Genomic DNA, 115,343 nt, shown 5'->3' with positions numbered 1-115,343 from the left:
CCTCATTACTCGCAATTTTTGGAAACGTTCTTAACTGAAGTGCTTCATACTTCAGTGGTTTCTTATCAGCATTTGAGAAATAGTTATTGACCTGAACATCTCTATTCCCTTGGATCACAGCTTCTTCAAACGTACTACTGTCAAATTGGCTTAGTTGCTGCGGAACATCATCATCATATGCATTGGTTTCGATGCCAATGCTTGAACCAACCTCTGCTTCCTTTGGATCAGCACTCATATAAAATCACTTTTAAAATTTTAAAAACGGGAGCAATTAAGCCTTAAGAGCTTCAAATAGCGAGTACTTCGCTATGAAAGATACAAGCTTCTTAACTAGCTTAAATTTACAGGGTCAAACCACCCCTTATCGGAATTTAAGGTTACCTTTAGTCTTTAGCACCAAAGTTAAGCGTAATGTCCCTATTACCAGTGATGACATTTGGTGCATTCGCCCCGCCGTTAAAGGTACACCCTTGAAACTGAGCATTGCTTTGCTGGCCATTTTGATTTGTAGGGTCTGAGTGGTGGTTGTTTTGTTGATTTTCTATTCGCTTTTGGTGGTATTCCAGCGCTTCTTCAGGCTCAATATTAAGCGCAGTCAATAGATTCTTTAGCTTACTTACCGTCGATGACGAGAGTGGCGCTAAACTGGCTAAGTAGCCTTCCGTCTTATAATTGCGAAGACTTCTATCACTCATGTAAGCACTGTCTGTAACTTGCTGTTCGGACAGTCCTTTTTGATTAATCTTCTCAACAATCAGCTGCCTTAAAGACTCTAATTGCACCTCATCCGCAAAGTTATAAACTTGTTCCATTTCGCGCTCCTTACCCTTAGGCATACCAAAAAATCTCATTTACCGGTCTAAAAAACCACATTTAGATTACATTTCTATACAATTAGAGCACAATTTTCAAATATAATTTCACTTTGTTACTTAAATATAAACAATGAAAGTAACCATCATTAGGTTACCTGCATCATTGTGAATTTTACGTAACCTTGCTCAACAAAATAAAAAAACGATTTAAAATCATTACAATAGAAATTAAGACCATGTTAAGCAACATCAAACACTCTCATCTAACAAGCAAGAGTTAGCACTGTTTACTAGTTCAAACAGGTGCGTCAAGGTAGAAATAACCACCCTTAACGGAGTTTTTAAAAGACAATAAAGTTAAGAAAAATTAACAAAAGGAGTTAAATATGAAATTTCTACCAATACTGAGTGTTATCGCTTTATCTAGTTACTCACTCAAATCAGAAGCTAACTTCACGCTACCTACTCATGACGCTATGACTAGCGCCCCTGTTAATGCCATCAATTATCAAACCTTTAGTAATACTGATGGCATTATTGGGTCAGGTGTTGATGTGTATAAAATCAGTTATAGCGGCGGGGCCGACGATTACGTGATAATTGTTAACTTAGATAGAGGCGGACACCCACTAATAATTAGCTCTGAAAAGCATTCTGTGACCAACTCCTGGATGATGGGAGGAAATTCAAACCAAGATAGTACCCCATATTATTACTTCAAAGCAGCCAGCGGATACGGATTTCATGATGCTTTAAAAGCGTTAGACACTGATCTGGCTCAATCATATGTCGGTTTCACTAACTTAAGTTACTTTGGCCCAGTTAGTTCAAACATAGGTGAAAAGAGAGGGATATTATTTCCTAGCCGCTCGCATTCAATTTGGATGGACGGAGGAGAATTAAAACATTCCTTTTATCATGAAGATTCTGGGTATTACGAGGATAGTATTGACAAAACTTGGGGCTACGCTCTTGATAATTTAGCTAAGCTTGAAATCGGTGGCGGTAAAGCATTTGTAGGGCGTGTTGATGAATTTGATGATGTCACTTCCTTCCAACCCAATGATTCAAGAGATTATTTTGCAGCATTGACTGACTTAGATAATGCAACATATCGGCGCAGTAATTTAGTATCTTACGCATATGCCTTTACTACCAATCATTTAAGTTCCATAAAAGGATACAACTGCAGCTTTGGAGGTGGTTATCCAAGAGGATTTGTCGGCACAGTTGATGCTGATAACAACCCAAGAAACAAGCATGAAAAGCTAGTCATTCTAGTAAGCCAGTGTCAAAATTATGGATACGCGAAGGATGTGCTAGAGATGTATGGACTCAATATGTCTAACGTGATGACTCTAGACAGTGGAGGTTCTTTAAAGTTGTATCTAAATGATTCGAATAGTAAGAAAATAGATTATGGCCGTACAATTCCTAATATACTTGCATTTTTTGAGGATTAACAAAGTAGCCACTCAATTGCTACTGTAAATAGAAAAATCGCTCACTACTCAAGTAGTTTTCGTGGATTTATTCAGATTCTACCGATGACTACTTGTTCCTGCTCACTTATACTCATAGCCTTCCCCCAAAGCGCAAGAGAAAATATACATCCTCGATGTGCTAGCCCAAAAGGCTTTCCATTTGTACTGCCCACAGCTCTTTAAACCAGAGAGAAAGCATGGATTGTATTAATTCGAGTTACCCAGCTCAATTAATCTCCACTAAGCTAAAACTGAATGAAGCATACGGTATAGCAACCATTCGTTCAAACAGGCCTTTCACATTAAAACTCACCATAAATTCAGTTTTCATTCCGTTTAGATTCCTATCATTTCCTTCAAAATCAATAAATTAAATGCAAATCTATAAACACCAAAACAAACCAGATGAGGTGAATATGAAAAAGCTTATTGAAATTTTTATGAAAACAAATCAAGAAAGACAGATAGGAGAATCAAAAATGACTAAAACTACATTGTTAAGAAATGGTTTCTGCCAATATTCTTTGCCAAATTTCAACGTTGGTTCACTACAAGATATTGAGTTGTTACTGAAACAGGTGGAACCTGAATTAGGCTTAGACACTTATATTCCATCCGGCCAAAATGCAAGAGGTATCGTGCGTTATACCGTCAAGGACGCTAACACATACCTTATCAATCCCGAGGATAGACAAGGAGGTCAATATTATGTTTACGGCTTATCTCAACAACTAAACCCGGACGCAGGGGGTAAACAAAGGTGGTTCAAAGCAATAACACATTGCACTGACGGTACATTGATTTGCAACCACCCAGTGATCACAGCGCTGACTGAATTTTTGATCCAACATTCAATTTCGGCACCGTCGTACCATGTTGAGCATCAGTTTATTGGCTATTATCCGACACCTTACGCGGATTGCTTGGTAACCCCAAATACGCTTCATTTCGACGGGTTAAGTCATCAAACAATTACCTCAATCCTTACGCTGGCCAGAGAGAATGTATCAGGCGGGGAGTTTGTGATAGCTGACGGTGTCGCGGTAAACACCCCTATAGATAATGTTAGTACCCAAGATCTTCGGCTCTTTACTGAATTACCTGTGGGGTCAGGAGTGATTATGGACGAGTGTCAACGTGGTACTTCCCGCCCACTTTGCCATAGTGCAATGGCGACAAGAATGGAGAATGCGCAACAAAATACCGTCTCTAAACGAATAATCTTAGTCTCAGAAGTCACGCCTATTTGGCACTAGAAATTCAAAGGGCTCTTTTATAGAGCCCTTTTCAATATAGCTGATTGTAGAGGATAGCTTTTCTATAGCTCAAGTATTACGCCGCAACCCGTCCTTTATGGATCAATCGCTCACATAGCGCCTGCCACTCATCGGTTTGTTTTTTGCCTTCAATTCGGCGACCAAACAGCGTTAATACAGTCTCGCGATTGGCATCAAAAAACTCAATAGAGGTAACCACAGTATTGCCGTTATCCGTGGGTTTTCTGACCACGAACGCACGGGTTAGGTCGTCTGCTTTTATATGCAGGTTAAACTCAGGATCTAATACGTTAAACCAAGGGCCAACTTGTTTGAGGTTTTCAACCTTTCCAGAGAAGATCTGTACCGCACCTGGATTGCCAACGAATACCATAATCTCTTGCTTAAACATGTTTGCTTGCTGAAATATATCTGCAAGGTCAAAGCTTTGTAGCTCAAAGCTCCATGGTGAGCCAACGATTTCAAGGGCCTGCAAGCGTTCAAGGTTGTATGTCTCTAAAAGCTTTGGAAAATGATGGACATCATTTAACTCGCCCCACTGCGACCTAAAATCATCTAGCTGCGCAGTACTCAAGTCCTTAATATTAGTATCTAGGACTTCAAAAGGCGTTACATCCAACTCGTGACTATGTGTTAGCTGGTAGCGTGCTTTAAGGTTCACAAACTCGTTAAAGTCGGCATCTGCTGTCATATATACCTTATGTACAGCCCGACCGTTTTCATCGAAAAATTGAAAACTAGTATGCTTATCCGTTTCAACAAGAAATACACTTTTCCATTTGTGCAAGAAAAGCCGCAGATCAATCCCTCCTGGATTGATGGCCACGGCACTAAGTTTGTTACTGTGCCCTGTAACATAGAGCTTTTCATACAAACCAGTTATCTCGCTCACCACAGAGCCATTTCTAGTCAAAGCCATCACTTTTCCAAGCTTTTTAAATCCTTTTAATAAATCCGCGATTTTATGCTCATCTAATCTGGTAACTCGAGACGTAACAGGCTCATCCAGCTGTGCGTTTAGCAACTCAGCTTCACTCACACCTAGCTGCATAGCCGCAACAATGGGCCTAATGTTAGGCTCTCCGATTAGTAGCATTTTATAATCTTGAATAAGTTGTTCCATATTTCCTCCACAAGGAACCTAGCTTAACCACCCATTTGGCAAAGAAAGAAGACAAGTTGTTGATTTACAGTGCTCACATATATAGACGCAACATCATCCGCTCAAACCACGTACCAACTTTGCAAATACCATGAAGCCCAAACCAAATGAAAATGAGAATTAATATCAAATAATATTAGCAATTTATTTTGTCTAATGAAAGTCCACACAGATTAAAACATTTCTACTCAATCAAAAGCACTCGTGTTCGATCGAATATGCAGGCTGGCATACCAACTCGCTTAACTCAGCTTCCAATTTTGAGGCAAGAGAATCTTGTCGATAACACTGCTATCGCCAAGGTACCTACATCCATGTAGGCAAGGCGAAAATTTTGCTATTTAGTTTTTCTAAATGAGAAATTTTTAACGCCGTAAGCGTCAGACTTGCTCCTTAAAATTGAGCAAGTATTAAGGCTAATTGGTACTAGTTACCTCCTAAATTGATGCGCCTTTTACCGGGCGCAAACACAAAATAGCAAGACTAAACAAGGTAATAGCAAGCAGCGTCATCGCAGTCACACCAAGGCTATAAGCAAAACCTGCGACGGCAGACCAGCTCGCTACACCAATGTGCATCATGCTCATGGCCAGTGAGATGAGCACACCGCGATGTGCAGGCGAAAGCTCTGAAATATATGCCTGTAATGCCGGAGCCCCGATACCGCCAGCCAATGCCCAAAGTGTCATCAAAAAGTATAACGGTATGAGAGAGGTACCTTGATACCAATAAAGACCGCTACTGGCGATGAGGCAAACGACCAATGATGCACGCATTACCTGCCGTCCACTTTCAAAATGGGTTGCGAGTTTTGGCATCATCAGGTTTCCAGCAACGCTCACTAAGCCTAATAAGGCATACAGTACACCAATAAACCACACTGACAGTGCTTGTGTATCTCGTAAATGCTGCCCCACCAAATTGAACAAACCAATACCACCACCTAAACCAATACACATGGTAAGTAACGCGCCAACAACACCGGGGATTTGCCATAGCTTGACCGATATCTTGGTGCCTTCTCCAGCTTTGTCATTTGGGATCGCACGGTGGTTTACGGTAAGTAATAATGCCACAACCCAACTGGCGATCCCGAGCGCAACAAAAGCCGCTCGCCACGACATTAGATGCGTTAAAAACGCGCCAAACGCAGGGCTTGAGATCATGCCAAGAGTTAAACCAGCTTGCACCCAACCGATCCGCTTTAGCGCATCTCCACCAGAGCTTGCCGCGATGGCAAATGCAATCGGTAGCATGCCAGCACTGGCAATACCTGTGACCACACGAGCAACTAAGCCCCATTCAAATGAAGTGACAAGCCCTGTCGCGATGGAAGCACCACCAAAAACCACGATTGCAGGTAAGATGATAGCGCGGCGCCCTACTTTATCCGACAGCGCCCCAAATAGCGGAGCCACAATCGCTAGGGCAACGCTGTAAGTGGTAATAAACAGTGTAACTCGCTCAGGCTTTACACCTAATTCGAGTCCAATAGGTTCAAGAATAGGCCCAAGCATCAACTCATCGGCCCCGACTAAAAACGCAATAAAGGCGAGTAATAAAGTCAATAACATCTCATTACCCCTTTTTTGCGCAGCAAACGTTTACCTTGCAGGTGTTCAGCAAAGCAAAAGAAATAAAGCCAATATTAAGTTGGTCTTTGTTTAGGTTACTGCCTGACATTATCAGGCCTTTTAAAATCAAGTTCATTAAATTACATCCATAAAAAACGGGAGATCGACAAGTATGCCGACCTCCCGTTTCAAAAAATTTCGAAAACGTGTGCCACTGAATTTCGGGCACAAAAAAGCCGGCGATGAAGTATCATCGCCGGCTTCGTCTTTCCAATCATCAGATACACTGACGCCGTCGACCTTTATTCAGGTAGTCGCCAATGCCTCTGATGAAGATTTAGAAAGTAAGCTCCGAGCAACACTTCATCGTGTTAATGCGCGGAGCAAAGCCTTCTAACAAAATTCTTAAATAGGATGTAAAACATCGCGGAAAGATCCAAATTAAAATCGCGCGCTAATCTATACGATGTTGATTAAGTAGTCAATAATCCAAACTAAGATACATCAACACCACGGTGTACTACCCCTTATCCCTAAGCGCAAAGCGGTAAACACCTGCGATCAGCAAACAAATGGTTATAGGCAACCACAGCGCCTGAAAGTAAAACTTGTTATAAAGCCAAGCGCCTAACACGCCGCCTGCCACAAACCCTGAGATTATCAACACAAACAGTTTTGCTTTTCTGGTATCCAGTGGCTCGCCTCTACATAGCGCCCCAATCATTAGTCCTAGGTCGGTGAATATTCCTGTTACATGGGTTGTCCTCACCACAGCTCCACTGTACGTGGTGGCTAATGCGTTTTGTAGTCCACAAGCTGCAGAGGCAAAAAAGTGACCATAAAATGAGCCTTGCATCAGTAATACGAGAGACACGGTAAGCAAAATAGCTTCAAGTATCAGCGCGGTATCGTAATGTTTGCCAAGCCTTAACGTGGTGCCATGCAGCAAAAACCCCGCAAGTGCAGAGCCAAGCAAGAACGCGAGTAACACTCCAAATAAGTGCAGGGTTTCTTTAAGATTGTCACCTAAAAAACTGGTTCCGAGCATAGTCGCAGTGCCGGATAAGTGAGAAACGGATTGATGCTCGAAGCTAAGTAGGCCGATTGCATTCACAAATCCTGCGACGAGCGCCAATATAAAAGCGCCGATCTCAACCCATTTTGGTAACTTTGAGATCATCTCTTCGCCATAGGATGATCAGGGTTTAGCTGCAATAAGTCCCAGCGGTTGCCATAGAGATCTTCAAATACAGCAACCGTGCCATAATCTTGCTCTTGTGGCTCGCGAATAAACCGAATACCAATAGACTTCATACGCTCATAATCACGCCAGAAATCATCGGTATTTAAAAATAAAAATACCCGTCCACCAGCTTGATCACCAATAAACTTCTGCTGCTCTGGCGTAGAAGCTCTGGCAAGTAGTAACGCCGTACCATGAGAATTAGGCGGTGCCACCACCACCCAGCGTTTATTTTGCTCGGGTTGATAGGTGTCTTCTATTAATTCAAAACTTAGTTTATTGACGTAGAAGTCGATGGCTTCATCGTAGTCTTTAACGACGAGCGCAATATTGACAATATTTTGTTTCATGATGAGGGCAACCCATAGCCTCTTGCCATAAGTGCAGCAAGTAGCGGTAAAACTAAAAGTAACAGCATTTCTAGCCTTTTAATGACGATGATGCGCTGGGGCACAGACAAATTAGCTGCTGTTGTCTTACGGTGCTTCAATAAAAACACAGTCGGAATGATAGATAGTAAAGCGATTAACAAAAATAGTCCGACTTTGGCATGGAAAATCGGATTTTTAGTGTAGAACTCACTGGGCTTGCCAACTGCAAACCATAGCGTTAACCCTGCGCCAAGGGTTACAAGCGCACTGACACCATACAAACCATCAACTACCGCTAACCGCTTAATGCTCTGACTACTCATTGATTTGGAGAGTAGCACGTTTTCAATCGCGAGCGTTGATGCCAAAAATAAAATACCGATAAAATGAATATATCTAACGACTACCTCTTCCATGCTATGCCCCAATTGCTATTTTAGTATCGATAAAGTGTGTTGTTTTCTTCTAAAAAGTTCACCAAAGGCAAAAACAGAGGTTGCGGCAATTCATCAAGCGAAAACCACTGCCATTGTTTGCATTTATTTGGCTCTTTAACTTCTGCATCATGAGTATCGCACCTTGCCATGACAAACAAAGTGACATAATGTTTCTGCTCATCGGCAAAATAATCATTTGTAAAACCAAGCTTTTCAACGTTTACAACATCTAGCCCCGTTTCTTCATACACCTCTCTTATTGCGCATGCCTCAATGTCCTCTCCATACTCTAAATGGCCACCCGGCGTTGCCCAAGTATGTGCGCCATGAGCACCGATGCGCTCACCGAGCAAAATTTTATTATCATGCATTATGACCACGCCAACCCCGACGCGTACAACTTGATCCATCATTTTTCCTTTAGGGCCTGTTTACCTTTCAAGTTTGTTTTTGCAGCAGTTTGATTGGTATTTATACAAGGCAGAGCCTGCGTAGCATAGTTGTTCTATGTGAGTCAGGCGAGAACACAGTAGAAATGCCAATCAAGCGCTGCCCTTTGGGTTCACCTGAGTGCGCTTTGTTCATTGTTGCTCAACTTTTACCTAGATTACTAGGCGGCAAGTCGAGCGTCGCGACCAAAACCCACTCAGGAGAACAAAAATCAAACAGCAAAGATCAACAGGCCCTAGTTGTTACTGCAAATATTGACTCGCTGAACTTATTATTCAGGATGATTTAAACACCTCGAGCTCAGCAAGTTTAGCTTCTAGTACCTTAGTGTTTTCATTTTCATGACGGAGCGTCATTTTTTCCGTACCTGACATCAACTCACTCCCCGGTAATGGGGCGTCATCAGCTCAGTGCTATTTCTTTCGCCCCGACATAAAAGGCAGAATAAGTAGAGAAAGGATACACAACCACATCGTTTCCAACTTTCGTTCCTTGTAAATTTTTAACTCGCAGTGTACCGCAAACCTTCACCTAAGTACTATCTTCACACTCCGACTTTTACGTTAAGCCCGCCAAGATTTCAAGCGCATGTTTTCTATCACTTAGCTCGTATAAATCGTTGGTAAAAATAAACTCATCGACCGCTAGCTCACGTTTAATCATACTGAGTTTATGATGGACCGTCGCGGGGCTTCCAACCACAGATAGGCCTAAAAAGCTGTCGACTTGCATTTGCTCTTGGGCATTCCACAGCCCCTCCATCGAATCAACGGGGGGTTTCAGCCATAACGCCTGACCTCGCATCAACGCTAGGATACGCTGTTTTGACGTGGTAGCTAAATACTGCGCTTGCTCGTCGGTATCGGCTGCAACTACCGGTAAGCCAAGCATTACATAAGGTTTATCTAACACCTTTGATGGTTGGAAATCGCGGCGATAAAGTGCGATAGCATCATGCACGAATCGTGGCGCAAAGTGACCCGCAAATGCATAAGGTAAACCTCGCTTTGCGGCGAGCTGGGCACTATAAAGACTCGAACCAAGCAACCAGATTGGTACCTTGGTGTTTTCACCCGGAATAGCACGCACCGAGGATTTACCATCATAAGGACCGAGTAAGGCTTGTAACTCAGCGACTTCATCGTCAAATTGTTCTGCACGTCTGTCATCGCGACGCAGTGCTCGGCTGGTAATCGGATCGCTGCCAGGCGCGCGCCCTAATCCCAAATCAATACGCCCCGGATAGAGGCTTTCTAAGGTGCCAAACTGCTCAGCGACGACTAACGGTGGATGGTTTGGCAACATCACGCCACCCGCCCCTACCCGAATATTGTGAGTGTGTCCGGCAATATGCCCTATCAATACGGAGGTTGCTGCGCAGACAATGCCACGCATATTATGATGCTCAGCCATCCAAAAGCGTTTAAAGCCAAGTTCATCCGCTTTTTGCGCATAAGCCACGCTGTTAGCGAGGGTTTGTGAAACGGTATCTCGCTCTTTCATCGGGCTTAATTCGAGCAAAGAAAATGGCATGTTAGCAAGTGAAGTCATAACAATCCTTAACGGTTTGAGTTACACCATAGAGTAAGGGTTGCTACTTCTATTTCAATCCGAAATCCCGCACTACATTGTTGCTGATTCTCGACTGGTTATGAACAGTCAAGCCATTAGCCCAACGTTAAAAGGCCTGATTTCCATGGATCCACGTTTGCGTAACTTTGGTCGCTTTTATTTCTTCGAATGATATATTGAATAGATTTTGGTCTAACACAATAAAGTCAGCAAGCTTTCCAACCTCAAGACTTCCAACAATGTCTTCTTGTCGCATCGCGTACGCAGCATTTATTGTGTAGGCTGCGATTGCTTGTTCTAATGAGATTGCTTCAGGCTGTCGAGTAATTGCATTCGCGATACCGATAAAAGGATTAAGCGTACTCACATTCCAATCGCTGCTCAGCGTGAGCATCGCACCATTTTCACTTAGGCTTTTAATTGGAACCAAATGATCAGCCCGCTCGCGGCCTAACAGTGGTTGCATTTCTTGCCAATGATGCGGTTGAGTAAATTCTCCTGCGACTTGTGCATCAGCTATCACACTCAGCGCAGAAAACCTCTTGTAATCTTCAGGATCAACAACTTCTACATGTGTAAGGCGATGCCGAGCAGCTCCTTTAGAGGCTGCTTCAATAGCATTTAACGCTTCATGTATTCCTCTGTCGCCAATTGCATGAATGTTAAAGTCAAAGCCACTAGGCTCCAATGCTTTTATATATTTCTCTAATCGAGCTTGGGTAAAATAATTCACTCCACGGTTACCATCGAGCTCAAGCCAATCTACTTTATAAGGCTCTTTCATTGCCGCAGTGGTATTCACCAAAATACCATCCATGTAAAACTTTATTTGGTCGACTTTTAATAAGCTATTTGGCGTCGTATTATAAAACGATTTAAGCGCTCTAATTTGGCTTTCATCACTTGCTTCTGGATAAGCCCATAAGCCCAAGCTGACTCGCATCTTCAAAACACCATCCGCTTGTAGCTTTTGCCAAGTATCTAATTGGCCGCGTTGCCAATATACGCGAGCATCACTAATAGATGTTATTCCGTGGCTTAAAAGCATAGGCTGAGTATATTCAACAAAGCCATTATAGTTTTGGCTCTGCTCATCTCCTAAAGATTGCATTGCAAGATCCATAGCAATATTGCCCGCGTTGTCATACAAGATGCCATTCAGCTCTCCGGCATTATTTCGGCCAATAACCCCTCCTATCGGATCACGGCTGCTCGCATGTATGTTAGCCAACGAGAGGGCTTTGGAGTTTACCCACATTGAATGTGAAGTTTGCTCCATGATAATGACTGGTCGGTCTGGGATTACCTCATCAATTAAAGCTTTAGGCGATATATCGAGATCAAGTAAGGTATCTATATTATGACCATAGCCGATTAACCAAGCTGCATCAGGGTTTTCGCTTGCAACTTGGTAAAGTGCATCCTGATAACCATCTATTGTGTCGTACTGCGCAGCTGTAAAATGCGTTGCATCTGACGCTGATTCCAATGGGTGGATATGGACATCATGAAGGCCTGGAAGTACCATCTTACCTCCTAAATCATACACATTTGTTTTTTTACCAATATAGGACTGAGCTCCTTTGTCATCACCTAAATAAACGATTTCGCCATCCTTGACCGCCATGGCTTGGGCCCAAGGTTTGGACTTTGCAACAGTGTAAATAGCAGCGTTACTAAACACTTGATCTGCAAACTGGGGATCTGAAGGTTCTATTTGAGTTGTTAGCGTATTATTCTCTCCACACCCAGCTAATACACAGCTCAAAGCTATCGCGGTAAATGTGATCATAGTATCTCGCTTGTTCATATCGTTCTCCTAAAAGTCCCCCTAGTATAGCTATACTCAGGTAACCAGAAGGTAACCACCATTCTCATATTTTAGTCGCTAAAACATCTCAGGTTCGCTAGCATAGAGGGAGCAATAGACAAAACCGCGTTTTTATGATTATTTTATTGGTTGAAGATGATCGCCAGCTCGCTACCATCACCGCAAATTACCTCAATGATGAAGGCATTGAAGTTGATTATGCAGACAGTATTTCTAGCGCCAAAGTCATAGCCTCAGAACAACAATATGATGCAATTGTACTCGACTTAGAACTACCAGACGGTTTCGGCTTTGAACTTGCCCGTGAGTTTTCAATAAGCCACAAACGGACCCCTATTCTCTTCCTAACCGCGCAGCACTGTATAGAGGCAAAGTTGCGTGCGTTTGAGCTTGGTGCACTTGACTATCTCACTAAGCCCTTCGAACTTGCCGAGCTTAGCGTAAGATTAAAACTACTTGGGCGAAAGCATCACCCCCAACCGAGTGAAATATTTCACCTTGATACCCTCATGGTGGATTTAAGTGCCCACATTGCAACTCGCGCGTTGAGGCCAATCACATTGTCACCACAACAATGGTGCTTATTAAAGCTTTTGATCCGGCACTCCCCTAACCCAGTATCAAAACACACTGTAATAGAACATGTCTGGCAACATGATGACGTTTCGCCTGATATGTATAAGTCACTTTTAAGTCGATTACGAAAAAACCTCAGCCAAGGTCATGAATTGGAGCTATTTCATACCATAAAAGGGGTTGGAGTCCTGCTGGATGCAAAATAGCGTACTGTCCTTAACAACATATCTCACTAATCGATTAGTGGGGATATTTGTAATTATTAGTCTCATTTTTTTCAGTACCACAATGGTGATTTATTGGTTTGGACTAGATGACACCGCAGAGTTTTACCTTTATGAGGATGCGCACGAGTTTCAAATACAACAGCAAGAAATTGATACTAGATTTCGAACAGTGACTCAAACGCTTGGTAGCCTGAATGAGCGCGAACAGAATAACTTCAATCATGGCGTTCCATGGGAACAACCAACCCTGATCAGTGAAAATGGCTTAGATACCTATTATCTTAAACTCCCCCCTCTACATAACGCCCCTGCACTCTATGTGTTGCATCGTTTCGAACAGCATCAATCCCTAGATATAAAACCTCTATTATTCACTGTAACTTCAATGATGCTCTGCGTTTTAGCCATAGTCATCTTTTTTGTTTTACGAAAAGTGAGGCAACAAACGCATTACTTTAGAACAAATATCGAGCAACTAGCGAGTCACCACACTATCATTTTTAGTGAATTAGCCCTTGCTCAACAAGCGATACTTGATGCGGTGACAGAACAAAAAAATGCAGTGAAGCGTGAATATGAATTTGCTAGTTTTTTAAGTCATGAGATCAGACAACCGCTCACGTTAATCGGACATCAATTAGCAAGGTTTGACCAACTTGATATGTTACCTCCACCCAGCCTATCGCTAATAGATGCGCTAAAACATGCTCAGCGCGATACGACTCAATTATGCGATACAATTCTGAATTTATGGCAACCGCAAGACTGCAATGTGTCCTCTAAAACGAAAATTAACCAAACGCTACTAGAGTGGGCAAACACCAGTGATGCAGATATTCAAGTTGAGCTTCTTGCTCCAGAACACTATTTACAACTAACTAAACCCGAATTAGCCTTGTTACTCAAACAAATAGAAACTAACTTTAATAAGTACGGTATTGCACCACTTAAAGTCACAGTTCATTCGCAGTATTTACAGTTTGAAAACGCCATCAATGAGGAGCTATTCCACCAGTCCAGTCACGGTATAGGGATGTTTATCATCAAAGCCATAGCTAAAAAAGCAAATTGGCAACTAACCTCTAGTCAGACTGAGTTTACGTTCAGTTTGAAGCTCACTAAACTATAAAAGTGACGCACTTAGCTGCTGAATCATGATAGCTCATCCAGCATTTGGCCAAGACAACTGTTACTACAGCGAATTTTTCGTACTTACAGGTGTTTCTAAGCTCGCTAGTTGCTTCTTTGCAGATTCGAGGTTAGGGTCAAGTACAATTGCCTGTTTTAAAATCGCCTTTGCACGTTTTAGTTGATTATCGGCAATCAGTGCCTCTGCGAAACTATCTAACCCATTGGCTGAACTAGGGAATGCTTCAACGTTTAGCTCAAATGCAGCAATAGCAGCGGCATTTTTCTCTTCTCCCAAAAGCGCATATCCCAAGTCATTCAACTGCGCTTCTGAAAAATCATAATTGTTATACCTATCGGCCTTGAGGCGATTATATTGACTTCTCGCCTCAGCAGGTTCCCCTTGGGTAAACATCTTATAAAGAACTGCTGAAATAGGTTGTTTCACTTGAGGGTATGGTTTCATCGCTAAAATGGCTTCTACCGCTTTTTCATTCTCATCAACAACGTCATCTTGACCATTATTTGTTAATAGAATAATAGTTCTATTATCATCCAATTGATGGCTGTAAATCGACTTAAAACCTCGCCAGTGGCCACTGTGGCCAAACTTGGGATGATCATAGGCATCAGCCTTTAACATGAATCCATAACCGTACTGTTTAGTGTTGTTGTCTAATGTTTTGGTCGGCTGCAGCGCTTGCAGCCAAGTTTCCTTCGAAATAAGTTTATTATTGCTTAACGCTAAGTGCCACTTATACAAGTCCTGAGTCGTTGAATAGATCCCGCCCATCCCCTCAACATCAAAGAAAGGAATTTGATCAAAGGCGCGCTTCTTATCATTTAAGTGACGACGAAACCCATATGCACGAGTTGTTATTTTCTTTTCCGTCAACTTGGTTCGACTAACTGTATAATGCATACCAAGGGGTGAAAATACTTGCTGTTGAAGAAACTGGCTATACGGCATTCTAGATACTGACTCAATGACTTTTGCAAGTACAACATAGCCAGTATTACTGTATTTAAATTGCTCACCCGGTTTAAACATTAATGCAGGTTGCTCACTCAGCAGCACACTCAATAAAAAACTTTGATCAAGGCTGGAGTCCACTTTTCCTTGACGATACAAGTCCGAGATATAAGGCATCATATCTGGCACACCAGAAGTGTGGTTTAATAGCTGATTGATTTTAATATCTTTATATGGAAAGTTAGGAATATATAAATAAACGGGATCTTCAAATTTCAGTTTGCCTTGCTCTTTAAGCATCATGATTGCGATAGCGGTAAACTGCTTTGAAATAGAACCAATATCAAACTGATGTTGAGTCCCTAGCAGCTCTTCACTAGCGTGACTAACCTCTCCCATCGTTCTTTGGAAAAGTATGGCGTCATTTTCTGCAACTAAGACACTGCCATTGCATAACTTTATTTGTTCGCAGTGTGTAAAGTAAGCTTCTAACAATTGTACTCGGTCATCTTCAAAGCTTTGCACATTCATACTATTCAACATTAATACGGTTGAAGTAATGGCAGACAAGACAAACTTTTTCATAATTAATCCTTGTTGTTTTTATACATGTTGAGTCAATCAACTTACATGCCAAAATATATAGCCATAAAAAACAATAGGTTAAATATAAATACCTTCAACTATTACGTTGATGGTGTATCGAAAGTGGGACATTCTTTTAAGACTTGTAGCACTTCCGGAACACCGCAAAATACACTTTACAAGCCTTCCAGACGGTGCGTAAGCGCAACATAGCAAGCACATAATAATCCACATAAAACCAGCGTTTGCCTGCTAGACTCATAAAAAACTGAATTGGAGCAACATCTTATGAGAGCCGCTATCCTATTTATTTTATTTACTTTTAGTAGCCAGCTATTGGCAGAAACGGACACAACTAAAATCAATAAGCTGTTCGACAGCTATATGAGTAAATACAACCATTATCTGCAAACTGGTGATTTACCAACCAGTCCTCAACTGTACACAGATACGCTTATGTTAATGTCATCAAGTTCAAAGCCGAGCGTGATCACACAAACGCAAATGAATAAACAGGTGCAAGTATTCTTAACACGCCTGAAGGAAGAAGGTGTCAGTCACGTAAAGTGGAGCAAGGTCAGTATTCATTTTCTTGATAAAAATATTGCGTTAGTAAGCAACATTGCTGAGCGATACACCCAATCAGGCGCACTTTTTAATAAAGTAGGCGCAAGCTATTACGTCTATTTAGTTGATGGTGAATGGAAAATATCTGCGTTCGCTGTACATGATGCGAAAAACACTTTACTTTAATTGCATCTAAACTTTGGTGTTGTAGGCATGGAAAACTGGGATGACTTTCAATTACTGCTTGCATTAAAGCGTGCCAATACACTCAGAGGTGCGGCCAAAGTTCTAGGCGTAAACCACACGACGGTATCTCGTAGGCTACATGCTTTAAATCAACGCTTTAGTCTTGATATATGCATGCTTTCGCAAGGCAAAGTCTCGTTTTCTGAATTGGGACTGCAGCTGCTCAGTGCCGCTGAAAACATGGAAGCCTGCCTTGCCCCTCACTTAAGCCAAATTAACACTTCGGTTAAGCAGTTAAAACAACAAATAAACTTATCTATCCCCCCAGCGATTTTGCAGTTTGTCTTGTTAGACGAATTACATGAATTTCAGCAAAACAATCCTTACCTCACGCTGTCGATTAATACTACCTATGCACTTTCCGATCTAGAGAAATCAGAAGCCGATGTCGTGATCCGAGCTTCTCACGTTCCGGATGAGCACTTAGTTGGTCACCGGCTATTTCCGATTTCACTTGGTTACTTCATGCATAAAGACTATCTCGATAAACGCACGAGTGAAAGCGTTTCTTGGATAACCGCCAGCGTAACAGAAAGACCGACTTGGCTACTTGATACACCCTATCCAACCGCCCCAATTTCTCTATCAATTGAAGATTTAGTGCTGCGTCATCAGGCTGCATCCGAAGGGCTTGGTATGATCAGAGGGGCGCACTATATTGCAAGGCATTTCCCTAATTTAATTGAATTTGCACCAGCGAGTGAGCACTATGCAGATTTATGGATCTTGACCCATCCAACAAAAAAATCCTTACCCAACGTCAAGCGGCTCATCAGCTTTTTACTTAAGACTATGCGCAGTAAACACATACTGATCGACTGCGCAAAATAAGATTCGCCACGTTAGTTTAGAGCCTGTCCATTTTAATCAGCCAACCATTTATACATAATATAGCTATCAACCAAGCCCAATTTCCTGTGTTTATATGCCTTGGGAATGGTGCCCACAATGGTAAAACCAAGTTTTTGCCAAAGTTTAATCGCCAGTTCATTGGTCGATACCACACTATTAAATTGCATGGCTTCGAATCCCAGCGCTAATGCTTGCTGCTGGGAATGTTCGCACATCAACCGTGCAATTCCTCTACCACGAGCCAAACTCGACACCATGTAACCACAGTTACATATGTGGCTACTCGGACCCATCGCATTTTGTCGCAAATAATAACTGCCAAGTACTTGCCCATTTTCAACATATGCAAAAGCTTTGAGCGGCGTTTCACACCAAAGTAAAAATGCCTGCTCCATACTCATATTTGAGTCAAATGCATACGTTTCTTGCGCTTGGATCACTTCTGAAAATGTTGGCCAAAATGACTCAAAATCATTCCGAGTTATCTCTCTTATCATCCCATTTCCTCTAAACGTCATACCTGATAGCAATTAACCCAATTCTTGAAAATATACTCATTCTACTAACCTCACACCACTTTTGTTTTAGGGAGCCTGAGACGAATACTTGTCGAATCGTTAGTTTTTCACGCTAATAGCTACTGACTTACCACTCCTGTAATGCACTGTAACTTTCTGTAATGTATTTAGCCTTTTTCAAAGCCTAGTATGAAACAGTATATTGATGAGAAACCACTCATCAAAAGGATATTTATCTTTCTTGTGAGGTTGTTATGTGTACTAGAGTTTTTAATAACTGGAACAGAGCATATTTGGCTACTGCCAGAAATATGGACTGGATGTTTATATTACCTACCAGCTTATTTGTACTTGAAAAAGGACTAAAAAAATCGGGGCTTGAGCCAGTTTCTGAGCTAGAGGCAATAGCAAGCGAGAAAACTCGCAACCCACTTACGTGGACATCTTCTTATAGTAGTGTGGTCGCTATGGTTGGAGATGATTGCAGTGGCTGGGCAGCCTCCGATGGTATGAACTCTATGGGGCTTGTCACAAATGTATTGTACGACTCAGGCGCGACGTACGGTAAATCAGCATGCAAAAGTAAAAAGCAGCTGAGCGTCCTGAGATGGTTGCAATATGTGTTAGATAAATTTGTACTCGTCAAGGAAGTCGTTGACGTATTCAGCAAACAAGAAATTCAGATCGTTGGTGCAGAAGTACCTAACAGCGAAGGTAAAACCGCAGCATTGCATTTAATAGTGTCGGATATCAGTGGCGATTCAGCCATTATCGAAGTTGAGAATGGGGTTTTTAAGATCCATCACAGCGCTGACTATCGCGTTGTTACCAATGAACCAAGTTATAAAGATCAGCTAAGGATTAATGATTATTGGCTGTGGCAATGGAGTGATAAAAACAGTCAGCCGAGTCATACGATCCCTGGCGGTCCATACTCAACCGATAGATTCGAGCGCGCTGCGTTTTATCTTAATCACTTAGATTTACCAAACGATGAGCATGATGCCCTTGCACAGGCTCGCTCGGTTGCTGCAAGTGCATCAGTACCCCTTGGCTATAATTTTACAAGCAGTGCCAGCCCAAATATATCTAATACCTTGTGGACAACCGTTGCAGCGCATAGGAGCCAAACCTATTACTTTTGCAATGCCCACACGCCTCATGTTGCTTGGGTGGAATTGGCAAACTTTAACTTTGAATCGCCAGTCAGTGCCTTCACACTGATAAGCGAAGATCCATCTGGGGAGTACATCAATAGCACCAGAAATGGTAAGTTAAACAAGCATTTTGAACCAACCGAAGATCCGTTCAAAAAGTAAGATTAGCAGAGCTTCTGAGCCAAACACGCCATAGTTCGTTTTGGCTCAAAAGTACTTAATTCACCGCCATATTCACAGCCATCACTAACAGCAGCACAGCAAATACCTTTTTAATCGTGGCAACAGGCAAGTGATGCGTGGCTTTAGCCCCCATTGGAGCGGTAAACCAAGACGTGCACACAATTCCTAACAGGGCTGGCAAATAAACAAATCCGGCGAAACCATCCGAAAGTGCAAAGTGCGCACTGCCCGAGCTAATGTAGCCAACGGAACCAAAGAGCGCGATAACAATGCCACATGCAGAAGCACATCCTATGGCCTTTTTCATATCAACAGAGAAAAACGTCAACAGCGGTACCAAAAGCGCTCCACCGCCAATGCCTATCATGGCAGATAAACCACCGGTGATCGTCGTTAATACCGTAAGTATGCCTTTATTTGGCAGCTGCCTTCGGGTTGTGCTCTCATTTTTGCTGCTATAAAACATTTTTATTGCTATCAATACCACACTTACTGCAAATACAATGCGCACTGCGTTTTCGGGTAATAGCGCTGCCAAAAAACCACTGATAAGCGCGCCTAGTGCAACGCCCGTCATTATCCACGGCGCTACATCCCACGGTACATTGCCATTTTTATGATGCGCGATTGCCGATGAGGTAGAAGTAAATAAAATGGATGCCAGCGATGTCGCTACAGCGGCTATCACCACTTGCTCCGGTGGTAACACGTTAAAATACAGTAAAATACTGCTAAGCACCGGAACAATAACCAGCCCACCGCCAATACCTAACAACCCGGCTAAAAAGCCGACAACACTACCGAGTAGTGCACAATACACAAACAACAATATCAACTCACTCATTCCACTTATCTCTTCTTTTAATTGAGGCGCAATCACCTAAGTGAGCAATATGGCCGTTGCTTTTAGCCTTTGTGCCACCTAAGCGCTGGCGAGTATAACAACATAACGCTTTGCCATTGGTGCTTTTAACTTAGATAAGCCTTGAATATTCCTCACGTTTTACTTGAAACAAATGCAACTTAGACATTTAGCAGTCTAGACTTTCGGATTTCCAAAGGGTTTTGCTCTACAATTGCTCATATTTTCTGCACATGTGACTCAATAAGCGACATCTATTTTTGTAACTCATGAATCAGACTCATGTTTTATGTGAAATAAAACCGTTTTTCTTCATCTTGTGATCCACGTATAAATCTCACATCACTTAATGTTCGGCACTCTCACTGCGTCCCCGTGGATATCTGTTTATCGCAGTGAAACGTAATTGCCGAGCGCGTTAGCATTAGAATTGGATACCTGAAGAACATGAATAACGAGTTTACTTTCACTATTAAGAGCATTCGTCTTGACGAGAATTACCATCCGTCAAACAGCACGCGGATCACCACTAACTTTGCTAACTTGGCAAGAGGCGAAAGCCGCCAGCAAAACTTACGCAATGCCTTAAAGATGATTGATAATCGCTTTAACGCATTGGCTAACTGGGATAACCCAACAGGCGACCGTTATTCTGTTGAACTTGAGATAGTCTCGGTTGATATGGATATTGCAGGCAGTGGGCAAACTTTCCCGTCAATTGAGGTGTTAAAAACCAATATTGTTGACCACAAAACCAATGAACGCATTGAGGGAATTGTTGGTAACAACTTCTCATCTTACGTACGTGACTATGATTTTAGCGTGCTATTGCTTGATCATAATAAAGATCAACCTAAATTCAGCATCCCAGCTAACTTTGGCGACTTACACGGTAAGCTATTTAAATACTTTGTCGATTCAGAAGCTTACAAGAGTCACTTTAGTAAGCCACCGGTGATTTGCCTAAGTGTATCGGATAACAAAACCTATCACCGCACTGAAAATCAGCACCCGGTGCTTGGCTTTGAATATCAGCCAAATGAGTCATCATTAACTGAGCAATATTTTAAAAAGATGGGCTTACAGGTGCGCTACTTTATGCCACCAAATAGCGTTGCACCTTTGGCTTTTTACTTCTTTGGTGACTTACTGAATGACTACACCAATCTGGAGTTGATCAGCACCATCAGCACTATGGAAACATTCCAAAAGATCTACCGCCCTGAGATTTACAACGCCAATGCGGTTGCAGGCAAGTGCTATCAGCCAAACTTAAAAAACCTAGATCACTCATTAACACAGATTGTTTATGACCGCGAAGAGCGCAGCCAGTTGGCGATTGCACAAGGTCGATTTGCCGAAGAGCATTTTATCAAGCCTTACCAAAACGTGCTTGAACAGTGGTCTGCAAATTACGCTTTATAATCAACGGGAATATGGAACAGCATTTATTATGAAAACACTATTACCAACGTCTACTGCTGGCAGTTTACCTAAGCCCGCTTGGCTTGCTCAGCCAGAAACCCTGTGGTCACCTTGGAAACTAGAGGGCGACGAGCTTGTTGATGGCAAAAACGATGCGCTCCGTATTGCTTTGCAAGAACAACAACTTGCAGGGATTGATATCGTGAGTGACGGTGAGCAAACCCGTCAACACTTTGTAACCACTTTTATTGAACACTTAAGCGGTGTGGACTTTGAGAAGCGTCAAACGGTAAAAATTCGCGACCGTTATGATGCCAGTGTTCCGACCGTGGTTGGCCCAGTATCTCGCCAAAAGCCAGTTTTTGTTGAAGATGCCAAATTTTTACGCAGCCAAACAGACAAACCTATCAAATGGGCATTGCCAGGTCCCATGACGATGATAGATACGCTGTATGATGACCACTACAAAAGCCGTGAAAAGCTAGCGTGGGAATTTGCGAAGATCCTTAATCAAGAAGCCAAAGAGCTGGAAGCTGCTGGAGTCGATATCATTCAATTCGACGAACCGGCGTTTAATGTCTTTTTTGATGAGGTCAACGACTGGGGCATTGCGGCGCTTGAACGTGCTATTGAAGGACTCAAATGCGAAACCGCAGTGCATATCTGTTACGGCTACGGCATTAAAGCCAACACCGATTGGAAAAAGACCTTAGGATCAGAATGGCGTCAATATGAAGAGGCATTTCCTAAGCTACAAAAATCCAATATCGATATCATCTCTTTAGAGTGCCATAACTCTCACGTGCCAATCGACTTGTTAGCGTTGATCCGTGGTAAAAAAGTGATGGTTGGTGCGATTGATGTTGCAACCAACACCATCGAAACGCCAGAAGAAGTTGCCAACACACTACGCAAAGCGCTTGAGTTTGTTGACGCCGACAAACTCTACCCATGCACTAACTGCGGTATGGCACCACTTTCTCGTGAAGTGGCAAGAGGTAAGCTCGCTGCATTGAGTGCAGGGGCTGAACTCGTGCGCCAAGAGCTATTAGCCAAAAAATCAGCTTAATCAAGCTTGGTTAATAATAACGCTAGCAGCTAAATAAAACTTAAATTATGTGCCGCCTTCAAGGAATGATAGCGGCGCAGCTTTAGCGGCTTGCCATTATTGATGAACACTCATTTTTTCAGATAACTTACGGACACTCACTTCAAACATCCGCAACTTTCATCCGATTTCACACAAAAAACAGCCACTCATTCCTATTCTATTTGACACATCGAGTTTTTATTTCGTTCTATCGCGTATTAGGTGACATTGAATTGCACCTGAATAACTATGTAGCCCTAAATAAAAATTATATAGAGAGTGGCATTATGCCTTATGGATTGAAACGGACGCTCATTTGCACTTTACTGGCTTGCGCTGCATTACCAACAGTCGCACAGACTGAGGTGGGATTACAGGCTAAAGACATTTTTGAGCTGGAATATGCAAACGACCCGCAAATATCACCAGATGGTACTCAAGTGGTATATGTGCGTAACAGCAATGATGTAATGAAGGATGCTAAGCGACAAAACCTGTGGCTGGTCGATATTAAGTCAGGCGCACAATCGCCACTCTTCTCTGATGAAAACAATTACAGCCAACCTCGCTGGTCGCCAGATGGTAGCAAAATCGCCTTTGTGAGCAATGTATCTGGCAGCACACAAATTCATGTACATTATCTTGCTCAAAACCGTACGGCACTACTTACACAATTGCAATCTGGGATCAGTGGCTTAACTTGGTCACCAGATGGTAAATGGCTGGCTTTTAGCCAAAAGGTTGCTGAAAAGCCTGCAGTCATCGCCAAAATGCCAGAAAAACCAAAAGGCGCGAAGTGGTCCGATTCTGCCATTGTTATCGACAAAGCCTACTATCAAGCTGATGGCAGTGGCCTTATCAAACCCGGCTATCGCCATATCTTCGTGTTACCGAGCGAAGGCGGCACACCACGCCAATTAACCTCAGGTAATTACCACCATAGTGGGAAACTCGCGTGGCGAGCAGACGCACAGGCGATTGTGTTTTCAGCAAACCGTATTGCAGACTGGGAATACAAGCGCCTAGAGGGCGACTTATTCGAAGTTGATTTTAACCGTAATATCACCCAGCTTACATCTGCTCCTGGTCGTGAGTACGCACCTAGCTTTTCCGAAAATGGTAAACAGCTGGCTTACCTTAGTGCATCGAACGCGCTAAACCCTTACCGTAATAGCAAACTGAATATTATGGATTGGCAGGACAAAACCTCCCACATGATTGCCAAAGACTTCGACCGCTCAATCCAAGACCCAACTTGGATTGGCAGTGATAGATTGGCGATGACTTACGATGACCACGGCAAGCGAAAGCTCGCGAGCATCACCACAAAAGGCAAAATTACCGACATCACAGATACGCTCTCAGGCACAACCCTTGGTCGCCCTTATCTAAGCGGTGAATTTAGTGCTAACTTTGATGGGGAAATTGCCTTTACGCAAGGTTCAAGTGAGCGCCCTGCAGACGTCGCTATCACAACAAGAAAAGGCAAAGTAACGCAATTAACCGGCCTTAACGAAGACCTACTTGCACATAAAACCCTTGGTAAAGTGCATGAGATCACGTATAGCTCGTCGTTCGACGGGGAGAAAATTCAGGGCTGGTATATTACGCCACCAAATTTTGACCCGAAAAAACAATATCCATTACTACTAGAAATTCACGGTGGCCCACACTTAGCCTACGGCCCCCATTTCTCAGCAGAATTACAGCGTTATGCCGCTGAAGGTTACGTGGTATTTTACGACAATCACAGAGGCAGCAGCTCTTACGGCGAGCGCTTTGCGATGTTGCTCAAGTACAAATACAGCTCGAAAGAAGACTTTGCCGATCATAACTCAGGGGTAGACGCTATGCTTGAGAAAGGCTTTATCGACAAAGATAATCTGTTTATTGCTGGCGGCTCTGCAGGTGGTATCGCAACAGCCTACGCGATTGGCTTAACGAACCGTTTTAACGCCGCTGTTGTCGTAAAGCCTGTGATCAACTGGCTGAGTAAAGTGCTTACCGCTGACAGTGGCCTTGGTCAAATTCCAACGCAATTCCCGGGTATGCCATGGGAGCATATGGAACACTATTGGCAGCGTTCACCGCTTTCGCTTGTTGGCAACGTAACTACACCAACCATGCTAATGACGGGTGAAGAAGACTTACGCACGCCAATGGCCGAAACCGAACAGTTCTACCAAGCACTTAAGCTACGGAAAATTGACTCTGTACTGGTCAAAATTCCAGGTGCGCCACATGGAATTGCAGGCCGTCCTTCTCGGATGATCAGCAAAATAGAGCACTCGCTCGCTTGGTTTGAAAAGTACAAGAAGTAAGGAAAAAAGCCGCGTAAAGCGGCTTTTTTCATAAATCGACTCGTTTTTAATCTAAAATTTAGAAAAGTAGGGGTTCACTACTTTTAAAGTTCGCATTTAAAGTTAGCTTTAAAACACCACGTCGCCTCGCTTGAAGCTTCCGCTAACAGTTATCTCACCGACTAAAATCCCATGCAATCAAGGCGATTATATCTATTTGATCCTATACTCACAGTGGCGCTTGTGTGGTGATAAAACAGACAAAGCAACTGGATTGGTATAAGCGCACATTTGTTTGATTATTTATGGCTTTTTATCGTTTTACTTAGAATAAGCAACTCGAGAAGGTAGACTACGATGGCGCGGTTCCAGATCCCCAGCGAACAAATCGGATCAATTCCTCGAAATCCCGGTTTAATAAGCGCTTACAGGGACTATAAGCAAGGAAAGATAAGTTACGCGGTTTTAAACGAAATTGCAGAGCGCGAAACACAACAAGTGATAAAAGAGCTCGAAGCGATTGGCTGTCAGGTCGTCAGTGATGGCGAGCAAAGAAAGTTTGATGGTTTTGCTCACTATTGCTTACACGATTCACCTTGCTACTCAGATCAGGGCTTGCTCGTTGATTTTAACGATGGTCACTCTCGGGTCTTTGCGCCACACCTTAAAGTTCCGCCATTTCGCTATCAACATACGGCGGATGAATTTCTCGCTTTCGCACTCAAACACGCAACTGTGCCCGTCAAACAAGCCGTTATTTCTCCTTCAATGTTGAGCTTAGTTTATCCATCTCACGGGATTGAAAATTACGATCACGAAAGTTTTATCAGTGATTTGATAACTGAGCATGTTGGCGAAGTAAAACGCTGCTTAGCACTGGGTGCACACAAAGTACAAATTGACTTTACAGAAGCGAGGCTGTCTTTAAAACTAGACCCGTCAGGTCAGACCCTCAAGTCCTTTGTTGAGCTAATCAATAAATGTCTCGCCCAATTTAGTGATAGCGAAAGGCAACGAATTGGTATTCATACCTGTCCGGGTGCTGATATTGATGCAACCCATAGCGCCGACATTGACTATAAATATCTGCTGCCTACGCTTTTCGACATAAATGCAGGAAGCTTCTACGTTGCACTTAGAGGTGAAGAGAACCCCAAGAAAACCCTGAAGCTGATAGGCAGCATCCTCAAGCCCTTCCAACGTGTATTTATTGGTGTGATTAACCCGAACAGTCGCGAAATTGAGAGCCCTGGATCCGTACGAGATCTCGTGTTACTGGCGAGTGAGTTTATTCCTATTCCACAGCTAGGCACTTGTGATGATTGCGGTTTTTCGCCATTCGCCGATGATAGTTCAACAACCAGAGAAATAGTATATGAAAAAATAAAATCGCGCCTAGTCGGCACACAAATGGCCGAAGAAGCACTCAATACACGTGCGCAGAAAAGTTGAATTAGCCAATGGGTTATGCATGAGCGAAGTATTTCCACCTAAATCAGATGACGCAGATCTAATTGCTAAACTTGAAGATGAAGTGCTGGCATTAGAAATAGAAAACCACAAGCTGCAACAAAGGTTACGTGAGAACGAATACGACAGAAAAGCTCTGCTGGATATTCAAAAGCTTGCTAATGTCGGTACGTGGCGGCTTAACCACCTAACCTACAGCGTTAAAATGAGTGATAAACTTGCTGCAATGCTCGGTATTGATGGCGAAGCCATTACACAGTGGGACGACTTTATCAATGCACTAGATCCAAGCGCCGAACTAGCAATAAAACAGCAGCTCCACAATGTTTTTGTTCACGGTGGAAGCACCACATTTGAGCATGTTGTAACTAGAGCTGACGGCTCCACACTTTATGTAAGACACCACTGTGAAACGCTACTAAACGGCATTGGTCAGCCCCTTAATTCAATTGGCCTGATGCTGGATGTCACACAAGATAAAGTCAAGGCCGCACAATTGGAAGTGCTATCGAATAAGGATGAACTCACCAATTTATACAATCGTCGGAAAATGAATCAGGCACTACACAAGGAAACGACCGAGTGTTTAACTAACGGGCTCCCCCTCAGCACGATTATTCTAGACTTAGATCTGTTTAAGCAAGTGAATGATAGGTTTGGCCACCATATCGGCGATGAAGTGCTGGTGCGTGTGTCGCAGGAAATTCAAAATAGTCTAAGGTCAACGGACATCGCATCTCGTTGGGGCGGTGAAGAGTTTCTTATCTTATGCCCCAACACCAGTCTTAATGATGCACAGAAAGTAGCTGAGCGGATCCGTAAAGCGATTGAAGCCATTCAATTATCCTGCCCACACAAGATCACAGCCAGTTTTGGCGTAGGTAGTTTTGGCGTAGGTAGTTTACAAGATGGTCAAGACTTATCAGAGATGCTAAAGCGAGTTGACTCTGCCCTATACCAAGCAAAAAAAGCAGGTAGAAACTGCATACGTGTAGAGACTGAATGACGCAAATGCAGATTTAATCATGCTATATCTAGCATCATGTTATCGTTTTCTGTTAAAAACTTCCTTTGAACCCTTAACAGATGGAAGCAAGAGCTTATCGTTGATTACGCACACTTCATGCGTTTGGATATTCAAAGGTATTCTTGGATCCTCAAGTTGAAGTTTGTAGCATTGGCCACTGTCCGAAACAGAAATAATTGAATATGGAGTATGAGTTGGCACTCTGCCGCGAATAAACCCTGAATATATATTTTCGGTTATGATTATTTCTGCTGGTTTTAATATTGATGAGAATTCTTTGACTTCGGCTTCTGTCATTGCTGAATTTTTAAAGCTCTCAATCGTTTCATGTTTACTAAATATCCAATGCCCAATAAAGGCGTAATTCATATTTTGCTCATGAGCGATGCACCCAAACGATGAAAAAATGTAAGCTATGATCCCTAGAAAGAATCTTTTCATTAACTTTTACCTTAAATTATGATGAGCTGTAGAATTGCTCTTTTTTATATATTTTTCATTACATTACCGACCTTAGCCGAGTTCATGATTTGATTCAATTCTTGACTCTAAACATTACGGTCATTATTTTGCAGTGTTTTGTAAAACTATAAACTTGGTTTCTCTGGTTTTTTGTGTTTTGCAGCTTGCTCTACACAACTAAATCAGGCTATACACTATCGCTTTTTATTCACAGATAATTGGTAATGCATTGTCTCCTAATTTGGCATTCGTTCGAGAAGAACATAAACACAAAAGCTGAAATCTAGCCAAAATAGTTAAATCCAACCGCATTCCAAATCCAAAATGCATAAATAAAACTCAAGCAACTCAGTGTAAAAGTCAAATAGTGTATTTTATAAAACCAATGCAAATCACTCATGCGCAACATGATAGGAAGACTTAGCACTTTCAAAAAGGTCGTGAGAACGATTGCTATCACCAAAGACAGTAGCAGCTTTACCTCTATGGTGGGAAAGCTTGCGTGAAATTGATATTCATCGGACACAATACCGGCATTCATTAAAACAAAGCCCAGCACTGCTGCAAGTATCATACTTGAACTAAAAAATGCCAGCTTTTCAACTACGCCAAGCCTTTTGCTTTTACGAGCTCGAACAAAACTGAACAGCAAAGTGGATAGCGATAACAACGAAGGTATCGCCAACGCCAAGTTGAAGAAAAGTGGGCTTTGTAAGAAGCTTACTCGTTCATAATCGCCAGACCACATACTCGCCGAAAAACGATTTACCGTCCCTGTCCCATCGCGATAAAAGTAAAAAATAGGCGCGTCTCGAGCTCCGGCTTGAAAGACGTCCGCTTCAAGGTGCTTCAGTTTTATTTTATTCCCTGCAACCATCATCATAACTAACCTATTTTGGTCATCAATGGCTATCTCAGCCGCCGCATCTAATGCGGCTAGTTTTTCCAGTTGAGTATACGAACGACGAGTACTCAGAAATGTTCCCGTATAATCTTCAAGGTTTGCTTGGCTAACTTGCTGTTTTAAAACCTGCGTGTAGATGTTTGCTTGGGAAGATGTGCTGAGCTGTGACGGCTTTACAAGATTTATCGGCTTGTTTCGATAAAATTTATTAAATATCGCAGTCGGTAAAGCCTCAACAAAGTGTGCCCCGCTTCCCATAACGTTAGTTGAAACAAAAATACCTAATTGAACTTCAGGAAAGAGCATCATGTTGGCGGCAAACGTATGTGTGGCACCAGAGTGATGACGCTGCTCATAACCCTTAAGCTTGCCATTAAACATGCCATGAGCAATCCCTGTCGCCAGCGGTCTATCGTCGTAAAGTCGATGTATCATTGTTTTTTGGGTAGTTGGCTGCACGAACAGGTTGTTATCACCCATCAGAGCTGACATATAAAGCGCCATATCATGTGCAGTTGCAGAAATGGCCCCCGCACCACCTACATGCCCAATAAATTCAAAAGGTTTGGCGATATTATTGCCTTGTCTATCCCTAAAATACCCCGTTGCAAGCTGTTGCTGTAGCTCAGGCTTCATCGCTGTTAAGGCAGCACTGGTTTTTACTGGCTCTCGTAATGTCGTGTTTTGCATACCCAGTACAGAAAAAATATGTTGCTCCATATAAGTCGCTAAATCCATACCCGACTGCAACTCGACCAGATAACCAAGCAAAGCAAAACCATAGTTAGAATAGGATACATTAACACCCGGTGGCCAAATTCTCTTGGGCATATGTGTTACGAGATATCGCTCTGTACTGAGCATTTCTGAGGCATTTTCAACGAACAAGTTACCGGCATCCGCTTCTTCAAAACCCGCCCGATGACTTAATAGGGCACGGATTGTAATAGGCGCTTCAAAGGTGTCAGGTATTTTAAATTCGCTCAGATATTCATTTATATCAGTATCTATAGATAGCTTACCTTGCTCCACCAGCTGCATCACTGCAAGTGCAGTCATTGTTTTGGTGATAGAACCGATGCGAAATAGTGTTTTATTCGGTTTAACCATAGCTTGGCTGTATACATCAGCAAATCCATAGCCTTTGAGTAATACAATTTCACCGTCTTTGACGATGGTAACCGCAGCTCCTGGCAGATTATATTGCACCCTTGCTTTTTTGACCCAGTCATCAACATAAGTCCGTAGTCCTTTTAAATCTGGATTTTCCAAGGGCGCTTGTACATCGCTAACTGCGCTATCACGCAACAGCTGTGGGCTGTTATCACCCCACGCTTTCGCGTTAAAAAATATGCCGATCGCGACAGTTAACATCAAGGCTTTTAGAACAAGTGTAATATCAACAAACTTCGTTTTCATATTAGCTTCACGTCCCTTTGTTTGTAATGCGCATCAGTGGGGCTCAAAAAGGTATACAGGAGCCCCATCGTCAAAAACTAGGTTTCTTTGAGTATTTGGAACTTCAATATCGACTAAGAGTTAGCGGTATTATCAGTTTTACCTTCGCGCTCCACCGTGCCAATCATACTCACCACTTTCTTAGATACTGCTTCAAGCTGCCTAGAAGTAGTTGCACCAAAAATGCCTTCGATAAACTCAGATCGAGTATCTAGTATCGACTCACCAACGACCTCGTTAGTGTCAGTGTTTATTAGCTTTACATTGAGCTTCAGCTCGGCATCACCCGCCATTACACCTACCATAAAGCGGCCAAACCCAGACACATAACGAAAGTGCTCGATGGTGATCTCGACTGATAAAGGTGCTTGAGCTGCACTTCCAGACTCAACAATACTGCCATTAAAGTCTTTGGCTATTAGCGCTTTTAGCTCATTAATGCTGTTAGAAAGTGACTTACTTTTAGAAACTGAGTGCGATGGAGTAATATCCAAAAATACACTTTGTGGCGTGTTCACTACAGCTCTATTCGCTGTTTTACTTGTCTCTTGAATGTGGGCGGCGCAGCCACTGAAAATGAGCACTGAGATTATTACGGCAAATATTTTAAAATGTTTCATTAGGGGTAAATTTCCGACCTTCAATATATATTCGGCTAACGGCATGCTAACCTTCGTTGGCAGCTATGGTATCAAATATTTTCCCGTAATAGGTAAGCAGTTGAATCACCTCTGCTCTTTGGCTTTGCATCTATTGTGATTTATTTGATAGGTTTAATGACCAAAGCTCGGGTTAACTAAGTTTCCTTGTGAAGAGTATTAAGCAAACTCCGAAGTGAATACATCAGCAATTTCGTTCAAGTTTTTTATTGATAGTTTGAATATATTGACTTGGTAGTTTTGCAAAAGTGCTCAAACAGAAGGAGGGAGTGTGAGTAAAAATAATCACTTTATATATACCCATAGCGCTCAGCAGGATGATGTGTCCATGCTGAGCGCAACCATGAGTGATTTCACCTACACCAAACATGCTCATGAAGAGTACTCGATCGGGCTCACTCTAAAAGGCAGACAAGACTTTTTCTGTCGCAGTGCTTTTTATAAAAGTCAGCCTGGCTGCGTAATGCTTTTCAATCCCGAAGATATCCATGACGGTCATTCTGGGGGCGAACACAGCTTAGAATATGTGATGCTTTACGTGCACCCAAGAGAATTGCAACCACTGTTTCGCTCTCTTGGTTATAAACAAGAAACAGTACTAAGACTTAACGACACCTTGTTCAATGACCCACTGTTGCGCTATCAAGTTCTTACCATATCTCAGCAACTTTTGGGACGATCCTACTCCAAAATTGAGCACGAAGCCGCCTTGTTTCAGTTGGCTCAATCATTGGTTCGTTTGCATGGCTGTTTAGAGTTACCACTTCGTAAAACAAGGGCTGAAATTTTAGTACTAAGAGCTAAAGACTATATCTTGGCTAATCTTGCCAACGATATTTCGGTTGATGACATCGCTGATGTCGCCAATATGTCTAAATATCACTTTATTCGAGCTTTTCGAGAACACTTTTGCATAACTCCACACCAGTATGTTTTGAATTGTCGTATCAACTATGCTCGCAAACAGCTACTTGTAGGCCGTAGCGCCACCACCGCAGCGGTAGAGTCCGGCTTTGCTGATGCCAGTCACTTAAATCGTAACTTTAAACGCGTATTTGGCATGACACCAAAACAATTTCAGTTGCAGTTGGGCCGTTAGCTTAGCTCGTCGACTGCTTATATCGGAGTAGTAAATCATGTCAGAAATTTTCGCCTATGCTATCGGGGTAATGTATACCCCTGGGCCTATCAACTTGCTTGGTCTACATAGTGGTCTAAACAAACAGACGCGTGTTCATCTCGGTTTTTTCGCCGGTGTTGGAATGGCAATGTTCATCTTGTTCGTTATCTTAGGGATTGTCGGGCTCAAGTTTATTAATCCACAGCTACTGCCTTTTATCAGCTTGGCTGGGTGCCTTTATATTCTATATATTGCTTGGAAAGTGGCACATGCTAACGTTGAGCTCTGTGATAAGCGAAGTGCGGCCAAATCGTTGAGCTTTCGAGACGGACTTTTCATGCAGCTACTCAACCCCAAAGCGCTAATCGCAACGTTGCCGGTTTCTACCATTCAGTTTCCAAGCGTTGGCATTACCGGCATTGCCGTTGTCATATGGTCAATGCTCCTTGCTGTACTTGCATTCGGAGCCCCCACTAGCTATTCGATAGTGGGTTCAATGATGGGTAAACAGATCTCCGATCCCAAGTATTTTAAAGCTTTTAACTTAGTAATGGCTGCGCTATTAGTCTACGTGTCTTTAAGCATTGGTTATGACCATGTCATAGTGCCTTGGATAGTAAAATAACAAATTAGCAGATAATGGCAGAGATAATTAAGGATAAAGGCTGACACCCACGACGAACTTCAACCGTTTTTGGCTGTATCTTTGAGGTGGGTGTCTTAATCTTCCTTTAATCTTCCCTCTATTCGTAATGATTATAACGGTCGCTATTATTACATGGTGCTTTGTGGCGTCTCTTTGAATAGTGTGCTATTCGATAACTCCTCAAGCTTGTCGTTAATTTCCTTGATTTGATGCCCATCACTTACTGACTTTTTAACTTCATTAAGCGCTATTTTATACGCCACATCTAAGGCGTTAGTCTGCGATGTTTCAATATGAGGTTTAACGCCAATCGATTCCCAATTTGTTTTCGTTTTCGGATTAATAGCCTTCGCTATTGGAATACCAGCTCTAAAACCACTTCCTAGCTCATAAAACTGCCAAGGATTTGCTCCACCTTTCGTTGTTTCCCCCACTAAAGTTGCCCGTTCAAGGTGCTTTAAGTTATAAGCAAACTCTTCTGCCGCAGAGAACGTATCATTGCTCGTGAGTATGTATATGGGAGTGTCCAGATGAATTGAATCGCTAACATTATCAAAAGTACGGAATTCACGAGTAGAGTCAGTCGCTCGCCAATAAATGCTGTTTAAATGGGTATTTGGCTTTAAAAAATAACTACTAATAAACTGCACCATTTCAGCACTGCCGCCCCCGTTATTACGAAGGTCAAATATAAGAGCATCTACATTAGATACAAATCCCATTACACTTTCTGCTATGTTTCTTGAGTTTTTCGATAATTCATCAAACCCCCAAAAGTCAACATAACCTATATTTCCATCGAGTACTTCAACACGATTAAAGCCTGAATTTTTCCGACTTAATTTGGTAAACCAAGATTCACGCTTTGTTTTATTATTCTGGCTTTCATTTGGGTTTCGCCATTGCACAGTAAAGTGCTTGTCAAACTTTTGCAATTCTGCGGTTAGTAGCGAGGCAAATTGTTCTTGTGACTGACTATTAGTAAATGCAGGACTTGCTTTAAGCTCTGTAAGAGTGTCTGAAATTTTATCTATCTTTTTTACTTCAACATATTGTTGCTCAATGTTATTTGTAAGCGTATTCAATACATGAGTTTTATCAACATAACTGATGTCAGCATGTGCCAACGGGGACAAAATAACAAAGCCCCACGTTATAATGCCATTCCTAGATTTCATCTTTTTTCCTTTATTAGAGCAGATAATGGCTGACACCCACGACAAACTTTAACCGTTTTTTCTCTATCTTTGAGGTAGGTGTCTGAATCTTCTTTAGTCTACTATTGTTATTTTTTAGCGCGCTTGCACCCGATACCGAACCTTATTGCTCGTTCCAACATTATTCGTTAATTGTAATATGCCTTTTGTTATACCGGTTGGTATCGTAAATGTAAGGCTAGATGGTGTATGAGTTGAAGGAACAAGTGTTTTATTTCCCATTACGATACGGGTTTTATCATCAAACCCCACTCCCTTAAGCTCATATTGCTCGCCTTCTTGAACTTTGATTGAGGCATATCCAAATATTAACGGTGAGCCCGCTTTGTATGGGCTTAATCGCACTTCATTAGAACGCTTATTTCGAGTGTAAATAAATGCCTTATATTTACGAAATGGTAGATTGAGTTCAAAGATTAGCGCTGAATTAGTGTGCGATGTTGGCGTGATATTATAAATTTCTTCACCGTTATAGATAACTACTTTTGGGTTCTCCAGCCCGGCAAAGTCATCTCCAGAAAACACAACACTATCGCCGATACGATAAATTCGAGGCAATGAATAGCCATTGTAATAGCCAGCTTGAGAGGATATTTGTACACTCGGTGAATCACTTAATTTAAAGCCTCGCACTCGCTCATATGGCTCGGCGTCATAAATATCTAAAACTTTGTCGCCATCATTATCCAGATCAATAAAATCCTCAACCCCGTCTTTGTCAGAGTCTTCAGGCCATCCTTTCGTATTGAGTTTTTCGTCGGCATCCGCTATACCGTCATTATCAGAATCAAGATCCAAAAAGTTTAATTTATCATCTTGATCTGCATTTCCTGAGCCTTCGTGCTTATCACTAATGCCGTCGCCATCACTGTCTAAGTCCAATAAATTAATTACCCCGTTGTTGTCCTCATCGAGTGTAGTACCTTGCTTTACATAATACTCATAGAAGTCATGAACAGAGTCCCTATCGGTATCAATACGAGTTGGTTCCACACCAATTGCATATTCGGCATGATCATCAATACCATCGGTGTCATTATCTTTAAATACGTAAATTTCATAGGAATAGTCCGGCGCGCCACCCGACAAGTCATCAATGACGCTCAAATTGAATTTTCCATCATGGGGTATTTTAGTCAGGATATGCGCCATTTTGAGTGCGCTATGGGTATGGATCTGCGATGAGTTGATCACCAAACCACCTTGTTCAGAAAAATACACTTTGGGCTTAAAATTATCTGAGCTATAGATAATGCGAGCTGAGATATAGTCGCCCTTTTTTGCGCTAAACTGGTACAAATCACCATTATCACCCGCGTTTGAAATCACCCCCTTTACTTTAAACGGAAGTTGATGCGCAACTTTTACCGCATTGCTAGGGTTATCATTAGGTTCAATCTCGACGATTTCGGGATAACGAGCGCGTTGACCATCGAATGGAAACTCATCTTGCTCATCTAACACACCATCACCATCTTCATCTTTGTTTTGCCAAGTTCCCTTAGTTGGGTCAAGCAAGCCATTATGTGGAGTTGCAAACACAATTGTACTAGCAAGTGCCAGTGCCAATAAAATGCATCGTGATATCATAAACAATCCTTATTAATGTTGTTTTTTAATTAATTTTTCACCCTGTAACCCGCTTCATAGTTGCGCTCTTTCACTAATTATTATGAATACATTACATTGGGTGTCTTCGTTACTTTTGCTCGGGGTCTCTTTGTTATTTTTGCTGCTTTCAGTACTCAACTCCCACCCCGCTCTACGCTAAAACTGACTTTTGCACCACTGTCTGGGTTATTGCCTAGTTTGAGTTGTCCACCGTGGTTTTCAATAATGATACGAGAGAGCATCAGGCCGATGCCGTTGCCATCAGCTTTGGTGGTGTAAAATGCTTCAGCAGCTTCGTTTAGGTTAGAGAAACCGGGGCCTGTGTCTGTGACCAAAAACACTAATTTGTCAGCATCTGCGGTGATGTTGAGTGTAACTTCTGGCGAAGGCGTGCACGCTTCTTGAGCATTATTAATGAGGTGGCAAAGCACCTGTTTGATTTGGCTCGTATCAAAAAAACCGAGCAGGTCGGCTGTGCTTTCTACCTTTAGTTGCGGGTAGATACTTTGTAGCTGAGCGCAAAACTCATTGAGCGCGACAATTTGCTTGTGCGCAGGAGGCAGTTTGGCAAGGGAGGCATAGTTGCCCATAAAAGATTTAAGGTAATTGGCGCGCTCGTTGATGAGTGACAGTCCACTGTTAAACCTTTCTATATCTAACTCACCGTTTAGACGCTTGGTAAGGCTGCGCGCTACTGTGCCTATCGGCGCTAAAGTGTTATTGATCTCGTGACTTAAAATACGAACAAAACGCTGTAAGGCGTCTTTTTCTTGTTGATATAAAATGCTATCGAGCTGTTTTAAAACCAGTAAAGTGTGAGGTTTATTGGCAATGTAGCAGCTGTCGTGTTCAAGTAAAAAAGCGTGCTCAGTCCCCTCTAGCATCACCGAAACCTTTCCTTGTTTTTGCTGAGCTTGTAATGACTGAAACCAGCACCAAGCATCGTCTTTGTAACAGTCAAAAAAGGTGCGCTCAGCGTAACTGTTGGCAAATGCAACGCTTTGGCTGTCAAACACGATAAGTGCACAATCAAGCTTTTCAATGATTTGTTTTAACAGGTCACTTTGCTCGGCCAGCGCTCGCTGATCGGCTTGCATGGTTTGCGCAAGCGCATTTAAGTGCTCCACCGTTGAACGTAATTGTGCGTCTTTGCCGTGTACCGCTCTTAGGGCATAATCGCCTTGGCGAAGTGATATCAACAAGGTATCAATGAGATTAATGGTGTTTTGTCTAGTCGAACCATATTTATAAGCGAGCAAAGCAAAACATAGTGCAAATACTAAGTCTATCAACATAATAAGTGTTGCTGGATAGTCGTGCACAAGGAGTAAAACATTAGTAATTACAAGTAGTAATGCACTTAACAGCCAGTGTCCAAATCGATAAAACAAGTTTGCTTATCTCCTACTCATATTTGTCCATTTTGCGATACCACGCACTGCGCGATAGTCCCAAGCTCTTCGCCGCTTTTGATACGTTACCACCGTGAAATTCCAGTCTTTTAAAGAGTGCTTGCTCAATAATTTCATCCAGCGTTAAATCATGATTTTCTGATGCGCTCGCAGTAACAGTATTCATCGATTGCAACGCTGAGTACGGTGTAGTGTTGAGCGCCAAATCACTGGCAAATATCTGAGCATTTGAACAAGTAAACACCGCGCGCTCCATCATATGCTTAAGCTCTCTCACATTACCTGGAAAATCGTATACACTCAGTGCCTTAACAGCACAAGGCATAATGCTCGGTGTTGGCTTTTTGTAATCTTGACTAAAGCGCATTAAAAAGCGCTCAGCTAATGGCAAGATATCCTCTGCACACGCTCTTAAAGGCGGTATTTCTACTTCTACCGTATTTAATCGATAATATAAGTCTTGGCGAAACTGATTATTGGCAATCGCTTCATTGAGTTGGCAGTTAGTAGCAGAAATAATCCTCGCAGTATTGTCCAAGACTTTGTGACTGCCAACCGCCACGTACTTTCGCTCTTCTAACACTTGAAGCAATTTTGCTTGAGACTGCAAAGATAAATTGGCAATTTCATCTAAAAACAACGAGCCATCACTGGCGAGTGTAAATGCACCCACTCGATCTGCTTTCGCATCAGTAAATGCCCCCTTTTTATGGCCAAATAACTCAGAGTTAAATAGCTCGTCACTCACCGCCCCCATGTTAATTGAGATAAAACTGCCACGAGCACGGCTAGAGTGCTCGTGTACATACTGAGCGTAATAGCTCTTTCCTGTGCCATTTTCACCGGTCAGCAAGATGTTCATATCGCTTTGTGCCAGCTGGGTGAGCTGTGTCAGCACACGCTGCTTTTTCTCACTTTGCGTAACAAAATCTACCGTTTGATGGGGCTTTTTAAGGTGTTCGTTTTCAGCAGATAGCCGCGCTAAATGTTGTCTGTCAGCTCGCTTCTCGATTTGTACTTTGATGCTATGAGCAAGACGCTCATCATCCCATGGCTTTGCAATGAAATCGGCCGCTCCTTGCTTTAGGGCAGCTACGGCAAGGTCTAGCGTCGCCCAGCCTGTCATTACCACAATGGGTAGGAGCGGATCGATTTGAATGAGCTTAGCAATCGCCATCAGCCCTTCTTTGCCACTGGTAGTGTCTTGGGTAAAGTTCATATCCAATAGCACCAAGTCCACTTCCTGTGTACTGACATAATCAAATGCTGCCTCTGGTGTCACCACACCGTGACAAGCGTAGCCTTCATCCTCAAGTAAAAACTTCAGACTCGCTTGAATATCAAGCGAGTCGTCTACTATTAGCACCTTTTTCAAATTATTATTCCATTCTTAAGCTAACCGCAGGTTGGACTTTTATGCTGCGTTTCACCGGGATATAAAGCGCAAGGCATACCGCAGCAAATACCAGTAATAGAGTGATACTACCTGCACCAAACATAACACTAAACGGCACAATACCGCGGAAAAAGTCTACAGCAAGATAACATAAGATATAGAAAATTAATGCAGAAATAGTCAGTCCTGTAACGGTATGGGTTAGATTTTTCTTGATAAATAACAACATGATCTGACGATCTTTGGAGCCAAGCGCACGGCGAATGCCTATTTCATAGCTAGATTTGTTGATATTACTCAGGCCCATGGCATAAATACCAATTAAAGAAAGCGTCAAGGCAAATCCACCCACAATCAAAAACACATAAATGATACTGGTGAACGCCCCCATCATAGAGCGATGGTTGTCGTAGTGATCAAAAATATAGCTGGTTTCGAGCTTGCTTGAGAGCCTACCTAACACGCGATAGAAGGCTTCGTAACTTTGGCTTGGCGGCAACTCAGTAATGAACTTAACCGCCATTGCATTTTCCTTTGGCGCATATTGACGAAAACTAAAATAGACTTCATGACGACGATCGCTAGCAACAACGCTCATCTCATCCACTGCAATACCAACTATTTTAGCGCTTGGCCATTTTGCATCACGTAACATCAGTGAGCGCCCCAATACTTCCTCACTGCCAAACAGCGCGTGTGCGAGAGACTGGCTAATGATCACTACGGGCGCTGCTTCTGTGTTGTCTTGTGCCGTGAAGTTCCTACCACTTTGCAATTCGCGCTTAAAAAGATGAGATACCGCTTCAATATTTATGATTTTATCGGTATAAACTTCGCCCTCACTTGTTAGCACATCAAGCTCCATCTCTCGTTGATACACGCGCCCTTCTTTAAAGGCAGGATCCAATGTCATTCCCACGACCAATGCGCTTGCCATTTCGACCGCTTTATCACTCGAAAACTCGCTTTCAGTTTGAAATTGCAGCTCAGTTGAGTACACCCCTTTGAGGGTCTCGCCGTCAATATTTCCCGCCATAGAATACATCACATAGCCTATGGTGCTCGACGCCATCAGCATAAAGCTCACTAAGGTCACCTGCAAAGACAGTAGGCGTTTTGACATCAATCCCGCCTGTTTTCCGGTTGCACCACGCGTGCCGTCTCGCAGTACATCATTGATGTTAAAGTTAGCGGTTTTCACCGCAGGTAACAGCACTGCAATAGCAAATACCAAGCTTATCAGCAGTAGTGACACCAAGATGGTGACTGTATTTAGCTGCCAATACCACCAGTACGGCATTTTGCCACCAAACATCATATTCATAAAAAAGTTCAGCGCTCGCAAACCAAGATCCGTTAGCAATAGCGCCACCACCCAACTGCTAACGCAGTAGATCAAGCCCTCGCAAGCATGCTGCTGAACCACCCTTAATTTTTTCGCGCCAATCGCGGCCCGAATAGCCGACTCTTTTTGTCTCTCGATGATTTTGGCAAAAAGTAAGTTACCAATGTTGATTGAGGAAATAAGCAAAATAAGTACGATACCAGCCATAAACAGGGTAAATATAAATACCGCTTCACCGTCGGTGTTGTATTCCACCAAGGTCATAGATTCAACACGAACGGCTTTATCTACCTCGAGTGCTGACTGACTAACGCGTTGCTTTGCATAATCAGTGAAGAATAAGCTTAAACGCTGCTCAAGCCTTGCCTCTACTATCTCATTTGGCATCTTATAAATAATATCGATGGCATCAGCAGGTGCTGTGTTATTGCCTTTAAGAGGCAGCCAAAGTTTAGAAAATATCGGGAAGTTATTGTGTTTGGGCATCACACCAATTATCTCATAAGGCTTTTGGTCAACGACCATCGTGCGCCCTATGACGTCTTTGCTACCTTGAAATAGATGCAACCAGAGATAGTCTGAAATCACGACCACATTTTGGGCAGCTCCCACAAAATCCTCAGCAGTATAAAATCGCCCAAGTGCAGGTTTAATGTCCAGAAACTGAAAAAAGCGTTCATCAACATAGGAGCCTCGATAATGATTGCCTCGCTCAGCGTCACTTACCCAAACACTCGCTGGCGCAATATAAAGCCACTCCTCAAGTTGTTTAACTTCATCAAGTTCTCGTAGTTGTGGCAGCATGCTGTATTCAAAGCGATTTTGCATGCTGATAGGGTTACGAACCTTAAAGATCCTGATTTCTGGGCTGCCACTACCCACTTGGCTATGTGAAAATGCCACCGTATAAATATAGTTAAAACCAATCAAAGATATGGTCAAACTGCCAACCATGATAAACATCATCAATAATGTAAACCGCATTGATTTGGCGATGTTTCTCAGTGCGTAACGAAAGTCTAAAAGTAATCCCATACTAAGCTCCAACGACTTTGCTTGCGCGCTCAAGCTGCTTTTTGTCTCTTAAAATTGTGCCATCTAGCATAGAGATAACACGGCTAGCATAAGTCGTAGATTCGATATCATGCGTTACCATACAAATCGTTTTTCCAGCAGCATGAAGCTCGCTTAACAACCCTAGCACTTGCTGGGCATTATTTGAGTCCAAGTTACCGGTCGGCTCATCGGCAAGGATGAGATCTGGGGAGTTAATCAAGGCTCTTGCAACTGCAGCGCGCTGCTGCTGACCGCCTGAAAGCTGAGAAGGAAAATGATTGATGCGGTTTTCTAATCCCACCATCGCCAGCGCGTCTTTGGCTTTTTGCTCCATTTCTTTTTGGCTAATGCCGCCGATATAAGTCAGCGGTAACATGACATTTTCGAGCACGTTTAAATCACTGATAAGATTAAAGGCCTGAAAAATAAAACCGATATGATTAGCGCGAATATGAGCACGCTCGTCCGAGCTTAAATTAAATGCTTGATTACCACTAATAAAGTACTCGCCGTTGCTTGGCTCATCAATCAAACCCAAAATTGACAGTAACGTTGACTTGCCGCACCCTGACGGTCCCGTGATAGCCACAAACTCGCCAGGCTCTACTACGAGATTAATGCCGTCTAGCGCTTGAGTTGCAATTTCGTCCGTCTGAAACCGCTTTTCGATATTATTAAGTTGAATGACTGAGTTCATAATGATGTCCTGTTAACGCACTAGCACTTGGCTATCTTGAGTATACTTTTCCATATCGGAAATAATGATAATTTGATTTTTATTAAGCCCTTCAAGCACTTCGATGTAGTTTACCGAACGCTGACCAAATTTAACCGTTTTTTTCGTGGCGAGATGCTCATCAACAACAAACACGCTCGCTTGATTATTTGCAACAGCATTGGCTGGCATTGCGACGAATATCGCCTCGGCCTTATGGCTCGTTACAATAACCCCTTCAATGTTGAGTTTATCTCTGGCTTCTCTTGGCAAAGTGCCTTCAATGCTCAGCTCTACCTCAACTTGGCTATTGGTGACTTTTGGGGAAACGCGTTTTACGATGGCGTTAAAACGCGAAGTGTAAGTATCGATTGTAGCCGACTGCCCAACTTGTACATGCGGCGCATCTAGTTCTGCGATGTTTATCTTAGCAACCAGCAAACGCGGATCTGCCACCTCTGCAACCGAGCTGGTATTAGACAATTGCATGCCCACTTCAATCAGCACATCCTGAATTTGTCCAGTAATTGGCGAGCGCACATCAAGTGCTGCAATATTCTCTTCAAGTAGCTTTATTTCGGAACGTAGACTTGCTTGCTCAGCCAGCTGTGCTTTGGCTTTTGCTTGTTGCACTTCTTGCTGAGTGGCAACCCTAGCTTGCTGTAACTCCACTTGCTTTTGACTACGCTGCATTGCAAACTCGCTGCGTTGATGATCAAGCATAGAGATAGTGCTATTGCCCTTTTCTATTAAGGTTTTTTGCGCCTGCCACTGAATTTTGTCGGCTTTATAAGCCAGCAAAGCATCATGATGTGCGGTGTGGGCCTCTTGCACTTTGGCCTTTAATTCTGCAAGTTCAGCCTCATGTTGTGCTGAAATTTTGGTAAGTTGGCTATGTTTTTGAATGAGCGCTTCGCGCAGTGATGGGTTTTCAAGCCGGGCAAGTAGCGTACCTTGAGTGACCATTTCACCCGGTTTAACCAACACTTCAACTACTTTTCCGCCACTACTACTGGTAACCAAATGGCGTTTTTCCAATGCAAGACTGCCAAGTCCCTTAACACTGAGTTCAAACTCGCCCTGTTGGACTTTAGCAACGATTAACTCTTCTTGGAAAACCACGTTTGATGCACTTTGGGTATATGCTTTGGCAAAAAACACCAAACCGACCACAAGTAGCACAATAACAAGCAATGCGAGCTTCTTAAGCGGCATGCGCTTTGTTTTCGCCAGTTTTATATCCATACTCTGTACTCCACTTTGAGAATACAGATGATGAATCAAATTTCAGGCCAAATATTTTTTATATTAAAATCAATACAATACAATAAATTTAAGTTCGTACTCGATAAAACATGTGTCGAAATCGAGACACTTACAACTTAATAACTGTGTCGAAAGCGAAACATTTGTATTTGCTGATAATCGTAGAGCGAAATTCCATATTTTTTTAATGGAAACATCACCGTAGTATTCAAGCCTGAACTCTGTACGTGCAACGCTGTTTGGTCGTCGCTCAATGTCAGCTCACGCACGCCGAGCCAGTTGCAAAAGGTTTCACCAGTGACAGGACCGCCAAAGGTAATACCTTGGTTATCAAACCGGACAAACTGTTGCTCCGCCACACCAATAATAATGCTATAAACCAATGCAATAACTGGCCCCATCCCCACGGCAGCCATCAGTTTTCCAGCACCATTAATGTTTGCTTGGAGTAAGTCTGGCAGGTAGACAAAACCAAGTGCAGTGGCTGGTAATAACACACTATTAAGCAGTATTACTTTGCGTAACTTGGCACTTCGACTTTTGCTTAGTTCTTTAAATTCAAGAATCATACGGTACTTCGCATACACTATAAAACTACGGATGCACTAAGTGCAATACGCTATGAGCTTCAAACCATGCAACCAATTCATTCTGATATTCCGTTGCGGGCTGTGCCAATTGAATACCGTAGCTAAATAAACGATAAGCAAGCACAGCATAAAATGCATCGACCATAGTTGGCTTTGCAAACATAAATGGGCAGTGAGCCGCAGCAAAAAGAGTCTCTACCCTTTTTAGCTCGCACTTTGCCGCATCCGACAAATTTATTGATGTATTTGGCGTGAAAGAAAAAGGTAATTCACAGCGTAGCGCTGTGAAGCCGGCGTGCATCTCAGCGACAAGACTACGTGCCTGTGCACGCTCATAAGGGTCTTGCGGTAGCAAACCGCCTTCACTAAGGTCGTTGAAGAACTCCGCAATCGCGAGTGAGTCAGCAATGACATGACCTTCCACGAGCAAAACTGGTACTTGTTTAGTCGGCGATACATTGGCCAACTTTGCTTTGTCATCACAAGAGGTCAAATCGATAAGTTCAATGTCTAACTTAATATCTAGGATAGACGCACATAACAGCGCTCTTAATGACCAAGTTGATTCGGTCCCAATTACCAATTTCATTTAATTTCCTTTATATTTTTGAGTATGTTGCTGTTTGCGCCTCGTGCAATGCGCTAAGACTTTGAGCTTTTCATCTTCGCTGTAACTTGTCCAGCCGGTGATTTCGTCCAACGTTCTAAAGCAGCCTAAGCACACATCTTTATCATCCAAACAACACTTTCTGATGCAAGGGGACTGGACTAAATTACAACTAGAGTGTGACATCGCTGCTCCTTCATACAGATTTACTCAAAATAGCTTGCCGGAAAACAAGACTCTCTCTTTTTGCCTTTAAAATGATGGCAGACCTCTCCAGTCTCAGTATTAATCAAAAAAGAGTGGTCAATACCCTTAAAGTAAAACCAAATAAATTCCATACCTTCCTCTGAAAAGTGTTGTTCAAAAGTCGGCTCATCAAAATGCGCCGCCAGCGCATCAATATCTGTTATTTCGTCGTAGCTAACGGCATAGACAGCTAAGCTCGTGAACGTGGCTAAAACAAAAAATACCTTAACTAGGCCAATATGCATCTTAATACCTATAGTCATTTTATTGGACGAAATACACCATCTTCATCAATCAATATACAAACTGGGCGGGGCTATCCCCACCACATACGCACTACCTGTTGCGCGTCGTTTAACTCAATATTGAGTCGCTGAGGTTGATGATCTTGGGTAAGCATATCTCCAGATTGGTACACTCTAACCACCTTACCAACGATTGTTTGTAGGGATTTTGAATAATCAATATCTTGCACCACTTTATCCTCATTTATGCTTGGAATTTAAAGCCAACGACGCACTCTCCTTTGATAGCGTAAATAGGCATCTCCAAAAGTTTGTTCCATCATCTTTTCTTCAAATTGAATGTACCATCTGTCGGCAATAAGTAAAAAAGCAATCACAAACAAAAATGACACGAATGCACCACCGATTAATACAGCATAGCCTAGTAATGCAATGACAAAGCCTAGGTACATGGGGTTGCGGGTATATTGAAATACCCCAGCCTCCACTAATTTATCAGGCTTATTGAAAGTCATAATATTGGTTTCTTCCTTTGCGAATAACTTGCTACCCGACTTGGCCAGTGCAAACCCCAAAGCAATCGGTACTAACCCTAACAGATTGAAAGGGTAATAAATAAAATGTGGTGCCGCAGTCAACCAACACACCACAGGCATCAATATGACAAATAAAAACAGTAAAATAGGAGGCAGTAACTTTTTCATGATGTTATTCCTTATCTGTAGGACAAAAATTAAAGATAAGGTAATGCGAATTTTGTTGCTGTGCCTTAACCTATGTTAAGCCAAGCTCTTTTCTGATTCTCGACAGTGATACATCCGTGATCCCGAGATACATCGCGATATGGCGCAATGCAACCGAGCGGCTTAATGGTTGATTTTCTGTGATAAAGCGTAAATACCTTTCCTTTGCACTTAACTGGAGTAACGCCGCTTCGCGTTTCTCTTTTTTAAGCACTAACTGCTCATAAATCTTGCGCACAAACCGCCCCCAGTTGAGGTTTTGCTCAGATACAGTGATTAAGTCAGCATAGCGAATTTCGGCAATCACACTGTCCGTTAGCGCTTGCGTTGAAAATGGACTCGGCTGCTCTTCTAGATAACAAGATAAACAAGAGAATGCCCCGCCCTTCTGTAGCAGAGATTTGTTCCGTTCATTGCCTTTTTCATCTAGGTAGAAATAACGTCCATATCCATCTAATAAGAAATAAACACTCGAGATTTTCTCACCCTGTTCGAATAGCATCGTATCGGCTGTGATATGACCGATTTTTATATACGGAGCCATAAACAGCCAATCCTCGAGTGAAAACTCCACTAACCGCCCCTATACAGCTAACCATTTTTGATAATTTTCATTACTTGATTTAGACATTAATGTAAGTGCTTTTCGAATAGTAACAGGATTTTATTGTCGTATGGCATCATATCGAACTGCTGATATCCAAGCTTTTGGTATATGTGCTGCGCTCGCGTATTATCTGCAAAAACATCTAGCCAAATGCGCGTTATACGCAACTCCTTTAACACATATTTTTCCATCTGTTTTATCGCTTCTTGCCCTATTCCCAATCCCTTTTTAGCAACCACAATCCGGCGAAATTCAACACTTTTCAGTTCTGGTTCAACGGCTAAAATAATAAAGCCAGCTATTTCACTACCTAAGTAGATCGTTAAGTAGCGTAAATTGGTATCAGCGAACTGAGATTGGTGTGTCGAAAGCGGGCTGCTTATTATAAATTGGCTATTATCTGCTGCACTTTCCATAGTAACAAACCTGCTAAGGTGTACGCCTTCGCTTGGTGTGAGTCTGAGCATATAGTTCCTTACATTTAATGTTTGTTTTTCCCTGCTTTAGGGTCAATTAATTTGATTCTCAAATCACGAGGCGCTATTGAGCGTAATTGTTTTACTCAATGCATTATTACTAGGACCTGAGTTAGAACTGACTCACATTTAACCCAGTCTTTATAACTTTTAAAAGTAAATCCTTCTTACCGTCTCGTTTTTCTTCACCTGAGAAAGTCCTCACAAGCCTTTAGGTGAACTACAAGACTCTATTCATTTGAGCGGAGCTTTATTGACTTGATACACCTAACGTGAACGAAAGTATATCCAAACCAAAAACACGTAGGCCACAACAATCAAAATTTTACTCTTGGCAAGAGTGAATAGCTATATCACCGAAAGTCCTTAAAAACATGAGTAAAATTAACCTTTTTTTAAAGATAACCATCAAATAAATCCCATTTTAAGTAACAAAAAGTTGAAATACCACCCAGAAAGGAACTATATTTGTTCAAATCCTGAACTAGGATGTAAACAAAAACAATTAAAAACCATAACAAATATGATGGGGAAATCCGATGTCAACTCTAAATAAGTCAGCACTCGCAATCGCCGTAGTGACCGCTTTATCTTCTTATACCGTTACCGCTGCGACGTACAATCAATATAATTTTGAAAACAAACCTCCTTTACAAAGCCAATATCCTGATTTTAAAAACAAACAGGCGAGAAAATCGACTCACAACGTCGTTACGTGGTTAGTTAAATTACACACACCTTCTATTGCAGAACAGAGCCTTGCTGGTATTAACTTCAAAAATGCAACATCAAGTATTCAGCAAGCTCAACAAAGCGTAGAAGCTGCTATCGCTAACACTAGCCCAACACTGCAAGTTGTAGCTAAAACGTCTAAGCTATCTAATGCAATTATCGTCAATGGCGAAGAAGCTGAAGTTAACAAACTACTACACAATCCATTAGTACATTCTGTGTTACCTGTATTTGATTATAAATTGAATGTGGCTGACAGTGCCGACTACATAAAGGCAACGCCTTTAGTTTCTACTGGTGAAGTGACAGGTGAAGGAGTTCGTGTTGCGGTACTTGATACGGGTATTGATTACACCCACCAAGCGTTTGGTGGCGCTGGCACAGTTGAAGCGTATGAAGCGGCTGCAAGCAACCCTGCCGATACGCCGGCTTGGCCACAAGGCTTAGTATTAGGTGGATATGACTTTATCAACAACGATCCAGATCCAATTGATGCAGGTACTAACCACGGTACACACGTCTCTCATTCAGTAACAGGTGTCGCACCAAACGTTGAATTATTTGTTTACTCCGTCTGTGCAGAAACTTGCCCTGGCTTGGCTCAACTTTTAGCGTTGGAATCTGCAATGGATCCCAATGGGGACGGTGATATTTCTGACAGAGTAGATGTTGTTAATATGTCACTAGGCGGAGACTTCGGCGATAATCGAGCAGGTGCGGTTCAAGAACTTATCGATAAAGCCGTGATGCTAGGTACTAACGTTGTTATCTCAGCAGGTAATGATGGCCCTACACCATTTATTGTTGGTGGCCCAAGTACAACAGATAATGCACTTTCTGTTGGTGCTATGGAGCACTCTGTCATAAAAGGTCAGCACATTTTAGCAACCTTGATGGGCGAAACGACTGAAGCAGGTGCGGCAAGTTTTAACCCTGAGGGCTTTGAAGAGTTTGAATTTAGTAGCGACACAACCCCGCTAGCATTTGTTGAGACTGAAAAGAACGACCGCGGAGATGCAACATCTATTGCTTGTGATCCTTTTGCAGATGAGGTCGACTTTACGGGAAAAGCAGTCCTCGTTGACCGCGGTGCATGTAACTTCACCCAAAAAGTGCTAAACGCCCAAGCGAAGGGCGCTAAATTAGTTATGATTGCCAATAATGTTGAAGGTGGTGGTCCAACAGAGCCTGGAGGCAGTGCTCCAGGTATTGAGATCCCAACAATTGGTTTGAGCTACAGCCAAGGTAAAGCACTTAAACAACAGTTATTGGCTGGAAACAATGTTGCCTATAATGTGAGTGCCACAATCATTCTAAAAGAAGGCATGATAGCATCATTCACCTCTCGCGGACCTTCTATCAGCGGAAGGTTAAAACCTGAAATCACAGCGCCAGGAGTTAGCATTATGACTGCACATCCAGGCCTTGGTGATGGACTTACTCCAGCAAGTGGAACTTCATTCTCTGGCCCTATTACAGCTGGAGCCATGAGTATGCTTAAAGAAGCACTACCCAATCGCAATGGTTTTGAGCTAAAAGCAACATTAATGAACGCGGCTAACTTAGATGTTACCATGGAGCCTCGCTCGCAAAACCCAAATGCTGCGCTTGCGCCAATCAGCTTTATCGGCTCAGGTCTTGTGGATGTCGAAAAAGCGGCAAACCTTCCGGTTGCAGCATGGGCTGAAGATACGATGCAAGCAGCGCTATCCTTTGGCTTGATTTCATTATCTGAAACTTCAGATATCACCAAAAAGGTCGTCGTTAAAAACTTCTCGAATCAAGAGCAGACCTATACACTTGCATATGAGCAGCGATTTGCTGACGACGCTGAGCGCGGTGCACTTAGTATGGCTTTCCCAGAGTCGATCACCGTACCTGCAGGACAAACCATTTCGTTTGACGTCACGGCAACTATAGATCCAACTAAACTGCCGGAATGGACATTAACTTCTGCCAACATGGCATTCTTGGATGCAACACACGACCTTACAACGTTGGAGCTTGATGGTGCATTGAACTTTATGTCTGGCGGTGAAAAAGCACTACACTTAGTCTATCACGTACTGCCAAAAGCGGCCGCTAACGCGGAAGTTATGCCTGTCGTTGATGACAAAGGTGCAAGACAGGTGTTAACGAACACTGGTGCGGCAACACTAGAGCCATTTTTTACTCCAACGGTTGCAAAAGATAAAGCAGGTGATAGCGAGCGTTTAGATCTAGTGGGTGCGTCAGTGGAAACACTTTCAGTTCCAACTAGCGTCTGTGATACCGGTTACATGCTATTCACTACCATGGTTACTAATCAACCTATTATCCACACTTATCAAGGTGGCTTTATGGCTGATTTCGATTTGCCAGCTGAAGGTGGGACATCGCCAGATGGCACTTATGATGTAACTGTTCAAAACGGCAAACTAGAATGGTTTGGTAATTACTTGTCAGGAAGCGCCATCTCATTTACTCATGGTTATGGCTCAGGAAGCGGTTTTATTACTAATATTAATTTTGCATCAGGTAATAATTTCGTCACCATGAGCAGTTGTGCCGACGCATTTGGACTTACAGCCGAGCAAGTAGCTACTGGCGTTGAGGCCAACATTCGTTTCCGCACAGAGGAAGAAACATGGATGCCCATTCCTTCTAACTCATTAGATGAAGCTTTCGCGAATAGCTTCATGATAAAAGCGCCAGCAATGGAAGTGGCAATGACTCAAGCTGAAGGTTTGGCGATGCTCGTTGATGATGCTGGTAATGAAGTAACTAAATTAGAACCAGGTGAATCGGCAACACTGATGTATTCTGGTAGTGACTTTATTATGCTCTCAAGCAACGGAGCTACACCGCTTGTCGCATCACCAACGCAAGATGCTGATGTAGCACCAATGATCCCCGCTGATCAAACATTTAGCGTAGAAGAGAATACAGCATCAAGTACGGTAATTGGCCAAGTAGCCGTTGAATATGCGTCAACACTTGCAAGCCCTGTGTCAGAATTTATAGTATTAAGCTCTAACAGTAGTGCTGTCACGGTTAATGCTTCAGGTCAGGTTGTGGTGGCAAATAGCGAGCAACTCGACTTTGATGCGGGTCTTAACAGTGTCATGCTCCAGTTAGTTGCGGTAGATACCTCTGGAAACATATCTGAAAGCGCACAAATCATGGTTAATGTAACCAATTTGATGGATGAGCCAACAGAGCAGCCTGTTCCGACCATCGCTGCAGAGCAAACATTTAGTGTTGCAGAAAATACCGCTAATGACACGGTAATAGGTAAGATTGAAGCAAGCTTCTCAAACCCAGCAGGTAGTTTCTCATTGTTAGAGTCTTCATCCGAAGCGGTAACAGTAACTGCTGAAGGTAATATCGTTGTAGCCGATACCAGTTTACTGGATTTTGAGTCTGGACTTACTTCAATAGAGCTAACAGTCAAAGCGACTGACAGTGCTGGACTTGAGTCTGAATCGGCGATGATAACGGTTACAGTAACCGATGTCGACGACACAACGGCTACGCCAGATCCAACACCTACGCCAACACCATCAAAATCTTCAAGTGGTTCACTATTTTGGTTACTACTAGCTGCACCACTTGTGCTGCTACGTAGAAGAAAATAACACCCTACTTTTTATAATTAAGTAATGAAATGGCGAGCATTGTGCTCGCCATTTTTATTTACTCTCATCTTATTCATTGTTTCGGATCAAATTGCTCCTAGTTATAGCTGCTAAGCTACTATCGACTCAATCAAGGAGCAAAAAGATGAAAGCAGCGTTAGTGCACCAATTTAAACAACCGTTAGAAATTCAAGAAATTGAAAAACCGCAACTTACTCAAGGATCGGTCATCGTTGAAATAGCCGCCTGTGGAGTTTGTCACACCGACTTACACGCCTGTCATGGTGACTGGCCAGTTAAGCCTAAATTGCCACTAGTGCCTGGTCACGAAGGTGTGGGGACAGTTATCGCAAAAGCTGACGATGTTAAACATCTAGCCGTTGGTGATAGAGTGGGTGTACCTTGGCTTCATAGCGCCTGCGGTCATTGTGAACACTGCCTAAAAGGCGACGAAAACTTATGTCCAGATCAATTAAATAGTGGCTATTCCGTCGACGGCGGTTACGCACAGTACTGTAAAGCCGATGCCAACTACGTGGTAAAAATCCCCGAAGGCTTATCATTTGTCGATGCCGCACCTCTATTCTGCGCAGGCGTCACCACCTATAAAGCACTAAAAGTATCGAAAGCCAAACCCGGTGAATGGGTTGCCATTATTGGTGTAGGGGGACTTGGTCACTTAGCAGTGCAATACGCCAAAGCAATGGGGCTGAATGTAGTTGCGGTTGACACTGGCGAATCAAAGTTAGCACTGGCAAAAGATCTTGGCGCCGATTTATGTATCGACTTTAAGCAGGGCGATCCCGCAGAGTTGATGCAAAATAAGCTAGGTGGAGTCCAAGCCGTAGTTTGTACCGCGGTCTCAAAGCCAGCCTTTACGACATCGTTTAACAGCGTAAAGCGCGGCGGTACCTGCGTGCTCGTTGGCTTACCACCGGAGGAAATGCCTATTCCTATATTTGATACCGTTCTTAAAGGTATTAGTGTTGTTGGCAGCATCGTTGGTACCCGTCAAGATCTCACTGAATGCTTGCAGTTTGCCGCAGAGGGCAAGGTAAAGGCCATTATTGAAACCAAGCCACTCGAGCAAATCAACGATATATTTGACGATATGCTCAATAGTGACATTAACGGCAGGATCGTGCTTACTTTCGACTAGACCCATCGAGCAGCCAAATACTTGTTATCCATTTGGCTGCTTTCTCACTTCGGCAAAGTAACAAAAGCCGAGAACGACCAACCAGAACGTGGGATGACAACGGCCAGAGAACAAATTGTTATTCCGAGCTTAGGTTAACTATACTTTGTGTATTCTAGTCTTAACAACGTTGAATACATGGCAGCCAGTCAAAGCAACATACTTCATCCAAGTCAGTCATTTAGCTTTAAGTACTTCTACCATATATCAGCGCTCTCCATGCTGCTTTTTTTTCTTTCTGTGGTGTTCACATTTTTGGCATTCGTCAATAAGGAAGCGCAAGAGCAAGAAATAGAAAGAAATTTTAATCTTGTTCGTTTATCCCAAGAGTTGAGACTCAGCTCAGATCAACTCACCATGATGGCTCGGGCTTATGCCGCCACGGGCAACCCCAAATTTAAGCAATTTTTTGATGAGATCTTAACGATCCGTAACGGCACTTCCCCCCGCCCTAAGCATTTGCACCGCGTCTATTGGGACATGTTGCTGGTCAAAGAGGGTCAAGCACCATTTGAAAAAGAAGCACCAAAAGCGCTACTGACATTATTATTAGAAAATGGGGTTTCTACGGATGAATTAACTATGTTGCGAAATGCAGAGGATAAAAGTGAAGCACTCGTGTCACTTGAGCGTGAAGCCTTTAAACTCGTGGCAGCAGGGAAAAATCAACAGGCCCTCAAGATTTTGTACAGCGAGGCTTACCTCCAAAGTAAAGTACAAATAATGACACACATCAATGCCTTTTTAGAACGCAGAGAACAGGATTTCAGCTCACTCCTTGCAAGCAGCAATAAAAAGGTAAAGTCCTATTATGGTGCCGCGTTTGTTTGTTTTATCTTGCTATTACTTAGTCTCATCGCGTTGTACAACTCTCGTTCTGCCATCCGTAAAAGTATTATTGATTATCTAAATACGGAGGTAAAAAGCCAAACTGAAGAGTTAATAGAAAAAAACAAAGCACTTAATCACGCGATCAGCGAACTCAGTGAGACTCAAAAACGCCTGATAAACGCCGAAAAGTCAGCAACGCTGGTGCGATTGATCCCAGGACTTGCCCATGAAATTAACACGCCGATTGGCGTCGCCATGACCGCTTCCAGTAACCAACTATTGCTTGTCGAAGGAGTAAGACAAAGGGTAAATAAAAATGAAATCGCCAAGTCTGCTTTATTGCATTCGATAGAAAATATTGAAAGCTGTGCCAAACTCGTCGTCAATAGTACCGAGCGGATCACAGGTATTATCGACAAGCTCAAAATCATCACCAATACTGGATTTGAAGGAGAAGTAAAGCCTATTTACTTACAGCCACTTATCACACGATGTGTGAGTGAGCTTGCCAATCAACACCCACATATTGATATTACCTTAGATATTCCCGAGGCACTTGCTATCACCGCGCCTGAAAGGTTGTTACAGCAGGTTTTCCAACCTGTAATAGAAAATGCGTTTTACCACGCCTTTGCTGATAACTCAATGCAAAGCCCATGTGTGATTATATCAGCTCAAGCCTCAAAACTTGGATATACGATTAAAGTCACGGACAACGGCAGCGGTATTCCATATGAAATCAAAGATAAAGTATTTGATCCTTTTGTTGTCGGTAATCGCACCCAAAAAGGCTTGGGTTTAGGGCTAAGCGTTGCGCTCGCTATTGTCACTCAGTACTTTAATGGCGTAATTGAGTGTGAAACAGAATCTAATTCCGGAACATGCATCATTATCAAGTTGCCGAGCTAGTCGCACTAGCGGACCCAGCCGATACTTAACAACACTCGCGTACCAGCTTCTACTTTAGAAACGGAATGCTCTGATTTATCAAAACCTGAACTCGGGATAACAACTTGTCCTCTAGCAGCTGTTATCCCTTACTACTGCGTTAAATTTGCTTGCAATAGGCCAGCTATTGACGCACAAATTTGCCTTGTATTAAGAAATAACTTCTGGCTAGAGTGATATTACGCTTTTGAACTTAGGTATTTTAGTGAATTAACTAACTTCTTATCCCGAGTTCAGGTTCAAAAGTTTGATGCGACTGCTGCTATAAAGCGGATCTTTACACTTAAATTCACCGCCTAACTTAGCCCGCTTTAAAACAATATTTAGCCTGAAATGTTTCCCTGAAACGACTTTATCGGTGTGCGGTGGTACTTCGCATCCAGTTGGAAACATTAGTAAATAACCTGAGGTTTGGATAAGATATGTTCTAACTGGTTGTTTTAAACTAAAATCAAATTATTTCCTTATCTAGCCAGAGAGTTTTGGGGATAACAAGGCGAATTTACGTACTAATAGCTGGCTATTGAAAGTGAATTCAACGCAGTTAGCGCGAAAACTGGCTGCTAGAAAGGCATAGATTATCTGAAGCTCAGGTTAAATACATATCAAACTTAACTGGCCACATCGCGGTTGCTAGTAACATTTTTTGATAGCCGGACTGTTGTCTGCCAAGTTGCCAGCGAAAATACTTTGGTTTACTTTCCATAAATGCACACTTTAAGCTTCCCTATTATTGCGGCAATGCTTTGTAAATAGAATACAGAGGAACAACGCACTGCCACTCTTCCTGAGAAATAGAGTACACCGCAAGGTTGAAGCACTCGTTCCGAAAAACACCTTCACGACGTAATATGCCATCAAAGTGCGCACCAAGTTGCTCAACCAACCGGCGTACTAAATCATTACGCTCGTCGACTCTAAATTCAACCAAAGCGAAGCCTAGCGTATTCAAATACTCTGTTACGAATAAACAAAACACCTTGTCGAACAGAGTATCGTGGATAAACCAACTCTCTTCTACCAGCACTTTTTTGGCCGCGGAATCATCGACTGTAATTAAGATCATGCCAAGCATTTCGCGCGTTTGAGTTTGCCGCACACAAATACAGTGCTTTGATTTATCTTCAGCTGCTTGTAAAAAAGGTACTAGCACTTTTTGTTGTCGTAACTTTAATAACTCTTCGGCATCGTACTCTGCACCATATCTAAACGAAAACAGACGCTCCAACCGTTGATATTCACCCGCTCTTAACGTCCTCAAAGCAAATGCCGAGTCCGAAAATTCAACACGGATGTCACTTATGGGGACGTTGTTTTCATCTGTTGGGGCGATCATTGGCTTTTCTGAGTGACGGTTGCATAACTCAGATTATTACATCTATTCAAGTCTAAAAGCTATGGCTGTGACTTCCCATCAACCTCAAACGACAAATAGCCCGTAAAGAACGAGCACAACCAAAGTCAACGCAAAACCAATTCGGATCCGTTTAAGTACGGTCTCATCATTCAGTGTTTTAAAAATCACACCACCTAATACCAGCCACATTGTGTCGACCACTATCGCCACCACGTAGCACACGCTAGCGGCAAGTAGCGTAGCAACTAGGTTTGAGCTTGCCGGCACCGAAGCCGTCGAAAAAATAGCGATACAAGCCGCGTAGGCTTTGGGGTTGAGGAGGTTAAGAATAAACCCATCTTTAAAGCTCGGTAGCTGCGCACCTGCACTGCCAAGCGCCGCATTGTTTGCTGCAATTTTGTAGGCAACATAAATTAAGTAGGCGGCTGCAAGCCATTTGAGCATGAGTGTCACTTGGGGATGGCTAACCAGTAACCCTGCAACCCCTGTGGCTGCAAAGATCACCGCGACAAGCAATCCTGCCAAAATACCAGCTAAGAACGGGAAACCTTTTTTAACACCTTGACTCGCCCCCGTTGCAGCCAGCGCAAGTGGCGCTGGACCGGGAGAGCCAAGTAACACCGTGGTTGTGATTGCTACAGAAAGTAAAGCTTCAAACATCATATCGCCCTTATGAATTACAAGTCTGCATGGTGGAAACCAAAGAAGAAGCCGAATGACAGGCACACCTTCACGACCAAGCAACAACTCGGGAGGTTTCTTATCTTGAAAATAAGGCTCTTGGGAACAGAGCCTTTAATTTAGTGTGGAGCTACGCCTCTGGGACGCGAACTCGGCCTTCCATTAACACGCGAGCGCTGCGGCTCATAACGGCTTTTTTAGCTTGCCAACGGCCAGACTCTTGTAGTGCTTCCGCGCCAACCTTTAAGGTGCCTGACGGATGTCCAAAGGTCACGGAGTTAAGATCACCACCACCAGCGGCTTCGTTAACTAAGGTGCCAGGAATTGCCGCAGCGGTTGCTATCGCCACAGCGGCAGTGCCCATCATCGCATGGTGTAACTTACCCATGGATAAGGCGCGAACGTTTAAGTCGATGGTATTGGCTGCCACCGCTTTACCGCTCGACGCAGCATAAGATTTAGCAGGTGCAACAAAAGCGATTTTTGGGGTATGTTGGCGAACTTTCGCTTCGTCAATATGACCTATTAAACCCATTTTAACTGCGCCATAAGCACGGATCTTTTCAAATCGCTCTAGTGCAGCTGGGTCTCCATTAATCGCTTCTTGTAACTCTGTACCTTCATAACCTAAATCGGAAGCTCGGAAGAAAAGCGTTGGGATCCCGGCACTTATCATGGTCACTTCAAAGGTGCCTTCATCAGGCACAGTTAACGTATCGACGAGATTGCCCGACGGAAACATATCAACATCTGGGTCGCTTGGATCCATAAACTCGACCACCACTTCCGCCGCTGGGAAAGTTACGCCATCCAGTTCAAAGTCGCCCGTCTCTTGCACTTCCCCATTGCTGATTGGAACATGTGCCACTATGGTTTTGCCAATATTCGCCTGCCAGATTTTAACGACAGCAACACCGTTCTTTGGCACTTTATTCGCGTCGACTAAGCCATTGCTGATTGCAAATGCCCCCACCGCAGCCGTTAAATTGCCACAGTTTCCGCTCCAATCAATAAATGGTTTGTCGACAGCAACCTGACCAAATAAGTAGTCCACGTCATGGTCGGCTTTGTCGCTTTTACTTAAAATCACGGTTTTGCTGGTACTGGAAGTTGCACCGCCCATGCCATCGGTATGTTTACCATAGGGATCTGGGCTGCCAATCACACGTAGCAGCAAGTTATCTCGCGCTTCACCCGGTTGCTGCGCGTACTCGGGTAAATCTGTTAAATTAAAGAACACCCCTTTAGAGGTGCCGCCACGCATATAAGTGGCGGGAATTTTAATTTGCGGCTTAAATTGACTCATGGTTATACGCCTTCCGCTTCGAGGAAGTCTTGAGCAAAGCGTTGTAACACGCCACCTGCAGAGTAAATAGACACTTCTTCAAAGGTATCTAATCGACAAGTCACAGGCACCGCTACACGCTCGCCACTTTGACGGTTAATCACGAGAGTTAATGTAGCACCTGGTGCTGGTTCACCCTCAACGTCATAGGTTTCTGTACCGTCAAGTTCAAGCGTTTTACGGGTAGTGCCCGCTTTAAACTCAAGCGGTAGTACACCCATACCGATTAAGTTAGTACGGTGAATACGCTCAAACCCTTCTGCTGCGATAACTTCAACTCCAGCCAAACGCACACCTTTTGCAGCCCAGTCACGAGACGAGCCTTGGCCGTAATCTGCGCCAGCAACGATGATCAGCGGCTGTTTACGCTCCATATAGGTTTCGATGGCTTCCCACATTCTGGTGACTTTGCCTTCAGGCTCAACACGCGCCAGTGAACCTTGTACTACTTCACCGTTTTCTACCACCATTTCGTTTAACAGTTTGGGGTTGGCGAATGTCGCACGCTGCGCCGTTAAGTGATCACCTCGGTGTGTCGCGTATGAGTTGAAATCTTCCTCTGGTAAGCCCATTTTGGCCAGATATTCACCCGCCGCACTGCTTGCTAAAATCGCATTCGATGGCGATAAATGATCAGTCGTGATGTTGTCCCCTAAAATCGCTAATGGACGCATACCTTTCATGGAGCGCTCACTCGCGAGTGCCCCTTCCCAATATGGAGGGCGACGAATATAGGTACTCGTTGGACGCCACTGATAAAGTGGGTCGTTGTCTTCACCATAGTCTACCGAGAGGTCAAACATTGGCTCATAAACGGCGCGGAACTGCTCTGGTTTTACGCTTTCTTTGATCACCGCATCGATTTCTTCATCGCTTGGCCAGATATCTTTAAGCGTGACTGGATTGCCCTCTTGGTCGCGACCTAAAACACCATTTTCAATATCAAAGCGCACGGTGCCTGCAATTGCATAAGCCACAACCAACGGTGGTGAAGCTAAGAAGGCTTGTTTTGCGTAAGGGTGAATTCGACCGTCAAAGTTACGGTTACCCGATAACACTGCCGTTGAGTATAAATCACGGTCAATCACTTCTTGTTGAATTTTCGGATCAAGTGCGCCACTCATGCCATTACAAGTCGTACAAGCAAAGGCAACAACACCAAAACCGAGCTGCTCAAGCTCAGGTAGGAGCTTTGCCTCTTCCATATAAGAACGTACTGCTTTTGACCCCGGTGCAAAAGACGTTTTCACCCAAGGTTTACGAGCAAGACCTAATTTATTGGCATTACGTGCGAGCAAGCCTGCGGCAACGACGTTACGTGGGTTACTGGTATTAGTGCAACTGGTGATCGCAGCGATGATCACCGCACCATCTGGCATCAAGCCATCTTTTGGCGCTTCAATCTCTTTAACGATACCTTGATTAGCAAGGTCGTTAGTTGCAACGCGGCGATGCGGATTTGAAGGACCTGCAATATTACGCGTCACCTTAGACAAATCAAACTTAAGTACACGCTCGTACTGCACTTTTTGTAAAGAATCAGCCCAAAGCCCTGTTAGCTTAGCGTATTTTTCCACAAGCTTAATTTGCTCGTCATCACGGCCTGTGAGCTTCAAATAATCAATGGTTTGCTCATCGATGTAGAACATGGCCGCGGTTGCACCGTACTCTGGTGTCATGTTTGAAATTGTCGCACGGTCACCTAAATTAAGGTCTTGCGTACCTTCACCAAAGAACTCTAAGTAGCTAGAAACGACGCGCTCTTTACGCAAAAACTCAGTGATCGCCAGTACGATATCTGTTGCGGTGATCCCCGGTTGGCGTTTGCCAATGATTTCAACCCCAACAATATCCGGCAATCGCATGTAGGAAGCACGGCCAAGCATCACGCTTTCAGCTTCAAGGCCACCCACACCAACGGCAATAACACCAAGTGCATCAACGTGTGGCGTGTGGCTGTCGGTGCCAACAAGCGTATCTGGGAAGGCAACACCGTCGCGCGCTTGAATAACTGGCGACATTTTTTCTAAGTTGATTTGGTGCAAAATACCGTTGCCTGGCGGGATCACATCAACGTTTTTAAATGCCGTTTTCGTCCAGTTGATAAAATGAAAACGGTCGTCATTTCGACGGTCTTCAATCGCGCGGTTTTTCTCAAATGCATCTTCTTCATAACCGGCGTGCTCTACAGCCAAGCTGTGATCCACAATCAGTTGAGTCGGTACGACTGGATTGACTTTAGCCGGATCGCCGCCTTTTTCAGCGATAGCATCACGCAAACCCGCAAGGTCGACTAGTGCAGTTTGACCCAAAATATCATGACAAACCACACGAGCTGGAAACCACGGAAAGTCCAAATCGCGACGACGCTCGATAATTTGTTCAAGATAATCATTGAGTTTTTCAGGCTCAGCGCGGCGTACTAAGTTTTCAGCAAGGACGCGTGAGGTATAAGGTAAAGTCTCGTAGCTACCTGGTTTGATGGCTTCTACCGCTTCTTTTGTATCGTAATAGCAAAGCTCAGAATCAGGTAAACGTTTACGGAATTGAGTATTCATAGCAACTTCCAACAATCGGTGACGGAGAACAGGCGGCCATGGCGACCGCCAGAATAGATTCGAACAGTGTTCGATTAACGCTCAGAAATGGCAGGAACTGGGCGTAGCTCCTCGCCAGTATATTCCGCCGATGGACGAATGATACGGTTATCTGCGCGCTGCTCCATAACGTGTGCAGCCCAACCTGTTAAGCGTGACATAACAAAGATTGGTGTGAACAATTTAGTCGGGATCTTCATGAAGTTATAAGCTGATGCATGGAAGAAATCGGCATTACAGAATAGTTTTTTCTCGCGCCACATGACTTCTTCACAGCGTACAGATACAGGGTAAAGTACCGTATCACCCACATCTGCCGCTAGTTTTTCAGACCAACGTTTGATGATTTCATTACGAGGGTCACATTCTGAATAGATAGCGTGACCAAAGCCCATGATCTTCTCTTTACGCTCAAGCATACCCATCATTTCTTGCTCTGCGTGATCCGCAGATTCAAAGCGCTCAATCATTTCCATTGCCGCTTCGTTTGCGCCACCGTGAAGTGGGCCACGTAGAGAGCCAATCGCACCAGTAATACATGAATGCATATCAGAAAGCGTTGATGCACAAACACGCGCTGTAAAGGTTGATGCGTTAAACTCGTGCTCTGCATAAAGAATAAGTGATACGTGCATCACACGCTCATGTAGCTCACTTGGTTTTTCGCCGTGCAATAAGTGTAAGAAATGTGCACCGATTGAATCGTCATCCGTCTCCACATCGATACGAACGCCATCATGGCTAAAGCGATACCAATAACAAATAATGCTTGGGAAACTTGCTAGCATGCGATCGGTTACTTTACCTTGCTCATCAAAGCTTGCTTCACCTTCAAGGTTGCCAAGCATTGAACAACCCGTACGTAATACGTCCATTGGGTGTGCATCAGCAGGAATACGTTCTAATACTTCTTTTAACGCCTGCGGCAAACCGCGCATTGCTTTTAGCTCGCTTTTATAAGCGTCTAGTTCAGCTTGATTTGGTAAGTTACCTTTAAGGATAAGGTGAGCCACCTCTTCAAACTGACAATTTTCAGCTAGATCCTTTACATCGTAGCCACGATACGTCAAACCTGAGCCCGACTTACCTACCGTTGATAGTGCTGTTTTTCCTGCTACTTGACCACGAAGGCCCGCGCCACTTAGTACTTTAGCCATATTATTGTCTCCTGAATTTTTTACCTGCTGGGTATTGATATTTTGTGCTGCTGAGCACCCCTCAACAGCTTTAATTTTTTACTTATTTTTACCTTCGGCGAATAATGCATCGAGCTTTTGCTCATAATCGTGATAACCAAGGTAATCATACAAATCCATTCGGGTTTGCATGGTATCGAGTACCGCTTTCTGGTCCCCATTTTCTAAAATAGACTGATACACTAGCTCCGCCGCTTTGTTCATCGCTCTGAACGCACTCAATGGGTAAAGCACCATATCTACGCCCCACTCACCCAGCTCAGCTTTGTTCCAAAGTTCTGTCTTACCAAACTCAGTGATATTCGCGAGGATGGGCACATCAAGTGCTTCGCTGAATGCGCGATAGTGTTCTTCAGTTTGTACCGCTTCTGCAAAAATGCCATCAGCGCCTGCTGCAACATAAGCTTTTGCACGTTCAATTGCCGCTTCTAGCCCTTCTTGTGCAAACGAATCTGTTCTTGCCATAATGAAAAAGTCAGGATCGGTGCGCGCATCAACTGCTGCTTTAATACGGTCAACCATTTCTTCGGTCGACACAATTTCTTTATTTGGACGGTGACCACAACGCTTTTGCGCTACTTGATCTTCCATATGTACCGCAGCGGCACCTGCTTTTTCCATATCTCGGATGGTTTTTGCGATATTGAAAGCGCCGCCCCATCCAGTATCAATGTCGACCATTAAAGGTAGATCACAAGCCGAGGTAATGCGACTTACATCTGCAATTACATCATTTAGAGATGTCATTCCTAAGTCAGGTAAACCATAAGATGCATTAGCAACGCCACCACCAGAAAGATAGATAGCTTGATGACCGATTTTCTTTGCCATCATCGCGCTATATGCGTTGATAGTGCCGACGATTTGAAGCGGTTTATTGGCTTTTAATGCTTCACGAAATTTTTTTCCTGCGCTCATGATGATGCTCTCTCTTAAAAGTGTGATTGATTGCTTGCTAACTTGGTTGCGATATTATTTTTAGAATATTGAATATGTCGACGCATCAGTATTTCTGCCAGTTCTGGGTCGCGGTTACTGATCGCACGAACGATATGTTTATGCTCGTCAAATGCCGTGGTGACGCGGGGACCGGTCATCCCTAACTGCACACGATACATACGTACCAAGTGGTACAGTCCATTGACTAACATAGAGATAAGGCTCGCATTTTTACTGCCAAGAATAATGCGGTAATGAAAATCGAGATCGCCCGCTTCTTGATAATAAGAATGTTGGTTTTTGACTTCATCGAATTGACTCGACAACAAACCTTCTAAGTCTTGAATTTCAGTGTCAGTCATGTGCTGCGCTGCAAGCCTTGCCGCCATACCTTCTAGTGCTTCACGGATCTGATAAAGCTCCATTAACCCTTCCGGTGTGAGAGTAACAACGCGCGCCCCTACATTGGCTTTACGTTCAACTAAGTGACATGACTCCAAGCGATTAATTGCCTCGCGAACAACCGCTCTGCTGACTTCATACTTTGTCGACAATTCCATTTCGCTGAGCTTAGAACCTGCCGCTATTTCACCTTCTACAATTTCCTTTCGCATACGAAAGAATGCTTTATCAGAAGAAGTAACCGCTTGCTCGTCAAAAAAGCTCATCATTAGTTAGCCAGTCTTAGTAATTTAAGTTGTAGACAATATAGTGCTGGTTGACGTGTACGTCAACCAGCCCCGCCGTAAATTGTCGACAATTTTCAATATAAGCAGTATTCACCATATTTATAACTTGTGACAAATAATCAGTCTGATGTATTTATCTCGATACGGTATCAGGAAAGGATTAATTGCATCGCTTAAAAATCATGCATATTATGAAGATACCTTTACTTTAGCCTGAAGATTGCGATGCGGTGTTTTCAAATAGTAATGCTTACCCTGTTGCTAATAACCGGCTTAGCGCAGGCGAACACCTATACCGTACTGGTCTATCACGGTGCTAATCCTCCTTACTATTTCGAAGAACAGGGAAAACCCAAAGGTATTTTTGTCGACATTTTTCAAGAGTTGGCAAAACTGACTTCACACCAATTTGAGTTTATGCCGCTCTCTGTCGCTAGAGGACAGCGCTATTTCGACCAAGGTAAAATAGATATTGAACCTGGGATCAATAAAGTGTGGCGGGCCGAAGCAGACGTCCCAGGGATTTACAGCATCGACTATGCCTTCTCAACCGAAGTGCTGCTTGGGTATCAATCTCGTTGTGTGGGCAAGCATAGACCCGAGCAGTTTTATGGCACGTTAGTCGGCAAAGTAAGAGGATATCGTTACGATAATTTTGAAGCGCACTTAGGCGAAGACAAGATAGTAGTTTATGAAAATGTATCGGAGAAAGAACTGCTCGCACAGCTTGAACATGAGCGTTTAGACTACATCATGATTGGTTCGGTGACAGCAGACTACTATATTTCACAACAACCAAAGTATCGAAAATTTCAGTCTTGCTATGAAATCAGCCGATTACCTGTACATATGCGCTTACAGCCTCATCTAACTGAGTTACAAACGGAAATAAATATCGCCTTGCGACGAATGGTTAATGACGGAAAAATAAAATCCATCTATGCTAAATATAGATTAACGCATTAATGTGTGGAGTTGTTTGGTAATGACGAATGCTGTTGTTGGACGTCTACTACTGTTTATTTTACTGATTAGCCCGTTGCCCTTATGGGCGAAATTACAGGTTGTTACGGAACTTTCTCCACCCAATCAAACCATAGAAAACCACCAAGTTGCAGGCTCAAGTACCGATCTGGTCAAAGCGATTTTAAAAGCGGCTGAACTTGAGGGACAGTTTTCTATTTACCCTTGGGCTAGAGCTTTTAAATTAGCGCAGCATGACAAACATACCTTGATTTATAGCATCGCAAAGACCCCCGCGAGAGAAGACAGCTTTCATTGGATTGGTCCTGTTGCTGTGTTTCATTTAGGGTTTGTTACCAATCGCTATCGTGAGGACATAAAAATTCAATCACTTGAGGATGCTAAACAATACAAAATAGCAGTTCAGCGTGGTGATATCGCCGAAGGCACACTTAAAGCACTAGGGTTTAAATTTGTTCAAACCAGCGACATCGAAAAGTCATATGAGTTACTCGTCGCAAATCGGGTTGATTTAGTGATTGATGACCCGCGTTATATCAAAACCATGGCCATAGAGCTTAACCTTCCTGCTGACCACTTTACCTTTTTATACGATGTGGAAGCACTCTCGGTAAAAGGTTACCTTGCAACGAACAACCAGTTACCTTTAGCGATCGTTGAGAGACTACGTAGTGCATTTACTAAGATTAGTAAAACAGAAGCTTACCGACGCGTTTTAGAGCTGTAGTACAGCATTTATGGGGCTCTCATTTTACTATCTAAACCGTTTAGACAATCAAATACCTCCATACTGGCATTTTCCATATTTGCTAACATAGAAATCAGTGTCTCTTTGTCACCTCGCGCACTAGCTCGCAATGCGCTAATTCCCGATTCATGCACTTTGGCATGAGGTGATTCTAGACGTTTATAATCACCGTAATTAGAAAAATCAGCCTTACCTTCTCCCTCGTAATACCACTTACCTAAGCGGCATTGATGATGATCGGCAAATTTGCTTTCATCCCCCTCCTTACCTTCTCGAATCGCCTTGTAAATGTTTACTTTCCAAACTAAGTGATCAAGCTTCACCGTTTGCACAAACGTGCTCATGCTGGCTGCTGAAATTACATCGGCCATCATTTTTGAGGTTGAAGCCATAGATCCGACGGATTCATTGATTTCTGAGGCTGTATTAGATACTACCAGCGTCTCTTCTGTACTTTGTTTAACATGTTCAAATGCATTATCAGTGTGCTGCGTTGTCACGTTAGTTAAACTAGAGATTTTCTCAGCCGCTTCTGATGAACGACCTGCAAGTGTTCGTACTTCGTCTGCTACTACAGCAAACCCTCGGCCCTGCTCACCGGCTCTGGCTGCTTCAATTGCCGCATTTAAAGCCAGTAGGTTGGTTTGCTCAGCAATACTCTGTACTTGTGAAACAAATGAATTAATTTCTGATGCTGACTGCGATAATTGCTCAAATGACGTGTTTAAACGTGTAGATTGTTCTGTTAAGCCGCACAAGACTTGAACACAATTTGTTAGCCCTTCACTGATCCCCTGAAAATCTTTTAAACTACCCGTTAACCTCGTTTCCTCACCTTTCAGTAGATCAGCCGAAGTAGCCACATCGTGCCTCACAGCATCAAGCATTTCTAAAGATAAAAAGAAGTTTTGTACTATAGTTCGCTCAATTTCAACGGCTTTTGCCACCTCTGCTGCTTCTTCATAGGCAGTATGTAATCTTCGTTCAACATCATCCAAGCGTACTTGAAGTAATGTATTATCATTTTTAACAGAATCCAGTTCTGCCAGCAGCTGTGTTACGTTATCCTTTTTGAAAAACATCAAACACTCCTACAAAAAAAGAGCAAAAGAGAATGGTTTAGTGAAACTGGTTTATTAGTGTAAAGAGTAGCCCATATCTTTGAAAAGGGATAAAATTTCGCTATTAAACCTGCTGATTACAGTAACGATTAGAAAGGAAAAACAGTGATTGAACGAATTGACACCAAACAACGAATGAGCCGTATTGTAAAACATAATGGTACTATTTATTTATGTGGCCAAGTGTGTAAAGACGCAGAACAAGGAATTAAGGAACAAACCGAAACCATGCTTGAGAAAGTTGATGAGCTACTTATTCAAGCAGGCAGCGACCGCAAACACATTCTTTCTGCGACAATTTATATTAAAGACATGAAGTATTTTGCAGAAATGAACGAAGTGTGGGATGCATGGGTGCCTGAAGGTTATGCACCAGCTCGCGCTTGTGTAGAAGCGAGCATGGCCCGTGATGCATTGCTTGTTGAGATTTCAGTGGTCGCTGCAGAAATCTAGTCTAAAAAAATATAAGCCTAGTTTAGACAAGGCTGACTGTTAATCTGTCAGATTTGGTTTTTAGATATTGATCAAATTTGACAGCCGTATTTGACGAATCAGTGTCAGGTGGTAATGATACCACCTAAAGTAGTGTCCGGATTTATTGAACCACAACACTATGGCTTCTCTGCTTTGCGTGTCTGTGACTCCAGTGACCTTATGAGCGCTAACTTTCGTGGAGGTCAATGACGCTTTAAAACTCCATAACCTCTGAACACTTATCCACTTAAGTATTTGCTTTTTTTCACAAATTTCGCCGTAACCATCATTTCACCCACGCCATCAACCTTACAGTCAAGTTCATGGTCTTTTTTATCGAGCACTCGCCTTACCAAAGCCTTAGTACCAATCTTAATGACTTGTGAGCTGCCTTTAATCTTAAGATCTTTAATCACAGTGACTTTATCGCCATCCGCTAATAGTGTGCCGTTGGCATCTTTTACTTGAATGTCGTCCTCGGTAGCAGTCGCGTTTGGATCCCATTCATAAGCACATTCAGGGCATACTAGCTGACTTTGATCTTGATAAACATATTCAGAATTGCACTTGGGGCAAGGTGGTAAAGACATATATTGTCCATTCGCTAATTCAATTTAAAGCACATAGTAATATCAACGTTCTGAATTTAATAGGGATAATGTCAACTCTTTCGATCCGAGAATTTAGGGTGAGTTTTTGGCACTCAATTTGCTAACTAATAATCGTATTTAACCAAATGCATGGAAGGAATTCTCAATGATTATTAATCAATCCAGTAATGTCAGTGCCGTATACTCTCAACTTGTACAACAGCAGTCCACGTCTCGACAAGATGAGAAACAGGAAGTAGTAGCCACAGATACTGTAGCAATCAGTGAGGCTGGCAAACAAGCGCACCAGAACTGGCAAAATATTGCCTCTAAATATGATGTAAATAATATTTCGGCTCAAGAAGCTCGCGCTATGTCTAAAGAGTTGTTTGAAGGGGGGCTTATCAGTACTGGTCAAATGATGGCGATCGGTGCACCAACTTCTATGGTGGAAAATCCATCTCAAAAATACAATCTACTTAATGACATGAAGCATACTTTTAGTTTATCAAACTCGCTTTCAGCTCAAACCAAAGAGGCTAGAGCCAACTATTTAAATTCGATATCGATTTTGGAAAGGCTCAACAGTGAAAGAAAGGGACTAAATGGCTAAAATATTCTAGATAGGTGCATTTAGTATTATTCAAATGCACCTTAGTGTTTAGTTCAAATCAAACTAATTAATATAAAGCGAGTCGCTTGACGTACCAAATGGCGAAGCTGTTGAATTTGAAGAAACTTTAACTTGACCAGACTCTTGACCTGAGAAGTCCCAACCATACAACCAACCCGTGACAGTTTCCCCAACCGAACAACGGTGTAAATCGTTGCCACACCGAGCTTCACTCAATCCAGTTGATTTAGAGATGCCATTCATCACCGCATTATTCGGGTTGCCATAACCAAACTGCCAAGCGTAGATAAATAGATAGCTGCCACCGTGGTTAGTTCCTGTAGAAAGTTGACTTTGTGAAATAGTCTGATCGCCGCCTAATTGCGAACGTACGATACCCAGCTCAAAATACGTGATCCCTTGAGCCGGTGCCATTGGCATGATCTCAGCACTACTCATTGAAAACTCATCTCTCGCGACAGGTGCATGCATAGCTAGTGGGGATTGTTCAAAGTCTAGCGAATAGTAAGTAGTTGGGTTTTTCATCACACCTTGCTCGATATCTCCAGCAACAGCAGAAAATGCGGAAGTGAGAGCCAACATTAGTAGCATTGAATAGCTTTTTTTCTTCATCTTAATAGTCCTTTTAAACACTGTTTAAGTTATCGATGCCAGTTATGTCAATTCGTTTTAACTTATACACATTAGCAAGCTATGGATAACACTTTCAAAATTAAAACAAGCTCTTAGGTTAATCTTGAAATGCATATGGCTTAGCTAAAATTAAAGCGTTATCTACTCACAGGTAGATAACTTCATTACGAGGATTGATATAAACCGCCGCTGGCAGTTACAAACATTAACACAAAAAGAACAATAAACAACAAAATAAACCAGTTAATTTACATTCGGTGTATAACAGGATCTGGGTCAAGTGGTAAATAAGCCAAGCACGCTGGACATCAGTAATGCCAATGCGTTGTAAAGTAGAAAGTAGATGAGTAATAGTCAAAAACTGAAGCGATTATATTTAACTTGAGGTTTGGATAAGGAATGTTCCAACTCATTGTTGCTAAAGCACAACTTAGTTTTCTCCTTGTCTAGCCAGAGAGTTTTAGGGAAAACAAGGCGAATTTACGCACCAATAGCTGGCTATTGGAAGTGAATTCAACGCAGTTAGCGCTAAAACTGGCTGCTAGAAAGGCATTAATTATCCGCAGCTCAGGTTATTTATTGACTGAGTGGAAAATTTTTTGATATTCAGGCACAAAAAAAGCAAGCCTTAGCTTGCTTTTTCTTCATCAATTAAGCGATTAAAGCTTAACGATTTTCTCAGCTTGAGGACCTTTCTGGCCGTCAGTAACTGTGAATTCTACTCTGTCGCCTTCAGCTAGGGTGCGGAAACCGTCACCTGTAATTGCGCTGAAGTGTGCGAACACGTCAGGGCCATTTTCTTGAGCGATGAAACCAAAACCTTTAGACTCGTTAAACCACTTAACGGTACCTGTAAGAGTGTTAGACATAATACTAATCCTGATATAAAAACAAAAACCAATGCTGCGCATTGATGAGCTATGCCCATGTGGGCGCATAGACCTAAATTTGTAGAGTGGATAAAACTTCAGGACGGTACTACTACAAGCAAACACTTATACAACAACGTAATGGAGATTTTAAAACACTGACTCAAATTCTGTCTATGAACATCATATAGGGATTCAGCCCTAAGTCAATGTATTTTTAATCATCAATATGACTTGCTAATGACAAATATCAATATTTTTTTCACGGCTTTTTCAACACCCTATTTTTTAAACACATTATTCCCCTAACCCTGTGTAAATAATAGAGATTGCAATAAAATATTCATAAAGCTAGAGAGGCTTTTTTGACTCTAATTCCCGAATTAATTGCACCACTTGCTCGACAACCACTTGCGGGGCTTTCATAGGTACGGTGTGGTCGCTTCCCTTGGCAATAATTAGCTCAGAATCACAATGTGATGCCAATGCTTCTTGTCCTTCTCGCCATGCTTTAACATCGCGTTGAGTTGGATCAAATGGTCTTTGGGCAACGATAACACGACACGGAATATGCTCAGGTGCTTGGTGCGCCCGAACACTCGCAACTGTTTCACTTAGCGCTTGAGTTTCTCGGCGCAGAGCTTCACCGAAGGTATTTTCTGGCAGAGTACTCAAGGGGTGAAGTAGCTTATCCTGCGCTAAGGCATGGGTTTTATCAATGAAGTAAACGGTCACAGGGTCAACATACAACAAGGCTGCAACTTGCTCAGGATAATAGGTGATGTAGTTTTGCATTACATAGTATGCGTATGAATGACCGACATAGATAAACGGCGGCCGAATATCAAGCGCTCTCAACACTTCACGAAGATTACGATTATCCGTATCAACACTATAGGCTCTGCGGCTAAGCTCGCTTTTGCCATAACCTTCACGGTTATAGGCCACCAATGTATTGGGTACTTGCTGCGCGAGACCCATCATTACTGGTGTCCAATAAATTGCAGGCGCTGCAGAACCACTTTCAAAAACAACGGCAGGTTCATTGCCCGCAACATGATAAACCTGCAAAGATACTTTGTTCGCAACCACGATGTGCTCTTGAATATCACGTTCGAGCGCAATCTGTGCATAAGCACTATTAACGAACAACAACCCAAATAAAGTTAGCGTGCGATACATATCGTTTCCTTGATATCTATAGTTCGACTCTAAAGTTAGCAGCTAGATGCACCATAAGCTAATGACATTTTTGCTGCATCTCCCCTTTATTTAAACAAAGTAAAAGCGACACTTAAAACTCAAATTCCAATGCAAGTCTAAAGCTATGATCTTTGCCAGATTGGCTGATCTCCGAAATAAAACCCGCTTCCCATTTCAGCTGTTTTTGACCTTCGAATCGATGCAGTCCGATAAACCCTGGGCCAACACCAAAAAAGTCTTCTCCGACATAGACTTCAATTGCCGGCTGAAAAGCACTATACAAGCGGTAGCGCAGTTGCGCTCTAAACTCAGATTCCCATTCATCCTCAATGTCTTTACCCCACTCCCTCACCAAAAATGCATTCATGGTAAGGCTCGTGCGGCCAAATTCCTTCTCAAATAAAAACCCTGCGGTTGCTTCATAGGCATCGAATTTATGGCGTTTTTCAAGCTCAAACAACATGCCAATATCCGCCCAGTAGCGCCCTTGCTCTACAAATTGCCACCGCGACTCTAACTCGTAAGCTGCCAAGTCAAAGTTGCCCTCATCGTCGCGCTCACCAATGGCATAACCTTCAACAGTCATTGTCTCAGTGAGACTCCAACCAAGCCCTAAGCGCTGTGCCAACACATTCCCTTGCTCGGTTTGGCGAGATAGTAGTCGCCACTCCAACTCACGTTCAAGCGGTAAAACGTATGGATGATAAACTTTGTCCACCACCATACCATCCGCTTTTGCACTAAACGCCACAATCCCAAAAAAACTCACCAGCAGCGCGAGTAAAACATTATTTCGCATGCGCTGTTCTCCAATATGTACATCCTAAGAACGTAATCAACGCGCCTCCAAACCCTGCAAGCGTCGCAGCATTTGGTGTTGCCTCATACCCCACTAATACTCTCAGCACTCGACCAACAACACTGTGTTCGTCCACAATCTGTCGCAAGTCTATTTCAAGTCTGGCGGCACTAATTAAGTCCACTTGAAGCGCCAAGTCCAATGCAATCGACACCTTACTCGCACCGTGTAAAGCCAATAACAACAGCAACAACCAAGGTAAGTGCTTACTCTTCAGCCAATCAAGGAAAAAGAAGAGTAGAATAGAAAAGCTCAAACAGATCCCCACACCAAGCGAGGTGCCAATGGCGAGGGTTTGACCATCCGCTGGCTTTGAATAAGAGAACGCAAAGCTTGCCAAATGGTGCAAGTACAGTACCACGGCTAGTCCAAAGGCCAAGGCTGCAAGTGCCGTATGTCCGGTGCGTTTTGTTGCAATCATTAAGCAAAATAAACTGAGTAGCAGTCCTATTTGCAATAACTCGAACCCGCGATAATCAAAACTCGAGGCTATTTCTCCACCCAAAAACCATATGCCAAAACAGCCGACTAGCCCCGTACTCAACGCGATGAGTGTCGTTTTAAGTGGTAAAGCAGCATTGGTACATTGTGCTAATAGTACCCAAAGTACAGTTACTGGTAATAATTGGTTCACGCTCACCACCACCGCATTAAGAAGCATTGTTTGGCTCCTTCACGATAACGATACCTTGTGCTGTATTTGGTGAAAATTCACCAAAAAAACTATATTCACCGGGTGCTAGCGGGCCGATATAAATCACACTTTTACGGTTCGGAAAAAGCACTTTTTCACGATTAAGATCAAAACTGTCAAACTCTTCAACCTGAGGGTCTTGATTTTCGATGATGAGCTTTACTTTACGATTTGCAGGTACCTCAACGTGTGCTGGTGTAAATAAATGATTTTTAAGAATAATGGTATAACTTTCTTCCGCCCACAAGGCGAAACTACAGGTCGCCAAAGGCAAACCAAGCGCGAAAGACAGCGAAGAGACCTTAGTCCTTAGCATCCAGCCCCCTCGGTAAATTTACACAAACTCTAAGCCCGCCTAAATGACTACGAGCAAAAGAGATATCTGCATGATAAATTGCAATTATATGATTGACTATCGCCATTCCTAAACCTGCCCCTTTTTCCCCTGAAGGGTGTTTATCTCCACCAACGCGATAAAATCTGTCAAAAATTCGTTCTATTTCCGCATCCGACATACCACAACCCGAATCATCGATTTGCCATACAACCCGCTGCGCATGCTGCTGAATTTTTACTTCTATGTCACCTTCAATTGGCGTGTATTTATTAGCATTACCAATTAGATTAGAAAATAATGTGGTTAATGTGAACTCACAGCCCTCTAAGGTCGCTTCTGACGCTTCTAAGCTGATATTTTGTGATTTTTGTTCAATTCTCGGGTAACAGTTAGCAATCAAGTCTTGAGTTAATGCCACTAAGTCTTGCTGCGCAAATTGCTTATGCCACAGTTCTGGCTCTGTACGCGCTAACGTCAGCATTTGTTCAACCACATGGTTTAGCTGCTCAAGCCCTTTTGACATAGCAGTGGCACTGGGATGCTTAGTATCATGCGTTAAATTATGAAGATGAATTTTTAAGCTTGCGATCGGCGTTTTTAACTCATGAGCGGCATCGGAAGCAAAATAACGCTCTTTGAGATACGCGACTTCAACCTTTTGAAAGAGGTCATTTAGTGTCGCGATAACGATTGCCACTTCCGCTTTGTCGCTTTGCACTGCCAGCTGTGTAAAGTCTTTGGGGTTACGTCGTCTAAGCTCTTTAGAAAGATCTCGTAAAGGTTTTAACGCCGTATAAATAATCCATGCAATAAACACCGCAAGAAACGGCATAATCACCACCAATGGCGTCATTGCTGAGACAATCATACCTTCAGCAAGGGCAAAACGCTTTTGTACTGGCTCAGCCACCAGTATTTGCCTTTCGCCAAACGCTTCACTGAAGGTTCTGAGTCTAGTCGCCCCCACATTTTGGGTGCTAAACCCAGCATGATATTTAAGCTTGTTCTTGTACTTAGCAAGTAGCTCACTACCCGCAACAACTTGATTGTGTTCAAGCACTAAAAAGTAAAATGCGTTGTTACCCGCACCACTGGGCAAGGTAGTCGCAGTAACTTGAGCATTAACGAGTGTTGCGATGGACTCTAAATGGCTGTCTAATTGTGTTTGTGCCATCGCCATGCTGGAGTGATAACCCCGTAGCAGCGCCATGGATGCAGTCAGCACCAAAGCTGACACTAAAATTAGGGTCAACTTTCTCGTTATTGAAGCACCTCCAAGCGAGCTTTTCGTGCCCACTAAGCCCCCTTGCCAACCACATAGCCAATGCCACGCAGCGTTTTGATAAATCCATCGGGCATTTTCTTGCGGAGGTGATGAATATGTACCTCAATAGCATTAGAGCCTAAAGCTTCTCCCCAATCATAGAGCTTAGATTCTAACTGAGTTTTAGACAGCACACGGCCGCTGTTTTCCATCAACGCCTTGAGTAACATATATTCTTTACGAGGTAATTCTTGGGCGCTACCACTGACAAGCACCTCGTGACTGGCGAGATCTAACACGACATCGTTGCAGCTCAAGGTGCTGCTCACTTGTTTGGTGAAGCGTCGACCAATCACCCGTAAACGCGCAAACAGTTCTTTAGGCTCAAACGGCTTAGCCAAATAGTCATCAGCCCCTAAATCCAGCCCTGCAATTTTATCATCAAGACTATTTCTCGCTGTTAGAATGAGCACAGCGGTTTGCGATTTGTTTTTTTTCAGCGCCTTGAGTACCGCCAAACCATCTCCGTCGGGTAGACCTAGGTCAAGCACCACCAGCTCAAATTCACCAGATTCAACAAAACTGATTGCTTGTCTTTGCGTCGGCGCGTGCTCGATGGCATACCCTTCTTTTTTGAGTGATGCGATGAGCCCCTGTGCCAGTAGCTCATCGTCTTCTACAAGTAATAGCCTCATTTATTCCTTCTTTTTAGCTTTTTTTCGACTTTCGCCAGTAGCTGTGCCACTTCTTCTTGGCGGTATTCATCGGCTTTTTCTCTACCTGGACGACTTGGCGCATTCTGCGCTTTTTTCAAGTGCGCAAGGGCGGCACTATAATCACGTTCGTCATATAAAAACTGTGCATAGAAATAGTTTACATCAATTCCTGCCGGATTGATCGCTAATGATTCTTGGAACAGCTTTTTCGCCTTTTTATCGCTGCCAAACCCAATTGGCCAGCCTGGGACCTGAGCATAGAGCGTGCCTAAACTCGTTAATGCAGAACCAGACAGTGCGTTTTTATCAAGTTCAATGGCTTTTTCGAATGAGGCTTTCGCATCTTTGGCAAGACCAAGCGCCCCCAAGCCACCTTTCGCTCCTGCAAAGCTCGACTGCACAATACCACGCCAGATGTAAGCTTCAGCGCGATCTGGATATTGTTCAACAAATGCCACGCACTGCTTAACCAATTCTTCAAATGCTTTTTCTTGGGCATCGCCCTCGGTTTCATAATTTACCATTGCCCATTTAGTTTGGACTTGGCTAAGATCATCGTCAAATGCTGCCCAAGCACCTTGACTGAATACCAGTAATGTTGCTGAAGCTAACAAGGTTTTTAGTGCGTTCATCGTAATGACTCCTTAGTGGAAAAAATGGTTTGGATGGTTTTCACTTTTTTGATTAATGCGTTATCAACAAGCTCTGGTAACAAGCCATTGAGTCTCGCAAAAAATCTTTCAGGAAAACCTATGCCTGCACGTTTGGTGTTGCTATGGAGCAATTTCATAAAGGCTTGTGCGACGACCTCTGGCGAGTCCATCTGATTGCCTAGTGCATGGTTTACAGCTGTCGCGCGGTCGTCATTCATTTCTGTTGTGGTTGCGCGTGGCGCGAGATATTTAACCGCTACTTGGTTATCGAGTTCCCGCGTCAGTGCCTCTGTAAAACCACGCAGACCGAACTTGCTAGCGCAATAACTGCTTTGATATGGAAAGCCGATAGCACCAAACGCTGAACCTACGTTAACTATGGTGCCATGGCTTGAGATCAGTTGTGGTAAACAGGCTTGACTAACTAGCATGGGCGCTAATAAATTCGTCTCCATCTGCTTTTTCAAGTCAGTAGGTAAAATTTCAGCAAACCCAGCCATGGTATTAATGCCGGCGTTGTTGACGAGTAAGTCAACCCCACCCATAGTCGCCGCTTTTCTCGCGATTTGCGTCGCAGCATCCTCAGCGGTGATATCTAAAGCAAGATAATCGTGTTCTCCCGGTAACCCCGCTATCACCTGCTTTAATTTTTCGCTGTCTCGACCAATCAGCAAACAACGCCAATTATGCATGGCCAACTGTTTACTAATGGCCCGGCCGATCCCCCGAGAGGCCCCAGTGATAACGGCAAGTTTTGTTGCTTTCATCAGCTTACCTCCGCAAATTCGACACCTGCAGGCACCGCTTCAATGTTGCGGAATATGTCGCCATACAAACGATAAAACTGTTTAGCGCTGTGAATAATGATCGCTTGCTCTTTTTCACAGCTGATCTTGTTCATCAACCCTGCAAAAAAGTCAATATGCTCAACATCTAACGCGCCATGAGATGTTAAATAGGAAAATGCGCTACGAGGTAGACCAAGTTTATTCGCAATTTGACGAGCGGCGTCATCGGCAAGCGCGATGGACGTGCCCTCAAGCACATTAACCATGCCAAAAAAGCTCAATGGGTGTTTACGAGCGATACTGTCGTAGGCGTAAGAAACCATCATTTCAGTTGCGAAGCTTGGCATGCTATGACGTATTACTTCTTTATCCACACCACAGGCGGCAATATCATTAAGGATCCACTCTTGGTGTCCCATTTCTTCTTCGATGTAATGCCCTATCGCTTCTCGCAACCACTCTTTACTGTCATCTAGTCTTGCACCACACGCCATAAGGAGTGGAACTGTATGCTTTACGTGATGAAATGCCTGTTGCAAAAATGAAACATATTGGCCTTTGGTGATCTGACCATGAAAAACATCATGAATAATTGGTGCGCTTAGTAGATATTGGCGCGCTTGTTCCGTTTCTGATTGTAGGGTTTGGTAAAAGTTGCTCATTGTCGTTTTCCTTTTAAACCGAAGCCACGGGCTCTGCCGCTTCGTATTGATTCTGGGAGTAAAGCGCTGAAATTTGCTGCGCGAAATTAGCTAAAATCACGTCGCGTTTAGGTCTACCGTTCGCGGTAAGCATGCCGTTACCTACTGAAAAGGCTTCATTTACGCGCACATAACTTTTTATTTTTGCGTAATCAGGGAGTTGCTGGTTGGCAAGCTCAATGGCATTATCAATCACAGCTGCTGTTAGTTGTGCCGGAGTGTATATAAGCGCCGTTAAAAATGGCTTGCCATCACCCACCACAACGCATTGCAGTAAAGGTACATAGGCAAGCAAAACGGACTCCGGCCACTCAGGAGAAATATTGCGTCCAAAGCTATTGATCAGAACATTTTTTAGCCGGCCTTCGATGACAAAATGCTGCTCACGCTTCGACACTCTATCGCCGGTTTTTAACCACGCATCTTGGGCTATCGCTTCGCCGCCTAAGTAACCTAAAAAGTTATTCCCTTTGATCTCTAACTCATCTGCCACAATACGTGCCTGAATATGAGGCAGTAACTTACCAACGCTGCCATCTTGCTCACCAGTATTCAGTGCAACAACAGACCCCGACTCGGAAAGCCCATACCCTTGAAACACAGGTAAGCCCAGCTGTTTAGCTTGCTGTAACAGTTCAGTGTCAACTTTAGCGCCACCGACCGCAATAAAGCGTAAACTTGCAGGGGGTTGCCACCCTTGCTGTGCAGCGCTTATCAGGCAACGCAGCAGCTCAGGCACTAAAATTAAGCTATTTGGTTGTACTTCACTTATCTTTTGCAGCAACTTTTGTGGATATAGCAACTGGCTGCCCGAAAAGCCTAGCGACGCAAGTTCGGTTACCTCAACCATGCCACCACTCAGTAGCGGCGCATACACACCCGCTATGTTTTCTAGCAACACAGGTAGCGGCAATAAACATAAGTGCTTAGGGCGATGAAGTGCGATGGTTTCGCATAAACTACTCGCCACGACAAGCTGGTTTTCAAACGACAGACATACGCCTTTTGGTGCGCCTGTTGAACCAGAGGTATAAGTGATCTTTTGCGTTTTAGGAAAATAGGCTCCCGTGCTTTCACACCTAGTTTGATATACATAGATTGCTTGACCATAGACATCTAACACCGAATATTCAGCGCTATTTTCAAGCTTGGTATCGCTGATCAACCAGTTTGCTTTTGACTGCTCAAGGGTGTGTTCAACTTGCGCTGTGGTAAAGAAATGAGGTACTGGAATAGACACTTTATTCGCTTGTAATAGTGCAAAATCTACCAATAACCAAGCGATAGAGTTGTCTAGAGAGACCGCAACACTCTCGCCACTCATCACAATAAAGCGCTCAGCCAATGCTTGCGTGTAAGACTTTACCTCAGCAAAAGTGAGACGAGTTTGCCCTTGTTGTAAAATCACATCACAGTCTTGATGTGGCAGTTTTTTTAAGAAATCACACATATAAAAATGCCTCTTTTAAGCTCGCAATTTCTACCTCGAGCCCTTGTAGTAAGTGTTGATACATTTCGGTGTTTGTGATCACCTGCTGGGCTTGATGTAAATCTACCGAACAAACCATCGGAGCACATTGGTAATAGCTGCCATAATCTTTAGCTGAAGCGATAGTGCCGTGTGCTAAAGAAATCTTGTTAACCTCGACTTGGCATAACTTCATCAATGCACGCACTTGTTTGGTTGCCGTAAACACCAAGTAGCGGATGTCACTCTCAAGCAGTGCTTGAGTCAGTACAATAAAGTGGCTTAACGTTGCCATTCGGCCTGTTGAGAACAAATTGCCAAGTTCTGCGATATGAATACGCTCTGAAACCGTTGAGAGGCACTGCTCTACCGGACGATTAAGATACTGCTCGACAAATAATGCGTCTTTGGCTGCAAATCTAAGACCTAAAAAGCAATCGCTTTGACGGTAGTTTAAATGGCTTAAAAGGGGATAATACTCATGAATGTCAGCGCCAAAAGCATGGGCAAAACCACTGTGGATAGCGTGCTCCAATTCAGCGCGCGCGCCGCAAGTCTTGTTTGCCCATCTAAGACGACTTTGTGAGTTTGTTGCTTGTAGTGCTTCACCCATCGCTTTCACACCTTTCCTGTTCTGATGTAAAAACTTTAAAAAGCGAAAATTAAGAAAACCTTAAGTTTGAAAAAAGGACGAAAAAATTTTTCGAGATACGTATTCTACTTTTAAAACGCATGCTTTCGGCTAATCACAAATAAGGCAACGAGCGATACCAAAATAAACAGTGCAGCGAGTAAGAAAGTCAGTGAAAATGCCATATTAAGTTGTGCAGAGCTTGCCAAGGCCGCATTCTTTGCCTGCAGCAACACGCTAAATACACCACCAAGTAATGAAGCCCCGGTCATTAGCCCTAAGTTTTTACATAAATTAATGAGCCCAGATCCCATGCCCTTTTCTTTTTCGGCTACTGTCGTCATCACAAAGGTATGGTGAGCCGCTAGAAACAACTGCCTTCCGGGAGTTAGCACAAATAACGCCACAACATAGCCATAAAGTCCAAATAATGAAGGTAGGATTGCAAAGCTAATTGTCCCAATGAGGATCATCAGCAAGCCCAAAAACATGGCAAACGCGATACCAAAATGATCAACCACCTCGCCTGACGGATAACCTGCGACAGCAGCAATACAAGGTCCAATAGACACAATAAGACCAACCGTGACCGGGCTCAGCCCTAACGCATAAGTGAGATAAAAAGGCCCGACAACTAATGTCGACATCGCGATGGCGTCAACTATAAAACTCACGATTAACGAGGTATTGCGTAGCTTGTGTTTCAGAAAAGCCAAACTCACAAGTGGAAACTGAGCACGCTTTTGACTTTGTACAAAACAGTAGATAAAAGCCACTGAAAATAAGAAAAATACGCTATGTAAGACAAGACTAAACGAACTACTCGATGGCATAGCCAACACATAAAATAGGCATGACACCGACAGCCACACGCTTCCAATAACATCAAAACGCTGCGGCTCAGGTGGATTTGCAACATCATCAGGCAGAAATCTTGCAATTAAAAAGTTAGCTGCGCCACCAAGCAATATCATCAACCAAAAAGTGAACTGCCATGATAACCACTCTAGCATTGCGCCACTTAGCAATGGCCCCAGTGCCGTGCCAATCGCAGCGGTAGTACCGAGTAGCCCCATTGCAAGTCCAACTTTACGCTTTGGCATCGCAACGCTTGCCAGCGCAAACACTTGGGATAATAACAGCGCAGCGCCAATACCTTGGAACAGCCTAGCAGCAATCAGCATCCAAAGATTTATGCTCAGTCCTGCGACAATGGAGCCCACACAAAAGACGCTAATTCCAATGCGCAGCGCCCTTTTTCGGCCAACGCTATCTCCAACAGCGCCAGCACCAAGAATAAACGCAGTAAGCGAAAGTAAATATGCCACAACGACCCAATTCACCAATGCCTGCCCCACGCCAAACTCCTCAGCAAGTGTTGGCAACAAGACATTGATACTACTCATGCCAAGCGTAGGCAAAATGAGTACCACAGCCAAGCTGAATAACACCCGCTTTTGTCCGGCTCCTAGAGCAGTTTGATCCTCTGCATTTACTGTATCTTCTAACATGCGTTACCACTCCTACCATTGCGCCATTCTAATAAGTGGTGACTGTACTACTTCAAGTGAACTTGAGGTCAAGTGTGTGGTTAGGTTTGAAGCTTGATTGGATTAACAGCAAAGCCTTAGATAGTTTTAGCGAATCGAAAGCCAGTAACTTAACGTGCTGAGCAGCGGTGATTGGCTCTACGGCGCCGCACTTTGATTATTAGATCCCTAATACCTTGTCGCTATATTATTTATCACATTTTGAAACTGTAATTGTTGTCCAAAAACCTCTATTTTATGAATTACTTGCGCTTCAAGAACAAACACTATCCCGTGTGCTTCCTCTTTGTTGTAACTACTAAATATTGTAATTTCTTGAATAGATTTTTGTTGAACATTTTGTATTTGATAGGTGCTTGCGACCTCTTCTGAAAGTACCCGGAGCCAAGCAGGCAATTTCATTCTTGAATCGACCTCAAACAAACTCCGTACAAATTGATGTTCATGCCCAGATAAATCAACAGCAGGTATAAACCTTTTCGGGTCTAACGTTTCGTGAAGTAGTTTACTGTCTTTAAACGCCAACACTAACGTTTCAGACACATGCGAAATAGTGATTGGTGAGTCAACCTTTAACTTGACGACCTTCGATAAGATAAGCTCTTGAGCGCTAACCTGCGTGCCCCAAAGCAATAGAAAAGTTGCAAATATCATCCTTATCATGCGTTGTTCCTTTCAATTTATTTTATGTGGTTGCCGCAAAGCGATTTAGCTTTCAGACATCTCCTTGCAAGCAACTCGCTTTTGATTGCATAAACGGCAAATAGCCTAGCCTAGAGCACATAAATTAACTTTACCTTAATGCTGTTACCTCACAAACTTGATTGCACCAGTCACATTTCTTATCAATCATGTTTCCCAACTAATTTGCACTATTTTTGGCGTCATAGCATGACAATAACCATTTGTTTTTTATTTCTTTTAATCTGGTGAACGTACAGATGTTTTTGAGGGAGAGAGCGTAGTATAAAACAGGTACATTTATTAATGCATTGAAAAGAAAGTTTCAGTATGATGATTTATTGGCCACTTTGGAAATAATAACAATATAATAAATCAGGAATAATGATGAAATACCTTGCCATTTTTTTGCTCATGTTTGCCTCTTTTCAGAACCATGCGGTTGTCAAAAGACATGATGTTGACCCTGACTTGTATAAGGTTAACAGCATCCCGCAGTTTTATGTTGATATGCCATTCCAAGGCGGTTCGGTGTTAATCGATAAGCATTGGTTGTTGGCACCAGCTCACGTCATTTATACGTTTATGTATGACTATCAAGACAAACCTATCATGGTGCATGGTGTTGAAAATCAAATTGCACAAATCATTATTCATCCGGATTACAAAAAGGTAGAAGGTGATTGGAGTGAAGGCGACCCGACACCGCTTATGGAGCAGCTAAATAACGCCAAAGACATTGCATTAATTCGCTTAAGTAAGCCTGTGACACACATTCAACCCATCGCTATATATGAGGGAAATGAAGAGTTAGGTATGGAAATAACTGGGTTTGGTCGCGGCGCTATCGGAACGGGGATAACGGGTGAAGAGCACGACTCTGAGGGACCAAGCCTAACGACCTATGCATGGTATCAAGTCACCAAATTTTTCTCAGATTGGGCGTTCACTCAAGACGACTATCAAATGCATGTTTACAACAACGTGATCACAGAAGCAAAAGCCCACTGGCTCAGATTTACCTTCGAACAAGGAGCCGATGCGCTACCGTTAGAAGGCACCATAGGCTCTGGAGATAGCGGCGGCGCAGCAATCATTTATCAAGGCTCAACTCCGGTATTGGTTGGATTGGCAGCGTGGCGAGAAATTGAAGGCGATTTGGAAAATTATACTTTAGGTAAATACGGTTCAACCGCCGTATTAACGCGTGTATCTTATTACCAAGATTGGATAAATAAGCATATCAATAAAGGCCAGTAACAAGTAAAGCGCGCCTAAAAAGCAGACCATAAAACGGTTGCTAAATTTACCTGCGTCTAATCTAGGCTAGTTTTTATTTGCTGTAAATTTCAACCGTCCATAGCTAGATGCGGAGGTTTTATGGATTACAAAAAATTGTTACCTAGTGAAAATTTATCCTCATTTATCAATTGCTTTTGGACATTGGAAATTACAGCAGATAAAAATGCCGCAAAGCAACGTATTGTCCCCGACGGCTGCATTGAGCTGGCCTTTATATTGGGCGACGATATTAAGCGCTATACATCAGAACATGAATACATACTGCAACCGCGCGCAATGGTACTTGGCCAAACCGTTTCGCCTTTTTATATTCAACCAACCGGATATGTTCACACCTTTGCAGCCAGCTTTTTTCCTTATGCCTTTTCCCACTTTATTTCGAAACCGATAAATAGCTTAAAAAATCAAGAAACATCGATTTACGAGCTATTTAAGCCAGATGAGGCCGCAAAGCTTGAAAGTGATATCATCCAAGCGCGAAACACAAACCAAAGGATTGAGATTTTAGAGGCCTTTCTCCTTCACAAGCTGAGCGACCCGCAGACAATTGAGCACATTGTAAAAACAACGGTAGACATTATCTTTGCACAAAATGGCGATATATCGGTTAATGCAATCACCAAATCAAATCCCAACAAAAGGCGCCAACTAGAGCGGAAGTTTTTAGACCTTGTCGGTATTAGTCCAAAACATTTAAGTAAACTTGTACGCTTGCAAAGCGCTTTAACACTCCTCATAAATCGTGAAGACAATCTCACCAACATCGCGTACAAAAGCAATTATTATGATCAGTCTCACTTTATCAAGGACTTTAAAGCACTCACAGGGGTAAACCCGCGAGCGTTTCTCGATGACGAAGGTATGACGCTTTCACGGCTTTTCTATAAATAGTCCTGTCGCTTTTTTACAATTAATTGTTGTCTCCCCACACTATCTTAAAGTTGAACTCGTTGAGCCTTAAACGAGCCCAGTAAACACCAACCTAGTCACCAATAGCTAGCCGACCCACATAGAAAATAAGGACGATAACATGCACAGCTTTGCATCAATTTTTGAAATTCCAGCAACCGACTTAACCCGCGCCGTAAAGTTCTACAGCCGCATTTTTGCGGTCTCCATTGAAACCATAGATATGCCTGAAATGACAATGGCACTCTTCCCGTACGAAGGGCAATCTACCGTAGGTGTGATTGTTCAAGGTGAAGGTTGCACTCCTTCCAGCACTGGCGTCACTCTGTATTTAAACGCGGGTGAAGATTTACAGCTGGTGCTATCAAAAGTAGAAGAAAACGGTGGGAAAATACTGACCCCCAAAACCCCACATGCAGACGAAAGCGGTTTTTTCGCGTTATTTTTAGATACAGAAGGCAATCGCTTGGGTCTGCACTCACCGAAATGAATACGATAAATTGAATACGCTGGGGTTATCTTGCTTATATAAACAGCCGCTGGATAACACCTATCGCGCAATCTGCGCAGGAAAAAGGAAAACACACTAGTACGACTTTTCATCGTTTTAGTAGCTTTACTGTGAAACACTGCAAAAACGACGGCGGACGAATCTAACAAACTGCGAGCGCTTGTTGGCTTAGCAAAACTCACATTCTCAACTCTAGAGTATCTTACTGTTGTATTTGCAGCGCGTTGTTGTGCGCGATAACCCAGTTTTAGTGAATAGATACGCTGAGTGCTAAAAATTAGCCTACCGATAAACGTTTTTGATCAAAGTGATTGAAGTGTTTTCATACTTTTTTTACTTCAATTTGTCAGCTTTAATGCTAATAGTGATCGGTGTCACATATTTTTCAGTTAGGAAAATGAACAATCCGATCGCTTTTATCCTCAAGCAACCTAATCTTTAAAGGCAGAAAGCTTTTTGTAGCAATAAGTTATCCAGTATGATAAAAATTCCTTAAGTAGAAGTTCAAGGTGGTTAACGGTAAGAAAGCGACCGAATCGCTCTTAGGTGAAGATAGTTAGCATCACAAAGGAAACTCATCACATGAGCAGGACGCCCATAGTACTCAAAGAATCTTATGCTTCATGCCTGGAAAAATTCGAAAAGGAAATGAACCATTTATTGGCTATAGCTGGCGAATGGTTTTATGGCAGCATAGCCAACGAATATGCAAAATTAAAGCGAAATCTCGCAGTCCTTACAAAAAAGATCGTGAGGCATACCCCGTTAAAAAGTGGCCTTTTATACAACATGCTCTACAAGGTGCGGAATGCTAACAAGCTACGGGCGTTAAGTGCGATTTGGCGTATTCATCATCAAAGGAGTAAGTTGTAACAATGAGAAAGCTATTATTTTTCCTTTGCGCACTAATTTCGCTAAGTGCATTTGCGGAAGATATTGTTATTGGTAAAAGGCACGAAATAGAATCAAAAGTCCTGAATGAAAGTAGGGAATATTGGGTATCTTTACCTACTTCTTATAAAGCAAAGGGATATAAAAAATATCCAGTTTTGTATTTCACTGATGCAAATTTAAATAGCTTTTTCCATGCTTTTTCAGGTATTGCAAAACAAATGAGCTCTGATGCTAGCCCTGAAACTCCTGAAATGATACTTGTTGGGATTGTGAGTCAGAACCGTGGTCGTGATAGTTCGCCCACTAAATCACTTATTCAATGGGGTGGAAGTGTCTCAAAGTCGCAAGAAACGACAGGAGGTGCTGATAATTTTTTAAAGTTTATTCAAACGGAACTAGTACCCCAAATAGAGCAAGATTACCGAACCGCTGACTACAAAATTCTAGCAGGCTATTCATTTACCGGTTTAACTGTTATTCACTCGCTTTACCAAACGCCGGAATTCTTTAATGCATATATAGCTATTGATCCGAGTCTTTGGTGGGATAATCAAATAATGCTTAAACGTTACACAGAATTTTCGAAAAAGGAGCTTAACAAACGGCAGCTTTTTGTTTCAACATCTGAACGCGTGCCCTCGCTTTATCCTAAAGAAAATTATGTCCGTGAATTTATCCATAAATTAGAGGCTTCACCAATTAAAGGATTAACCGTTCATTCCAAAACTTTTGGTACTGATCAAAACCACCATACAATGCCAATAATGAGTTTTTACTTGGGATTGAAAAATATTTTTAGTGGTTATATGGTCGATGACGCAATCAGATTTAGACCAGCAGTGGAACTGCAGGAGCACTTTAATATAATTTCAGAGAAATTAGGAGTAACCCTCAAGCCCAGAGAGAGCCTAGTGAATTTCTTTGGTTACAACAGGTTGTATGACAACCAGTTTCCTACCGATAGTCAGGTCGCAATTGATTTTTTCAGGTTAAATACTGAGTATTACCCAGAATCTTCTAATGCATGGGATAGTCTAGGTGAAGCATATTTGTTTAGAAAACAGTATAAATTAGCTCTAGATGCATATATAAAATCTAGAGAACTGAGCCCGGAAAATAAAAATGCAGAAGAAAAAATTAAGGAAATAAAAGAGCATTTAAATTGAAGATGTTGATAGTTAATGAGCTCCGAATTCAGATAATAAGGGCACCACTCGTGGTTAAACGGTGAGAAAAGATCAACTGCCTGCTGGTGGTACTCTGTAATCGCAAAAAAATAAGAGTTGATACCATGAGTTACAAGCAGTTGTTCGAAGGGCAAAAATACCAAATTGAGGCTACTTACGCGAGGGTTTTAGGAAAAAGGCTAAAAGTGAGCCACAGCGCCATAAGTTGTGAAGTTAGGCGCAATCGTACTCGAAGTCATTACTTGCCATTGATTGAAAAACGATGACATCCAAAACCATCGACTCTCCGACTGGATAAAATAACTCTATCGTTTGTACATTATGAATCTAGCAATAGACAGAGATTTTAGAATGTTAACAACCCAAAACCTGGAAGCATCATGGAAATAATTAGAAGCAAAACATTCACAGCTCAACGCGCTTGGGGCGCAAAAGACATCGCCAATATGAATGGTATTACAACCCGCTTGCATTGGACTGATCAGCCTTATAAGTGGCATGTTAATGACGGTGAAGAAGTCTTTGTCGTGTTAGACGGCGAGGTTGACATGTTTTACAAAGAGAATGGCGTTGAGCAATCAGCCCTATTGCAAACTGGTGATATTTTTTATGCGTCAATTGGCACTGAGCATGTTGCCCATCCTCGTGGCGAGGCGAGAATTTTGGTCATAGAATCCGAAGGCAGCGTATAGGGTTAGGATTGGTGTTAAACATCGATATCCGTTAAACTGGACAAGTCTAAACTTGAACTGTCAGAAGCGGAGATTCATTTAGGGTGCTCATAAAGTCGACCTAGCAGCAAGAGAGCTCAGTGACGCTCAGCATAGCCGCTTCGTCACATTTGAGCCATTAGTTAACTACGCTCTTCTATTTGATCAACATCAGCAAAACAACAATTGCGAATTAGTGGGAAAAATTATTTTGCTTTATCCATTGTATCGCAATATCTAGAGGCTCTGCTTTATTAGTATTGTGGCCCAGCGATGGAAATAATACATATTCAAAAGGCTTGCCCTTAGCTTTCATCCTATTCAGTTGCTCGATACACATTTTGACTGGGACTTGTATGTCCTGCTCTCCAAAGAGCCAGAGCCCAGGTATCGATAAAGAATTCAAAGAAATTTTCGGGTCCGTTGCTTTAAAATCATATCTGTCAGGATCATTTAACGTATGTTCACGCGATTCTTCATCAGTATGAGTTTCCCAAAAGTCTTCTCTACCATTTGTATAAAACTGAAATCTAAGTTGTTCCAGAGTTGTGATTGTAGGGCTACTGAAGAAAACCATAAACTCTACTGATTGATTATTGAGTGCGGCAATTGGAATAATCCAGCCAGCCTGACTCGCGCCAATAAGTCCAATCGATAACTCTTTGTCATAGCCATGAACCACATCTACCGCAGCACTTGCATCTTTCGCAAGCAAAGTTAAATTATCAACACTTATATTATTGGTTCCCACCTGAGGCCCTACGTAAACACCACCAGATTCACCAACCCCACGCTTGTCGTACGTCAAAACTAGTAAGTCTCTCTTAGCCAGTGACTGTGCTAACTTAGTCATCCGTGGGACAGGATCAGAGCCGTGCACTAGTACTACTGCTGCTCGTGCATCTTTAGGTATATACATGCTCCCTGATAATTGTACACCTTCGCTTTCAAAAACGACCTCTTCTACAATAGTAACGTCATTTGATTGGGGTTTTTCTTCGTTGAGAGTGTGACTTTGGTCTCTATTGTTTGTAGTACAACCTGACGCAAAAATTAGTAAAAACAAAAAATATCCGAGGTTTCTCATTTTTTAATCCATAATGAAATTAAAGAAACCTTGAGACAGCAAGGTTTGCGCCAACATAAAAACCAATAATTTCATAATGTTAACATTCTCACTTTCGACTAGATTACTCAATAGAACCACTAATTAGTCATATTGACCACCTATTGAAAACCCGTGTGAAATTGGTCGTTTTTTGAAAATGTAAGCCCATGCCTAAGTGAACTACACGAAGGGATATTTTGAATGCCCGTTCATTGCTCAAATCTGACCCTTAGTTCATTTATGTTAACGGATTTTGTAGCATAAATGAGTTAGTTGAACACCTGCTATGCAGCATCGAAGACTCTCCCAAGAAGAGCGCCGACAGTCTCAAATTCGCTCTTAGCAGCCATAACTCCCTTCAAAACGGCATGATTAGATGTCAGCGACGACAATTAAACCCACTATCGCCTTGAATTTTTGCAAACCACTACACCTCACTCAAATACTGGATCATCCGTCCTGAGCGTTTCTCTTCTTTAAAGTCACAACTGGTTAGACGATATTAAACGAAGTTATCTGTTAAACAGCGGGTGTCGTGGATATCGCCAAGTAGAAACACTCGGCAATCGCCGCTTGCTAATTGTGATGGGTGTCAGTTATTTTTGTATGGTTATCTATAAATTTATCGACTAGATAATGATTATCCAATGCCTTTTTCACTGTGAGTGGCAAGTTTTTTACATGCCTTGTTCCGCCAAAATCGCCAAGCAGATTTCCAAAATAAGAATCTGCATTGGGCTGTGCTAAATAATTCAAAGTAGCTACTGTTAAATTTGATGGGACTCTGACCAGATCCTGAGTTCATCTAAAATACTCAGTGCGGTTTTGCCAAAATCGGTTAATTCATAAGTTACAGCGACAGGTCTGTCACTTATCACTTTTCTACGAACCATCCCTTCACTTTCTAGTTCCTTTAGGCGTTGGTCGACCATTTTTTTGCTGGCACCGCCAAGCATACGGGTTAAGTCATTAAACCTTACAGGTTCATCTTTAAGGTGATAAATAATGGAACCTTTCCACTTTCCGCCAATTAAACGCATGCCTTTTTCGATAGCACAGGGTTCAGTGCATGCATTTAAAACTTTTTTTCTACCTTTACTGTCTGTTTTTACGACACTTTCCATCAGTTTTCCTAAAAAACAACTAGGTTACTAAAAGTATACTAATTGATAACTTAAATCAGGTTACTAAAATATACCACACATTGATTGAGTAGGAGAGTGCCTCTCTTACTTATTTTTGCTGAAATTTAGTTTGGAGTTGTTTTATGAGCACTACTGATCTTAAAAACGTATTAATTATTAATGCCCACCAATATTACCCATTCTCTGAAGGTAAGCTAAATGCAGCCTTGATTGATAAGGCAATAACCATGCTGGAAGATAAAGGTTATAACACGCGCGTAGTAACAATGAGTGACGGGTACGATGTGGAGGAGCAATTAGCACTTCATCAATGGGCAGACATTGTATTTTTGCAAACACCAAGCAATTGGATGGGCGTGTCTTGGTCATTCAAAAAGTATATGGATGAAGTATACACAGCAGGCATGGGAGGAGCTTTATGTGTTGGCGACGGTCGCACAGCAGAATCACCAAAGAAAAACTATGGTAAGGGCGGCACGTTAACCAACACCAAATACATGATGTCTCTCACCTTTAATGCGCCGGAAGAAGCCTTTAATGATCCAGAAGAATTCTTCGATGGGAAATCAATCGACGATTTAATGTTCCCTATGCACATGAACTTCAAGTTCTTTGGAATGAAGCCAATGGAAACATTTGCGTGCTTTGATGTGATGAAAAACGCAGATGTTGAAAACGACTTCAAACGTTTCGAAACGCACATTAACAAGCATTTTTAAGGAACAGTCATGAGCATTGATTATACCAATAAGCTTCATGCAGGTTCAGACTTTCCTGCAATTGAAACCAAACTTCTAAATGGTGATATTAAAAAGTTGTCTACGCCTGAAAATGGTTTGGATTGGAAGATGGTTGTTGTTTACCGAGGGCAGCATTGCCCACTTTGTACTCGCTACTTAAACCAGTTAGAAAGTGCGAAAGACCAACTCGCTCAAACAGGCGTAGATTTGATAGCCGTTTCTGGTGACAGTAAAGAACAACTCGAAAGTCATATGGAAAGACTTAATGTGACTTTCCCTATCGCATACGGTCTTACTGTTGAACAAATGCAAGAACTTGGGTTGTTTATATCAGATCCAAGATCGCCTGAAGAAACTGATCATCCATTTGCTGAGCCGGGGCTATTTGTTGTCAATAATGAAGGAAAAGTTCACGTAGTAGATATTTCAAACAACCCGTTTGTAAGACCTGAACTTCAGTCATTGATTAGTGGCTTAGGTTGGATACGAAATCCTGCAAACAACTACCCTATTCGTGGTATGCATAAATAGGAATTCCTATGAAAAAGGTTGTATTTACAGCTGTTACTTCAGTCCTATTGTTTGGAAATGCGTTTGCACAAGACAAGAAGGTCGAGGCTGCACACATTGCATCTCCAAACCAATATCAACTACTGCTAGAGAACGAAGAGGTTACTGTACTTAAAATGACACTCAAACCTGGGGAACAGGATAACTGGCATAAACACAATGCTGAGACTGTTTACTTCGAAAAAGGTGGCAAGGCGACGATAACAACGAGTGAAAAAGACATGACCTTGGAGATCCCGGATGGCTACGTGATGTGGCATGACCAATGGGAACATCAAGTTAAAAATGTTGGTGATACAACAATCACTGCAATTATCGTGGAGAAGAAATAATCATGTCAAAGACACAAATCAACATTGATATCGTTTCTGATGTGGTTTGTCCTTAGCGTGTAATTGACTATGGTCGCTTAAAAGCAAATCGCTGACCCCCACCACTAATTACTATAGTGATGGGGGTCACTTATTTTCTCTTGCTCCCGATAAGGGGGAGGAGTCCATACATCTCCCACAAAGCTATCCGCACTGCTAATTAGGAGGCTATGCTGATAGTTTTTGTAACCCTTGCAAACAGCTTCATCGTAAAAATCGTAGAAGATCTTACAAGCAACTTATTCCCCCTCCATCACACCCGAAAAGCATAAGCCGATATGCAATGTGCCGACAGGATGTCGGCCAAGTCTTGTCTGGCATCATGGACGTGCCTTACAAGACGGTTGCACTATATCGGCTTAGGATTTGAGGATTAAGTGTGATGCTGGGGCGACGTTTTCTTGGTTCGTTCTTTTTCGTCGTTTAAAAAGAATGAACGAGGAGCGCATGGATGCGCTTTGATATTAGCCATGGAGGGTAAGGCTAATATGTCCTCCTGACAGGTTTCGACGCCCATCCATGGGCTACGACATACTTTTCTTTGATGCCCAAAGAACAAGTATGCAAAAGAAAGGGCACTCCCAACATCACACTGACTCCTCAAGCAAATCGCCAATATGAACGTCACCGCTGTGTAAGGGACATCCCTGTCCCTGTCACAGCTTTTCACGCATCCATGCGTTGAAATGACTCATTGGCACTTTACTTTCGGGTGTGATGAGGGAGGCAAACGGTGCTGAGAGCTTTTTTGGTACTTGCAGGCAAATTTGCTGCTTTTGAGAGAAAAACTAGAACTCGCAGCCAAAACTAATCCCCCCTTAACCACACCAGAAAAGCATAACTTCTCGGCGGGTGAACCGCCTTATATGGACTCCTCCAATTGTACAAGCCATTTTTAGCATTATTGGTGTGATTGCGTGCTTATATCCGGGCTCTTGATGAGGTGCTACCTCGGCCTCTTTGATGTATTCGCGCCCTTGTGCCTTCTCTCCCACGCGGTATTTGTATACACCTGCGGTTTAACAGGCTCTCAAGGGTGGGTCTCACCGCTTAATGCTCTATCTTGGCTTGTTCAATACTGGGGGTAATCTCAGTATGCTTTCTGCTTTTACGTTCTATTTATCTTGATTTGTTCTTCTGTTACTCAGTGCTACACCGCTAAGATTTTTGGCTCGTATGTTGAGCCGTTTTTAAGTAAGGCATAGGCTGTTCTAACCGTTTTGTTGGCCAATGCAATGGCAACACATTTCACACTCTTCTTGGCGAGTAGATTTTTTATCCAGCGTTCTTTCTCTGTGGTCGCTTCTTTATGTTTTAGCCTACTGACTACCGTTCTTGCACCGAGAAACAGGTTTTTCCTTAATGTATTGCCTCGTCTTTTGGGGATATGGCCTATCTTGGCTTTTCCGCCTGATGAGTGCTGGGTCGGTGTAACACCTGCACATGCCGCCGCCCCTCTGGCATCACTAAATTGTGAGGTATTGCCTAAAAAGGATAGCAGCTCTATCGCGGTAATTGGGCCAACGCCTTCTAATGCCATTAAACGCTGGCAGCTCTCATTTTGCTTGGTTATCGCTTCAACTTGTTTATGTAGCTGTGCTTTAGCATCGCATTGTGTTTTATATAGGTCATAACTCACCGCGAGTGCTTGTTTTAATGCGATGGGGAGCGCATTTTCAGCATCTTCTAAAATATCTGGAACGACTTGTGTTAACGCTGCATCGCCTTGATTAATGACAACACCAAACTCTAATAGCAAGCCACGTATTTGATTTGAAAGCTGGGTCTTTTGTTTATCTATTAAGGCTCTCGCTTGGCTCAATGACTGCAACGTTTGCTCTTCAATTGTCATGATTTTACAGGGCTTCACGTTATATGCTTGGCTTGCACTGGCAATGGCGAGAACATCGTTCGCATCGGTTTTTTGGCCTTGCCTAAACGCTTTTACGAACTTAGGGGGAAGCAACATGACATCATGCCCCAGTGACAGTGCTGTGCGAGCAATATGCTGGGCGCTACCACAAGCTTCCATCACAACCTTTGAACCCTCGGCTTTTGCTAGCAACTCAAGCATAGGTTCGCGTTTCATTGGCTTATTAAACTTGAGTTTATTGCCTTTCAGCTGTGCCACCTGGAAAATGTTTTTTGCCAAGTCGATAGCAATTAAATTAGACTGTGTCATGTATGGACTCCTTATTTGGTAAAAGTGTTTTGCAATATCTTTATACCGTACTCTCCCGTTAAGGGGGAGGAGTCCATACATCTCCCACAAAGCTATCTGCACTGCGAATTAGGAGGCTATACAGATAGTGATCTGATCCAGTAAAACAGGACACTTCATTAAGCTATGTTCAGTTGTTCAAATCTTTCAGGGCTTAGATAGCCAATAGCACTATGCCTTCTCTTTTTGTTGTAATCAATTTCAATGTACTCAAACATGTGCTGGCGCATCGCTTCACGGTTCATAATTGGTTCGTATTGAACCGCCTCAACTTTCAGTGAATGGAAGAAGCTCTCAACACAGGCGTTGTCCCAGCAATTACTTTTGCGGCTCATGCTCTGAGTTAAGCCGTACTGCTCAATCATATTCCGATAAGCATGAGAGCAATACTGGCTGCCACGGTCACTGTGAACAATAACCCCTTTGGGTTTGCCGCGTCGCCACAGTGCCATTTGCAGAGCATCACACACCAAGGTTGATGTCATGCGCTTACTCATCGATCAACCAATCACTGCGCGTGAGTATAAATCGATAATAACTGCGAAATAGAGCCAACCTTCGCTTGTCCTTAAATAGGTGATGTCGCCTGCCCATTTTTGATTTGGCTCGTCAGCGATAAAGTCTTGCCCAAGCAAATTCGGAGCAACAGGCAATGCGTGTTTACTGTCTGTTGTCACTATAAGTTTTTCTGGTTTTCTTTGGGAATGTATTTTTCACCTCTATGAGTTAGTTTACTCACTTAATGAGGCCCAAAGTGCTGGATCAGATCAGTAAAGTAGTAACCTTTAAAACTTTAGAGAACGTTCTTTTAAAATCAAGGCATTCAAAACCAATCATTAAATTATAAAGCTTAATTTTCTTTATAAGATAGAAAATCATATTTATACCTACTTACTTTTAATAGTTTTAAAATAAAGAACATATCCACAACGAATAAAATACATTCAAAAAATGATTACAGCACGGTTTCAGCCACCGGATTACCCAACAGATCTGTATGAATGAAAATAACTTGTTTCTTGGGTTGAGCTTTTACAACGCTAATCCAAGACGTACAGGTGCCATCCGCAAAACACACTTTAATGCGGTAAATTTTACCCTCCGAATCGCTCAGCGCTAAGCTTGTCTCGCCATTTTCAAGCTTTTTCAACGTACTCCAATCAAGTGAGGCCATATCACAGCTGCTTGCATCGGCACATAGTGCACTCTCAATCACGACACTAGTGGCTCCAGAAACACTTTCCCACGTTAGCTCTCTTCCATTGTGTTCAGCTACAAGTTCAGTGGGTATAATTTGTATACGCAGCTCTGTTTCTAAATACTTGTTACATATGAGTGGACTTCCTGCTTCACATACGCTTACATAGAAGAAATAAGTACCGAACGTTGTAAATGGGCTATTTGGTTGGTATTCAACCAAGTGTGCTGCATTAGGTGCTTTTACCCAGTAGGTTGCAACGACATCAGATGTAAAAGATTCAGGCATTGCCCAATCAAAGGTAACAGCCTTGTTGATGCCTGCGCTGAGCACATCAAATCGAGCGACTTGTGGCAACACGTCACCACCCACGCTGTAAGTAACACCACCTGAGCGCGCAGCACACACGCCTTCTGGAGTGCATGGCACAACTTGCACAAGGTGCTCACCACGCATATAAAGCGGACCACGTTCCACTTGATAGCGACCATTAACGGTAATAGCCGATGGGTCTAGTTTACTTCGCCATAAGAACGCAGAGTGAGGCGCATTAGGCTTAGTAATGTATACGTCATAGACAAGCGGGCCATCATAATATGTTGGCTTTTGCCAACTAATAGTGACCTTGTCACCATAGTTGAAGAACCTTGAACTCAGCGCTAAATCCTTTACTTCAACTAATTTGAGCGGCACTCTTACGTTAAAAGTAAACTCTTCACTGTCGTAGTAACTATCCGCTCTATAAACAATTGTATGCTCACCCACTGGAAGCAAACCAAAGTTATGTATAAATGATTTGCCGTCAGAGCTTGTTAAACTAACCCATTCTCCATTGTCTAGTTTGGCTTCAAGTCGCTTTAACACACCGTTGTTTTGAGTTTGAATTACTGCAATTACTTCTTGGTCAACAAACCCTAGTTTGTTAGTTATTCCCCTGTAGCTCACATCATATTTCACTTCTGCAGGCTTTGATTTAATACGTACCGCTTGGCTTCTTGGTCCGCAATTTACTTCAAAACCGCCGGTTTCACTATATGGGTTACATCCTCTTACTGCTACGATATAGTCTTGCTGCGCAGCATCAAATCGCATTTCATAGTGAAAGTCATTATCCTTGTAACGCCTTGCAATATAAGGGGCTGTGCCAAATACTAAGCCTTGCCGTGTATGTCCTTGAGGATAATCAACGTGACCTTGTGGATAATCAATCTCAATAAGATAGTAACCTCGCTCTGCGTCTACCTCTGGCAATTTTGCCCAACTAAGATAAGCCGTGCTATCGGGCTCTGTTTGAATAAAGTCGTTGCGCGTGGTATCACCTAACACGCCGTTGATGTAAACCCCAGATACTGGTTGCGTTGGTTGTCTATATGGTGTTGCAGGCACACCAACATATACATGAACGACTTGGGTTGGTCCGCATACTTCACCCGTACCGAGCCTATTACATCCTCGCAGGGCTATATCATATTTACCATTGCTTTTTATTGGTATCTCTTTATGAAATACATCGTGGCCATATTGATAATTCAAATAGGGGGCGGTTCTATAAATGATACCTTCATCACCATTTTCTATACGGTATTTATAGTACCCTGTATTTGGTGGCGCAATTTCATCCGAAGCTTGCCAGTGTAAAATTAAATCTTCAGGACTGTTGAGTACTAGCGTTTGCTGGTTCTGGTAATCCAATTGCGCAACTTTGCCAATCGCCAAATTACTTACAGCTTTTGTTGGCTGTCCGTACACTCTAAAAGTAATTGGCTTGATGATCTGGCCATTAATTTTCACATGTAACTGATACAAGCCAGGCTCAGAGACGTTCACTGGGTATGTGAATTGCGCGTTGTTAGCCGCACTGCTATGCCATACGCTTTTGTCTAGGCTAAATTCAATTTTATCAGTCGCTTGCAACTGCTCAAGCAGTGACAAGGTAATTTGTGCATTCGCACCGGCTTCAATAACACCTTGTTCGCCAAAAACAACCTCTAGTCGTTTTTTAACGTTGAGTTCGAGTAACTGAGAAAATGGGCTACATATTTGCCCATTACATGCTCTAACTTTGAAGGCCTTTAGTTCAGGCTCTGTGAAGTAAAACTCAGCACGGTTTGTTGTGTAAGTATGTTTACTCCCATTTAGCCATAGTTCATAACGACTGACATTCAGATCTGCCGACCACTGAAATGTGATTGTTTGATGAGTTACTGGGTTGCTAGGTGGGTTGATCCACACAGGCTTATCTTCGAGCTGGTGTTGCTCAAAAGTGTTCATGATATATTGGGTGTGCACTGGCAGCCATGCTGAAGCAAAGCCAGTAAAAGACCATAGCAAGCATACGGCCATGCTCAAAAAAGCAAAAATAGCACTGAGTTTTTTCACGTGTTAATCCTTTATGCTCACTTTGCTGATACGCTCAAAACGACCACTGCCGATACACTCTTCCGCACCTTCAATTGTGACAGGCTTTGCCATAGCAACCGCTGTTAAAATCAGCCCATATAATGCATGGTCTTGCTCTTGGCTCAAATCCAAACCCCAAGATTGTGTGGTGCAAGGTGAATCATTGCGCGCTACTTCTGGCAAAACCACCGCAATGATACTGTCTAATTCAACTTGTTTTATTTTTGATGAGGCGAATGCACAAGACGAACACGCCAAGAGTAGACCCAAAATATATCTAAACACTGCTTAGTCCTTAATCTTCACGTATCTTGCATGGGCCTGTGCCACAAACTGGGTGGGTTGTTTTAACCAAAAAGTAACCCGTTAAATTTTGACTTATAATATCTCGGTAGCAATAGTCACCGTCTTTTTTTGACGCGATTAGAGTTGGACGTGATGTATCGCTTTTAACAAAGGACTTTTCCCAGCCAGAGTAGAAAAGATCTGATTGGTATAGCAACAATGATTCACCAGTGCAATTGGTGCTTGAAAAATACTGCTCTCTGTATGAAGTCACCAGACTGATCGACGCAGATTTATATCCATCACTGGCAATTTTATCAAAATACTGCCAACTTCTGCCTCGTGAGTTGCCGCTATGTGAAATATATGTCCCAATGCGGGTAACACCATCATGTTTGTATACGCCAATACTATGGCTGCTCGAATTGTTGCTTTGGCTGGTATCTGCCAATAAACGAAGTGATTGAATACGTTCAACATCTTGTGTATCTGCGCAATCGAGTGCCGATTGCACATCAACGGCATAGTTTTTTGACAGCGCCGCTACAATCAGCGAGTACATCGCTCTGCCATCATGCGTATTCAGTGAAAAGCCACGCAGTTTTTTGTTGATATTACTCGCACACGATAAAGTGCTATCTGTCATTGATTCGGTTGAAAACAACACCGTGTTGTTTTTTACCTCTACTTGGTTAACCATGCCAGCGTGCGCTGCTGTGCTCGTAAGTGCAGTTAATAAAATAAGTTGGCGCATTGTGTCGTCCTGTAGGTTTACAGTAGATTAGTCTTGTTTAATGGTGCAAGGGCCAGTGCCGCAGATGGGGTGTTCTCCAAGCTTGGTTCCAAAAGCGCTGGTTCCATAACCCCTACAATAGTGGTTGTTCAAGTTATACCTTGATTGAACTCTAGTTTTTACATTTGTATCCGCTACATAATATTTACCATTAAACAGCTGCATCGTATTAGGCATACTATCCGGAACAACCAAGTCCCCGGTACAATTAAGACCGGAATAATACAAATAAATTGAAGGTGCATGTGCTACTGTCTTTAATTCTGTCTTCGCTTCATCATCAACGTAAGTTATTACGCTAGTTTTTCGATCAAAGTCGATATATGTGCCAACCCTTGAACTACCATCCGCTTTATACACCCCGATTGAATGCGCCTCCGAGCTTTGCGATGTCGTCGCTGCGGTTAAACTCACTTTTTTGGCACGTTCTATGGTGTCGATATCGCCACAGTCATTGGCTGACTCTACGGCAATCCCATGTTGTTTTGTTAGCGCAGTGACCAATAGCGAATAAGTCGCTCGCCCTTGATGGGTATTTAACGACACGGTTCTAAAAGCTATTTTATCATCTGCCGCACAGGCTGCAGTACTTGGAGTCATAGAATCAGTGCTAAATACAACGCTGCTGTCTTCAACTTCAATATGAGTGATAAACCCCGCATAGCTAAAAAATGATGCAAAAAAACAAACAATAGGGGTGGCTTTAATCATAGCAAGTACTCATTTCAGAAACAAATTTTGTATTGTAATGTCATAGATTATTAACGTAAAGGCAGAAGGATAATTATTTGAGGGAGTTACACTGCTACCTAGTTCACTGTGTCGTTAATCTTCTCTGATAGTACATAAACCCGAACCACAAATTGGATGTGCTACAGAAACAACTGGGTAAGCAACTTTATTTTGGCCAGAAGCACTAGAACAGGCTCCACCTGAATAACGAATTGAAGCCACATAAATTGTTTGACTCTCATCCCCCTTAATCCAGTTACGTGAGCAGCTGTCATAAACCATACTTGGTATGGACAGAAGTTCCGTCCACTGACAACTTTCGCGTGCATAGTATCTCATTTGATAGTTTTTATAATTAAATTTAATCACTTTTGGAATAGGCGAGGCTTGTGAGTCAATATACCGCCATTCGACTACTACAAAGTCTCTACCTACAGTCATTGTCTCTTCAAGAAAAGTGCCTAACCGAGTTACGCCATCATTCTTGTATAGTCCCAACCCACCGCTTGGTCCGGTATGCACACCAGCCAGCAAACGAATACTTTGTGCACTCAGACTTGACCTGACGGGTACCCGTTTTTGAATCGGTGACTGTCAGCCTAGATTTGGGCTAAACTCTTTTCAACATTATTAAAATTAAACCCACTATCGCCTTGAGTTATTGCAAACCACTACACCTCACTCAAATACTGGATCATCCGTCCTGAGCGTTTCTCTTCTTTAAAGTCACAACTGGTTAAACGATATTGAACGAAGTTGTCTGTTAAGCAGCGGGTGTCGTGGATATCGCCGGGTAGAAACACTCGGCAATCGCCGGCTTTGAGTGTGTCTGTTCCTCGGGATACAAGGTGGGTTTCGCCGCTTGCTGTGGTGATGGGTTTGTAAGTTGTCATTTCCATTTCGCCAGATTGCACAGCATAAAATACCCAACCTGCGCCGTGATCATGGGGCGGGCGGTACGTGCCCTTTTCTTCGGCATGGACTAGCAGCATAAAACCATGGTCAGGGTCTTGGTAGAGTGTTTTTGATGCCAGTCTTTCACGCATAATGCTCGCAAGCCAAGGCTCGTGCGGTGGAGACTGAGTAAGTTCGCTTAACAATTCACGTACAGTTACTGTGGTGCTTGAATTTAGCCCGCTCCAGTTGGCTTTTATATCATTGACGATTTTATCTAAGCTATTTTGCATTGCCTCTACCTCTTATCGTTTGTTCACTGTCATTCGTTTAAGAGGAGCATACAACTTCAAGTTCACTTTAAGTCAAGGAATAGAATTGCTCGAATAATAGCGGTTTTGTTTAAAACTGATAACTTAACGAAAGTTTGATGGTGCGACCAAAAATGGGTCTAGCGTAAAAGATGGCCTCTTGGTGGCTTAAATCATCCCTAGGATTGCCCTCAGTTAGCCCCAAAGCATTGGTGAGGTTTTTAACCTCAAGCTGTGCGCTGAGCTTTTCATTAATTGCCAACTCTGTAAATAAATCCCATGTTTGATAGGCTGGTAAGGCAAACCGATTGGCGATATCCGAATAGCGCTTACCAACATACGACCAGGTGATAGCCGCGGTAATAGGTCCTGCTTTGTATTCCGGCGTCAGTCGTAGTTGTAACTCCGGCGTTCGCGTTATTTGATTGCCATTAAATTCGCTTTGTGGCAATTGCTTGGGAATGCCATAAAACCCAGCGTCTTGCCACACACCTATCGCTCTAAATTGCAAGGCCGGACTATATTGATAGTCAAATTCGAACTCCAAACCTCGTGTTTGGGTATTGATTGAAACGGCTTGTTGAGTCGTAGCCGCACCGCGATACACCGTGAGCGGGAGCGGATCAAATTTGGTCTCAAATAACGCGCCACTAAACTGCCAATCAGCGGTTTGATAACGCAGTCCAACTTCACCTAACGCCAAGCGAATAGGTTGGCCAAAGTCTTGTTGTACGCGCTCCTCTTCACTTTTAGCCCACCCGCGGCCATTGCCGTAATTAATGAGCCGTGGCATTTCAAAGGCGTCGGAATAACGTGCAAATATCGCCATCGCGTCGCCAATTTGGTAATTTGCGCCAATACTGAGCGCATTTTGCGTAAAGGAATCACGCAAGGTAGTAGCCGGGAGATAGTGGGAGTAAGAAGCTTTTGATGAGTTCGTGTACGACTTTACCCCTTCAAGTAGCGTGCTGGTGAGATTCAGATGTTCATTACGAAGTGCCAAATCAACTCTAAGGTTTTCAGTGAGCTGCCAGTCAATATTGGCATACAGCGAATGTGATTGAGACAAGCCACTACCGCTTAAATAAACGGGACCGGCGTAAGATAAAAAGCCTTGTTCGGTAAAATTGGCAATCACCTTTTCTTGCCCATCAACCAGTACGATGTCCAGCCGCTCGGGTTGATGCTTTACATCCGTTAGTAATGCGCCGAGCCATTTATCTAGTGGTAACTCGTCGAAATCACTTCGAGCGTAAATATGACCGAGGGTCAGTGACCACTGCGCGTCGAGATAGTCCACACTAAAATGATTTACCAGCTGCTGTTGCTTGTAACGTGAATATAAAGGATAACTAGCAGTCACGAGACCATTACCATTAAGCGTTGCAGGGTTGGCAACTAAGGTGTTATCTGAATAACGTAAGTATCGAGGGCGCAATGCGCTATTTGCAAAATGGCGTTTAAATTCGATGATATCGGCGTGTTGCAATCGGCTTGTGGCGTCGACTATGGTTTGGTTGCCCAAATTCATTAAGGTATACAAATCATTGTTTAGGCTTGAAAATCTCGTACGATTGCTCAGGTTAACGTGTTCAAAAAGCGGCATATTAAACAGTAAAGTGTAGCTATTTAGGCGAGTTTGCTGAGCGTCTTCTAGGTCACGCTGCACGCGTCCTTCCGGAGTGAAGAAGGTGAGAGACCTGAGATCGTCGCTCAGTAGCGTTCCATCGTCATAAGACAGGCTCGCCAGCTCTCGAATTTCGCCGCTATTTTTCATCACTAAAGGCGCGTAAAAGCTGGTTTTATCGTTTAAATGTTTATAGCTAAAATCAAGCTCAAATGCGTCGGTTAACCAGCTCATGCGCGCACTCACTTGGCCGCCTAAGTCGCTTTGATAACCCGGCTCCCGAATACCATCGGAAGTACGATAAAACCCGCCTACCGTATAAAACCATTCATCACTCAACGCTCCGCTAAACACGCCATCAAAACGAGTGTAGTCGTAGCTCAATCCCTGACTCACTTTCACTAAATTAAAAGGATTTTCTGAGCCTCGCCTGCCGATATAGTTCACCATTGCCGCAGGCCCGTTCACCGTAAAAATACCGCTACTGCCGCCCCGCACCGCTTCAATGGCTTGATGGGTTAAGTCTGGACGTAAAAAAAAGTCCCCCCAAATACCGTCATAGGTCACGGGCAACCCATCTTCCATCAGGCTGATAAATCTAAACCCCTCGCCGCCTCTAAGTCCCCTTGGCGCAACATTATTATTCGTTTCGCCACCCGAGTCTTCAACCCAAAAGCCGGTGATATTTTTGAGCGCTTCTGCACTGGAATACGGCGTTTGTTTTTCAAGTTGTAGGCTTGCAAGCTGAGTGATTGAAATAGACGAGTTTAAAATGCTACGGTTCTTGCCGCTTACACCCGTTACGATAATGCGCTCAAAGTGTTGTGCAGACTCAAGTTTTTTAGGAGTCACAAAAATACGCTGCTGCTCTGGGTCTAGGGAAAAGTCGTAGGCAGCTTGTTGAAAACTGGTAAGCAAGACTTGTTCGAGGGTATAGCGGCCAGTTACCTGCTCAACACTAATGTTATCTGAAATTTCGGCTGCACTTAACTGCCAGCCACTTTGCGCAGCAATATCGAGTAAACGCTGCTGCAAAGTCGCTTTGGGCAAGTTAAATTGATGATCCGTGGTAGCAAATGCAACGCCACCAAACCATATTAACCACGCTAACAGCGGGATTAATAGCTTGAATAACATAGTTTAAATCAATGTCTTTATTATTGTATAAACTTTGTACCACTTATATTGTGACTTTGCTATGACACTTTTAGCTAATTTGCGATTAGGGTGTATTCCTCGCCTTTTTGCATCACAGTGATTGGATAAATTTTTTCTAAACTATTGAGCCAATCGCCTATTTCAGTGGTTAAAAAGGTGCCGTTGTAGGTCAGTTTTGCTAGGCGCTGATCGCTTAACTTCACTTTGATTTCGCTATATCGCGACACATCATTAAGCACATTGCCTAATTCTGCGTTTTGATACACTAAGTAGCCTTTTTGCCACGCCATGGTCAACGCTTCACCCTGGGCTTTACTACGGGTAACTTCGCCTTGCTGCGTGACTTCTACCGCTTGCCCTTGGGTCAATTTAATGGCTTGTTGCTGAGTCACAGCCACACGGCCCTCAAGCACATCGACTCTAATTGAAGCCGGATTGGCGCGAACATTAAACACTGTGCCTAGCGCCTCGACTTGGCTGTTTTGGTAGCGCACGATAAACGGTCTCTGCTTGTCTTTACTCACGCTAAACAGCGCCTCACCTTGGTATAACAGCAGTTCTCTTGAAGTGTTGCTGTAGCGTACAGCCAATTGGCTATTGGCCCCTAAATCAACCTGACTATTGTCATCAAGGGTAATGGTGCGGTGCTCATTGACCTTAGTTTGAAAGAACTCGCTGTACACTGTATCGACTGGTGCTGGCTTAGCACTAGCAACCGGTGCTTGCTGTAGTGGCTGCTCCGGTGCCATAAAAGTCACCAAACCAACCAACAGCAAAGTCGCGGCAATCGCAAGATACCAAGGCTGAGCGCGGCGTTTGGACTGTGGCTTAATGTCAGTTACAGCCGTGGCGTTTTGTGCATCCAGCTGTGCAAGCTGCTGAGTAACATAGTCATCGTCAAGTTGGGCTGAAAGCGTCCAAAACTCCAACATGTTGTTGAACACATCACTGTGAAGCGGATTTTCAGCTAACCACACGTTAAGCGGCTGTGGATATTGAGTGCTGTCATGAGGTGAGATCTGCTGCTCGTCTAAGACTAATAACCAATCAGCGGCTTGTTCTTCAATTATTGCTAAATCGTCAGATAATGGAGTCATGTTTATATCCTTAACACTCATGATCAAAGCTCATGCTGTAACTGCTGGTAGCAATGACGAACTGCACGTAATACATATTTTCTTACCATACTTGGGGATATCTGTAAGGTCAAAGCTATCTCCTCATAGCTTTGACCACGTATTTTATACAATAAAAAAGCCAGCCTACATTTGTCGGGTAAGCTTGCGAGAGACTTTTCCATTTCTTTAAGTAGCTCTTGGTTGTGGTGGTTTTGTTCAGGGTTAGCACTTGCGTAAGGTTGTGGCATTTGATCGCTATCGTGCTCACGATCATCAAACGGGCTACGCGCTTTACGGCGCAGCTTATCAATGGCCAAATTGGTTGCAATTTTATACAAGTACGCGGCGATGTAGTTGCTGACATTATCCTGCTCAAGTCCAAGCAATTTCACAAACGCCTCTTGGGCAACGTCTTCCGCCTCACGTTTGTCTAACCCTTTGCCCATAATGTGGCGGATCAGCTTTTGCTGTTGTTTTAAAAACAACTCCTCTACCTGCTGACGACGTGCAAGGTCGTCGTTTGCAGCTGCCTTAGTGGTATCAACGGCTTTACGCTTAAAAGATAATAACGGTGGCATGAATACGCATCCTACTCTTCCATTTGTGTTAGCGTGCAGCGAACCCATAAATTAGTAGGTTCGCTGGCGTTGCTTAAATCAATTTGCTTAATTAACCGTTGCGACTCGGCTTACTTTGCCCGAATCACTCACCGTTCTGAGTTGTACTTTAGATGACGCGGTCAATGTCACAGGCCCTTCATAGCGATGCCATGTTGCGCCTTGGTCAACCGAATACTCCGTAGCCATGCCAACAAACCGGGTATTGACGATTAACTTACCGCCTTCAATCGCGCCTCCAGGTAATGGAATACGATAATTTACCCCTACCTGCTGTGGTATTTGAGCATTAATATCGACCACTTGGTAATAGTCCAATAGTGGTAGAGCGTATTGTCCTAAAGTGTTGGTAAAAGTGTGCCAAGCCTCGGTAGTCGCTGCGCCTTGCGCTGGCATATCTTGCACCCATGCACGCTCAGCGGCACCCAGTAATTTCGGGAAAGTCATATAATCAAGAATTTCTGGTGACTTTTGGTTTTCGCCAAATAGTTGCGCCTGAATACCTTGAACATTTTGTTTACCCGCTTCGCTCAGTAACACCCATTTTGGATCCCACGGCACTGGATTGCCCAGCTTGTCACGCTCTGCATTGGCGTAAATATTAAACGGACGATATTCAAACGCCTTTTTGGTATCTGTGTAACCTGCCCAGTGATAGCCTATTTCATCAGGATGTTTGTTATACGCAAGGTCAAGATACAAGTTTGTCGCATGGGCCAGCACGACTTTGTGACCTTGGTTAGCAAACTTGTAGGCCTGATGCTCATTGCCCCAACCCCACACGTTATTCCAAAACACGGGGAATATCTCACCGTAACTAACATTACCCGTACCATTGTGCGACAACACATCGCCCCAAGTTGCCATATCAAAACCATGCTGATTGACTATCTGCTTCCAGCGTAAAAAGAAGTAGTCAAACAGCTCTGCATCGGTTTTGCCTGCTGTAGCTGGGTTTTGATCGACCGCTGGAGATTGCGCCCACCATTCATTCGGACCTAAATGTGGCAGCTCGTCACCACCGCCATGCAGCCGAGTCAATGTCGCATCGGGCACGGCATCATAAATGGCGCGAGTTTCTTTCACCACATGGTTGAGGAAAGTAAAGGTGCTCTCAAGTGCTGGGTTTACAAAGTTGTCGGTATAAAATTGTGGGGTGTAATACTGCGACTGGTCGAGCGGATCAATCAATCTAAAACGATTTGCTTCAACTGGGTCGCTATCTTTGTATTTGTTGTAGCGATATTCCATCGCTTTGATTGCTGCGCGCGCATGGGCTGGAAAATCATATTCGATGATCACATCAATATGACGGTCAGCGGCATACTGAAGAATTTCTTTAAAATCATTCACCGTGTAGTAGCCCCAGCCTTTACCGAGAAAGTTTTGCTGAGCAATTTCAAAGCCTTGATAACTAGGCGCGGTACCTAAGTTTGCAGCTGTTTCATCCGTGGGTTTATTTTCAATCCCATCTCCTGGCGCAAATCCATTGGCAGCTCCCATAAACGTATGCAGCATCGTACTTTCGCTCAGGTCATATCCCCGCTTTGCTCCAAACTCCGTGAGTTCAGGAATACCGGGAATTTCTAGTCGCCAACCTTCATCGTTGGCAAGGTTAATTTCAAATTTGTTTAACTTGTAAAAAGCCATTAAGTCTAACAACTTAAATACCGTTTCTTTGCTTTGGAAATTACGCGACACATCCAGCATCATGCCTCGATATTCAAACCGTGGTGCATCCAAAATAGTGCTAGCGGGTAGTACGGCATTGTCGGACAAAGTGGCTGAGTTTTTAGCCGTTTTATACACAGTGGTTGGGATCATTTGACGAAGTGTTTGAATACCATAAAACACCCCTTGGGCGTCACTTCCAGTAATGGTGATCCCCGAAAATGCATCGACCTCAAGCTTATAACCACTTGCGTCCGGCTGATTGTCTTGATTGGTATCGAGATTTGGGTCTAGCTGCAACTTGATAAGGTTCGGGCCATTTTGCACGGTGCTATTAATCGCAAATGTGCCACTCAGAATATCGCGCAGTGCCGTTTGTAAGAAGGTGGCTTCTTTAGCCAGTGAAGCTGGCGCTGAAATACTGGTTAATTGGCTCATCAAAGTTAAGAATTCATCATTCGGTGTGACCACTGAATGAGGCTGAGGAACCAAGCGATTTTTCAGCGGCAATGTCATGTGCGTCGCGCTGTTTTCGGCGAATCGGATGGCGGACGTTTGCACCGGCATATTATCGTTAACCGCTTGCTTTGTTTGTTTTGGATCGCTAGGGTCCATCATCACATCCACCAGCACAGCTTGAGGCGCTTGATTATTGTAGCTAATGTGAAAACCCGACGGTGAGTCGTTTTTCAGCATTTGCCAATACTGTGCAACGATTTCAATTGTACGAGACTCACCCGGTTGAATGGGGGCAAAACCCGCTGTGGGCTTAAGTACAAAGTAATCACCACTTTTTGCGTCATCGGCATTTTCTAAACTTAGATTCTGTGCGGCGATATGCTGGCGCGCATACTGACCATTTGGATCTGAGTCTGGTAGTACGCTTGCAGGCGGCCTTACCGAGCTAAAATAAAGCGCCCAGCCAGACTCACCCAATGGCTCAAGACCATTATTAGTAATCGTCAGGCTGCCAAGAAAGATATTTTCTCCAATGCCATGATCCACGACTTGCCAGCGCAATGCTAAGTTATCTGGATGAGGATGTGCGACGCTATAGTGGCTCGCAGTCAACAAGGCTAAGCCTGACAGTGAGGCAGTAATTATCTGTTTTTTTGCAAACATGTTGGCTCCTAAAATATTGTTATTGTTCGGATAGAGCGCGTACTGCTGCCACTCTATCTATGTAAACGTTTGAGCCGAGGAAGTTGGGAATGGAATCATAAATAAAGCCCTAATTAGGGCTGGTGTGATTAATATACCGCTATTTCATCGATATACAGGGGAAGTTTGGGGATTTGAATATCGTCAGACTGCTTACTATTAATGGCTACCACCTTTAAAAAACGCACACTTACGGGAGCAAACGACAACACCGACATTGGCCCACGCGGATTATTAACCTCAGCTAACGTTTGCCACTGCTGTTTATCACTTGAACCCAGCACTTGAATATGTGTTGGCGGGTGCAGTTGTCTATGTCGCCCGCTGTCAAAGCCCAGCTTAACCTGCTGCACTTGCGTTGACGCATCTAAGTCAATAACCGCCTCAAGATCGGTATCGTAAAAAATCGCATAATCATCAACGCTGTAAAATTGATCATAAGCAAATTGACCATCCTGCAGCTTAGTCGCAGAGCCTTCGGCGGCTAACGAGGCAAGCGTTATTTCTTTTCCAAGTGCTAAATGAGGTGAAAGCGTTAAACGCGCATCGCCTACCAATTGCCCCAAATCGCTTACATAACTGCGGGCACGAAGCTGCGTTTCGTCAGTTATCACTAGTGGCTTTTGATACTGCTGCGATTGTAGCGTTGGCTCGCTGCCGTCTAAGGTATAGTAAATAGCCGTGTCGGCAATTTCAGAGGTGATGGTGGCGACGAGCTGCTGCCCATTAATCTCGCTTGAAATAATAGGCTTATGGCTACTATAAGCGGTATTGAGGTGCATCTGCTGGTAACGTTTTAAAAGCGCGGGTAACCGATATTGGCTGTAATCAGACCACGACTTTTGTGTTTTATCCGACCACAATGTTTCGGCCAGCGCACTCAAGCGCGGAAACAGCATATACTCGGCATGACGAGGGGTTTTTATATATTCAGTCCAAAGTGCACCTTGCGCACCAATAATAAAGGCTTGTTGCTCCGCAGTTAAGTGGCTGGGCTGTGGCTCATATTGATAAACGTTTTTTAGACTTGAAAGCCCGTGGATGGCTTTGGGCTCATCAAGATTGCGCGATTGATAGGCATCAAAATAAATATATTGATAAGGGCTCATGATCACCTGATGACCCATTTTTGCAGCTTGAATGCCTCCTTCCGTGCCTCGCCAAGACATGATCACGGCGTCATCCGCCACCCCTCCTTCTAATATTTCATCCCAACCAATCACCGTTTTGCCAAGATTTTGGACGATTTTGGCGACCCGTTTAATAAAATAGCTTTGCACTTGCTCAGGTGTGGTTAACTGATGCTGTTGCATCAACTTTTTCACCTCGGGGCTTTCTAACCACTGCTTTTTTATCACCTCATCGCCACCAATGTGGATATATTGGCTCGGAAATAGCTCAGCAACCTCTTTGTATACAACACCAAGAAACGCAAACACGTCTTCACGGGGACAAAGCACATCTTCAAAAATCCCAAACTGTGGCTGCACCTTTACTGCTCGCTGGTGGCAAGATAACTCGGGATATGCAGCAAGCATCGCACTGCTATGCCCGGGAATATCGATTTCAGGGATCACTTCAATATGTCGCGCCTGCGCATACTCAATCACTTCCTTAATTTGCGCCTTGGTATAAAAGCCCGACACCGTTTTATTATCAAACAATGGTTGATAATCATAGGTATGACCAACCACGGTATGAGGCCGCGTTGCCCCAATTTCAGTTAATTTAGGGTACGCATCAATGGCAATTCGCCAGCCTTGATCATCGGTTAGATGCCACTGGAAGACATTGAATTTATGCATCGCCAGCCAATCGATATAACGCTTCACAAAAGCCACATCGAAAAAATGCCGACTCACATCTAAATGCATGCCACGGTATGAGAATCTGGGCTGATCTTTTATTTCTACCGTAGGTATTGCCCAATTCGCCTGATTGATGGGCATACGCGACTCAATCTCAGCAGGGAGTAATTGTCGCAGCGACTGCATCCCCCAAAATAATCCGGTCGCAGTATTCGCTTGTATTTCAACCCCTTCAGGCGTCACGCTCAGCGCATATCCCTCTTGAGATAGCGGTATATCGACAATCTTAAAGGCAATACTATTTTTAGTTGTGCTATCAGCCTGAGACACTGGCAACTGATAGCCCGTAGGCGAGCGTAACAAGGTCGCTAATTGCTGCGCAACGCTTTGAGCTTGCTGCTGGTTAAAGGTAATTTTACTGTCATGGGTAAGGTTAAAGTGACCTTTACCAACACTAGCACTCAGTGGTTTTGGGGTGATCTGTAGCGCTGCACAAAGTGGTGTGAGCAACAAAGAAAACAGCAATAAACTGCTTTGCAAAAATGTATAAAAGACACTCTGGTTCATAATAACTTCCTGAGAAAAGCCCGCTTTTAGCGGGCTTGAGTGAACTAATGAGCACTGGGCAGTGTGCAAATTAGCAAGGGAAATACAGGGCCTAATGACCTTTGCTATTTAATTTTTGTTCCCCTGAGTGAGTTTTGGTCGCGACGGTCGACTTGCTGCATAGTGGGCTGAGCAAAAAGTTAAGCAACAATGAACTAAGCGCACTCAGGTGAACCCGATTAGGCCCTAAAAATTAAGCGTCAGCGAGGCGCTGATGGTGCGCCCTAAGATCGGCCGAGCATAGTAATAGTCGTATCCTGCTTGAACATCGTTGATAGCACGCGGGTTTCCTTCGGTTAACCCGAGCTCATCACTGATATTTGTCGCTTTCACATGCAGCGCAACCGCGTCGGTAAAGCGATAATTCACTCCCATATCGATTGTGGTGTAGGCAGGGAGCTCAAACTTGTTCTCCCCATCTGAGTAACGCTCTCCTAAATGGTGAATAGTTAAATAGATATCACCATCGTCAAAGTAGTAGGTTGGCGTTAACCTAAGCTGCACTTTGGGTGTGCGCTTCACTTGCTTGCCTTCCCAATGTGCAAATGCTCCGGTAAATCCTTCCATTTTTGGGTCTTGCAACACGCCAGTCAGCTCAAGCTGTAAATTGTCATGCGCCTGCCACACCGTTTCAAATTCGAGACCATCGGTGACAGTGTCTATGGTTTGATTCGCCACCTCACCATCGCTGCCGGTAAAATTACGTTCCACTAAGTCATTAAATTTAGTTCTAAACAAGGTCAGTGATGCGCCAATTGAATCACCAGCATAGCGAGTACCCAACTCGCTAAAGGTTAGATTAACGCTGTCATTAAAGTCGGCATCAACCCCTGAGGGAATATTCTGACCAAAGCTCATTAACCTTGGCATTTCAAAGGCGTCGGCATAACGACCAAATACTGACACATCATCCGAGAAGGTATAATTGAATCCCACCGTCCATGCGGTTTCGGTTTCGCTACGAGTTTTTGACAGGAATTTGTTTGACGGCATATCGACGTAATTGTTGGCAAGATTGTTATCTATGTCATTACCAGCGCTGTCAAAAGCGCCCGCAACAGGCTGTGCAAATGTGGTTGCGGAGGCGGTGCTATCTAGCTCCAACCACTCAATCCGTACACCACCGTCAATACGAAGGTTATCGGTTGCTTGATATTGTTCATTGATAAATAAAGAGTTGGAAGTACTGGTACCAAAAGCGGTTGCCTGTCCCCAACCAGGAGCATAACCTGTTGAACCGTGGTCGGTTAATTGACCAACCACTTGCTGATTGCTGTTGACTGCAACAATATCGAGTAATCGAGCATTGTCTTTTACTTCCGTTAAAAACTGCGATTCCCATTTATCAACTGGCAAGGAATCCGCATCTACATAGGCAAATAACCACCCGATGGTCAGCGTGTGCTGATCACCTTCATAGGTAAAATTGAGCTTGTTAACAAACTGTTCGGCATCATAGCGCGAATAAAGCGGGTAGCTTGTGGTGACTAAGCCGTTCCCGTTTAAATTGCTGACATCTGTCAGTATTTCACCACTATCGACATATCGATACCGTGCGGCAACGGCGCCATCACTGGCAAACTGGTCCAGCATATTTTGCACATCTTGCTGCCCAAGCCGGGTATTGGCATTGACGAGCGTCGAGTTATCGAAGTTAAGCAAAATATACATGTCGTTTTCAAACTGTGAGTAACGGCCAGCTGTATTTAGCAGCCAACGGTCGCTTAACTCCCAATCTAAGTGATAGCCTATGGTACTAAACTTGGTATGCTGCCCATCTTTAAGGTCTCGTGTTTTATAGCTGCCATCAGGCTGTAGATAGTGTAAAAAGCGCTGACCATTACCAATCAAGGTGCCATGCTGTGGGTCGACACCAGCAATGCCTTTAGGGTCGCTTTGATCTCTAAGCGGAATAGGCACAAAGAAAGTGGTATGGTCATTGAGGTGTTTGGCAGACAGCGTGAGTTGGCCTTTGTCAAACTCACGTACTAAATTGAGTCGAAGTTGGCCGCCGTGATCTGCGGTAAACTCTGTGTCTCTCACGCCATCAGAACGACGATAAGAGCCACCTATCGACATTTTCCAGTTGTCACTAATGGGCGTGCCATAAAAGAACTCGCCGCGATACATGCCGTAATCGGCAGCAGTTAGGCGGATCGTCGCTTCTTCAATGTCATCCGGTTTACGGGTAATAAAGTTTACTAATGCCGCAGGGCCATTGGTGGTCAGTAGACCTGAGGTACCCCCACGAACCGCTTCCATATGTTCAATCGTAATATCTTGACGCTGATAAAAATCAACCCATACGCCGTCGTACACCACAGGTAGCCCGTCTTCTTCAACGCCAATGTAACGGAAGCCTTCACCGCCACGTAGTCCTCTAGGCGCAACATTATTGTTGGTTTCACCCCCTGAATCTTCAACCCAAAAGCCTGGCACACTTTCCAGTAGATCCGCCGTACCTAGCGGTGCTTCTCGCGCCAACTGCTCGGCGTTTAATGTGGTCACTGAGACCGATGATTCCAACTTAGTTTGGCCGCGCCCACCGCTGCCAGTCACGACAATTCGCTCAAGGTCGAGTAGTTTCTTTTTTTCTGTAGTTTCTTGCGTCTCTTTTGCTTTTGTTTGTGCAATCGCTGTGTGTGACCCCAATAACGCGCCACTGATAGCAAGCGCAATAAGGTGTTTGTTATAACGAGATGTATTATTGCTCATGGTATTCCCTTCATTCTTGTTGTTGGCAGAGCAAGTGAGTGAAGCTCTGTAAATCTATAAACGAACGAAGGGAAAGTTTTAGGAATATTTTTTTAGCTAAATTGATTTACCGAATTTTAGTGCGAAACTAAACATTTCTGTACCCAAATTTTTTTGGTTTAAGGTTTGGCGCTTAGTCTATTTAAATATTTTTAAAAATATAAAATTAGTGAAGTAACTTTTTGATACTAAGAGATAAAAAATGACATCGCCAACAATTATTGCTTCACTCTAAAAATTTACTGAAGCCTACCATTTGACAATTGCAATTTATAGAACTATACCCGATAAACTCACAAGGATAGAAAAACGCCTTGATGAGCTGTCCCACGCGTGCATATAAGCAAGGTAAAAGATTTTCCATAACATGCAGATTTCAGTGGGAGTTTAACCCGAAATTTTGTACAATTTACGATAAGGAATTCTTTTATGAAAGTATTATTCACCTTAATTATATTAGTATTCAGTGCCTGTACATTGGCAACTCACACTAAAAATGAGCCCTCCGCTAAAGCTGAACTAGATAATTTACTTATCAACAATCAGCAACCAATTCATTTAAACTTGGTGTCGTCAACCAGTAGAACTCCTCCTTCGTGTGACTGGAGTGAGTGTGTTGACAATTGTGATGAATCTCGAAAAGATTGCCTCAAAGGTAGCAACTCTTCTAAGTGCGGCCCTATTTACGAGCGTTGTAAAGAACGCTGTAACAAGCGCTGTAAATAGAAGCAGGCATTAGAAAGTGATATATATAGGATATAGTATATTTGCCTTAGTACTGGGGTGCTTTATTGGCGCGTCAAATACCCCAGTCGTTGCTTCTTTTTTTGCGGTTGTCGCTGCTTTATTAGGTACTATTTTTGGCGTTATTAAGATTGAGGTTAATTCACCGACTAAGCAGAAACTTAACTTACTCGGTGCATTAATTGCAATATTTTCAGTATCATTACTCATTGGCGCAATCATTGGGGAAAAATATCGAAACTATGAAATACCACTAAAGCAAAAAATAGTTCCGTGGGAAGGAAAGCAAGCACCTTCTAATACGTATGAAGCGCTCGACTGGATAATAACCGCTAAGAAACTCTCGGCGCTTGGATATAGCACGAATCAAATATCAGAATTGTATGACATTAGGCTAATTGAAAAAGTAAGACTGGAAAAAGTCATTGCTCAAGAACAAGAAAGTCGAAATGACTGTTATTCACTTGAAAATACCGCTATATATAACCAATCAAATCCATTTCACACCATGCTTCCGGATAATTTAACAACACCGAAAAAAGCCGCAGCAAGAGGCCCAGCTAGTGAGAAAGACAATTAATCGCTCTGGGCTTAGCTTTCAGAATTAATAATTTCTCATCCAGAAATTAACGAAGTGTTAGGCAGTTAGCAGGTGGTGCACTTGGATTTATGCACCAACAAGAACCTTCAAAACTAATTTTGACCTAATCTGCGCCTTTCTATGCTCATATGGGTACTGAGAATCGGGGTGATCTCTGACTCTGGGGCGGGAGCAAAAAGGTGGTTGCCTTGGATAAGGTGACAACCGTTGAGGTTAAGAGACTTAGCTTGCAACGCACTTTCAACACCTACCGCCACACATTCTACATCCAAGCTCTTTGCCATCTGTACAATCAATTTTGCAATATCATTTTGTGAGGCAACCGACTGAGGGGTCGCAAGGAAAGCCGGTGGAATTTTAATGGTTTCAAACGTGAGCTTCTGCAAGTACAGCATGCTGGTATGCCCGACACCAAAATGATCAATTGAGATCCGCATACCAGTTTGCTCTAATTCCGCCATCACTTCTGGTGCTTTATCAAGTAGCTCTATCAGGTCAACTTCTTTGATTTCTATTTCAATTTGCCGAGATGGCAACTGATGTTGTGCAGCCTGCTCCATAAAGTTTTTTATTACAGTTTTATTGGTGAGTTCAGCAAGCGAAAAATTAAAGCTAACCACGAGATTATCGTACTCGTAAAACCATGTTTTCATCGCCTGAAAGGCCAGGGTTCTGAGCTGTTGCCCAATTTCTACCATCAGATCGCCATCACATGCCGCTTCAAAAAAGTCTTCAGGTACCAACAATTGTTCATCTTGCTGCCACCTTGCGAGCACTTCAAGTTTTTTAATCTTGCGGGTATGCGCATCGACAATAGGCTGGTAATAAGGAATAAACTCTCGATTATCTAACCCCTGAATGATCCGACTTTCTTGCACTAAACGCTGCTCCGATTCGTGATCTAGGCGTGCGTTATAAAATTGAAACTCCGTTTGTGTGGCTTTTTTAGCTCGATACATTGCGGTATCAGCATGCTTTAACAAAGCTTCCGTGTTGTCACCATCATCAGGGTAAATTGCAACGCCAGCACTCACCGTAGCTTTTAGACTAACTTGGCGCAAACAATATTGTCCATTAACGCTACTCAATACTTTACTCACCACCTTACGTACATATTTTTTGTCTTGGATCCCGTCAATGAGTAACACAAATTCATCGCCTCCCATTCTGGCAACGGTGTCACATCCTCGAATTTGCTGAGTTAATCGGCTCGCAATTTCTTTGAGTAATAAGTCGCCATAATCGTGCCCCAGTGAGTCGTTGATTTTTTTGAATTTGTTGACGTCAATAAATACCAAAGCAAATTGATGACTCATGCGCTTGGCTCGTTTACAAGCCTGCACTAAACGGTCATGCAGCAATAAGCGATTGGGTAACCCGGTCAATGCATCGTGATGAGCAAGGTGATTCATTTTTTTCGCCATTAATCTCGACTCAGTCACATCTTGAAAGACCATTACAGTGCCAAGGTAGCTGCCGTCTTTAGCTATAATAGGAGAGAAGGAATCTTGGATAGCAAAGGTAAGACCAAGATGATTGGTAATGGAAGTGAGTTCAGGTAAACAAATGGTATGGCCTTGCTTTAGGCAAAGTTCAGGAAATTTATTCACCGAAGCTTTGGTTTCTTCGTGATACATAGACATAACATCATCAAATCGCCGCCCAACCACTTCTTCATTTAACATCGCGAGAATGGCTTCTGTGACAGGGTTAATATAAGTGATCACGCCATTTACGTCTGTACAGATCACGCCATCACCAATAGAGCTCAGCGTCACTTCGAGCAATTCTTTTTCTTCTTCTAGTGCCTGAGCGAGGCGGTTTTCTCTGCTGCTAGTATTAAAATAACAGAGATATCCTGTAACGGTATCCGCGACTTTAATTGGTAAAGCAACAGGAGTAATAACTTTGCCACTGTGTTTGGTCGTGCAATTACCATAACTTTGCATAACAAGCGCTTCGAACATGCTTATTGCACCACTCTTGCCCTCGCTATCGATGTTACCGCTCACAGTGATTAAATTTTCAAGTTTTAACCCTATTACTGAGCTGCCAACACCCAGTATGGATTGCATTTGCTCATTGGCTTGTAGAATAACGCCATCGCTGTCTAACAACGCTTGTGGCACGCTAGAGTCATCATCAACCATAATTTTTTTAGTATCTTGTGCCTGCCACCAAAGTAGTGCTACAAACAAAAAAACTAAAGCGCTGATGGCAATAAAAGTAATAGGCAATAATAAGAATAGGCCCAATTTATCGGCCATAAGCATGGTCAAGGAGAGTAAAATACCAACAACTAAGAATATCCGTCTCATTGCCTAATCAAACCTAAGTATGGTGATGATGCATTTAGCGGTGTTTTGTACAATGATTGCCCTTGCCACCTGCACTTCTACGCTAAACCTAAACCCATTAGATAAGTCTATTGGCTGATTACGCAGTAAGTAGGTATCAAACACAAAGAGATGTTTGCATCAGTGTTTAATAACTATTGTTCACAATAGCAACGAATTCAAGTTTTTATCTGTTCTGAAAACGAAAGATTATTGCAATAAAACCTCAGTATTTACGTGTGCTGTAAAGGGGCTTTACAACACATCGTCTAGTTATTTACCTGAGGTTTGAATAAGGTATGTGTTAACTAATTATTTTTAAGCTCAGGTTATTTAGACCACACCGCAAATTCATTGCCGCTCGGTTCAATAAAGTGAAAGCGACGACCGCCAGGAAATTCAAATATAGCTTTGCTTATCTCTCCGCCCGCTTGCTCTACTTTGCTTTGTACGGCTTCCAACTCATCGCTGTACAACACTACGAGCGCTCCACCTTGCGCTTGTTTAGAAGACACATCGGCTCGGAAAAAGCCGCCATCAAGGCCTGAATTTGCAAACGCAATATAATCTGGCCCGTAAGATTCAAATTGCCAATCAAACACCTGCTCGAAGAAAGCTTGTGTCGCTACTAAGTCTTTTGCTGCTAATTCTACATAGTTTATATGGTTGTTCATTTTTTATTCCTTTTAAAATCTGTGCTTCATTTATGCTGTTATCGCCTAATAGAAAGCATTTTGTAGTCGCTTCTAAATCAGTGTTAAAGTGTAGGCAATTTTATTCAGCGTTTATTATTGATTGTGCGATTATTATCTCTGCTCACTACTTTAGGAACTATCACATTCATGAGTTTCATCACTTCAGCTCACGCAACAGCAGCACAAGTGCCACTGACCACTTCGCAAATGCTTGGACAAAAGCTTATGCTCGATTTCCGCTATTACTGCGGT

Annotated in this window: 104 protein-coding genes and 4 pseudogenes (2 of these 108 running past the window's edge); 32 read left to right on the top strand and 76 right to left on the bottom strand. The window is 43.1% G+C overall.

Annotated elements, in window-relative coordinates:
- Together EXT48_RS22070 and EXT48_RS22065 are read right to left on the bottom strand one after the other, a co-directional pair.
- Positions 1–238 carry the 5' end (the start) of a hypothetical protein gene (locus tag EXT48_RS22070; RefSeq protein WP_130165801.1) on the bottom strand. Its footprint begins 1,964 nt before the window's first position, so the window shows 238 of its 2,202 coding nt (coding positions 1–238); its start codon is at positions 236–238; its stop codon lies off the left edge, out of view.
- Between the two features lie 148 nt (positions 239–386).
- Complete coding sequence (locus tag EXT48_RS22065) at positions 387–815, bottom strand: hypothetical protein (RefSeq protein WP_130165800.1); 429 nt, start codon at positions 813–815, stop codon at positions 387–389.
- A 389-nt stretch (positions 816–1,204) separates the two neighbouring features.
- Here EXT48_RS22065 and EXT48_RS22060 point away from each other — a divergent pair, with 389 nt between their 5' ends.
- Both EXT48_RS22060 and EXT48_RS22055 read left to right on the top strand, forming a co-directional pair.
- Positions 1,205–2,281 carry a hypothetical protein gene (locus tag EXT48_RS22060; RefSeq protein WP_130165799.1) on the top strand — a complete coding sequence of 359 codons (1,077 nt, stop codon included), beginning with the start codon at positions 1,205–1,207 and terminating at the stop codon, positions 2,279–2,281.
- 500 nt (positions 2,282–2,781) lie between these two features.
- The gene (locus tag EXT48_RS22055) at positions 2,782–3,558 is read left to right on the top strand and encodes a 2OG-Fe dioxygenase family protein (RefSeq protein ID WP_165384133.1); all 777 of its coding nucleotides are present in this window, start codon (positions 2,782–2,784) and stop codon (positions 3,556–3,558) included.
- Between the two features lie 76 nt (positions 3,559–3,634).
- Here EXT48_RS22055 and EXT48_RS22050 read toward each other — a convergent pair whose 3' ends face one another.
- Positions 3,635–4,702 carry a ChuX/HutX family heme-like substrate-binding protein gene (locus EXT48_RS22050; protein ID WP_130165797.1) on the bottom strand — a complete coding sequence of 356 codons (1,068 nt, stop codon included), beginning with the start codon at positions 4,700–4,702 and terminating at the stop codon, positions 3,635–3,637.
- A gap of 476 nt (positions 4,703–5,178) precedes the next feature.
- On the bottom strand, positions 5,179–6,315 hold the full coding sequence (locus EXT48_RS22045; RefSeq protein ID WP_130165796.1) for an MFS transporter: 1,137 nt from the start codon (positions 6,313–6,315) through the stop codon (positions 5,179–5,181).
- A gap of 208 nt (positions 6,316–6,523) precedes the next feature.
- Between EXT48_RS22045 and EXT48_RS22040 the strand changes: the two genes are divergently transcribed.
- On the top strand, positions 6,524–6,712 hold the full coding sequence (locus EXT48_RS22040; protein WP_130165795.1) for a hypothetical protein: 189 nt from the start codon (positions 6,524–6,526) through the stop codon (positions 6,710–6,712).
- 123 nt (positions 6,713–6,835) lie between these two features.
- Here the strand turns inward: EXT48_RS22040 and EXT48_RS22035 are convergent, their stop codons facing one another.
- The 6 genes from EXT48_RS22035 to EXT48_RS22000 form a co-directional block, all read right to left on the bottom strand.
- Positions 6,836–7,495: a YoaK family protein gene (locus tag EXT48_RS22035; RefSeq protein WP_130165794.1), complete on the bottom strand. Its 660-nt coding sequence runs from the start codon at positions 7,493–7,495 to the stop codon at positions 6,836–6,838.
- The gene (locus EXT48_RS22030; RefSeq protein WP_130165793.1) at positions 7,492–7,908 is read right to left on the bottom strand and encodes a VOC family protein; all 417 of its coding nucleotides are present in this window, start codon (positions 7,906–7,908) and stop codon (positions 7,492–7,494) included. Before EXT48_RS22030 ends, EXT48_RS22035 begins: the two co-directional genes overlap by 4 nt.
- Positions 7,905–8,345, bottom strand: coding sequence for a DUF2214 family protein (locus tag EXT48_RS22025; RefSeq protein WP_130165792.1), 441 nt, complete (start codon positions 8,343–8,345; stop codon positions 7,905–7,907). The genes EXT48_RS22030 and EXT48_RS22025 overlap by 4 nt, the downstream gene beginning before the upstream one ends.
- 20 nt (positions 8,346–8,365) lie before the next feature.
- Positions 8,366–8,776, bottom strand: a complete 411-nt coding sequence (locus tag EXT48_RS22020; RefSeq protein WP_130165917.1) for an NUDIX hydrolase — start codon at positions 8,774–8,776, stop codon at positions 8,366–8,368.
- Between the two features lie 598 nt (positions 8,777–9,374).
- The gene (locus tag EXT48_RS22005; RefSeq protein ID WP_130165790.1) at positions 9,375–10,367 is read right to left on the bottom strand and encodes an LLM class flavin-dependent oxidoreductase; all 993 of its coding nucleotides are present in this window, start codon (positions 10,365–10,367) and stop codon (positions 9,375–9,377) included.
- A 127-nt stretch (positions 10,368–10,494) separates the two neighbouring features.
- Positions 10,495–12,198 carry an amidohydrolase gene (locus EXT48_RS22000; RefSeq protein WP_130165789.1) on the bottom strand — a complete coding sequence of 568 codons (1,704 nt, stop codon included), beginning with the start codon at positions 12,196–12,198 and terminating at the stop codon, positions 10,495–10,497.
- 134 nt (positions 12,199–12,332) lie between these two features.
- On the opposite strand from EXT48_RS22000, the gene EXT48_RS21995 reads away from it, so the two are divergent.
- The gene (locus EXT48_RS21995; protein WP_130165788.1) at positions 12,333–13,001 is read left to right on the top strand and encodes a response regulator transcription factor; all 669 of its coding nucleotides are present in this window, start codon (positions 12,333–12,335) and stop codon (positions 12,999–13,001) included.
- 82 nt (positions 13,002–13,083) lie between these two features.
- Positions 13,084–14,151: a HAMP domain-containing histidine kinase gene (locus EXT48_RS21990; RefSeq protein ID WP_130165787.1), complete on the top strand. Its 1,068-nt coding sequence runs from the start codon at positions 13,084–13,086 to the stop codon at positions 14,149–14,151.
- Positions 14,152–14,214: 63 nt separating this feature from the next.
- Here EXT48_RS21990 and EXT48_RS21985 read toward each other — a convergent pair whose 3' ends face one another.
- Positions 14,215–15,708 (bottom strand): serine hydrolase, encoded by a 1,494-nt coding sequence (locus EXT48_RS21985; protein ID WP_130165786.1) that lies wholly within the window; start codon positions 15,706–15,708, stop codon positions 14,215–14,217.
- 288 nt (positions 15,709–15,996) lie between these two features.
- Here EXT48_RS21985 and EXT48_RS21980 point away from each other — a divergent pair, with 288 nt between their 5' ends.
- Both EXT48_RS21980 and EXT48_RS21975 read left to right on the top strand, forming a co-directional pair.
- Entirely contained in the window at positions 15,997–16,461 is a 465-nt protein-coding gene (locus tag EXT48_RS21980; RefSeq protein ID WP_099029918.1) for a hypothetical protein, read from the top strand.
- A gap of 27 nt (positions 16,462–16,488) precedes the next feature.
- On the top strand, positions 16,489–17,352 hold the full coding sequence (locus EXT48_RS21975; protein WP_130165785.1) for a LysR family transcriptional regulator: 864 nt from the start codon (positions 16,489–16,491) through the stop codon (positions 17,350–17,352).
- 32 nt (positions 17,353–17,384) lie between these two features.
- Here EXT48_RS21975 and EXT48_RS21970 read toward each other — a convergent pair whose 3' ends face one another.
- Positions 17,385–17,870, bottom strand: coding sequence for a GNAT family N-acetyltransferase (locus EXT48_RS21970; protein ID WP_130165784.1), 486 nt, complete (start codon positions 17,868–17,870; stop codon positions 17,385–17,387).
- Positions 17,871–18,145: 275 nt separating this feature from the next.
- Between EXT48_RS21970 and EXT48_RS21965 the strand changes: the two genes are divergently transcribed.
- A complete protein-coding gene (locus tag EXT48_RS21965; RefSeq protein WP_130165783.1) occupies positions 18,146–19,210 on the top strand; it encodes a linear amide C-N hydrolase in 1,065 nt (354 codons plus the stop codon).
- Between the two features lie 55 nt (positions 19,211–19,265).
- Here the strand turns inward: EXT48_RS21965 and EXT48_RS21960 are convergent, their stop codons facing one another.
- Entirely contained in the window at positions 19,266–20,075 is an 810-nt protein-coding gene (locus tag EXT48_RS21960; protein WP_130165782.1) for a sulfite exporter TauE/SafE family protein, read from the bottom strand.
- Between the two features lie 465 nt (positions 20,076–20,540).
- On the opposite strand from EXT48_RS21960, the gene EXT48_RS21955 reads away from it, so the two are divergent.
- From EXT48_RS21955 to EXT48_RS21935, 5 genes are all read left to right on the top strand, one after another.
- The gene (locus tag EXT48_RS21955) at positions 20,541–21,518 is read left to right on the top strand and encodes a DUF1852 domain-containing protein (protein WP_130165781.1); all 978 of its coding nucleotides are present in this window, start codon (positions 20,541–20,543) and stop codon (positions 21,516–21,518) included.
- 28 nt (positions 21,519–21,546) lie between these two features.
- Positions 21,547–22,587, top strand: a complete 1,041-nt coding sequence (locus EXT48_RS21950; protein WP_130165780.1) for a methionine synthase — start codon at positions 21,547–21,549, stop codon at positions 22,585–22,587.
- 308 nt (positions 22,588–22,895) lie between these two features.
- Entirely contained in the window at positions 22,896–24,929 is a 2,034-nt protein-coding gene (locus tag EXT48_RS21945) for a S9 family peptidase (RefSeq protein WP_130165779.1), read from the top strand.
- Between the two features lie 336 nt (positions 24,930–25,265).
- Positions 25,266–26,360, top strand: a complete 1,095-nt coding sequence (locus EXT48_RS21940; RefSeq protein ID WP_130165778.1) for a 5-methyltetrahydropteroyltriglutamate--homocysteine methyltransferase — start codon at positions 25,266–25,268, stop codon at positions 26,358–26,360.
- Between the two features lie 19 nt (positions 26,361–26,379).
- Positions 26,380–27,384 carry a GGDEF domain-containing protein gene (locus EXT48_RS21935; RefSeq protein WP_130165777.1) on the top strand — a complete coding sequence of 335 codons (1,005 nt, stop codon included), beginning with the start codon at positions 26,380–26,382 and terminating at the stop codon, positions 27,382–27,384.
- 39 nt (positions 27,385–27,423) lie between these two features.
- On the opposite strand, the gene EXT48_RS21930 is transcribed toward EXT48_RS21935, so the two are convergent.
- From EXT48_RS21930 to EXT48_RS21920, 3 genes are all read right to left on the bottom strand, one after another.
- Positions 27,424–27,846: a hypothetical protein gene (locus tag EXT48_RS21930; RefSeq protein WP_130165776.1), complete on the bottom strand. Its 423-nt coding sequence runs from the start codon at positions 27,844–27,846 to the stop codon at positions 27,424–27,426.
- A 304-nt stretch (positions 27,847–28,150) separates the two neighbouring features.
- A complete protein-coding gene (locus tag EXT48_RS21925; RefSeq protein ID WP_130165775.1) occupies positions 28,151–30,190 on the bottom strand; it encodes a serine hydrolase in 2,040 nt (679 codons plus the stop codon).
- A gap of 113 nt (positions 30,191–30,303) precedes the next feature.
- On the bottom strand, positions 30,304–30,849 hold the full coding sequence (locus EXT48_RS21920) for a DUF4410 domain-containing protein (protein WP_130127609.1): 546 nt from the start codon (positions 30,847–30,849) through the stop codon (positions 30,304–30,306).
- Between the two features lie 310 nt (positions 30,850–31,159).
- Here EXT48_RS21920 and EXT48_RS21915 point away from each other — a divergent pair, with 310 nt between their 5' ends.
- Positions 31,160–31,987, top strand: a complete 828-nt coding sequence (locus tag EXT48_RS21915) for an AraC family transcriptional regulator (protein WP_039496419.1) — start codon at positions 31,160–31,162, stop codon at positions 31,985–31,987.
- A gap of 37 nt (positions 31,988–32,024) precedes the next feature.
- The gene (locus EXT48_RS21910; RefSeq protein ID WP_102058354.1) at positions 32,025–32,633 is read left to right on the top strand and encodes a LysE family translocator; all 609 of its coding nucleotides are present in this window, start codon (positions 32,025–32,027) and stop codon (positions 32,631–32,633) included.
- A gap of 149 nt (positions 32,634–32,782) precedes the next feature.
- Here EXT48_RS21910 and EXT48_RS21905 read toward each other — a convergent pair whose 3' ends face one another.
- The 15 genes from EXT48_RS21905 to EXT48_RS21835 form a co-directional block, all read right to left on the bottom strand.
- On the bottom strand, positions 32,783–33,868 hold the full coding sequence (locus EXT48_RS21905) for a S41 family peptidase (protein WP_240703424.1): 1,086 nt from the start codon (positions 33,866–33,868) through the stop codon (positions 32,783–32,785).
- Positions 33,869–33,946: 78 nt separating this feature from the next.
- Positions 33,947–35,461: a cell surface receptor IPT/TIG domain-containing protein gene (locus EXT48_RS21900; protein ID WP_130165774.1), complete on the bottom strand. Its 1,515-nt coding sequence runs from the start codon at positions 35,459–35,461 to the stop codon at positions 33,947–33,949.
- Positions 35,462–35,616: 155 nt separating this feature from the next.
- Positions 35,617–36,873, bottom strand: a complete 1,257-nt coding sequence (locus EXT48_RS21895; protein WP_130165773.1) for a PAS domain-containing sensor histidine kinase — start codon at positions 36,871–36,873, stop codon at positions 35,617–35,619.
- 13 nt (positions 36,874–36,886) lie between these two features.
- A complete protein-coding gene (locus EXT48_RS21890; protein WP_130165772.1) occupies positions 36,887–38,269 on the bottom strand; it encodes a sigma-54 dependent transcriptional regulator in 1,383 nt (460 codons plus the stop codon).
- A 4-nt stretch (positions 38,270–38,273) separates the two neighbouring features.
- Positions 38,274–40,670 (bottom strand): ABC transporter permease, encoded by a 2,397-nt coding sequence (locus EXT48_RS21885; protein ID WP_130165771.1) that lies wholly within the window; start codon positions 40,668–40,670, stop codon positions 38,274–38,276.
- A gap of 1 nt (position 40,671) precedes the next feature.
- Entirely contained in the window at positions 40,672–41,388 is a 717-nt protein-coding gene (locus EXT48_RS21880) for an ABC transporter ATP-binding protein (protein ID WP_039496409.1), read from the bottom strand.
- A gap of 12 nt (positions 41,389–41,400) precedes the next feature.
- On the bottom strand, positions 41,401–42,651 hold the full coding sequence (locus EXT48_RS21875) for an efflux RND transporter periplasmic adaptor subunit (protein ID WP_130165770.1): 1,251 nt from the start codon (positions 42,649–42,651) through the stop codon (positions 41,401–41,403).
- A 137-nt stretch (positions 42,652–42,788) separates the two neighbouring features.
- Positions 42,789–43,241 (bottom strand): hypothetical protein, encoded by a 453-nt coding sequence (locus tag EXT48_RS21870; RefSeq protein WP_130165769.1) that lies wholly within the window; start codon positions 43,239–43,241, stop codon positions 42,789–42,791.
- 25 nt (positions 43,242–43,266) lie between these two features.
- A complete protein-coding gene (locus EXT48_RS21865) occupies positions 43,267–43,851 on the bottom strand; it encodes a glutathione S-transferase N-terminal domain-containing protein (RefSeq protein WP_130165768.1) in 585 nt (194 codons plus the stop codon).
- On the bottom strand, positions 43,852–44,055 hold the full coding sequence (locus EXT48_RS21860; RefSeq protein WP_130127601.1) for a DUF1289 domain-containing protein: 204 nt from the start codon (positions 44,053–44,055) through the stop codon (positions 43,852–43,854). It abuts the gene before it with no gap.
- 20 nt (positions 44,056–44,075) lie between these two features.
- Positions 44,076–44,360, bottom strand: a complete 285-nt coding sequence (locus EXT48_RS21855) for a hypothetical protein (protein WP_130165767.1) — start codon at positions 44,358–44,360, stop codon at positions 44,076–44,078.
- Between the two features lie 71 nt (positions 44,361–44,431).
- Positions 44,432–44,590, bottom strand: a complete 159-nt coding sequence (locus tag EXT48_RS21850) for an I78 family peptidase inhibitor (RefSeq protein WP_239359693.1) — start codon at positions 44,588–44,590, stop codon at positions 44,432–44,434.
- Between the two features lie 27 nt (positions 44,591–44,617).
- A complete protein-coding gene (locus EXT48_RS21845) occupies positions 44,618–45,064 on the bottom strand; it encodes an isoprenylcysteine carboxylmethyltransferase family protein (RefSeq protein ID WP_130165766.1) in 447 nt (148 codons plus the stop codon).
- Between the two features lie 70 nt (positions 45,065–45,134).
- The gene (locus EXT48_RS21840; protein WP_240703423.1) at positions 45,135–45,677 is read right to left on the bottom strand and encodes a Crp/Fnr family transcriptional regulator; all 543 of its coding nucleotides are present in this window, start codon (positions 45,675–45,677) and stop codon (positions 45,135–45,137) included.
- 56 nt (positions 45,678–45,733) lie between these two features.
- On the bottom strand, positions 45,734–46,177 hold the full coding sequence (locus tag EXT48_RS21835) for an N-acetyltransferase (protein ID WP_130165765.1): 444 nt from the start codon (positions 46,175–46,177) through the stop codon (positions 45,734–45,736).
- Positions 46,178–46,725: 548 nt separating this feature from the next.
- Here EXT48_RS21835 and EXT48_RS21830 point away from each other — a divergent pair.
- From EXT48_RS21830 to EXT48_RS21820, 3 genes are all read left to right on the top strand, one after another.
- On the top strand, positions 46,726–50,535 hold the full coding sequence (locus EXT48_RS21830; RefSeq protein WP_130165764.1) for a S8 family serine peptidase: 3,810 nt from the start codon (positions 46,726–46,728) through the stop codon (positions 50,533–50,535).
- A gap of 145 nt (positions 50,536–50,680) precedes the next feature.
- The gene (gene adhP / locus EXT48_RS21825; RefSeq protein WP_130165763.1) at positions 50,681–51,694 is read left to right on the top strand and encodes an alcohol dehydrogenase AdhP; all 1,014 of its coding nucleotides are present in this window, start codon (positions 50,681–50,683) and stop codon (positions 51,692–51,694) included.
- A 177-nt stretch (positions 51,695–51,871) separates the two neighbouring features.
- The gene (locus tag EXT48_RS21820) at positions 51,872–53,473 is read left to right on the top strand and encodes a sensor histidine kinase (RefSeq protein ID WP_130165762.1); all 1,602 of its coding nucleotides are present in this window, start codon (positions 51,872–51,874) and stop codon (positions 53,471–53,473) included.
- Between the two features lie 261 nt (positions 53,474–53,734).
- On the opposite strand, the pseudogene EXT48_RS23950 reads toward EXT48_RS21820, so the two are convergent.
- From EXT48_RS23950 to EXT48_RS21775, 9 genes and pseudogenes are all read right to left on the bottom strand, one after another.
- A pseudogene (locus tag EXT48_RS23950) lies at positions 53,735–53,914 on the bottom strand (hypothetical protein); the annotation flags it as partial.
- Positions 53,915–54,107: 193 nt separating this feature from the next.
- Positions 54,108–54,218 (bottom strand): annotated as a pseudogene (locus EXT48_RS21810) (2OG-Fe(II) oxygenase); the annotation flags it as partial.
- Positions 54,219–54,242: 24 nt separating this feature from the next.
- Complete coding sequence (locus EXT48_RS21805) at positions 54,243–54,848, bottom strand: GNAT family N-acetyltransferase (RefSeq protein ID WP_205992130.1); 606 nt, start codon at positions 54,846–54,848, stop codon at positions 54,243–54,245.
- Between the two features lie 84 nt (positions 54,849–54,932).
- On the bottom strand, positions 54,933–55,532 hold the full coding sequence (locus tag EXT48_RS21800) for a LysE family translocator (RefSeq protein WP_240703422.1): 600 nt from the start codon (positions 55,530–55,532) through the stop codon (positions 54,933–54,935).
- A 148-nt stretch (positions 55,533–55,680) separates the two neighbouring features.
- Positions 55,681–56,856, bottom strand: coding sequence for a 2-methylaconitate cis-trans isomerase PrpF (gene prpF, locus EXT48_RS21795; RefSeq protein ID WP_130165761.1), 1,176 nt, complete (start codon positions 56,854–56,856; stop codon positions 55,681–55,683).
- Positions 56,857–56,858: 2 nt separating this feature from the next.
- Complete coding sequence (gene acnD / locus EXT48_RS21790) at positions 56,859–59,453, bottom strand: Fe/S-dependent 2-methylisocitrate dehydratase AcnD (RefSeq protein WP_130165760.1); 2,595 nt, start codon at positions 59,451–59,453, stop codon at positions 56,859–56,861.
- A gap of 74 nt (positions 59,454–59,527) precedes the next feature.
- A complete protein-coding gene (prpC, locus tag EXT48_RS21785) occupies positions 59,528–60,649 on the bottom strand; it encodes a 2-methylcitrate synthase (protein ID WP_017217742.1) in 1,122 nt (373 codons plus the stop codon).
- A 78-nt stretch (positions 60,650–60,727) separates the two neighbouring features.
- Positions 60,728–61,606: a methylisocitrate lyase gene (gene prpB, locus EXT48_RS21780; protein WP_010603812.1), complete on the bottom strand. Its 879-nt coding sequence runs from the start codon at positions 61,604–61,606 to the stop codon at positions 60,728–60,730.
- 14 nt (positions 61,607–61,620) lie between these two features.
- Entirely contained in the window at positions 61,621–62,295 is a 675-nt protein-coding gene (locus EXT48_RS21775; protein WP_205992138.1) for a GntR family transcriptional regulator, read from the bottom strand.
- 267 nt (positions 62,296–62,562) lie between these two features.
- Here EXT48_RS21775 and EXT48_RS21770 point away from each other — a divergent pair, with 267 nt between their 5' ends.
- Positions 62,563–63,282, top strand: coding sequence for an ABC transporter substrate-binding protein (locus tag EXT48_RS21770; RefSeq protein ID WP_130165758.1), 720 nt, complete (start codon positions 62,563–62,565; stop codon positions 63,280–63,282).
- 19 nt (positions 63,283–63,301) lie between these two features.
- Entirely contained in the window at positions 63,302–64,027 is a 726-nt protein-coding gene (locus EXT48_RS21765; RefSeq protein ID WP_130165757.1) for an ABC transporter substrate-binding protein, read from the top strand.
- A gap of 8 nt (positions 64,028–64,035) precedes the next feature.
- Here EXT48_RS21765 and EXT48_RS24020 read toward each other — a convergent pair whose 3' ends face one another.
- Positions 64,036–65,130, bottom strand: a complete 1,095-nt coding sequence (locus tag EXT48_RS24020) for a methyl-accepting chemotaxis protein (protein ID WP_052258321.1) — start codon at positions 65,128–65,130, stop codon at positions 64,036–64,038.
- A 144-nt stretch (positions 65,131–65,274) separates the two neighbouring features.
- Here EXT48_RS24020 and EXT48_RS21755 point away from each other — a divergent pair, with 144 nt between their 5' ends.
- Complete coding sequence (locus EXT48_RS21755; protein ID WP_099029885.1) at positions 65,275–65,622, top strand: RidA family protein; 348 nt, start codon at positions 65,275–65,277, stop codon at positions 65,620–65,622.
- Between the two features lie 260 nt (positions 65,623–65,882).
- Here the strand turns inward: EXT48_RS21755 and EXT48_RS21750 are convergent, their stop codons facing one another.
- Positions 65,883–66,233: a zinc ribbon domain-containing protein YjdM gene (locus tag EXT48_RS21750; protein WP_130165756.1), complete on the bottom strand. Its 351-nt coding sequence runs from the start codon at positions 66,231–66,233 to the stop codon at positions 65,883–65,885.
- A 166-nt stretch (positions 66,234–66,399) separates the two neighbouring features.
- On the opposite strand from EXT48_RS21750, the gene EXT48_RS21745 reads away from it, so the two are divergent.
- The gene (locus tag EXT48_RS21745) at positions 66,400–66,846 is read left to right on the top strand and encodes a hypothetical protein (protein WP_069020947.1); all 447 of its coding nucleotides are present in this window, start codon (positions 66,400–66,402) and stop codon (positions 66,844–66,846) included.
- Positions 66,847–66,909: 63 nt separating this feature from the next.
- On the opposite strand, the gene EXT48_RS21740 is transcribed toward EXT48_RS21745, so the two are convergent.
- From EXT48_RS21740 to EXT48_RS21670, 15 genes are all read right to left on the bottom strand, one after another.
- Positions 66,910–67,479 (bottom strand): DUF4879 domain-containing protein, encoded by a 570-nt coding sequence (locus EXT48_RS21740; protein ID WP_239359716.1) that lies wholly within the window; start codon positions 67,477–67,479, stop codon positions 66,910–66,912.
- A 680-nt stretch (positions 67,480–68,159) separates the two neighbouring features.
- Positions 68,160–68,369, bottom strand: coding sequence for a cold-shock protein (locus tag EXT48_RS21735; RefSeq protein WP_010370225.1), 210 nt, complete (start codon positions 68,367–68,369; stop codon positions 68,160–68,162).
- A 351-nt stretch (positions 68,370–68,720) separates the two neighbouring features.
- A complete protein-coding gene (locus tag EXT48_RS21730; protein ID WP_130165755.1) occupies positions 68,721–69,551 on the bottom strand; it encodes an alpha/beta fold hydrolase in 831 nt (276 codons plus the stop codon).
- Between the two features lie 112 nt (positions 69,552–69,663).
- Positions 69,664–70,371, bottom strand: a complete 708-nt coding sequence (locus EXT48_RS21725) for a hypothetical protein (RefSeq protein ID WP_130165754.1) — start codon at positions 70,369–70,371, stop codon at positions 69,664–69,666.
- Positions 70,361–71,092 (bottom strand): hypothetical protein, encoded by a 732-nt coding sequence (locus EXT48_RS21720; protein WP_130165753.1) that lies wholly within the window; start codon positions 71,090–71,092, stop codon positions 70,361–70,363. Before EXT48_RS21720 ends, EXT48_RS21725 begins: the two co-directional genes overlap by 11 nt.
- Positions 71,082–71,441 (bottom strand): cupredoxin domain-containing protein, encoded by a 360-nt coding sequence (locus EXT48_RS21715; RefSeq protein ID WP_039496375.1) that lies wholly within the window; start codon positions 71,439–71,441, stop codon positions 71,082–71,084. The genes EXT48_RS21720 and EXT48_RS21715 overlap by 11 nt, the downstream gene beginning before the upstream one ends.
- Complete coding sequence (locus EXT48_RS21710; protein ID WP_130165752.1) at positions 71,428–72,759, bottom strand: ATP-binding protein; 1,332 nt, start codon at positions 72,757–72,759, stop codon at positions 71,428–71,430. Before EXT48_RS21710 ends, EXT48_RS21715 begins: the two co-directional genes overlap by 14 nt.
- Positions 72,759–73,421, bottom strand: coding sequence for a response regulator (locus EXT48_RS21705; protein ID WP_130165751.1), 663 nt, complete (start codon positions 73,419–73,421; stop codon positions 72,759–72,761). The genes EXT48_RS21710 and EXT48_RS21705 overlap by 1 nt, the downstream gene beginning before the upstream one ends.
- On the bottom strand, positions 73,418–74,074 hold the full coding sequence (locus EXT48_RS21700) for a hypothetical protein (protein ID WP_045963623.1): 657 nt from the start codon (positions 74,072–74,074) through the stop codon (positions 73,418–73,420). The genes EXT48_RS21705 and EXT48_RS21700 overlap by 4 nt, the downstream gene beginning before the upstream one ends.
- A complete protein-coding gene (locus EXT48_RS21695; protein ID WP_045963620.1) occupies positions 74,071–74,862 on the bottom strand; it encodes an SDR family oxidoreductase in 792 nt (263 codons plus the stop codon). Before EXT48_RS21695 ends, EXT48_RS21700 begins: the two co-directional genes overlap by 4 nt.
- Positions 74,862–75,545, bottom strand: coding sequence for a TenA family transcriptional regulator (locus EXT48_RS21690; RefSeq protein ID WP_010370245.1), 684 nt, complete (start codon positions 75,543–75,545; stop codon positions 74,862–74,864). Before EXT48_RS21690 ends, EXT48_RS21695 begins: the two co-directional genes overlap by 1 nt.
- A 13-nt stretch (positions 75,546–75,558) precedes the next feature.
- Positions 75,559–77,034: an AMP-binding protein gene (locus tag EXT48_RS21685; RefSeq protein ID WP_130165750.1), complete on the bottom strand. Its 1,476-nt coding sequence runs from the start codon at positions 77,032–77,034 to the stop codon at positions 75,559–75,561.
- Entirely contained in the window at positions 77,027–77,665 is a 639-nt protein-coding gene (locus EXT48_RS21680) for a thermostable hemolysin (RefSeq protein ID WP_130165749.1), read from the bottom strand. The genes EXT48_RS21685 and EXT48_RS21680 overlap by 8 nt, the downstream gene beginning before the upstream one ends.
- 110 nt (positions 77,666–77,775) lie before the next feature.
- Positions 77,776–79,194: an MFS transporter gene (locus EXT48_RS21675; RefSeq protein WP_130165748.1), complete on the bottom strand. Its 1,419-nt coding sequence runs from the start codon at positions 79,192–79,194 to the stop codon at positions 77,776–77,778.
- Positions 79,195–79,401: 207 nt separating this feature from the next.
- Entirely contained in the window at positions 79,402–79,896 is a 495-nt protein-coding gene (locus EXT48_RS21670) for a hypothetical protein (protein ID WP_130165747.1), read from the bottom strand.
- 402 nt (positions 79,897–80,298) lie between these two features.
- Here EXT48_RS21670 and EXT48_RS21665 point away from each other — a divergent pair, with 402 nt between their 5' ends.
- The 5 genes from EXT48_RS21665 to EXT48_RS21645 all read left to right on the top strand — a co-directional run bounded on the left by EXT48_RS21665 (position 80,299) and on the right by EXT48_RS21645 (position 85,409).
- Complete coding sequence (locus EXT48_RS21665; protein WP_240703421.1) at positions 80,299–81,174, top strand: trypsin-like serine protease; 876 nt, start codon at positions 80,299–80,301, stop codon at positions 81,172–81,174.
- A 120-nt stretch (positions 81,175–81,294) separates the two neighbouring features.
- The gene (locus EXT48_RS21660; RefSeq protein ID WP_130165746.1) at positions 81,295–82,107 is read left to right on the top strand and encodes a response regulator transcription factor; all 813 of its coding nucleotides are present in this window, start codon (positions 81,295–81,297) and stop codon (positions 82,105–82,107) included.
- A gap of 139 nt (positions 82,108–82,246) precedes the next feature.
- Positions 82,247–82,615: a VOC family protein gene (locus EXT48_RS21655; protein ID WP_130165745.1), complete on the top strand. Its 369-nt coding sequence runs from the start codon at positions 82,247–82,249 to the stop codon at positions 82,613–82,615.
- An 896-nt stretch (positions 82,616–83,511) separates the two neighbouring features.
- The gene (locus EXT48_RS21650) at positions 83,512–84,696 is read left to right on the top strand and encodes an alpha/beta hydrolase-fold protein (RefSeq protein WP_130165744.1); all 1,185 of its coding nucleotides are present in this window, start codon (positions 83,512–83,514) and stop codon (positions 84,694–84,696) included.
- A gap of 401 nt (positions 84,697–85,097) precedes the next feature.
- Entirely contained in the window at positions 85,098–85,409 is a 312-nt protein-coding gene (locus EXT48_RS21645; RefSeq protein ID WP_039496348.1) for a cupin domain-containing protein, read from the top strand.
- 211 nt (positions 85,410–85,620) lie between these two features.
- Here EXT48_RS21645 and EXT48_RS21640 read toward each other — a convergent pair whose 3' ends face one another.
- From EXT48_RS21640 to EXT48_RS21630, 3 genes and pseudogenes are all read right to left on the bottom strand, one after another.
- The gene (locus EXT48_RS21640) at positions 85,621–86,514 is read right to left on the bottom strand and encodes a S9 family peptidase (RefSeq protein WP_130165743.1); all 894 of its coding nucleotides are present in this window, start codon (positions 86,512–86,514) and stop codon (positions 85,621–85,623) included.
- 627 nt (positions 86,515–87,141) lie between these two features.
- Positions 87,142–87,291 (bottom strand): annotated as a pseudogene (locus EXT48_RS23935) (DUF479 domain-containing protein); the annotation flags it as partial.
- Between the two features lie 11 nt (positions 87,292–87,302).
- Complete coding sequence (locus tag EXT48_RS21630; RefSeq protein WP_017217773.1) at positions 87,303–87,659, bottom strand: helix-turn-helix domain-containing protein; 357 nt, start codon at positions 87,657–87,659, stop codon at positions 87,303–87,305.
- A gap of 143 nt (positions 87,660–87,802) precedes the next feature.
- Between EXT48_RS21630 and EXT48_RS21625 the strand changes: the two genes are divergently transcribed.
- From EXT48_RS21625 to EXT48_RS21615, 3 genes are read left to right on the top strand one after another with little or no spacing between them, the layout of a single operon-like run.
- Positions 87,803–88,399, top strand: coding sequence for an NAD(P)H-dependent oxidoreductase (locus tag EXT48_RS21625; RefSeq protein WP_017217774.1), 597 nt, complete (start codon positions 87,803–87,805; stop codon positions 88,397–88,399).
- A 9-nt stretch (positions 88,400–88,408) separates the two neighbouring features.
- Entirely contained in the window at positions 88,409–88,951 is a 543-nt protein-coding gene (locus EXT48_RS21620; RefSeq protein ID WP_017217775.1) for a peroxiredoxin-like family protein, read from the top strand.
- Between the two features lie 8 nt (positions 88,952–88,959).
- Positions 88,960–89,322: a cupin domain-containing protein gene (locus EXT48_RS21615; protein WP_017217776.1), complete on the top strand. Its 363-nt coding sequence runs from the start codon at positions 88,960–88,962 to the stop codon at positions 89,320–89,322.
- A 1,189-nt stretch (positions 89,323–90,511) separates the two neighbouring features.
- Here EXT48_RS21615 and EXT48_RS21610 read toward each other — a convergent pair.
- From EXT48_RS21610 to EXT48_RS21545, 14 genes and pseudogenes are all read right to left on the bottom strand, one after another.
- A complete protein-coding gene (locus EXT48_RS21610; protein WP_165384132.1) occupies positions 90,512–91,543 on the bottom strand; it encodes an IS110 family transposase in 1,032 nt (343 codons plus the stop codon).
- A 158-nt stretch (positions 91,544–91,701) separates the two neighbouring features.
- Positions 91,702–92,256: pseudogene (locus tag EXT48_RS21605) on the bottom strand (IS3 family transposase); the annotation flags it as partial.
- A gap of 281 nt (positions 92,257–92,537) precedes the next feature.
- Positions 92,538–95,159 carry a hypothetical protein gene (locus EXT48_RS21600; protein ID WP_130165741.1) on the bottom strand — a complete coding sequence of 874 codons (2,622 nt, stop codon included), beginning with the start codon at positions 95,157–95,159 and terminating at the stop codon, positions 92,538–92,540.
- Positions 95,160–95,162: 3 nt separating this feature from the next.
- Complete coding sequence (locus tag EXT48_RS21595; protein ID WP_130165740.1) at positions 95,163–95,465, bottom strand: hypothetical protein; 303 nt, start codon at positions 95,463–95,465, stop codon at positions 95,163–95,165.
- Positions 95,466–95,475: 10 nt separating this feature from the next.
- Positions 95,476–96,219 carry a hypothetical protein gene (locus tag EXT48_RS21590; protein ID WP_130165739.1) on the bottom strand — a complete coding sequence of 248 codons (744 nt, stop codon included), beginning with the start codon at positions 96,217–96,219 and terminating at the stop codon, positions 95,476–95,478.
- Between the two features lie 27 nt (positions 96,220–96,246).
- Positions 96,247–96,969, bottom strand: coding sequence for a hypothetical protein (locus EXT48_RS21585; RefSeq protein ID WP_130165738.1), 723 nt, complete (start codon positions 96,967–96,969; stop codon positions 96,247–96,249).
- A gap of 114 nt (positions 96,970–97,083) precedes the next feature.
- Complete coding sequence (locus tag EXT48_RS21580) at positions 97,084–97,512, bottom strand: hypothetical protein (protein ID WP_165384131.1); 429 nt, start codon at positions 97,510–97,512, stop codon at positions 97,084–97,086.
- A 149-nt stretch (positions 97,513–97,661) separates the two neighbouring features.
- Positions 97,662–98,177: a hypothetical protein gene (locus tag EXT48_RS21575; RefSeq protein ID WP_010603861.1), complete on the bottom strand. Its 516-nt coding sequence runs from the start codon at positions 98,175–98,177 to the stop codon at positions 97,662–97,664.
- A 109-nt stretch (positions 98,178–98,286) separates the two neighbouring features.
- Positions 98,287–100,959, bottom strand: a complete 2,673-nt coding sequence (locus tag EXT48_RS21570) for a TonB-dependent receptor (protein ID WP_130165736.1) — start codon at positions 100,957–100,959, stop codon at positions 98,287–98,289.
- Between the two features lie 74 nt (positions 100,960–101,033).
- On the bottom strand, positions 101,034–102,077 hold the full coding sequence (locus tag EXT48_RS21565) for a FecR family protein (RefSeq protein ID WP_130165735.1): 1,044 nt from the start codon (positions 102,075–102,077) through the stop codon (positions 101,034–101,036).
- Positions 102,078–102,100: 23 nt separating this feature from the next.
- Positions 102,101–102,676, bottom strand: coding sequence for an RNA polymerase sigma factor (locus EXT48_RS21560; protein ID WP_130165734.1), 576 nt, complete (start codon positions 102,674–102,676; stop codon positions 102,101–102,103).
- A gap of 87 nt (positions 102,677–102,763) precedes the next feature.
- The gene (locus tag EXT48_RS21555; protein WP_130165733.1) at positions 102,764–105,508 is read right to left on the bottom strand and encodes a family 20 glycosylhydrolase; all 2,745 of its coding nucleotides are present in this window, start codon (positions 105,506–105,508) and stop codon (positions 102,764–102,766) included.
- Between the two features lie 128 nt (positions 105,509–105,636).
- Positions 105,637–107,922 carry a beta-N-acetylhexosaminidase gene (locus EXT48_RS21550; protein WP_130165732.1) on the bottom strand — a complete coding sequence of 762 codons (2,286 nt, stop codon included), beginning with the start codon at positions 107,920–107,922 and terminating at the stop codon, positions 105,637–105,639.
- 225 nt (positions 107,923–108,147) lie between these two features.
- On the bottom strand, positions 108,148–110,676 hold the full coding sequence (locus EXT48_RS21545) for a TonB-dependent receptor (protein WP_130165731.1): 2,529 nt from the start codon (positions 110,674–110,676) through the stop codon (positions 108,148–108,150).
- A 781-nt stretch (positions 110,677–111,457) separates the two neighbouring features.
- Here EXT48_RS21545 and EXT48_RS21535 point away from each other — a divergent pair.
- Entirely contained in the window at positions 111,458–112,039 is a 582-nt protein-coding gene (locus EXT48_RS21535; protein ID WP_010375730.1) for a hypothetical protein, read from the top strand.
- A gap of 113 nt (positions 112,040–112,152) precedes the next feature.
- Here EXT48_RS21535 and EXT48_RS21530 read toward each other — a convergent pair whose 3' ends face one another.
- Together EXT48_RS21530 and EXT48_RS21525 are read right to left on the bottom strand one after the other, a co-directional pair.
- Positions 112,153–114,378 (bottom strand): EAL domain-containing protein, encoded by a 2,226-nt coding sequence (locus EXT48_RS21530; RefSeq protein WP_240703420.1) that lies wholly within the window; start codon positions 114,376–114,378, stop codon positions 112,153–112,155.
- Between the two features lie 347 nt (positions 114,379–114,725).
- On the bottom strand, positions 114,726–115,070 hold the full coding sequence (locus EXT48_RS21525; protein WP_010603872.1) for a VOC family protein: 345 nt from the start codon (positions 115,068–115,070) through the stop codon (positions 114,726–114,728).
- A 168-nt stretch (positions 115,071–115,238) separates the two neighbouring features.
- On the opposite strand from EXT48_RS21525, the gene EXT48_RS21520 reads away from it, so the two are divergent.
- Positions 115,239–115,343, top strand: partial view of a glycoside hydrolase family 3 protein gene (locus EXT48_RS21520; protein ID WP_130127574.1) — the start only. 1,692 nt of this gene lie beyond the right edge of the window; the window shows 105 of its 1,797 coding nt (coding positions 1–105); its start codon is at positions 115,239–115,241; the stop codon falls past the right edge of the window.

Source organism: Pseudoalteromonas sp. CO348 (assembly GCF_004208845.1).
GTDB lineage: Bacteria > Pseudomonadota > Gammaproteobacteria > Enterobacterales > Alteromonadaceae > Pseudoalteromonas > Pseudoalteromonas maricaloris.
The sequence above is the reverse complement of the archived record's forward strand: the minus strand, read 5'-3'. Positions and strand labels throughout refer to the sequence as shown.

Bases quoted from the DNA above. Each gene is read 5' to 3' on its own strand.
- EXT48_RS21620 (WP_017217775.1), top strand. From the start codon at position 88,409: ATGAGCATTGATTATACCAATAAGCTTCATGCAGGTTCAGACTTTCCT.
- EXT48_RS21640 (WP_130165743.1), bottom strand. From the start codon at position 86,514: ATGAGAAACCTCGGATATTTTTTGTTTTTACTAATTTTTGCGTCAGGT.
- EXT48_RS22035 (WP_130165794.1), bottom strand. From the start codon at position 7,495: ATGATCTCAAAGTTACCAAAATGGGTTGAGATCGGCGCTTTTATATTG.
- EXT48_RS21565 (WP_130165735.1), bottom strand. From the start codon at position 102,077: ATGACTCCATTATCTGACGATTTAGCAATAATTGAAGAACAAGCCGCT.
- EXT48_RS21690 (WP_010370245.1), bottom strand. From the start codon at position 75,545: ATGAGCAACTTTTACCAAACCCTACAATCAGAAACGGAACAAGCGCGC.
- EXT48_RS21965 (WP_130165783.1), top strand. From the start codon at position 18,146: ATGTGTACTAGAGTTTTTAATAACTGGAACAGAGCATATTTGGCTACT.
- EXT48_RS21655 (WP_130165745.1), top strand. From the start codon at position 82,247: ATGCACAGCTTTGCATCAATTTTTGAAATTCCAGCAACCGACTTAACC.
- EXT48_RS21610 (WP_165384132.1), bottom strand. From the start codon at position 91,543: ATGACACAGTCTAATTTAATTGCTATCGACTTGGCAAAAAACATTTTC.
- prpF (WP_130165761.1), bottom strand. From the start codon at position 56,856: ATGAGTCAATTTAAGCCGCAAATTAAAATTCCCGCCACTTATATGCGT.
- prpC (WP_017217742.1), bottom strand. From the start codon at position 60,649: ATGGCTAAAGTACTAAGTGGCGCGGGCCTTCGTGGTCAAGTAGCAGGA.
- EXT48_RS21530 (WP_240703420.1), bottom strand. From the start codon at position 114,378: ATGAGACGGATATTCTTAGTTGTTGGTATTTTACTCTCCTTGACCATG.
- EXT48_RS21725 (WP_130165754.1), bottom strand. From the start codon at position 70,371: ATGCGAAATAATGTTTTACTCGCGCTGCTGGTGAGTTTTTTTGGGATT.
- EXT48_RS21835 (WP_130165765.1), bottom strand. From the start codon at position 46,177: ATGCTCAGACTCACACCAAGCGAAGGCGTACACCTTAGCAGGTTTGTT.
- EXT48_RS22025 (WP_130165792.1), bottom strand. From the start codon at position 8,345: ATGGAAGAGGTAGTCGTTAGATATATTCATTTTATCGGTATTTTATTT.
- EXT48_RS21630 (WP_017217773.1), bottom strand. From the start codon at position 87,659: ATGGAAAGTGTCGTAAAAACAGACAGTAAAGGTAGAAAAAAAGTTTTA.
- EXT48_RS21720 (WP_130165753.1), bottom strand. From the start codon at position 71,092: ATGCTTCTTAATGCGGTGGTGGTGAGCGTGAACCAATTATTACCAGTA.
- EXT48_RS21885 (WP_130165771.1), bottom strand. From the start codon at position 40,670: ATGGGATTACTTTTAGACTTTCGTTACGCACTGAGAAACATCGCCAAA.
- EXT48_RS21550 (WP_130165732.1), bottom strand. From the start codon at position 107,922: ATGAACCAGAGTGTCTTTTATACATTTTTGCAAAGCAGTTTATTGCTG.
- EXT48_RS21800 (WP_240703422.1), bottom strand. From the start codon at position 55,532: ATGATGTTTGAAGCTTTACTTTCTGTAGCAATCACAACCACGGTGTTA.
- EXT48_RS21645 (WP_039496348.1), top strand. From the start codon at position 85,098: ATGGAAATAATTAGAAGCAAAACATTCACAGCTCAACGCGCTTGGGGC.
- EXT48_RS21955 (WP_130165781.1), top strand. From the start codon at position 20,541: ATGAATAACGAGTTTACTTTCACTATTAAGAGCATTCGTCTTGACGAG.
- EXT48_RS21730 (WP_130165755.1), bottom strand. From the start codon at position 69,551: ATGTATCGCACGCTAACTTTATTTGGGTTGTTGTTCGTTAATAGTGCT.
- EXT48_RS21660 (WP_130165746.1), top strand. From the start codon at position 81,295: ATGGATTACAAAAAATTGTTACCTAGTGAAAATTTATCCTCATTTATC.
- EXT48_RS21830 (WP_130165764.1), top strand. From the start codon at position 46,726: ATGTCAACTCTAAATAAGTCAGCACTCGCAATCGCCGTAGTGACCGCT.
- EXT48_RS21560 (WP_130165734.1), bottom strand. From the start codon at position 102,676: ATGCCACCGTTATTATCTTTTAAGCGTAAAGCCGTTGATACCACTAAG.
- EXT48_RS21920 (WP_130127609.1), bottom strand. From the start codon at position 30,849: ATGAAACATTTTAAAATATTTGCCGTAATAATCTCAGTGCTCATTTTC.
- EXT48_RS21980 (WP_099029918.1), top strand. From the start codon at position 15,997: ATGAGAGCCGCTATCCTATTTATTTTATTTACTTTTAGTAGCCAGCTA.
- EXT48_RS21740 (WP_239359716.1), bottom strand. From the start codon at position 67,479: ATGAAGAAAAAAAGCTATTCAATGCTACTAATGTTGGCTCTCACTTCC.
- EXT48_RS21670 (WP_130165747.1), bottom strand. From the start codon at position 79,896: ATGATAAGGATGATATTTGCAACTTTTCTATTGCTTTGGGGCACGCAG.
- EXT48_RS21910 (WP_102058354.1), top strand. From the start codon at position 32,025: ATGTCAGAAATTTTCGCCTATGCTATCGGGGTAATGTATACCCCTGGG.
- EXT48_RS21845 (WP_130165766.1), bottom strand. From the start codon at position 45,064: ATGAAAAAGTTACTGCCTCCTATTTTACTGTTTTTATTTGTCATATTG.
- EXT48_RS21805 (WP_205992130.1), bottom strand. From the start codon at position 54,848: ATGATCGCCCCAACAGATGAAAACAACGTCCCCATAAGTGACATCCGT.
- EXT48_RS21990 (WP_130165787.1), top strand. From the start codon at position 13,084: ATGGTGATTTATTGGTTTGGACTAGATGACACCGCAGAGTTTTACCTT.
- EXT48_RS21925 (WP_130165775.1), bottom strand. From the start codon at position 30,190: ATGAAAACGAAGTTTGTTGATATTACACTTGTTCTAAAAGCCTTGATG.
- EXT48_RS21855 (WP_130165767.1), bottom strand. From the start codon at position 44,360: ATGCATATTGGCCTAGTTAAGGTATTTTTTGTTTTAGCCACGTTCACG.
- EXT48_RS22045 (WP_130165796.1), bottom strand. From the start codon at position 6,315: ATGTTATTGACTTTATTACTCGCCTTTATTGCGTTTTTAGTCGGGGCC.
- EXT48_RS21770 (WP_130165758.1), top strand. From the start codon at position 62,563: ATGCTTACCCTGTTGCTAATAACCGGCTTAGCGCAGGCGAACACCTAT.
- EXT48_RS21930 (WP_130165776.1), bottom strand. From the start codon at position 27,846: ATGAAAAGATTCTTTCTAGGGATCATAGCTTACATTTTTTCATCGTTT.
- EXT48_RS21820 (WP_130165762.1), top strand. From the start codon at position 51,872: ATGGCAGCCAGTCAAAGCAACATACTTCATCCAAGTCAGTCATTTAGC.
- EXT48_RS21615 (WP_017217776.1), top strand. From the start codon at position 88,960: ATGAAAAAGGTTGTATTTACAGCTGTTACTTCAGTCCTATTGTTTGGA.
- EXT48_RS21735 (WP_010370225.1), bottom strand. From the start codon at position 68,369: ATGTCTAACACTCTTACAGGTACCGTTAAGTGGTTTAACGAGTCTAAA.
- EXT48_RS22020 (WP_130165917.1), bottom strand. From the start codon at position 8,776: ATGGATCAAGTTGTACGCGTCGGGGTTGGCGTGGTCATAATGCATGAT.
- EXT48_RS22000 (WP_130165789.1), bottom strand. From the start codon at position 12,198: ATGAACAAGCGAGATACTATGATCACATTTACCGCGATAGCTTTGAGC.
- EXT48_RS21870 (WP_130165769.1), bottom strand. From the start codon at position 43,241: ATGATTCTTGAATTTAAAGAACTAAGCAAAAGTCGAAGTGCCAAGTTA.
- EXT48_RS21545 (WP_130165731.1), bottom strand. From the start codon at position 110,676: ATGAGCAATAATACATCTCGTTATAACAAACACCTTATTGCGCTTGCT.
- EXT48_RS21995 (WP_130165788.1), top strand. From the start codon at position 12,333: ATGATTATTTTATTGGTTGAAGATGATCGCCAGCTCGCTACCATCACC.
- EXT48_RS21650 (WP_130165744.1), top strand. From the start codon at position 83,512: ATGAGAAAGCTATTATTTTTCCTTTGCGCACTAATTTCGCTAAGTGCA.
- EXT48_RS21935 (WP_130165777.1), top strand. From the start codon at position 26,380: ATGAGCGAAGTATTTCCACCTAAATCAGATGACGCAGATCTAATTGCT.
- acnD (WP_130165760.1), bottom strand. From the start codon at position 59,453: ATGAATACTCAATTCCGTAAACGTTTACCTGATTCTGAGCTTTGCTAT.
- EXT48_RS21695 (WP_045963620.1), bottom strand. From the start codon at position 74,862: ATGAAAGCAACAAAACTTGCCGTTATCACTGGGGCCTCTCGGGGGATC.
- EXT48_RS21715 (WP_039496375.1), bottom strand. From the start codon at position 71,441: ATGCTAAGGACTAAGGTCTCTTCGCTGTCTTTCGCGCTTGGTTTGCCT.
- EXT48_RS21860 (WP_130127601.1), bottom strand. From the start codon at position 44,055: ATGTCACACTCTAGTTGTAATTTAGTCCAGTCCCCTTGCATCAGAAAG.
- EXT48_RS21680 (WP_130165749.1), bottom strand. From the start codon at position 77,665: ATGGGTGAAGCACTACAAGCAACAAACTCACAAAGTCGTCTTAGATGG.
- EXT48_RS21865 (WP_130165768.1), bottom strand. From the start codon at position 43,851: ATGAAATTGGTAATTGGGACCGAATCAACTTGGTCATTAAGAGCGCTG.
- EXT48_RS21585 (WP_130165738.1), bottom strand. From the start codon at position 96,969: ATGATTAAAGCCACCCCTATTGTTTGTTTTTTTGCATCATTTTTTAGC.
- EXT48_RS24020 (WP_052258321.1), bottom strand. From the start codon at position 65,130: ATGTTTTTCAAAAAGGATAACGTAACACAGCTGCTGGCAGAACTGGAT.
- EXT48_RS21675 (WP_130165748.1), bottom strand. From the start codon at position 79,194: ATGTTAGAAGATACAGTAAATGCAGAGGATCAAACTGCTCTAGGAGCC.
- EXT48_RS21985 (WP_130165786.1), bottom strand. From the start codon at position 15,708: ATGAAAAAGTTTGTCTTGTCTGCCATTACTTCAACCGTATTAATGTTG.
- EXT48_RS21970 (WP_130165784.1), bottom strand. From the start codon at position 17,870: ATGATAAGAGAGATAACTCGGAATGATTTTGAGTCATTTTGGCCAACA.
- EXT48_RS21765 (WP_130165757.1), top strand. From the start codon at position 63,302: ATGACGAATGCTGTTGTTGGACGTCTACTACTGTTTATTTTACTGATT.
- EXT48_RS21775 (WP_205992138.1), bottom strand. From the start codon at position 62,295: ATGAGCTTTTTTGACGAGCAAGCGGTTACTTCTTCTGATAAAGCATTC.
- prpB (WP_010603812.1), bottom strand. From the start codon at position 61,606: ATGAGCGCAGGAAAAAAATTTCGTGAAGCATTAAAAGCCAATAAACCG.
- EXT48_RS22030 (WP_130165793.1), bottom strand. From the start codon at position 7,908: ATGAAACAAAATATTGTCAATATTGCGCTCGTCGTTAAAGACTACGAT.
- EXT48_RS21570 (WP_130165736.1), bottom strand. From the start codon at position 100,959: ATGTTATTCAAGCTATTAATCCCGCTGTTAGCGTGGTTAATATGGTTT.
- EXT48_RS21705 (WP_130165751.1), bottom strand. From the start codon at position 73,421: ATGAGGCTATTACTTGTAGAAGACGATGAGCTACTGGCACAGGGGCTC.
- EXT48_RS22060 (WP_130165799.1), top strand. From the start codon at position 1,205: ATGAAATTTCTACCAATACTGAGTGTTATCGCTTTATCTAGTTACTCA.
- EXT48_RS21950 (WP_130165780.1), top strand. From the start codon at position 21,547: ATGAAAACACTATTACCAACGTCTACTGCTGGCAGTTTACCTAAGCCC.
- EXT48_RS21625 (WP_017217774.1), top strand. From the start codon at position 87,803: ATGAGCACTACTGATCTTAAAAACGTATTAATTATTAATGCCCACCAA.
- EXT48_RS21525 (WP_010603872.1), bottom strand. From the start codon at position 115,070: ATGAACAACCATATAAACTATGTAGAATTAGCAGCAAAAGACTTAGTA.
- EXT48_RS21590 (WP_130165739.1), bottom strand. From the start codon at position 96,219: ATGCGCCAACTTATTTTATTAACTGCACTTACGAGCACAGCAGCGCAC.
- EXT48_RS21875 (WP_130165770.1), bottom strand. From the start codon at position 42,651: ATGGATATAAAACTGGCGAAAACAAAGCGCATGCCGCTTAAGAAGCTC.
- EXT48_RS21880 (WP_039496409.1), bottom strand. From the start codon at position 41,388: ATGAACTCAGTCATTCAACTTAATAATATCGAAAAGCGGTTTCAGACG.
- EXT48_RS21945 (WP_130165779.1), top strand. From the start codon at position 22,896: ATGCCTTATGGATTGAAACGGACGCTCATTTGCACTTTACTGGCTTGC.
- EXT48_RS21960 (WP_130165782.1), bottom strand. From the start codon at position 20,075: ATGAGTGAGTTGATATTGTTGTTTGTGTATTGTGCACTACTCGGTAGT.
- EXT48_RS22005 (WP_130165790.1), bottom strand. From the start codon at position 10,367: ATGACTTCACTTGCTAACATGCCATTTTCTTTGCTCGAATTAAGCCCG.
- EXT48_RS21665 (WP_240703421.1), top strand. From the start codon at position 80,299: ATGATGAAATACCTTGCCATTTTTTTGCTCATGTTTGCCTCTTTTCAG.
- EXT48_RS21745 (WP_069020947.1), top strand. From the start codon at position 66,400: ATGATTATTAATCAATCCAGTAATGTCAGTGCCGTATACTCTCAACTT.
- EXT48_RS22050 (WP_130165797.1), bottom strand. From the start codon at position 4,702: ATGGAACAACTTATTCAAGATTATAAAATGCTACTAATCGGAGAGCCT.
- EXT48_RS21900 (WP_130165774.1), bottom strand. From the start codon at position 35,461: ATGATATCACGATGCATTTTATTGGCACTGGCACTTGCTAGTACAATT.
- EXT48_RS22055 (WP_165384133.1), top strand. From the start codon at position 2,782: ATGACTAAAACTACATTGTTAAGAAATGGTTTCTGCCAATATTCTTTG.
- EXT48_RS21975 (WP_130165785.1), top strand. From the start codon at position 16,489: ATGGAAAACTGGGATGACTTTCAATTACTGCTTGCATTAAAGCGTGCC.
- EXT48_RS21700 (WP_045963623.1), bottom strand. From the start codon at position 74,074: ATGAACGCACTAAAAACCTTGTTAGCTTCAGCAACATTACTGGTATTC.
- adhP (WP_130165763.1), top strand. From the start codon at position 50,681: ATGAAAGCAGCGTTAGTGCACCAATTTAAACAACCGTTAGAAATTCAA.
- EXT48_RS21940 (WP_130165778.1), top strand. From the start codon at position 25,266: ATGGCGCGGTTCCAGATCCCCAGCGAACAAATCGGATCAATTCCTCGA.
- EXT48_RS21575 (WP_010603861.1), bottom strand. From the start codon at position 98,177: ATGCAAAATAGCTTAGATAAAATCGTCAATGATATAAAAGCCAACTGG.
- EXT48_RS21685 (WP_130165750.1), bottom strand. From the start codon at position 77,034: ATGTGTGATTTCTTAAAAAAACTGCCACATCAAGACTGTGATGTGATT.
- EXT48_RS21555 (WP_130165733.1), bottom strand. From the start codon at position 105,508: ATGTTTGCAAAAAAACAGATAATTACTGCCTCACTGTCAGGCTTAGCC.
- EXT48_RS21750 (WP_130165756.1), bottom strand. From the start codon at position 66,233: ATGTCTTTACCACCTTGCCCCAAGTGCAATTCTGAATATGTTTATCAA.
- EXT48_RS22065 (WP_130165800.1), bottom strand. From the start codon at position 815: ATGGAACAAGTTTATAACTTTGCGGATGAGGTGCAATTAGAGTCTTTA.